We start from the raw sequence: 93,495 nt of genomic DNA on the forward strand, positions 1-93,495 counted from the left end.
TTTCATGTGAATCTCCTTGCAGTTAGCATACGAGAAAATTCTACGTTTGACTTCGATTATTTTAGGGGAGGGTTACCGAATCAGCGGATACGGTAGTGGCAGAGTTGTCTAAACTGGCGCTTGATTTTAATGTTGAAGTATTTGCAGGTGCTGGGCACCTCTGGACTGAGCAGCAGTATCAACTGGCGGGAAATAAAATAGTGGAGTTTCTAGATACAACTATCTAATTAACATCGTCAACTTAATAGTGCGGCGTCACTATTAAGTTGGCGCTCTTCTCCTTACAACATACTGAAGCGGGCATGCGTCTTTTTATTAATAACTAACTAACTTTCTTTGGTGGTTAATTCTTGTCTGACCCTTAGATGCTACTAAAATGTGATGATTATCTGTATCTACTAATGTATATTTCAGTAAAAAAATTGCCTTCATCATTTCGTAATCGATGGAGTTTGACTGACCCCTCTTTTTGCCATTCAGCGTTCTCTATTTTGTGCAATGTTGTGGCGATAACAACATTAAAATTTGATGCTTCGTCTGAGCTAATTTGCAATTTACAAAGTGTACTCTTACATTCAAGGCTTTCAATTAAAGCGCTTTCTTCATAAAGAAATACATCAAGTAAATTACGAACATTATGCTCACGTTGAGAACTCCATTCGTAATCAACGTTTTCTTGTTCATATATTTCGCTAATACTTAATACTTTTCTGGTTTCTTCACTAGCGACTTCATTGATATTTTCTACTATATCAATAGGCTTTGATGGCTCTTTTATCGTTGTTGAGTGGTTTGTTTCTTGCTTAGTGGTAATATTTTTCTCTGACAACTCCGTTGCCGTTTGAGGCTTAACGGCTATTTCTTCATTCATAACAGAGTCGTTAAACTTAGACACTGCAAACACACCAACCATTAGTAAAGCGATACAGACGACAACCAAATAGTTCTTTTCTTTTTTATTCAAAATTCAACCTACGGTATAGTTAACATATGATGTGCTACTGATACAATTGCCAAAGTTGAGAAATGGCAAAAATGGGTAAAGCCAGCCCCCAGAGAAAAAACTGATATTACAGCCAAGCCTATTAATTTATCTGATTTAGGCACTTCCTCTTTATGAGGCTTTACCTCAGCAACACGTATCGATAGAAAGTCAGAGTCCAAACTTTCTGGTCATTGATAATTCCCTTCACCCAAGGCTCTATCTATAGCGTTTTTTAATCCAATTAAGCCCGCATTATTGACAACAATGCAATCTTGATACGATTCATTGTAAATTTCGAGCTAAGGATTATTTTGTACTGGTGAATTACCGTTCTTTATAAGAACTTGATTATAAATGCTTATTTATTATATAAGTAAAGGCTAACATTAATGAGTTTGAACTTTGAAGTCAATAGAAACAGCATAGCGATAAATTACGTGTTTTTAATCAAACATCGCCTGCCATAAAGAAATGATATGCCTTGGCGATACTTAATCACGTCAGTATCTTTATAATTTGTACCTATACTCACTCTTTTTAAGTTGGCGCTCTTCTCCTTACAACATACTGAAGCGGCAATTAATCATTACTAGCTTAATGCCCAGAGGGTAATACAACCAAGACGCTTAAACCGCCATGCGCTTTATTATTAAAAATTAGCTTGCCTTGGTGCGCCTCAATAATTTCTCGACAGAGAGCGAGGCCTAATCCAGTGCCTGAATGCTTGGTTGAGTAAAAAGGCAATAGGGCATTTTGAATCACTTCTTGTGACATACCACTGCCATTATCACTAATTTCAATCTCGACTCGTTGATGTTGTTGGTTGATTGATAGTGTTATTGGGCCCACGGGATCCGCCTCATGCGCGTTCTTTAAGATATTAATCAATACTTGCTCTAGCTGAGCGACATCGGCTTGTACGCCTGTTGTCGGCAGTGTTGATTGTAATGTAAAAGGATAAAACGCTTGGAGTTGCTCTAATAGGCGAGGCCAATCTACTAAGGATTTTTGCGGTAATTTAACCTTGGTCAAGCTGGCATAACCTTTGATGAAGTCATTCAGGTGGTTAACTCGGCCGCTGATTGTATTAAAGACGCGATTTAAGCGCGGCTCATTGAGATTTTTAGCTAGTAACTCACCACTGTGACACATTGAGCTGATTGGTGCGATTGAGTTATTTAACTCGTGACTGATGACGCTGATGACTTTTTTCCACGTTTCAACTTCTTGCTTGGACAGCTCTTGGGTAATGGTTTTTAAGATATAGAGTTGGTGGCTCGCCTGATGTATTTGAACGTGTGATGAAGTGACGTGCCAAGCTTGTTGCTGATTACTTTTATCGGTGAGGGTAAAAATCGACTCGCCCTGACTATTAAGCGCGCTTTGGAACTCAGGAGCTAACGAACTGACTAGCAACTGCCAGTCCATCCCCAGAATACTGTCTTTAGTATTAAAGGTTTGTTGGGCGGCGGTATTGGTGAAAATTACTTTGCCACGTTGGTCGACTAAAATGGTGACCATAGGCGATGCGTTTAACACCTTATCAAGTAACATCTCGCGCTGATAAAGGTGTTGTCTTTCGTTGCGTAACTTTTCGCTGGTTTGGTTAAAGGCATGAAAGATCGCTGCATGCTTTGAATCTTTTTCATTTAAACTGACCGAAAAGTCGTTATCCCTTAAACTCTGTAGGCCATGGATTAAGCTGTTTAGACTGTGCTGGTAATCACTGTCTTTCTTGGTGATAACCTTGAAAGTGACATAAGCGGTGATCAACAGTAATGCGATGATGGCGATGGGGTAGTCGAGCATAAAGAAATAACTTAGCCCTAAGAATACACCATGGGTAAAGACTAAAAAGAGTGTTGACTTCATACCTAACCCTTTTGCATCAGTTGGTGTTTTTCAATGCGGCGGTATAGTGCTTGTCGGCTTATACCTAGTTCGCTGGCTGCCCGTGAGATTATCCATTGATGATTATCAAGTACACTTTGTAAATGACTTGCTTCATCAAGCTCAGCCAGCCTCGTTGTGTGTGCACTTGGTATCGCTGGCGCGTTTGCATGCGGGCTAAAATCTTCTGGGCGCAGAAGCTCACTCTCTGAGAACACTTTGGCACGCTTACACATGTTTTCTAGTTCGCGCACGTTGCCTGGCCAAGTATGCGCGAGCAAAAAGACTTGAGCTTGTGGTGATAATTGATAGTCATCACCAATAAAATAGTAGGTGAGGGGTAAAATATCATCTTTACGTTGCACGAGTGGCTTAAGGTTTAGCTCAACCACATTTAGGCGATAAAAGAGGTCTTCTCTAAACTCTCCTTGCATAATGGCTTGGCTCAGTTCGGCATTAGTGGCGCTAATAATACGCACATCGACATTGATTGTTTCGGTGGAGCCGACTCGCTCAAATTGCCCTGTTTGTAATACCCGCAATAACTTCATTTGCCCCGATAGCGATAAATTACCAATTTCATCAAGAAAAATAGTGCCGCCATTTGCGGCTTCAAAGCGGCCTGCTCGGCTGGTGTTAGCCCCAGTAAAAGCGCCTTTTTCAACACCGAACAGTTCTGATTCAATGAGTTCGCTGGGCAGAGCCCCCATATTCACTTTTAAAAAAGGCTGTGTTGCCCGTGACGAGTGCTGGTGAATAAAATCAGCCACACGCTCTTTACCGCAACCATTAGCCCCTGTGATTAGTACGCTAATATCAGAAGGCGCTACTTTTTTGGCCATTGCAACAAGCTGAGTCATTGCATCGCTTTGATAAATGAGATTGCTTTGAGGGGGGGATTGACTATTGACTGACTGACTAATGTGATTGGCGATGATATCGAGCAATCTCCGATCATCCCACGGTTTGGGTAAATAATCTGCAGCGCCCGCTTTGACGAGCTCTATGGCCGTTTCTAATTGACTCCATGCAGTAATAATTATGATAGGCGTGTTGGGTGACAGCTCTTTTAATTGATAAAAAAGATCCTTGCCCTCAGCGCCCGAGGTCGTTCCTTGACTGAAATTCATGTCCTGAATAATCAAGTCGATCTGTTGATTACTCACCGCTAATACTGCCTCTTTGACTGTATTAGCGGTGCTTACTTGATAATCATGCAGGCTTAATAATAAATCCAGGGCGTCAATGATATCTGGATTATCATCAATGATTAAAACTCGCTGCATGCTCTGTCCTTAAAGTGTTCTGGTTGCTGTGACCGGTGATATTTTTGTCGTTTTAAATGCTGGCAGCCATGTGGCTAATGTGCCGGCGAGAAATATCGTTAAAACGGCAAGGCAATATAACATAACGTCAGGCTTATCGATTTCAATGACCTGACTCAGCATGATATTAAGTCCGATCACGGCAAAAATACCTATGATACTCGCGATTAAACTCATTAACCAATTTTCGCTAAATACATATAACATAATATCTTTTTTTCGAGCACCTAACGCACGGCGAATGCCAATATATTTACGTTGTTGAGTGACATGAAAGTGTGCATGAGCAAAACTACTGACCACAGTCACCCCAACCATTAAAAAAGATAACACGGCAAATAAGCTCGCTAGCCCAGTCTCTTCACTAAAGAAGTGGGTTAATCGTTCAGGCATACTTTGAATTCTAGTGATATCTCGTTCTGGGTGAACAGATAAAATGGTGTCTCTTAACTTTTCTTGTACTTGTGCCAATTGTCCCGGTTCAACTTGCACAATATAGCGTTGGCCAAAATCGGATTGGGAATACATAAAGTTACCAAAGAGCGCAAAATATTTAATATCTCTCGGTTGATTTGGGTTAACAATAAAGTCTTTATAAATACCCACTACTCGCCCATTATTGGTTAATTCACCCAGCGCTGGTTTATTGGGAAATACGCGCTTAGCCAAGGATTCTGACACAATGATTTGACGTTCAATCTCTTGACCTTCTTTGGGGTTGTAATAGTCGTTAGTAAAGTCATCTTCTGAGGTCAAACCGCGACCTTCAATAATCTCTACCCCTAAGTTTTTAAGCCCAATTTCGCTTGAAAAAAAGTGAGGAACATACGCTAAATCTTGGCTGGTGATAGCATCGTCAGGTAAATCGGCTGCTTGTACATTACCATTCCAGCCACCGTTTTGGATTGGCAGCTGGTTATAATAAGCGGCACTAATAACGCCATCTAATGCGGTAATTTTAGCTATATCCTGCTGTGTAATCGATTGGAAATAGCTTGGGTCTCTAAATTGTGCAGAGGTTGGTGTCAGCTCTACGGCAATTAAATTATCAACATTAAAACCAAGGGGGGTCTTTAACTTTTCCTGAGCGCTGTTGGTTAAAATAACCGTATTGACCATTAGCCCGATGGTTAAGCTCAGTTGCAATAACAATAGCGTTGTTGCGAACTTTCTAAGGCGCAGTGATTTTAATAATGCTTTGATATTCATTGGATAGCCTTATTTTAGTGTGGTTGATAGTTCATTGCGACAAGCGCGAATAAGCGGGTAAAGCATACTGATAAACGATGTGAATAATGCAATCGCAACACCTATTACAATCAGCTCAGCGTTGATATCACTCATGTTTTCAAGCTTAGGAAATAAGCTCAATGATAGCTGAAGGAATACCCAGCCAAAGAATAAAGCAAGAGCTGAGCAACACAGGCCAATCAAGCTACTTTCGACAAAACCTTGATAGAATATATCTGTTTTACTGGCCCCGACGGCACGGCGCAATCCGGTTTCAAAGCGCGCTGCATGATAGCGAGCAAGTAATAAACTACTGGCATTAAAAATACACACGGCAAGGAATAATAAAGTGGCAAGGCCAAACGCTAACATGCTTTCATCGACCACGTTATTGTGTGCTAGCCATTGGTTAACATCTAACAGACGATTATTAATGGCTAAAGGGTGTTCTCCCGCGTCTTTTAATGCTTGGCTATAGCTATCTAAATAGTTTTGAAAGCTGGCTTTTTGTTGTGGGGTATCAAGCTGTACGAAGGCTTGTAAGTAGAATACATTTTTCTCTCGCGTGTCTGATGGCGAGCTAAACGCTTGTGTTGATGTTGTACGAACCGTAATTCCCCATTCGTTAGTTAACGCTGTCTCTAATGGCGCATAGATATCATCAGTTAAATTAAAGGCTTGGTTACCATCTGCGTGGTAAAAAAGAGGCTTAAGGTGCCAAGGTTGTAAGATACCGACGATAGTCAGCGGCTGGTCATTAACATCAATGGTTTTGCCAAGGTTGTTACCCCCACCAAATAATTGCTGATTAAGCACGTGACCAATAACAACTTGGCTGGCATTGTCACTTGTCCAATGTGAGCCATAAGCGAATGGAGTGTCTGTTAATTCAAAGAACCCCGATGTAGTTGCGCGCACTTTTGCTTGATAGCGAGTTAAGTTTTTGGCCTCTGTTGCACGCGTATACACTTGAGATTGGTAATGTGCCATGGTCTGGCTAGCAATGTCATTATTTAATATATGCATTGCATCGCGATAGCGCATCACGTTCAACGGTTCCGATCTGCTAGGATCATTATTTGTCCATGTGCTGAGGCTAACGTTAAAAATAACGCTACTTTTATGAGGGATAGGATCACTGGCCATTGATTTAATAATTGCTAAATTAGCGAGTAATACACCGACGCCAATGGCTAATGTTGTGATCATTAACGTGAAGAACAGGCTATTTCTTTTTAAGTTTCTCAGGCTTAATCTAAGATAATATAAAAACATTTCCATGATAGTTTCCTTATGCACTCACTTCAATCGGTGCATTATCCATGGTGGGTGCATAGATACTGTGATCGGTGATTTGTCCATCAATGACTTGCACATTACGGCCAACGGCGCGGGCTTGATCTGGGTCGTGAGTTACCATCACGATCGTACTGCCTTGTTGATTTAAAGTATGCAGTAAGTCCATCACTTGTCTTGCCATTAGGGAGTCAAGGTTACCAGTGGGCTCATCGGCTAATAATATCTTTGGTTCGCCTGCTAATGCTCTGGCAATAGCGACACGCTGTTGTTGACCTCCAGATAATTGGCTTGGTAAATAGTTAGCACGACTGGCTAAACCAACTTGTTCAAGGGATTGTTCGATACGGCGTTTGCGCTCAGCGGCATTAAACCCACGGTAGCGCAGCGGCATATCAATGTTATCAAATAAGCTGAAGTCGGGTATCAGGTTGTAGTTTTGAAAAATAAAGCCAATTTTCTCGTTACGCAGTCTCGATAGCTCGTTATCGCTAAGCCCTTGAATGTTTACGCCATCAAGTTCGTAACTGCCTTGGTCAAAATTATCGAGTAACCCAGCGACATTTAAAAAGGTTGATTTACCCGAGCCTGAGGGACCTGTCACAGCGACAAACTCTCCTGCGTTTACCTCTAAACTAAAATCGCGTAGGGCATGAGTTTTAATGGTGTCACTGCGGTAAATTCGGCTGATTTTTTTCATGTGTAACATAGTTGTTTATTCCTAATAAAGGTTGTGGCTTAGCGCGGACTAAGCCACATAGATTAGTTGTTTAATTTAATTGTTGAGGCTAAGTTGAAATCGCTATAATCGGAGATGATAATTTTATCTCCAACATTTAAACCGCCAGTTATTTCTATGTATTCAACACTTTGAGAGCCTGTGCTGATTGGTGTGCGCAATGCCTTATCTTCGTTAATGACATAGGCTGCCTGACCTGCTGATGATTTTAAAAATGCACCTCGTTTGACCATTAACACATTCTCTTTTTTCTCAAATTCGATTCTTGCGTTCATGCGTTGATTTTGGCGTAGGGTTTTGGCGTCATTGGCATTAACTGACACACGAACCATGACTTGGTTGTTCTTTATCTCTGGCGAGACGGAAATGACTTTTCCTACTAGCTCTTTCCCTGCTATCTTCATGTTAACGATTAAGCCAAGACCAAGGTCGTCAGCATAAAACTCTGGCACATTGAGTTCAGCTTCGTACTGGCTTAAATCGACCACGGTCATAATCGGGTGAGCGTCTGACACTCTTTCTTTTTGTTGCACTAACCAATTGCCGACAATGCCAGTCACGGGAGCGCGTATATTCAGTTGTTGCTGTCTGCGTTCTAGCTCTTTAACGATCAGTTGTTGGTTATTTACTGAAAATTGACGGGTTTTGTTCTCAAATTCTAAGCGTTTTTTAGCGAGCTCAACGCGCTTTTTAGCATGTTGATAGTAGAGCTTTGCCTCGGTCTTTTCATCTTGGGTCGTCACTAAATCAATTTCACTGATCACTTGTTGCTTAAAAGACAGTTCTGCACGTTTTAATTCTCTAATACTGGCATTGAGTCTTAACTGAGCAGTATCTAAGCCTCTTTCAAGATCTAATTGGGCTTCGCTATCTTGAAGTGCGCCACGGCTGGCTTCTATTTTTAATCTCGCTAGAGTTGATTGTTCTTGGGCAAGGAGTGAGCTTAATTCTGGGCTAGCTAAGGTCGCAATAATATCACCCGCTAAGACATTGTCTCCGGGTTTAGCATGCATGGTGATTTGTCCCGGCTCTGAACTATAAACTTGAGGCGCGTTAGCGGCAACCAACTTTCCTGATACGGCGATATCGCGAATTAGGGTGCCTTTGGTCACGCTTGCCGTTAGTAATGATTGGTTATCAAACGCTGATACACCATTAACCCACTGACTTAATGTTGGTTGGCTGAACCAGATAAGTAAACAGGCGAAAGGTAAAATTAGCGCATACTTTTTCCAGCGTTGTGTTGTGGTGATCTCAATTGCTTCATCCTGTCCACTTGTTCCATTAATCATCGTCGTTGCTCATTATTGTTGTTTACTAACCAGTGGCTGCAGCTAGCATGCCAAAATATTAATTTGTTGTAAGTTGTTGTATTTAAGTTGTTTAGTTCGTTGTTCTTTAGAGGTTGTTAAAAGAGAAGTGTCCGTTCGGACACTATTTACTGTCCGCGAGTGTCCGAACTGTTCGGTGTGGACACTCGGGGTGAACAACCAAATTTCGAGTGTTTAGACCATCAAAAAAATATCAGGTATCTCGTGGTTAACATTATTTTTACTGAGCATTCTTTAGTGCTGTATGTGTTGGTTGGGAGCGGAAAAAATGTGATTGCGAGTGTGAGTCTTGAAGACGTCGTTGGTGAGTGCGTCAATAAATAATAAATTTTAAGGCGTGCCGCCAACCGGAACTTCTTTCCTAATTCAGCCCCAAATGACGAAACCAGCCGTAAAGCGTTTTCACTAATAGCTCGTCGTTGTGTGAGCTGACTAATTCTGTTTGTCGGTAGTCTGGATGACGGTTTTTATTACTAAATAGCTTGCGTTGTCTCATTGTTTCAAGAGTTGTAGGCCGCTCAATTTGATAAACATCCAGCACGGGAATATTAAGTTTGGTGATTTGGTTGGCTAATTTTTGTTGTGTTGTTGCTAGCTCATCATTGGTCAATGTTGCGAAAGCTACATGCGCATCAAGTATAACAATACCACTTGGTGGGCGAAGGTGTTTACTGCTTAGTGCTTTTGTTAAGTAAGCGATTTGACGGCCTTGAATAATCAGTACGGAGTGTTTTGATATTTGCCCTGCGGTGTTTAACGCGGAATTAAGGCGGCTAATCAGTTCTAGGGTGTAAGGGTTGTTGGTCTCACTTGAATTGGCTTGAGGATCAGAGGCCGCTTCTGCCGCATTGGCTCCTGTCTCTTCTGATGAGGGGGAAACTTCATTTAGTAAATGAGCACTGGGCGGCATAATTGATAAGGTCATCCAGCCTTTTTCTGTTAGCCCTGTACGTAAATTCTCAATTAACTCAGGATTGTTAAGCGGGGTTGTCATATCGCTTAAAATGATGGCAACGCCGTGGCGAGTTGCTGCCATGTAGTCGCGCTGAAGAACTAAAAACTTGCCGCTAGCACTGTCAAACCATTTTACTTCAGCGGGTGGGAAGTGTTGTGCTAGTAGTTGCTCACTGACTGATTTTTTCGCTTGTGCCTGTTCTTCCTCTTGAGCAAAGCCGCAGGTTGATAGCGTTAGCATTGCGCAAACAGCCACAAACTTACTTAACTTCCACATCGCGTTACTACCCAAACTAATCACCATCAATCGTTATCTGTTTTTATAAAAGCTTAAAGCAATTTATATTCCAATGCACTGGAATGTCAGTGAAGATAATTGATGGGTGACAATGTTAAGTTAACGAAACCCTTGGCTCAAAAGGGCTCGGCGCGGTAAACGTGATGCGTTCCTCAGTACTTGGATGCTCGATGGTCAGTGTTAGTGCATGCAAGTCTAATCGTGGTGACATTGGCAGTGCGTCAGGACGGCCATAGAAGTCATCGCCAAGAATTGGATGGCCTATTTGTTGCATATGTACACGTAGCTGATGCGAGCGTCCGGTGACAGGCGTTAACTCGACTAGGGTTGAGTTTTCTTCTTTTGACAGTATTTGCCAATGTGTTAATGAGGGCTTGCCATTCTCATGATCGACCATTTGTAATGGGCGGTTTGGCCAATCACAAATTAACGGTAAATCGACACTGCCACTGCTCTGTTCTGGGTGGCCTAGCACTCTGGCTAGGTATTTCTTTTCCGTGGTGCGCTGTTGAAACTGACGAGAAATATGACTTTGTGCCGCTTTATTTAATGCAAACAACATCAGCCCTGAGGTGTCCATGTCGAGACGATGCACCACAAGTGCTGTTGGCAAGACGCGCATTAAGCGTAATGTTAGGCTATCACGATGGATTAGTTGACGGCCAGGCACCGACAATAGGCCACTTGGTTTATTGAGAACCGCAATGTCATCGTCTTGATAGATAATATCAAGCCAAGGGCTTACTGGTGGGTTGTACACAAATGTCATAAGGTTCTCTGTCGTTTTTATAAAAGCGGGGCTATTGTAATGGTTTTAAGGTTAAAGGCTAGATTAAAAGGTAGAATTAAAGGCATAGCGCGTGCTGCCGATAGATTAAGTTAAGTCTATGTCATTCATAGGTAAGGTGTCGATAAGGTATAAACAATGATCCATAATAAAATATATGTTGCGATAACCGCTTTGGTGTTGCTTTTTTGTAAGCCGAGTGAGGCGTTTGCACCTAATGAAGATGGCGTGATCCAGCTGTATTCCCAGCGTGAGCTGTTAGCGCTGATTGCTGAAAATACTCATTTACAGCGAGTTCGTGCGGATGATTGTCAGCTGGTGGAAGATATTAAAGCCCGTGCTGAAATCGTACAGCTGCCAAGCTACCAGTTTCTTTATGGTGACATGTTAGCTTATGGTGTGTGTGTGAAGCGTGATGAAAAGTATGGCGTGTATATGATGGAGCAAAGTGCTCATCAGGGACTCGTTGAAGCGATTGAACAACTTGGCCGTTATTACCATATTGGTAAGTTTTTTCAGCCAAACACCAAGCGCGCACTCTATTATTTAACCGAAGCGGCGAGCTTGGGTAATTTGAAAGCGCAAATACGCTTGGTGGAAATTTTAGCCGATGAGCAGGGTAGCCCAGTTGATTATGAGCGTGCTTATCACTGGTTATATAATTCAATTATTGCTGATGATGAGAAAAAGCAATATGTCACTGAGCTATTAACCAAACTGGCTCAGCTGATGCCGCCAAGTGTGATTGAACGTGCTCAGCGGCCGTTAATTAAATAGTGAAATAACATATACGATGTAGCCTAACCATTGTTAGGCTACATTATGTTTGGGTTATAGCCATAACCTGATAGATTTATCTTTAAATTGAATTGCGCTGTATAACCCCGCAAAATCACTGCCCAAGATCAGGTCACATTGCATAAAACCGTCATGAGGCAATAAAGCGACTTCAATTGGCTTATCCGAAACCATCAATGGCATCTTATATTGACCTTGGTGTTGATCGTTTTCCCCTTTGCTCAACAACCGACTAAGATCTTGTGGTGTTATGCCATATCGCTCACGGTAGCGCCTGGTGATATAAGAATCTCGACTACCGCTATCAAGGCACAGATTCAAGCGTACGCCATTATCAAGTTGCTGGAATACGGGAAAACCATCACTAAAGAAAAATGGCACACTGATGTCGGGCTCAGCTAAAGGCTCATTGTGGTGGCTTAAAATGGCGTGTTGTTGATACAAACTTGGCATAGCAACGACTTTTTCTTGCTGTTTGTCTTTTGCCCAGAGAACCCCTAACTCACTATGCTGGTTACAACGAATCAGTGTCTTGTGGGTACGCGCTAACGTAGCAACTTGCTGTGAACCCGTTAATCGGCACGATTGTTGTGCTAAAGGCCAAACATTTTGACTTGCACCACTGTCTGCTAGCCACTGACGTTGATTAATGAACCTACCTTCGTTATTTAAGATATAGCGGGGATTGGGCTTGTGCCGAGTGTCTTTATTCAAGTGATTATTTTTTTGTTGTGCTAACAAAGTAATATCTTGTTGTAATGCTCGATATCGCTTTGAAAATCCCGTCGCGCTAGAGGGTAACTGACTCGGTAAGCTAAGGTGCGATTGGGCAACTTGATGTTGGTATAAGGTCAGGTAATCAATGATAAACCCGGTGCACGCTTTGGCTAATTGAGGTGAATAATCAAGTGTTTCGCAGTAAGAAAAAGCACGGTTGTATTCGATGCTCCCTCGTTTAATCTGGTCAATAAAGGTATAAAATTCATTTATTGTTGTGTTATGAGTTGGTGACGGTATTTGTGAAAAGTCGAAATCGAGTAATTGTAATTTGATCGCAAAAGCATCAACTAGCTGGTTTGGATTGCATTCGGGGATCGAACTAAATAATTCCGCCAAGGTATTCATGGGTTTATTAAGTTCCCATAATACATAAAAGTGGTACATGTTTAAGGCTGGCGATAAGGCTCTGCGGTGGCTCTCTTGAAGCGTAGCCCCTGTAACAGAGCGAAATGTCGATGGTGTTGCTGGGCTCCTTTGCTTCATTTGTTTAAAAACAATAGGGGACTGGCAGCCTGCCCATACTTTTTTTTGAATTCGTATAGAGTCCTCACTGAGCGTAAGATTTCTTTTTGTTGGCGATCCAATAGTCACGTCGGTTAGTATGCTTTCTGTTATAGATTCGATAAGGTATGATTGGAATTCGTTGATTGTGTGCTCATCATCTATATTCCCCCTTGATGTTAATCGGTAGGGTAATGTTTTCGCGTGATGCAGTTCATGAAAGAGGGTGGGATAAAAATTATCAAAGATGTTGATATTAAATAACGTATCTTCATTAAACCCTGAGTCAATACTTGCTTGGCGCAGTGGAGCATATTCGAGATGAGGAATGACCAAGTGAGCGCAAGGTTTGATTGAATGGTAGCGTAAAAATTGACTCGATTTCTCCACCACCGACAAACACAGCGGCATATCATTAAAGAAAAAGGGCGCAAGTAGCGAGCTGTTAATTTGTTCCATTAGGCGAGGGTGATTTTTGCTAAAGCCTTCTTTGTATTTCGCAATATCGATTGGGCTGAGTTGACAGTCAAATTTGATATCCAGTGGTGTGAGTCCTGGAACATGGTGGCTTTGACAAAAATTTATTTCGTTTAATTCTCCTGTGTACTCGCTGACAATGATAGGGTCTACGATGGGGGGGATTATTACTTTGTGGTGGCCAAAGCCATCTTTAGCAAAAGGGTCTAGCATGTTGCTACAGCCCGAGAGTAATACAACGAATAGAAAAGTTATAAATAGGTGCTTGTAAGTCATCTTATTCCTTTATATTTATAAGCTTACTTCATTGTAAGCGAGAGTAATCTATAATATTTGAATCGAATTTCATAATCTTTTGTTGTATTTTTATTCGACTTTTTAGATTGTGTGTTGCTTTCGATGGGGGCTTGTAATGAGATTAATTTGTTCACTATTGGAGTTGCTATCAATCTAATGATTCATTTTTAGGCAGCGCGCTTTATCTCTGTTATACTAGCGGCAATTATTCAAATATGACGCTTATTAATGTCCAAAAAATTTACTGTCGATCAAGATCCCCATTTTGAGCGCGAGAAGCAAAACTACGAAAACCCTATCGCTAGCCGCGAGTCAATCCTCGAATTACTCAAACAATCTGATGCCCCGTTAAAGCGTGAGCAGATTGCTGCAGCATTCTCAATCACTGAACCTGATCCCTTAGAAGGCTTACGTCGTCGCTTGCGTGCGATGGAACGTGATGGCCAAGCGGTTTATATCCGTAATGGTAGCTACGGCTTACCAGAGCGTATGGATTTAATGCGTGGAAAAATCTTAGGTCACCGTGATGGTTTTGGCTTCTTCCGCCCTGATGATGGTGGCAAGGATCTGTTTGTTGACCAAAAACAAATGCATACCGTATTTCACGGTGATGTAGTTTTAGCTCAGCACAGCACTTTTGGTCGCGGTAAACGTGATGCACGCATTGTTCGTGTCGTTGAGTTTGGAAAGGCGGAATACGTGGGTCGCTTTTTTGTTGATGGTGACATTTCATTTGTAGTGCCTGATGAAGCGCGTATTGCCCAAGATATTATTATTCCGCCTGAATGTGTTAATGGTGCGCGTAATGGTCAGGTTGTTATTGTAAAAATAACCAAGCGCCCAACGCGTCATCAAAGCCCGTTAGGTGAAATTAGCCAAATTATGGGTGATGAAATGGATCCTGGCATGGAGATCGATATTGCCCTGCGTAACCATGACCTCCCGCATGAGTTCTCTGATGCTGTTGCTGCTGAAATCGCAGACTTAGGTGAAGAGGTTCCAGAAAGCGCCAAAGAAGGACGTGTTGATTTACGTGATTTACCGTTAATTACTATTGATGGCGAAGATGCTCGAGACTTTGATGATGCGGTTTATTGTCAGCGCAAGAAAAGCGGCGGCTGGCGTCTATGGGTTGCGATTGCTGATGTCAGTAGCTACGTAAAAATGGGTACAGCGCTAGATACCGAAGCGTTAGAGCGCGGTAACTCGGTATATTTCCCGGCTAATGTTATTCCAATGTTGCCAGAGATCCTGTCAAATGGCTTATGTTCATTAAACCCAAAGGTTGACCGTTTATGTATGGTTTGTGAAATGACCATCAGTGAAGCGGGTAACTTGTCAGGCTATAAATTCTATCCCGCGTTAATGAACTCTCACGCTCGGTTAACTTATAATAAAGTTGCTGCGATGTTAGAAGGTGATAAAGCGTTATGTGAAGAATACGCTCCTGTGCTAGGTGATATTAAAGAGCTTCATAAACTTTACACGGCATTAAACGACAAACGTTTAGCCCGTGGTGCAATTGCATTTGAAACATCAGAAACGCAATTTGTATTCAATGAAAACCGTAAGATCGATAAAATTGTTCCGCTGGTGCGTAACGATGCGCATAAGATGATTGAAGAGTGCATGATCTTAGCCAATGTTGCCTCAGCTAAGTTTGTTGAAAAGCATAGTGGCGTTGCGTTGTTCCGTGTCCATGACACGCCGGGTGATGAAAAGCTCACTAATTTCAGAGCATTCTTAGGTGAATTAGGCCTTTCTCTAGGCGGTGGTGATAAACCAACCCCTGCTGATTATGCTGAGCTGTTAGAAAAAGTAAAAGACCGTGATGACAGCGAGCTGATTCAGATCATGTTATTACGTTCAATGAAACAAGCGGTATATGCACCTGAAGATGATGGCCACTTTGGTCTAGCGCTAGATAATTATAGTCACTTTACGTCGCCAATTCGTCGTTACCCTGATTTGATCTTGCATCGTACGATTAAGTCGTTACTGATCAAACTTAAGAAACTTGATCAAGACTACGGCAAGAAAATTGGTGCTTATCGTTATGAGAACGAGCAAGTTAGTAACCTAGGTGATCATTGTTCAATGACCGAGCGACGCGCCGATGATGCAACGCGTGATGTGGCTGATTGGTTAAAGTGTGAATATATGCTCGATCATGTCGGTGATACGTTTTCAGGTACGATTAGTACGGTGACTAGCTTTGGTTGTTTTGTGCGTTTAGATGACATCAATATCGAAGGGTTACTGCATATTAGCGCCCTTGATGAAGATTATTATCACTTTGACCCGGTTAAGGCTCGCTTAGTCGCTGAGCACAGTAATGTAACCTATCACATGGGCGATCGCATTGAAGTTAAAGTGGCCTCTGTCAATCTTGATGATAAGAAAATTGATTTAACGCTTAGTTCGTTTAAACCGAAAAAACGCCGTTCAAGTCGTAGCAAGCCTCCCGTAGGCAGTGATAAGTCTGGTTCGGATAAGCCAAATAAACGCTCGTCGGGCAAGCGCGATCAAAAGAAATCGCACAGCAAGTCTGGCGCGAGCAAACCAAGTAACACCAAGTCACGCCCTGGTAAAAATGCGCGTGACAAAAAGAACAATTAAGGTATAGAAGTTAAATGAGTAAGCACGATTTATTATTTGGTCTTCATAGCATTGAAGCGGTTTTAAACAATGAGCCTGAGCGCATTCTAGAAATTTTCGCGCTAAAAGGGCGTGATGATGATCGAATGAATAAAGTAATCAGCTTGGCCCGTAAACACGGTGTCAGTGTTGCTTTTGTGGCGAAGAAAAAGTTAGAAGACCGTGCCGATGGTGAGTCACATCAAGGTATTATGGCTAATGCTCGTGCGGCGCGCGTTAAAAATGAAGCGGATCTTGATGAAATTATTGCCAATAATGAGCAGCCTTTTTTGCTGATCCTCGATGGCGTAACCGACCCACATAACTTAGGCGCTTGTATCCGTAGTGCTGATGCTGCGGGTGTCCATGCGGTTATCGTGCCTAAAGATAACGCCGCGTCATTAACCCCTGTGGTTCGTAAAGTGGCTTGTGGTGCCGCTGAAACGATGCCATTAATTCAAGTGACTAATTTAGCGCGTACTATGCGTGAGATTCAGCAGCAAGGCATTTGGGTTTACGGCACGGCAGGTGAAGCAACTCAAGCGTTATATGAGACTAAGCTAACGGGACCTATTGCAATTGTGATGGGGGCAGAAGGCAGCGGTATGCGCCGTTTGACTCGCGAGCATTGTGATACGTTAGTGTCACTGCCAATGGCTGGTAGTGTGTCGAGTTTAAATGTGTCAGTTACGACCGGTATTTGCTTATTTGAAGTAGTGCGTCAACGCGGGCTTGTGTAAATAACAAGCAATGACAGAGTTAAAAAAAGGATATCGCTCACGATATCCTTTTTTATTGGCGAAAGGTTGAATAATCAGGGCGTTTACCATTGCTCTTGACTAGTTATTCATCTATAATTCGCGTCCAAATTCGGCTATCAATAGTTCCTTGCCCTCATACTGGTCTAGCCGAGCCATGTACGGGCTAATAAACCGTAAGGAAATATAAATGCGTCATTACGAAATCGTATTTATGGTTCACCCTGATCAGAGTGAACAAGTACCTGCAATGATTGAGCGTTACACTGCTTCTATCAAAGATTCTGGTGGTGAAATTCACCGTTTAGAAGATTGGGGCCGTCGTCAATTAGCATACCCAATCGAAAAACTGCACAAAGCACACTACGTTCTTTTGAACGTTGAAGCTGGTCAAGAAGTAATGGATGAGTTAGAGCATAACTTCCGTTACAACGATGCAGTAATTCGTAGCCTAGTACTTCGTACTAAAGGTGCAATCACTGAAGCTTCTGACATTGCTAAAGCAAAAGAAGAACGTCGTGAAAGCAAGCGTCGCGAAGCACCAGCTAGCGAAGCTACTACTGAGCAACCAGCTGCAGAGTAATTTGACTATTGATGACTGAAAATTCAACGGTAATTAGTGGCACATTGTGTTCTAGCCCGAGAAAAAAGGTCAGCCCCGCAGGTATTCCACACACTTATATAGTGATGGACCACCGCTCACAACAGATTGAAGCAGGATTTCCTCGCGGAATATATTGCAGAATGACCGTTGTAATTAGTGGGCAAGATATGCAAGTTACCGCTGAAAAGTTGGTAAAGGGCAGTAATATTAAGGCAAGTGGTTATCTTGTCTGGCATCAAGGCCGAAATAGCTCGCCAAAAATAGTATTACATGCTCATTCGATTGAATTGATGAATTAGGAGAACTCTCCATGGCACGTTTTTTTAGACGTCGTAAGTTCTGTCGCTTCACCGCTGAAGGTGTTGCACAAATAGATTATAAAGATATCGCTACTTTGAAAAATTATATCACTGAAAGTGGTAAAATTGTTCCTAGTCGTATTACTGGTACTCGCGCTAAATATCAGCGTCAGCTTGGTGTTGCAATCAAGCGCGCTCGTTACCTAGCTTTACTTCCATACACAGACTTACACCAGTAAGTCGGTTATTGAATTTTTAGGAGATAGGTAATGCAAGTTATTCTACTTGATAAAATTGCTAAGCTTGGTGGTTTAGGTGATAACGTTTCAGTTAAGTCTGGTTTCGCACGTAACTACCTTTTACCGCAAGGTAAAGCTGTATTCGCAAGCAAAGAAAACATCGCTAAGTTCGAAGAGCGTCGCGCTGAGTTAGAAGCTAAATTAGCTGCTGACCTTGCAAACGCACAAGCACGTGCTGAGAAAGTTAACGCGTTAGAAAACGTTGTTATCACTTCTTCAGCTGGCGAAGAAGGTAAATTATTCGGTTCTATCGGTACTCGCGATATTGCTGATGCAGTTACTGCTGCTGGTGTTGAGCTAGCTAAAAGTGAAGTTCGTCTTTCTGAAGGCGCACTACGTCACACTGGCGAATTCGAAATCGTTGTTCACCTTCACTCTGAAGTTGACGCGACTGTTACTATCGAGATCGTTGCTGAATAATTTCAGTTACTTTTAGATAGTCAAAAAACCACTTGAATTTTCAAGTGGTTTTTTTTTGTCCTAATTTCAAGATTCCCCCTTCTTTTCTATATAGTCCTATTTAGTAGTGTCAAAAAATTGCCAATCTCAGTCAACAGAATTCAAAATCTCATCTAAACTTAAATTGATTAAAGATTAAGAATCTAAGTGAATGTTGATGATGGTATATAAGATATCTATGGAGGGTGTATGCTCAATGAGGTTATTGTACTGCTAAAGAGTTGCTTACAAATTAGTGACACTTCTGATTGGGATGGTGACACGGAGTTACTCGGTGCTATTGCTGAATTTGATTCAATGGCGGTGGTGACTGTTATTACTCAGCTTGAAGAGGACTTTGGCTTAATCATTGATGATGATGATATCAACGCTGAGGTCTTTGAAACAGTCGGCACCCTAACCTCGTTTGTACAAACAAGGTGTTAACAGATAATGAAAGCATCGATGCGCTTTTTTGACAGCTTAGACAGCCGTTTATTGCTTACTGGTTTTGAATCAAAAAAAGTGATCACAAGTTGCATAATTGTGATTATGCCGTTTGCTGAAGAGATGAATAAGAGTCGCCATATGGTGACGCGCTTTGCGGCGGAGCTTATTGAAAAAGTGCACCACGGTGTGGCTGTACATATTGTTGACTTATATGGTACGGGAGATAGTGAAGGTGATCTTGAAACTGCGACCATTAATATGTGGCAGTACAATATTAGTCACTTAGTGTCTTTTGCCAAAGAGCAATATCCGCATAGCTCTATCTCATTGTTAGGCATTCGTACAGGGGCTTTGATTACACTTGATGCTTATCTTAAGAACTTCATTTCAAAGGATGTAAAACTCCTGTTTTGGCAACCTGTGTTCAACGGTTCACAATTTATTAATCAGTTCTTACGATTGAAGCTTATGTCGTCGATGTTAACTGGAACTAAGCTAAGTATGACAGACCTTTTCCAAGAGTTGAAAGTACATGACACTCTTGATGTGTGTGGCTACGTTTTATCACATCAACTGATTAATGACTTTGAACACTTAAACTTTTTCAACTTAGAACAACTTCCCCCAAATTTAAATCTGAGCTGGTTTGAAATTGGTAATGCGCCACAGGCGACTTTCTCCCCTATGAGTCAGAGACTTATTAACCGTTGGCAGCAATCCGAAAATGCTTTGTCTGTCGAGTTTATTCAAGGGGAAACTTTTTGGAAGACTCAAGAGATTGTCATTAATCAACCATTGATTGATGCCACAATAGTAAACCTTGGTATGAATGATGAGTGAGTTCCCTGTGGTCTTTCAAAGTAAAGGCCAGTGGCTTAATGGGATTATTCACACGGGGGCTGGTGATACACATCAAGGCGTTTTAATTGTGGTCGGCGGCCCTCAAACTCGTGTTGGGAGTAATCGTCAATTTGTCTTATTGGCTAGGGCGCTGATGGCTGCTGGTTATCACGTCATGCGGTTTGATTATCAAGGGATGGGAGATAGTGAAGGGAGTGAAGCTAATTTCCTAGATGCTGAACAAGATATAGAGGCTGCTATTAATACATTTAAGTCCAACTGCCCATTGGTTAATGATGTGGCACTGTGGGGGCTTTGTGACGCAGCCAGTGCGATTTTGTTGCATCAGTTTTGTAGGCAATCCCCTCAGATTAATTTACTTATTTTACTCAACCCTTGGGTGCGTACAGAGCAGCTCCAAGCTGAAACAAGAGTAAAGAATTATTATTGGAATAAAATACTTAGTAAGTCATTTTGGCAGCGATTGTTCAAGTTAGATGTTAACGTGTTTACGGCCATAAAAGAACTGATTCAATCGTTAATAGTCATGAGGGGGGCAGGGAAAGCATCGATTAAAAGAGAAAGTGGTGTGGTTTTTCTTAAGGAGAACTATGTTCACTATATGCAGCTAGGATTAAAGGCGTTTAGTGGCAAGGTCTGCTTTATTTTTAGTGGTAATGATATTACCGCAGATGAGTTTAAACAGTTGATTGGTAAGGATTCTAGTTGGAACCAGTTGGTTTACCGTTCAGAGAAGATCGTTCTTAATGAGGTTCCGGTAGCAAACCATACCTTTGCTAGTGTTGAATGGCGACAGAGGGTGATTGATATCACACTTGAGCAACTTAGCCATGTTCGTTGTAAGGCAAGCGCCTCTAAAGATAATTGTGTATTTTAAAAGGAATTACAATGAAACGAAAAATTATAGTTACGTTACTAATGTCGTTAACCCTAATGGCTTGTGGTGATGACAAGACCGCCGAACAATACTTAACAGCAGCAGTTAATTTTGAGCAACAAGGAGAGCTAAATTCAGCGATAATCGAGTATAAGAATGTACTTAAACTTGAGCCAAACAACCTAACTGCCCGTCTCAATTTAGGTAATATTTACCTCAATGACAATGAGTTACTTGCAGCTAAGAAAGAATTGAAACTCGCGATGAGAATCACGGATGGACGTCGTGATGCTATAGTGCCTTATGCAACAGTGCTGAGCTATTTAAATGAGCATGAAGAATTATTGGATCTACCATTGTTAGCGGCGTCGCTAAGTAGTGATAAAATGGTTAAAGCATATTATCTGCGAGGGCAATCCTACATTGCGTTAGAAGATAATGAAAAAGCCATCGAAGAATATACCAATGCCACATCTTTAGATCGTAGTGATCCATACGGGATGTTATCACAAGCGGTTGTCAGCCACCTAAAGGCGGATAAACAGCAAGCTAAAGTGCAAATTAAGCAATTACTAGACACTTACCCGAATATGCCTGAGGCGGTGTTGTTTTACGGCATAATGACTCAAGCAGAAGAAGACTTTGAGACCGCCATTGAGCAATACCGTCACTACTTAACGATTGAGCAGTATAAAGTTGATTACGTTAAGCTTTTGCTCGCCGAAACGCTATTAAACATTAATGATGTTGAAGCCTCCCTTGCTATTCTTCAAGATGTTTTGGAACGCTTTCCATTACAACCTATGGCTAGTTTAATGATGGCTAAAATAGAGTTTGATCGCGAGAATTTCACAGAGTCACTCGACTTTGCTAAGGCTACATTAAATAGAACACCTAAACATTATATGGCCAATTTACTCGCTGGAATGTCAGCTTTTAGGTTAAGTGACTTTGATGAGTCTTATAAACGCCTTAATCGCATAGAGAAAAAGTTAGCTGGGCGTACCTTGCCTATCATTATGCTTGCGATAAATAACATCAAATTAGGCAATATTGTACATGCATCTAAATTACTTAAGTTGGCAGGAACTATTGATGAAAAGAATGTTGATCTATTTTTATTCGCTGCCAATGAGTTTAAAGCAGCTCAGGACTATAGGACGACACTAACTATTCTAGAAGAAGCTGAAAAAGTACAACCTCAGCGTTCAAAAATAAAATTAGCAAAAGGAGAGGCCCTGTTAAGGTTAAATGATCAATCAGGATTGATTGAGTTAGAAAAAATTGTCTTTGATCGTAACTTCACATCCACTGTTAGCCCGATATTAACAACACAGTATATTCGACTTGGTAGAGTGAATGAGCTTGATGCTCTCGCTTTACGTTTAAAAAAAGGGTTAGCGGATAAACATGATGGTTGGATCATGGCTGGGATAGCAGCGATTAACAAAAAAGATTATAGCCAAGCTGAATTAGAGTTCTCTCATATATTAAAAGGTAACCCTGAAAGTGTAGGGGCTTTACTTAACTTGGCTAAATTAAAAGCGCAGGAAAAAGAATATGATCAATCTCTTTCTTTTATCGATAGAGCATTAGCGCTGGCTGCTGATAATTACACTTTATTATCAACCAAAGCTAAAGTTATTTTTCTTAAAACTAATGACTCAGCGAAAGCAAGGGAAGTGTTTAAGAGTGCTTACCAAGGAACACATCAAAGTGAAGAACTCGTTGTTGAAAGAGCGGTTATTTATGCGAGCGAAGGCAAGCCACTTGAAGGCATTAAGCTATTAGAAGAAATACAACAACGCCCAGAGCTTTCAGAAAAATATTGGAACACATTGGGTGATTTATTAGCAAAAACGGGAAGTGAAGGAGAAGCGTTAAAAGTGTTCGAAAAGTGGGCTTCGATTAACCCTCAATCACCAATCCCGATGCTTAAGCAAATTGCTATGACCGAGAGAATGAAGATATATGATCAGGGCTTACTCGTCATTGGACAGGCGCAAGATAAGTTTGCATACCTTAAAAAACTCCAGTTATTAGAAGTTAATTTTTTAATACTCAATAACCAACTTGCTAAAGCAAGAAAGGCATTTTCATTATTAAATAAAATAGATTTTTCCAGTAGTGATTACAGCACGATTGCTGGGGAGTTAGCCTTTAAAGAAAAAAACTATCATGGTGCCATCTTGAAGTTAACGCCAGTTTATCAAGACAAGCCATCGCTACGTATAGCAACGTCGATTGCTGCATCATATTTAATGACTAAGCAGCATAAGGTCGCTATTGATTTTTTGGAAAGTCATTTAAAATCAAATCCAAAGCATTCAGTGCTTTACACTCACCTAGCTTCGGCTTATTCTGCGTCCGGTGATAAGCGAGCAACAGAGGTTTATGAAAAACTATTAGCTCAGTATCCAGAAAACGCTGTTGTATTAAACAATATGGCATGGCATTTATTGATGATCGATGATTTTGATAACGCCTTAAAATATGCTCAAAAAGCACTGACAATCAATGCTGAAAACGCCCAAATATTGGATACGCATGGCATGATTTTATTGAAGTTGTCTAAATATAAACAAGCCGAACAGAGTTTACAAAAAGCATTGCTATTAGAACCTAATGACATTGATATCACTCTACACAACGCTGAGCTGTATTTGCTAATGGGTAATAAAGCTAAATCAAAGCGGTTATTAAATGCAGTTTCACCTGATTTACCTGAGCAACAAGAGAAACGAACGGAACTATTATCGCGAATTTAGCTTTTGCCATAAAATTATCGGTTGAATAAGCAAGACTAATTGTCTATCGAACTCTATGAGGCAAAGCTTGTAATTTACCTGAAAGAAATAATAAGCTTAATAAGAATCGATATCATAAATAATATCGGCTAATAATTGTCGAGGAGTACGAAATGAAAATGCCAAAGTCTAAATTATTAAATTTGCCGATAATAAAGCCACTTGTTAAATACTATGTGAATTATCGCGTGAATAAAGAATCGATCGTTATTGCTGAACACTTTGATCAATTCTTGAATAGTATTTTGGTAACAGATCAAGAGCTTAGAAATGCGGTTCACCATATTCGCTATGACGTGTATTGTGAAGAGCTAAAGTTTGAGCCTGAGAATGAACAAAAAATGGAAGTGGACGAGTTTGACGCATTTTCAGAGTTTTGTATGGTTCAGCATCGTACAACGGAAAATTTTGCTGGTTGTGTTCGCATTGTTTGTCCTAAAGATAGTGAGCAGTTATTACCACTAGAGAAGTATTGCGAGGACTCGATTACGGACGAGGTACTCACGCCTAAAAATTATAGTCGAGAAAGCATTTGTGAAGTTTCGCGTCTAGCGGTTCCAAAACAATTTAGACGAAGAAACTCTGATAAGTTTGAAGGGGCTGCAACGGGTGCTTTTAATGAAGAGCTGTATTCAGAATCTGAGATGCGTTGTTTTCCATTTATTGCGGTCGGTTTATACATTTGTGCGTGTCACACGGTAAAAAGAATGGGCATTGAGCATGCTTTTGTAATGATGGAGCCACGTTTAGCCCGTAGCTTAAAAATGCTAGGAATTAATTTTACTAGAATTGGCCCTGTCGTCGACTACCACGGAAAAAGAGCTCCTTATCACTTAAGCCCTGAAGAGTTTTTAGAGGGGCTATCTCCTGGGTTTAAGCGTCTAAGTGATAATATTTCACGTTCGTTAGCTATCCAAGCTGAAAAGAATAAGCAATAGTCCCTTAAAGAAGTATTTCATTGACTTTGGGATGACCTAAAAATTGTTGTGGGCTTGCTGTTGCGCCGTAGGCTCCTGATTGAAACACAACGATATGATCACCGATAACGATACTGGGAAGCTTGACTTTATGAGCGATGATATCCAATGGCGTGCATAATGGACCAACAATGTTAACAGTTTCTGTTGGTGTATTCTCAAGTTGGTTGGCGACAGCGACCGGATAGTTTTTTCGAATAACTTGACCAAAATTCCCGGAATTAGATAGATGATGATGTAGGCCGCCATTAGTGACAATATACTTAGTCCCTCGTGATTCTTTTATATCGATAACTTTACTAACGTAAACGCCAGAACTTGCCACCAGATAGCGACCAAGTTCCATGACTATTTCATTATTTTGACACAATTTTTTATATTGATTGAGTAATAGATTTAAATTATCACAAATACCACTAATGTTAAGTTCTGACTCTCCTGGAAAATAGGGGATTCCAAAACCTCCACCGATATTGATCGAGATCTTAGACTGTTTAATTCGCTGTGATAATAACTCGTTAGCAAGCTCAAATGTTTTGTTATGAGCTTCAATCAGTGCTTCGGGGTTTAAGTTTTGTGAACCACTGAATATGTGTAATCCCCGAAATTCCATGGCTGAATTATCAATATAATCAATTAGTTTTGTAATTTTCTCACTGTCTATGCCAAAGGGTTTAGCACCACCAGTCATCTTCATTCCAGAGGCTTTTAGCTCAAAGGCGGGGTTTACGCGTAAAGCGACTTGTGCAATGTTGTGTTGGGTTAAGGCTAGTTTCTCAATACGTAATAGCTCTGTTGGTGACTCAACATTAATGATCACGCCGGAGGTGATGGCACTCAGTAATTCTGGGTCTCTTTTACCAGGCCCGGCAAAACTGATGTTGTGGTTTGGCGTGGTCGTCTGAATAGCTTTCATTAGCTCGCCCTGAGATGCAACATCGAGTCCATCGACTAATGGCGCGATAAAGTGAAGTAAGGGGAGGTAAGGGTTTGCTTTTATTGCATAGTGTAATTTTATCTGATTGGGCAGCTGCTGCTTTAATTGCTCAATAGTCTGAGCGATTATGTGTTTATCGTAAGCGTAAAAAGCATTATCGCCTACAATGTTTTCAATTTGACTCATTGTCAGTCCCCCCATCGTTAATTGTGACGCTGATAGAGAGAATCGGGATAATATAGTATTAAAATCATGTGTGACGGTCATAGCTCATCCTGAGTGAAAAGTTGCATATACTCTTTGCTTAGTCGTGCTCGATCAATTTTACCGTTAGCATTATGCGCTAGCTCGTGTAATTGAATGTAGTGAAGGGGCTGCATAAAATTAGCTAAGGATCCTTTACAGTCTTTTACTAACTGTGAATCAATATTTTCATCATCGACTGATTTGTAAATGATGATGAGTCCTTGACCGAGTTCAGGGTGAGGTACGCCAAGAGCTGCGGCTTCAATAATCAATGGGTGCTTATAAATAACCTCTTCTATTTCACTGGGGCTTATCCGATAACCAGATGATTTTATCATGTCATCTTTCCGGCCAACGAAATACATAAAACCATCGCGGTCACGATGGACCCAATCCCCTGAAAATACAGCATATTCTGGTAATGACAATGCGTGGTTACTATTGATTTGTTTAAAGCGAGCGTGGGTTTTTTCGGGAGCGTTCCAGTAGCCTAAACTGACCAGCGGTCCTCGGTGAACCAGCTCTCCCAACTCGCCGTCTTTTGCTATTTTACCTTGTTCATTAATCACCATCACTTCGGCATTAGGAATTGCTTTACCAATGGAGTTCTGATGAGTGTCGATTAACTCTGGGGGTAAGTAGGTTGATCTAAAGGCTTCGGTTAACCCATACATCAGGTAAGGGGAGGCTTGTTTAAATGTCGTTCTAAGTTTTAATAATAAAGCTTCAGGCATCGCGCCGCCAGAGTTTGTCCAGTAACGTAAAGAAGAGTCACTTCCCTTAGGCCAATTGGCTTTCATTAGCTGGGCCCAGAGTGGCGGAACACCAGCTAAGCCAGTGACACGGTAATTTTGGATGACCTGAATAACATCATTGGGCAATAGGTAATCCATTAAGACACAATGAGCTCCGACATAAAAAGCAGTAGTGAGTTGGCTTAAGCCATAATCGAAACTTAATGGTAATAGCGCTAAGATCACATCGTCTTGGCTATTTTCTAAGTATTGGGCGACACTTCGAGCACCACACAGGATATTTTGATGAGATAATACGACCCCTTTCGCAGCGCCGGTGCTTCCTGATGTATAGAGTATGGCTACCATGTCATTGCCAGTGACCGGGGCGGTAATATGGCTGGTTGAATGAGATTGTAGTGTTTGCCAAGATAATAATCCGTGTTGAGATTCATCGGGTGGCAGGTCAGTTAACACGACGGTTGTTAAAGGTTGAATGTTGATCCCTGCATCAAGTAGCTGCTTCCAACGCTGTTTATTGGTGATTAATACTTTGACCTCACAGTCGGTAATAATGTGTTCGACTTGCGGTGGCTTTAAAACATGATTAATCGGCACAAAAGTAAAGCCAGCGGCACTGGCACCAAAAATAGCCACTACTGCATCAATGGTTTTAGGTAAGAAAACTGCAATACGTGTTAAAGGTGGCAGCTGAAGTGCACACATTCCTTGGCGGCATGCTTGCACTTTCTGGTCGAGCTGCTGATAAGAGACTTGTTGGTTTTTAAAGCTAAGTGCTGTTTGATTTGGTGTTTTTTTGGCGGTGTCACTAATTAACTGGTGCAAAAAGATACTCATCCTGATAATCCCAAACTATAGTTAATATCATGTATGTATTAACTTTAGTTGCCAGTTATTAATTTATCAAACTGACAACGGTCATTGCTGCTAACTACTTAGAAGTAGGCATGAATAGGAGTGGGCATGAAAAAAACAGTTTGGACACTACTATTTCTTTGCGGTGTGTGTTGTCTTCCCGGTGAAGTTATCGCCAATGACCTTGTCAAAACGGTTAAGCAAATTAAACCTTCCATTGTTGGTATCGGGACTAGAAGCCCAATGGATTGGCCGAAAACAAAGTTATACGGCACGGGGTTTGTCGTTACCGATGGCCTGCACATTGTGACAAATAAACATGTAATACCTGCCGAACTTGATTTTAATGAGGAGTTAATTATTTTTATTGGCAGTGGTAACCGGCCAGAATATCGAGTGGCACAATTGCTATCAAAATCGGCGGGTTATGACTTGGCTATTCTTAAAATCGACGGCAAACCTTTAAGGCCCTTTAAGCTTGCAGGAGATGCTTTGGTTCCAGAGGGGAGTGATATTGCTTTTACGGGGTTTCCCATTGGGGCTATTCTCGGACTATATCCGGTCACGCATCAAGGGATCATTTCTAGCCATACACCGATAGTAACTCCTGTGTCAGGTTCAGGAGAGCTTGATGTTGCCCATATCAAACGCTTAAAAAGCCCTTTTTTAGTCTATCAACTTGATGCTACTGCCTATCCAGGAAATAGCGGTAGCCCGGTTTACGATAAGAAAACCGGGGTTGTGTATGGAGTACTTAATCGAGTTTTTGTCAAAGAAACCAAAGAAAGCGTTTTAGAAAAACCTAGCGGTATTAGTTATGCGATTCCGGTGAAGTTTTTAAATAAAATGCTAAAGAAGATCGAGTGAGTTATTGATTGGCGTTAACTCCCAATTTATTGTTGTTAAGCCTAACTGTGATAAATGAGTGTTAACTTGGCTAAAGCACTTTGAGCCCAAAAATGCCGGTGCTGTTTTCATTACTTTATAAGCGCCAAGTGGGCTTGGGTGCGAAGTTTTAATTACTCGATGTTTTGTGTCATCAACACCAGCACAACATTTGTGCGCGAAAGCTCCCCAGGCTAAAAAAACAGTATTACTTTGATGCCGATTAATATAGTCAATGGCCGCAAGGGTGAATTTTTGCCAGCCCTTTTTAAGGTGGCTGCCTGCACATCCTGCTTCAACGGTTAATGACGCATTAAGTAAAAAAACCCCTTGATGACACCAGTCGCTTAAATCACCATGTCCTGGGTTTTTAACATTTAAATCACTAGCTAGCTCTTTATAAATGTTAACTAAACTCGGTGGAATTTTTTCTCCACGTGGGACGCTGAAAGATAAACCCATTGCTTGGTTAGCATTGATATAAGGATCTTGCCCAATAATAGTGACTTTTATTTGAGTTAAGGGTTGTTCAAAAGCCTTAAACCATAAGGCCTTTGGAGGGTATATTGTGACCCCTTTTTTTTGCTCTGACTCAAGATATTGCCATAGTGCTTTAAAGTAAGGTTGCGTGTATTGCTGCTCAAAGAATGGCTGCCAACTAGGGTGAATCTGTTGAATAGGAAAGCTCAAAGGGTACCTTTAAATTATCTTGATAGAGTGGTTATAAGTGGCATTATAACAATCTCGAGGCAATAAAAAAGCGTCAGGGTAGACGCTTTTAATAGTAAAGTAAGATGGAAAAGGTGATTAGAAGTCTAACTCGTCAATTTGATAATCATGGCCTAAATCTAGGTCCGATAGCTCTTTTGCTAAACGGTGCCTTTCTTTCAATTCTTCAATTTGTCGCCATTTTTTCTTAGTACTTCCTTTCGGGCGTCCACGCTTGGCTGGTGTGTCAAAGCTTGTTGAAAATTCTAACCTATCCATGCTGTTATCCTCTGTGATTGCCTAGGGTTATAATTACCTAAGCGATCACAGATGGTCAACGATAAAATCAAAAATAGTGTAAAAATAATACTAAAGTTGTACTTATTTTGTACGGTGCTTTATTGTTGAAAAGGACTAACTATTCCAAATGTCTAGTAGCTTATGCTCTAGTTTATTTTGGTCGATTGCGAAGTTACGAATCCCTTCAGCTAGTTTATCTACGGCCATAGCATCTTGGTTGAATGCCCAACGGAACTGTGGTTCTGTTAGTGGTTCTGGACGAGGTAAAATGTTTTGTTCAGGGTTCAGTTTTTGTATGACTTCACCTTCACTTTGCTCTAACTCTTCTAGGAGATTAGGGCTGATTGTGAGTTTATCACAGCCTGCTAATTCAAGTATTTCACCTGTATTTCTAAAGCTAGCACCCATAACCACTGTTTTGTAGTCATGTTTTTTATAGTAATCATAGATTTCAGATACTGAGATAACACCAGGATCTTCTTCACTTGTGTAGTCTTTCTTATCTGTATTTGCTTTGTACCAGTCCAGAATACGTCCAACAAATGGTGAAATTAAGAAAACATTAGCTTCAGCACAAGCTTGAGCTTGAGCAAAACTAAATAATAGCGTTAAGTTACAGTTGATGCCTTGTTGCTCTAGCTCTTTTGCAGCACAGATGCCTTCCCATGTTGAAGCTAATTTAATTAAGATGCGGCTTTTATCAATACCTGCTTCTTGGTACATGGCAATAATTTGCTTAGCTTTAGCAATAGATGCTTCTTTATTAAATGATAAACGAGCATCGACTTCTGTTGAAATACGCCCGGGAATCGTTGTTAAAATTTCACAGCCAATTGCTACTGCTAAATAATCACTCGCTAATGCAAGTTGCTCTTCTTGAGAGCCATTGGTTTGTTTTGCTTTATTAACTGCTTGTGTTAATAACGATTGGTATTGTGGTAATTGAGCTGCTTTAAGGATTAATGATGGGTTAGTTGTTGCATCTTCTGGCTGATACAGTTTAATCGCTTCAATGTCACCTGTGTCCGCAACGACTGATGTCATCGCTTTTAATTGAGTTAATTTATCCATTATATACATCCATATCTAATTTATTTTCGCATTACTTTAGATATACCATGGAATTTATGAGATCTGTAGCCTCTCAATGTAATTTAGTTACATTTTTATGTGTTAGCGCAATTTTCACCGCCAAAGCGTTATTTCTATCACAGATAATCGGATAAATTGACGGTTGCCCTTCGCGTTGGCATCGGTAAAATGGAATGACTATTCATTCTTAAAAGACCTTGATAATGTTAGCTGTTATTTCTCCTGCCAAAAAACTCGACTTTGATACGCCTGCGCGTGACTTACCTATTCAACAATGTGAATTGCTAGACCAAGCTCAGCTTTTAATTGAACGCTGTAAAGACTTAACTCCAAGCGATATTGCTACCTTAATGAAGCTTAGTGACAAACTCGCAGGGCTTAACGCTGCACGATTTGGTGAATGGCATACGCCGTTTAATCTCGATAATGCTAAGCAAGCTATCTTTTCATTCAAAGGTGATGTTTATGTGGGGTTGGATGCAGAAACATTGACCGATGAGCAGTTGGCTTTCGCCCAAGAGCACTTAAGGATTCTATCTGGATTATATGGCTTGCTACGCCCTTTGGATTTAATGCAAGCCTATCGTTTAGAGATGGGGACTAAGTTAGATAACACTCGCGGTAAAAATCTTTATGAGTTTTGGGGAAATTTAATTACCGATAAACTAAATGAAGCCTTAGATGCAAACAACAGTGCAGTGTTAGTGAATTTAGCATCAACAGAATATTTTAAAGCGGTAAAAGCTAAAAACGTTAAAGCGCAAATTATTACCCCAGTATTTAAAGATTACAAAAATGGGCAATATAAAATCATTAGCTTTTATGCCAAAAAGGCACGTGGCTTAATGGTTCGCTACATGATCGATAAACAAGTGACAACGCCAGAACAGCTTACTGCATTTGATTATGAAGGCTATCAATACGATGAGTCTCTTTCTTCAGCTAAGGAAATGGTATTTACTCGACGTGTTGCCGATTAATAATGACACTTTTAGCATTGACTAGCGTTATGCGCTAGTCAATAACCCTTCAGTACTCTTCTCCTGACTCCTTGCACGGTAGTTTGATGTTTTGTAAATAAAGTGTTGAATATTTGTGCTAGCTACTTTAGTCTAATGACAGCGATGTCATTCCGCCCAGCTGTGTCTGACATCTTGTCAGGCTAGCTTTATGTATGGGAGGCACCATGACGTTACGCCAACAAAATTCTTTATTAATTATTACTATTATTTTTGCGTTATTAACGATTAGTCTTGCAGGTCTATTTGCATTAGATAAGTCGGGGAAAGCGGATAATAAAACCCGTATTACTCAATTGTTTAAAAGTACTTACTCAACCATTATTCAGCTAGAGAAGATGGCCGAGTCGGGGATGGTAGCTGAGAGTAAAGCTAAAGAGATTGCAACGAAAATATTACAACAAAATAAATATATCGAGACTGAGTATGTTTATGTTGCCGATAGAGAATTAATTTTTATTGCCGCACCTCATGATCCGGACTTACATGGAACTTCATTTCATGACTTTAAAGATGCACAAGGCAATAGCGTTGGCTCTTTGATACAACAGGTGTTATCACAAAATAATAATGGAATTACTGAGTATCACTGGAATAGTCGTCGCGATAATAAGGTGGTCGACTTAACGTCAATTGTTCAGCAAACCCCGCGTTGGGGCTGGGTTGTTGGTACGGGAATTAGCCATGCTGAGTCAGAACAACGTTTTTGGAAGCAGGCTGGCTTTCAGGCGATGCTAAGTATTGCTATTTTATTAGTGATCACTGCCTTCTTAATTTTATTTAGACGACGTCTTATGGCTATTCTCGGTGGTGAACCAACAGAAGTGCTAGCATTAGTACAAAGTGTTAGCTCTGGTAAGTTAAACACCCACGTCAACGATTGCGGACCTGAGGGAAGTATTTATCATTCTACAGCAAACATGCAAAATTCATTACGTGAGCTGATTTGCGAAATTAAACATTCTGTTACGGTACTCAATGATAATTTAACCAGTGCTGAGTCGAGTTCGCAGACGTTATATACTAATGTGAGTGAGCAACAACGAGAAACTGAAATAATCGCTCAAGAGATTTTACTGTTAACACAAAGTGCAGAACAGGTCACTTTAAATGCTAATGGCGCTGCAGAAAAGAGTAACAGTGCCAATCAAGTGTCTAAATCGGTTAAACAAACAATCAGTGAAACCAGTGTAAGTTTGAGTAAACTCGAGAAAGATGTGATGACCTCGGGTGAGCGCATTAATGAGCTGGCTGATAATGTGGCAAAAATCGATTCAATTATGCAAGTTATCAATAGCATCAGCGATCAAACAAATTTATTAGCGTTAAATGCTGCCATTGAGGCGGCCAGAGCAGGGGAGCATGGTCGAGGTTTTTCTGTCGTTGCCGATGAAGTGAGGCAGTTATCACAACGAACGCAAGACAGTTCGAGTGAAATCACGCGTATGCTGGAGGTTATTGAGCAAAACACCCGTGGCGTGGTTGATACCGCGAAGACCAATGTGGCTGACTGTGAAGCGACCAAACAAAAATCAGATGAAAGTGTCGCAGGTTTAGAAGAGGTCGCTAAATTGATTGAGTCGACGACTCTAAGTGCCAACGAGATTGCTTTAGAAGCGAATTCGCAAGGCACGGTCAGTGAACAACTGAGAGAGCAGGTTAATAGCATTTCTCAACATACTGAGCAGCTCGTTATTATTTCAGATGAGAATAAAGAGACTGTGAATGCGATAAGGGACATGTCAACGCAGTTGACGGTCAAGTTAGAACGCTTTTCTATTTAGTATTGGCGCAGCATCTTCTATTAATATCTTAGCTAAAGGTATTAATAGAAGCTGTAAAGAGCCGTTCCCATATCTTTATTTAAAGTTAATGTGGATGGTCGCCAGTTTCAATATATACATCACGGTAGATACTGTAACTTGATGAAAGTTTGAAAGGCGCGATTAGCGCCTTTTGTGTCAATAAAAGCATCAGCAAAGATACTATCGTAACTCTATGTAATGAGTAAGCGGTCAAAGTTGGATAGGGCCGTTAAAATCGTTAGTATTTTACTAGTCCGTGAGCCCTTTGATAATAATGTGTGCTCTACCTTTTGTTACTTATATGGTATTTGTTAATTTAAACAATAAATTAGCAGTTATTGGCCTAGAGGAAATATTATAAAATTATTGTTACGTTAAACTAACCAACGAGAATATAAATCTTAGTTTTAATTCTTTATTGTAATACTTCTGTAATATTCCACTCTTACAATCCGCACCAACTTCAAGAGCTGCTGTATTTAGCGGTTAATATTTTTTAGGATACATATGTCTACGTTGTTTAAAGTTTCTCTAATCACTACTGCTATTTTAGCTTCTTCAACTGCTGTAGCTGCCGATATTTCAACTAAAGGTGGCATCGGTATTAAATCTGATGATGGTAAATATAGCTTCAAGTTTAATGGCCGTATTCAAGCGGATGCTGTGGTCTTTAATAGTGATGATATTGATCTTCATAATGGCACTGAAATTCGCCGAGCTCGTTTCGCCGCTAAAGGTAACATTGAAGAGTGGGGTTATAAATTACAATATGACTTCATGTCGAGTGAATCAGTAAAAGATGCTCATATCACTTATAATGGTTTTGATAACACGCAAATTATTATTGGTAGTCAAATTGAAGCGTTTGCGATGGAGCCTCAAACATCATCAAATGATGTGACTTTTATTGAGCGCTCATCGATTATTGAAGCGTTTGGTTTAAATCGTGCAATGGGTGTGGGTGTTCGCCAGTGGAGCGATAACTGGTCACTGAACTACGGTATTTATGGCGCGGATGTAAATAGTAAACATGATAATAAAGATGATGAAGAGTTTGGCTTTAATGGTCGCTTTAATTATGCACCAGTGATTAGTAAAGACGAGTTGGTTTCATTTGGTCTATCTTTTTCATCAAAACAACTAGAAGATGGCGCCTCTGTTAAATTCCGTACGCGCCCTGAATCACATCAAGCGAATGAGCGTATCGTTGATACGGGTTCAATTGCTGCTGACTCATACACCATGGTGGGTTTAGAAACTGCAATGAAGTTTGGCCCTGTCACTATTCTTGGTGAGTACATCCAAGCTGATGTTGATAGTGTGGACATGAAGGACTCTTCATTTGATGGCTACTACGTTTCTGCGTCATACTTATTTGACGATATGTCACGTCCTTACAAAACTAAACAAGGTAAATTCAAGCGTGTTAAGCCTAGTAAAGCAGGTCTATGGGAAGTTGCAGCACGCCTATCAAGCCTAGATTTAAATGATAAAGCTGCTGGTGTAATGGGTGGGCAAGTTGACTCATTAACATTGGGTGCAAACTACTACATCAACGACAATATGCGTGCGATGGTGAATGTTGTTTCTTCTGATGGTGACGAATACGCTGAATACGATGCAACTTCACTAGGTGCACGTATCCAAGTGACTTGGTAATAGAGCCGTAAGCTCATATAAAGCGAGTGCTTGACTAACCTCTGATAAGGACGATAACGTCGGTATTATTACCTTTAGTGTCGTCAGGCAAGCCCGACGAGGTCAGCTCGCATTATTAAGCCCATAGTAATAAAAAACGCCAACATTATTGTTGGCGTTTTTGTTTTTTTTTCGCTTTCGGTTTTATTACTTTTTAGCAGGCAATGGTAGTAGCTTCTCTTCAGATTGCGCTGTTAAGTAGGCAACAACAGCCCAAGCGGCAACGTTTTGACGAAGCTCTTCAGGGTTAATTTTATCCAATGTATCGTTTGCCGTATGGTGATAATCAAAATAGTCTGTACCATCTTGGCGTAAGCTAAATACTGGTACGCCTTTGGCTGGTAATACCGAGACATCTGGGCCGCCTCGTGCTTTATTGTCACCGCTGTTAATACTCAGAGGTTTAAGCACTTTAGTGATTTTTGCCATAAGGTCTAAATTGTCAGGGTGAACTTGAGTGTCAAAGCGCCAAATACTACGTGCGCCAAAGTCTGACTCACCAGCGAGTTTAATCTTATGCAGTTCATTGGCGTTCGCGTCACGATATTCTTTGGCACCGACTAAGCCACCCTCTTCGTTAGCATATAACACGACACGAATAGTACGCTTTGGCTTTAATGGTTTTATGGCATGAGCCGCAGCCATCACGATGCCGACACCGGCTCCGTCATCGAGAGCGCCCGTTCCTTCATCCCAAGAATCAAGGTGTGCACCAATTAAGATGTATTCATCAGGATACTGACTTCCGGTGATTTCACCGATAACGTTATAAGACACTTTTGGCGCGTATGTTTGTGTGCCTAGCTCCATATTCACAACAATTGGTTTATTACGTTTTTTCATTGCTGTTAACATCATTGCATCTGATGTTGAGATTGCACCTGCAGGGATCTTTTCCACCCCTTTTTTATAATTCATATTACCCGTATGTGGCATGCGAGATTGGTCGGTGCCCACTGAACGAATAATTAAGCCGATAGCGCCTTTTTCTGCTGCAACGGACGAGCCGATTGAACGACCTGCAACGGCTAAGCTATATTCTTTACCTTCACGGTGACGATGCATTTTAGCATCGATATAAACGATTTTTCCTTTAACTAAAGCAGGATCTGCTTTCTTTAACTCTGGCACAGAATCAAAGAAAACTAGCTCACCTTTTAGGCCGCCTTGTGGGGTGGCTACACTATCACCTAATGCGGTAATCGCTAAGGGCTGAGGGTATGGACTTAAAACACTGGCATGAGCGTGTCCACGCTCCCAATGGCGAACTTCAACAGGCTGCTTATAAATTTTATCAAAACCCAATTCAGCAAATTTTGCTTCTGCCCAAGCGACTGCTCTAGCGTCAGCGGGTGTACCAGCGAGGCGAGGGCCAACTTCAACGGTTAATGACTCAACAATGTCATAACCAAGATGAGCCCTGAGCGTGGTTTCACGTAACTGTTCTGCATTAGTGATAGATTGTTGATTAAGCGCCGCCATCGCTGGAAAAGCCAAAGAGCTGGCGATTACGGTTGGCAGTATGAATGATTTTTGGATAAATCGAGTAAGCATCGTCTTCCTATTATTGTTCTTCGATGGAAATATAGGCTGACATTGTAGGGGGCTGCTTTTTTTTATTCAACAAGTTAAAGTGAAGAAGATTAGACTGGGTGAATTTTAGGCATAAAAAAACCGGCAAAAGCCGGTTTTTCTACTGAAGATAAGTACTGATTAAAGTGCTTTGATAAGCGAGTTTAAACGTGACTTATGACGTGCAGCTTTATTTTTGTGGATCAGGCCTTTAGTGGCGTAACGATCTAAAATAGGCTGTAATTCAGCAAATGCTGTAGTTGCATCTTCTTTGTTACCAGCTTCGATAGCAGCAGATACTTTTTTCATGTATGTGCGCATCATTGAGCGGCGGCTTGCGTTATGCTGACGGTTTTTTTCAGCTTGAATTGCGCGTTTCTTAGCAGACTTAATATTAGCCAAGGTGAACTCCTAGAACTGTTCTTGTGCGATACTATTTAAAGGTCGGGGATTATGCCCGTTTTATAACCTAAGATCAATCGCGATTTATTAAAAGATAGACATAACAACGTCAATTTTTACCACTACTGGCAAATCTGGCCTCAGCATTTAATTAAAATCACTAAGAACAAAGAATGACCGTTATGATAACGGGCGAATTCTACCAATAAATATTGCCTAGTCCTAGTCTTTATTCAGATAAAATGCAGATTAAAACGAAAATGTTGGCCTGTTCGCAATTAGTTGACAAATTTGGTCACATTATCAGCTTGAATTCATTTATTATATGGCAATTTTAAAATCTCGACATGGATGTATGCTTCATCCCTTTTAATTAGGAAGTTAATTTGAGTAAGAAACTATTGCGCTCGGGCGCTATTGTTAGTGCGATGACGCTAATCTCACGAGTTTTGGGTTTAGTACGTGATGCATTTATTGCGGCTGTACTGGGCGCGGGCCCTGCGGCTGATGTGTATTTGTTTGTTGCTAAAATACCTAACTTTATGCGCCGCTTATTTGCTGAAGGGGCTTTTGCTCAAGCCTTTGTCCCTGTTTTGAGTGAGTATCAAGAGCAAAAGAGCAAGGATGAGATTCGTTATTTTATTGCCTGTGTTTCAGGGACGTTAGGGACCATTGTTACTGTGGTGGCAATACTCGGCGTTATTTTATCGCCGCTTGTGGTTGCCCTTTTTGGAACTGGCTGGTTTATAGAGTGGCTTAATGGTGGCGCAGATGGCGAAAAGTACGAACTTGCCTCTTTAATGTTAAAAATTACTTTCCCTTATTTATGGTTTATTACGTTGGTCGGCTTATGTGGGTCAATTCTTAATGCTATGGGGCGCTTTGCGGTATCTTCGTTCACTCCGGTATTTTTAAATCTTGCGATTATTAGTGCGGTGGTGTTTATTTCTCCGCATTTTGAGGAGCCCGCAGTTGGTATCGCTTGGGGTTGGTTTATTGGTGGCTTGGTTCAATTATTGTTTCAACTGCCATTTTTATATAAAGCAAACATGCTAGTAAAACCTAAGTGGGGCTGGAAAGATCCCGGTGTGGTTAAAATTAGAACATTAATGATACCTGCACTATTTGGTGTGTCAGTAAGTCAAATTAACCTTTTATTTGATACAGTTATTGCCACATTCTTAACTACAGGTTCGGTGAGTTGGTTATTCTTTTCCGACCGTTTACTGGAGTTTCCGCTGGGTTTGTTCGGCATTGCAATAGCAACGGTGATTTTGCCTAGCTTATCTCGTCAGCATAGCGGTCAATCGCCTCAACAGTTTAGAAATACTATGGATTGGGCTGTGCGAATGATCCTGATGATGGGCTTTCCTGCAATGTTAGGGCTAATGGTACTTGCACAACCGATGATCACGGTGTTGTTTATGCGCGGAGCATTCAGCGGTAATGATGTACTGATGGCGAGCTATAGTTTAGTGGCTTATGCGACTGGCTTAGTCAGTTTTATGTTGATTAAAGTACTCGCGCCAGGCTTTTATGCTCGTCAAGATACTAAAACACCAGTTAAAATAGGTATTAAGGCGATGATCGCTAATATGGTGTTTAATGTTATCTTAGCGACAGCGTTGGGTTATGAATTTGGCTACATTGGCTTGGCCTTAGCAACAGCATTGTCAGCGAGCTGTAATGCATTTTGGCTTTACCGACAGCTAAAAGCAGATGGTGTGTATCAATTTTCAGCGCAAACCTTCACTTTTGGTATAAAAGCGGTTATTAGTGCCTTAATAATGGCGTCGGCTGTGTATTATGTTAATCCGACTCATCAAGCATGGCTTGAGATGAGTTTTGATATTAAAGTTTTGGAACTGTTTAAACTTATTACTGTTGCTGCGGTCAGTTATTTTGGCTTATTAGCGGCGATGGGTGTCAGAGTAAAGCACCTTAAAAGTGAGACGCTTAAATAAGCGGCTACTTGATATAGTCAAAAAGGGCGCTAAACAGCGCCCTTTGTGACTAGTGAATCACCCAATACTGTTATTATAGTTGAGTTACGGTATAGCCTTTATCTTTTAATAGAGTCAAGACACTGTCCTTTCCTGCCAAATGGCCTGCACCGACAAGGACTAGTTCTTTATCTGCATCTTGTAGCATTGTTTCGATCTTAGGGATCCAATTGTGATTACGGTCGGTGAAAAGTGCTTTGTAGTGTTTAGGCTCTTGCTCCATTGCATCTTTGAGGATGACTTCATTTATTGCACCCATGTTTCCGGCGCGCCAAGCAACAAATAATTTTTCCATCGTTGGCTTGAATGCAACCATTTCTTTTAAACTTTGTTTTAAAAACTTGTCTTCGAAGCCTTGGCCCATATTCGCTAACATATTAAGTTGAAACTCTGTTGTTTCAAGGTAATCGATCGGCTTGTTATCTTGTTTTGCTAACTTATCAAAGTAAGCATCAACTCCTTCACCAGCAAGTTGCTCCTTTTGAGCTGCCATGACCGTCATCATACTTATGATAAAGCCAGGCTTGAAGCCGTTCAATTCATCGAGATTGACGCCAAACTCGGTGAGGTAATTTGCTAGTTCTTTATATGTTGATGGACTGATAACTTGGTCTAATTTCTTTCCTGTTGGGTAGGCAAGCTTTTGAATCATTGCCATCTGCGCCTCTCGGTCTGATGGGTCAGGCAATTTTGCTTCTAATACGATTGAATCTGCTTGCTGATAAGCTTGTCCAAACTCTTCCGGTAACGGAAATTGAGATGAAGGCAAAATATGGACTGTTCCGGCGACGAATAATTCATGTTGGTTATTACTGACTTTCCATACTGATGTTTGAGCCTGGACGTTTGTACCTATAACACTTGATAATAAAACGGCTACAGCTGAGATTGATTTCATTAATTTAGTTGGTTTCATAATATTTTCTCTTAAAATTTTTTAACGGCTATCGGTGATACGATGAGATTACAGTTCAATCATTTGAACTAGTTGCTGTTCAATTTTCGTCGACATTAATACATTCGCTGTTTGCAATTGCTGATTGATGCGGTGGTCAATGATTGCGGTTAAACTATGTTGTAATTCATGTTGGCTACTCAAAGCTGCAATCTTGGCTTGTGGGGCTGCAAATGCTGCGCTAGACAAAGCCGCAATCTTGGCTTGTGGAGCTGCAAATGCTTCGCTAGATAAAGCTGAGATCTTGGCTTGTGGAACTGCAAACGCTACGCTAGAACATGCTAATAAAAATGCTGTTGCTGAGATTGATTGAACTAGTTTCATTGCTTATATCCTCTTGGTCGCTTGTCGATATTCGTTAAGTATTGTGCTGCTTGTTAAAGTTCAATTTGACGAGCTAAACGTTGCTCAATTTTTTCACTCATCAATTTGTTGGCTGTATTTAGCTGTTGATTGATTTGATGTTCTATCGTTGTTGTCAGGTTAATTTGCAGCTTATGTTGATTATTAAATAGCACTGACTCGACTATTGGCGCGGCAAGTGCTGATGATGAAGATGCTAATAGTAATGATGCGATAGCGATTGTATGTGTGATTGATTTTTTCATTTTATTTCCCTTAAACTAATCGGTTTAGCATTTGTATTTTATGGAGTAAGCAGCGTTGTTGTTGCTGCGTCTCAGTTGATGACGATAAGATTAGAGGGAAATTTTGACGAAGTCGCTTACGAAACGCTGAGGTATTAATTTGTAAGCTTTTATCTTTCTTAGCTTATGATTTTAAAGGTTATTTTGTGGTTGTTATGAAACCTTATGAAAACCTTATATCAATTGTTATATTTGATAAGGTTTCCCCTTAAGTATTTAATTACTAAGAGTTATGTTTTATTTTTCTGGCTGTTGTGGTATTTTTGACCTCGATTTGTCGATGAAAAGGAAAAGTCGTGAACTTTAGTTTTGGGCCATGGGTGTTAATATCACAACGTTGTTTACTTACTTCTCCGGAAGTAGAAAAGGAGCTCGACCCATTAAGTTTTAAATTATTATGCTTTTTCATTGATAACCAAGGCAGAATTATTCCTAGGCAAGAGTTAGTCGAAAAGGTTTGGCAGCAATCCTTTGTCGATGATAACGCGATTAACCGTGCCATCTCTGAACTAAGGAAACAGCTTAGTCACCCTCAATTTAAATCACATATTATTAAGACACATTACCGCAAAGGTTACAGTCTTACGGTAGAGGTAAGTCAAAGCGAACAAAAACTTTCGACTGAATTTGGGGCAACTAGTTCGAACTCAGAAATGAGCGAAGATGGACAAGAACAACTTGTCGAAAGCCTTAAGCTTGCTGAAGCAGAGAAAAAACATACGGAAAATGAATTACAACTAAATGCGAGCGGTCTCAATACCACTAATCATGCGAGCTCAACTACTCCTGAACTGAGTGTCGAGGAGGTATCGGTTAAATCGAAGGTCGCTTTGCATCGTTGGGTCATTGTGGCTTTAATTTTCGTAGTGATTATATTAGCAATTAAGCCCTTTTGGGCAGAGAACGATGGTGAGTTTAAAGTTTCTGAGAAACCTCTACCCACAATCCCGCTAGCCGCTAAACCAGTTGAACGCGATTTTTCTGTCACATCGGCGACTTGGAACCATGGCGGAGAAGGGAATCCTTTAGTTTCTTACGATCGGGAGTTTTTTGCCTATAGTAATACTTATCAAGGGGTGGTTAAGACTTTTGTGAAGCGATTGAGTGATCAGGCCGAAGTCGCTCTAAGTGTACCGGGATTAGAAGTTGGAGGAATATCTTGGCAATTAGGTCAGCAAAAGCTATTAACTTTATTGGTTAATAAGGACCGGAGTAGCTGTGATTATGTGCTATTTGATATGTCGACCTTTCCTGATATTCAACCTCCTAAAACGATAAAGTCGTGTCAGGCATTAACGTATGGCTATGCTCATTTAGATGAGAAAGCAGAAAACCTCTATTATACTCGCGTCGATACTGGTTTTTCTGGTTCTGCCATCTATCAATATAATCTAAAAAGGGAACGTGAGAATGTGCTGTTAGCACCAAGTGAAAATCACTATGGGGCAATGCAGGTACAGTTATCACCTGATGGTAAATATTTAGCTTATTTGTGGTCTCAAGTTAAGTCTTCACAGCGAGTGTATTTAATAAACCTAGAAACGCGTGAAAACCGTTTATTGCATGAAATGCCTTTGGCTAGACCGCATTACTCGCTTAATTGGTTTGATGATGGTAAACACTTACTAACTGCTGAGGGTGATCAGTTAGTGAAGCTAAATATTGATACAAAAGTCATTGAAAAAATTAAGTTACCGCAGGGGCTAATACCATTCTACATGGCCATTGAGTACGATAATCAGATATTGTTATCGCAAAGGGATACTCAAAAATATCAATTAATACGGGGAAGTAAGCTCTTTAGCCATTCGGATATCACATTTACTAATGCTCATGAATCAGAAAGTAGTGATTATTATCCTGCTACATCTAAAAGTAACGAAGAATTACATTATTTCATTTCTAAGAGAACGGGAAGTAGTCAAGTTTGGCGCAGCGAAAAAGGCCAACTAACGCAAATTACTACGGTTAAAAATAGTGTCATACAGCCAATCAGTGGCTTAAGGTTATCCTCTGATAATGAGAGGTTGATTTTTATACAAGGCGGCGACCCTTACCTTATTGATTTAAATGCTAACCAAGAGTATGCAATTGATGAATTAGATGAATTTGAAATTATTGATATCGCCTGGGGGAATGCTCCACACCTTATTTATTTTATTAATGTTGTCGGCGACAATAAACAATTACAGCTTTTTAATTTAATGACTCGGCAAATAACTTTAGTTAATAATGATGGTGCTGAGCGTCTTTATTCGAACGGGGCTGGGGACACTTTTTATTTATTCGACAATAACCTTCATAATATCGGTACTGGTAGCACAATAGCGATTACCATTCCAAGTGATGCCTTTGTTTTTTCAGATATGAATGAGCATTACTTTTTTGGTAGTGATGCGCTATCAACACTTTATCGGATGTCTTTGAGTAATGGGGAAGTTCAAAAGGTAAAAACGCCATTTAGACAGCACCGCTTTAGCATCATTGACGACAACTCTATTCTTTTCACCAAAAGGCAATTTAAAAATACCTCAATTAAGCGTGTCTCTTGGAATTAACGTTGTGAGTTCATATTATACCAATGAGATGGATTATTTAAGCTGCGCCTTAGGCGTGAATGTTATATAATCCGCCAGTTTTGAAGTGGAAGAGAACCTTAGATTTATGCAGTTAATTCGCGGAATACATAATATTACGGCCAAGCACCGTGGTTGTGTATTAACCATTGGTAACTTTGACGGTGTCCATTTAGGTCATCAAGAAGTGCTTAATGGGTTGAAAAAACGTGCAAAGTCTCTTGGTCTACCTAGTACTGTCATGACTTTCGAACCTCAGCCCCAAGAGTTATTTAGTGGTAAAAAAGAGGGCGCTCAACAAGCGCCAGCGAGGTTATCACGCTTAAGAGAGAAGCTTGTCTTACTAGCAGATTATGATATTGAACGTTTGCTATGCGTGCGTTTTGATCAAAAATTCTCGGCAATGACTGCTCAAGCGTTTATCGAACAGCTATTAGTGAAGCAGCTTGGGGTTAAGTTTTTAGTTGTTGGCGATGATTTTCGTTTTGGTCACCAACGCCAAGGCGATTTTGAAATGCTGCAACAAGCCGGAAAAAAATTCGGTTTTGAAGTAGTCAGTACGCAAAGTTTAAAAGTGGCAAGCACCCGTGTCAGCAGTACCTTAATTCGTCAGTGTTTAGCTGAGGGTAAAGTCACTGAAGCACAGGCGATGCTTGGTCACCCGTTTGTTATCAGTGGCCGCGTGCGTCATGGTGATAAAAAAGGTCGTACTATCGGTTTCCCAACGGCCAATATTGCCCTTGATCGGAAAGTTTCACCGGTGCAAGGTGTTTTTGCCGTTGAAGTGAGCTTAGATGGTGAGACGTACCAAGGGGTTGCTAATATAGGGCAACGCCCGACAGTGAAAGGTACTCGTATTCAACTTGAAATTCATTTATTTGATTTTCATGGGGATATCTATGGTAAGTGCTTAGATACTCGAGTATTGAAAAAGATTAGAACAGAAAAGAAATTTGAAACTTTTGATTTGTTAAAACAACAAATTGAAAAAGATGTCATCGAAGCCAAAGGTTTCTTTGGTTTTTGTAAATAGTATTTTGAACCTTAATGGTGTGATTATTAATGAGTGATTACAAAAAGACCCTAAACTTGCCAAAAACTTCATTTTCAATGAAGGCAAACTTGGCAAACCGTGAACCGATGATGCTTAAAGCATGGGATAAGTCGGATCTTTACGGTGCAATTCGTGCGGCACGTAAAGGCCGTAAAAGCTTCGTATTACATGATGGCCCTCCGTATGCGAATGGCGATATTCATATTGGTCACTCAGTAAACAAGATTTTAAAAGACATTATTATTAAATCGAAAACCATTGCTGGTTTTGATGCACCATACATCCCAGGTTGGGATTGTCATGGTCTGCCGATTGAATTACAAGTTGAGAAGAAACACGGTAAGCCGGGTCATAAGATCTCTGAAGCTGAGTTTCGTAAGAAGTGTCGTGCCTACGCGCAGCGTCAAGTGGATGGTCAACGTAAAGACTTTATCCGTTTAGGCGTGTTAGGCGACTGGCAAAACCCATACCAAACAATGAACTTCGATTTCGAAGCAAACATTGTACGTTCAATGGGTAAAATTATTGATAATGGTCACTTACAGCAAGGTGCTAAGCCTGTTCATTGGTGTTTAGATTGTGGTTCATCTTTAGCAGAAGCTGAAGTTGAATATGAAGATAAACGTTCACCTGCAATTGATGTACGTTTTAGTGCTGTTAACGAAGCTGAAATTCTTGAAAAAATGGGCATTGCGCCTGAGAAGGGTGGCAACGGTACTATTTCAACTGTTATCTGGACCACAACGCCGTGGACATTACCAGCCAACCGTGCATTATCAATGCATGAGAAAGTTGAATACGTATTAATTCAGTGTGAAAAAGACGGTCAGCAAGAGCGTTTAATTTTAGCGCATGACTTAATGAACAGCGCCATGGACCGTTACGGTGTTGATAAGTTTAACGTGCTAGGTCAATGTGACGGTAGTGCATTAGAGTTAGTGCAGTTTAACCACCCATTCTATGATTTCACAGTGCCTGTGATTTTAGGAGAACATGTAACTGTTGATTCTGGTACGGGTATCGTTCATACCGCACCGGGCCACGGTCAAGAAGATTACGTGGTTGGTCAAAAATACAACATTGAAGTCGCTAACCCAGTTGGCGCTAACGGTGTGTATCTTGAAGGTACTGAGCTGTTTGCTGGTCAACACGTCTTTAAAGCCAATGATGCAATCGTTGAAGTATTAAAAGAGCGCGGTGCATTAATTCATCATCATGCGTTACTACACAGCTACCCACATTGTTGGAGACACAAAACGCCAATCATCTTCCGTGCAACGCCACAATGGTTTATCAGCATGGATAAGAATGGCTTGCGTAGTCAAGCGATGGGTGAGATTCAAAAGACACAGTGGATCCCAGATTGGGGTCAGCAGCGTATTGAAAACATGGTTGAAGGTCGTCCAGACTGGTGTGTTTCACGCCAACGTACATGGGGCGTACCGCTAACAGTGTTCATTAATAAAGACACTAACGAGCTGCACCCTAATACCAGCGAATTATTAGAGCAAGTTGCACTATTAATTGAAAAAGAAGGCATTCAAGCGTGGTTTGATCTAGAGCCTGCTGAGTTCTTAGGTGAAGGTGGCGAGCAATACGTTAAAGTAACCGACACATTAGATGTGTGGTTTGACTCGGGTGTTACTCACGCTTGTGTGGTTGATGCACGCGAAGAGCTACAAGGTCCAGCTGATTTATACCTTGAAGGTTCAGATCAGCATCGTGGTTGGTTCCAATCGTCACTAATGACGTCTGTGGCGATGAACGGTAAAGCACCGTATAAGCAAGTGTTAACACATGGCTTTACCGTTGATGGCGAAGGCAAGAAAATGTCTAAGTCATTAGGTAATGTGATGTCACCACAGCAAGTGGTTAATCGTTTAGGCGCTGATATTTTACGTCTATGGGTTGCATCGGCTAACTATACGGCTGAAATGTCAGTATCTGATGAAATTCTTGATCGCAGTGCTGACTCTTACCGCCGTATTCGTAACACATCACGTTTCTTATTATCAAACCTAAACGGTTTTGAGCCTGAGACAGATATGGTTGCTAATGAAGATTTAGTGGCACTTGATCGTTACATCGTCGGTCGTGCTCATCAAATCCAACAAGAAATCATTGAAGCGTACGATACGTATCAGTTCCATGTTGTTATTCAAAAACTAACGCATTTCTGTTCTATCGAGTTAGGTAGTTTCTACTTAGATATCATTAAAGATCGCCAATACACTGCTAAGGCCGATGGCCTGCCTCGTCGCAGCTGTCAAACAGCGATGTACCATATTGCACAAGCATTAGTTCGTTGGATTGCGCCGGTATTAAGCTTCACTGCTGATGAAATTTGGAAGTCATTACCAAATGACGAAGAGTTTGTCTTCACCAGTGAGTGGTATGAAGGGTTAACAGCGCAAAATCAAGATGAAACACTGAACACTGAGTTCTGGTTACAATTACAAGACGTTCGTAATGCAGTTAACAAAGTGATGGAGCAAGCCCGTCGTGATGAAGTGATTGGCGGTAGCTTACAAGCTAACGTGACCTTATATGCCGATGATGCCTTAGCTGCTAACTTAAATAAAGTAGCTGAAGAGCTGCGTTTTGTGCTTATCACATCTGACGTTACCATTGTCTCAGGTCAAGCACCAGAAGCGGCAGTCGCAACCGAGGTTGATGGTTTAAGTGTGGTTGTTGAAGCGTCTACTGGTGAGAAGTGTGAGCGTTGTTGGCATCACCGTGAAGAAGTTGGTCAATCGGCTGAGCACCCAACATTATGTGGTCGTTGTATCACAAACGTTGATGGTGAAGGTGAAGTTCGTCACTATGCTTAAGTCTGTTGATACTCAAAATGATATGACTAAACCACAATTAGCGCAAAGCGGTTTGCGCTGGCTGTGGTTAACGGTCATTTGTTTAATCATCGACCAAGTAACCAAGATTTATGTGGCTAATAATTTTAGTCTTTATGAGTCTATTGCTGTGATTCCGATGTTTAACTTAACGTATGTACATAATGAAGGGGCGGCATTTAGCTTTTTAAGTGAAGCAGGTGGCTGGCAGCGTTGGTTCTTTACTGCAATTGCTGTGACGATCAGTTGTTTGTTAACCTATTGGTTACGCGCACTTCATAAAACAGAAAAGCTATTATCGATTGCTTATGCCTTGGTCTTGTCAGGTGCACTAGGCAATTTAATTGACCGTGTTGCCTATGGTTACGTGATTGACTTTTTAGACGTCTACTACGGTAACTATCATTGGCCTGCATTTAATATTGCCGATGCGGCTATTTGTGGCGGTGCGATGCTTATCATCTATGATGCGATAACGAATAAAGATGACCAATCATCTGCTGAGGAAAGTAAAAAATGATTAACGCGACAAGTGAAATAATTTTTCATGTGACGATGAAGCTAGAAGACGGCTCAGCTGCTGATAGCACTAAAGTGAATAACAAACCGGCTAAATTACGCATGGGCGATGGTAGCCTATCACCAGCATTTGAAGCTGAGCTTCAGGGGTTAGCCGCAGGTGACACTAAAGAGTTCACCTTATACGCTAAAGATGCCTTTGGCGAGATGAATCCAGATAATATTTATCACTTAGAGCGTAGCCGTTTTGAAGCAGAAAGCCTAGAAGTTGGTGCTATTATCGCGTTTGAACAGCAAAATGGTACCGAACTACCTGGCGTGATTCGTGAAATCGTTGGCGATTCTGTGACTATTGATTTTAATCACCCGCTTGCGGGTCAAACGATTACGTTTGATGTTGAAATCATTGAGGTAAATGCTTAATGTCAGTCAAGATCTTACGCGCTAATCCTCGTGGCTTTTGTGCTGGGGTTGATCGCGCGATTACTATCGTTGAGCGTGCGTTAGATTTGTTTGATAAGCCAATCTATGTTCGTCATGAAGTAGTACATAACAAATATGTAGTTGATGGTTTGCGTCAGCGTGGTGCGGTGTTTGTTGATGAACTTGATCAAGTGCCAGATGACTCAACGGTTATCTTTAGTGCACATGGTGTCTCTCAAGCAGTGCGCCAAGAAGCTAAGCGTCGAGATTTACGTGTATTTGATGCCACCTGCCCACTAGTAACTAAAGTTCATATGGAAGTGGCTCGTTCAAGCAAGCGTACCACTGAATGTGTGCTAATTGGTCACAAAGGACACCCTGAAGTTATTGGCACTATGGGTCAGTACTCAAATGACGATGGTGCAATGTACTTAGTTGAAACCGTTGAAGATGTTGCTAACTTACAAGTCAGTGACGAAAGTAGACTAAGCTACGTAACTCAAACTACACTATCGGTTGATGATACTAAAAACATTATCGATGCTTTACGTGCTAAGTTCCCTGAGATTGAAGGGCCGCGAAAAGACGATATTTGTTACGCTACACAAAATCGTCAAGATGCGGTGAAGGATATTTCTGAGAAAGTTGACTTGTTATTAGTCGTTGGCTCAAAGAATAGTTCTAACTCAAATCGTTTACGTGAACTGGCTGAAAAGAATAGCACAACGTCTTATTTAATTGATAATGCTGATGGCATTGATGCGAATTGGTTAGATGGTGTCGATGCTGTCGGCGTCACGGCGGGTGCATCAGCTCCTGAAATATTAGTGAATCAAGTGATTGAAAAATTGGTTGAATTGACTGGTGGTGAGGTTGTTGAAAACCCAGGTATTATTGAAGATACTGTCTTTGCTGTTCCTGTAGAATTACGCTAATAAGCTTAAGCTCTGGTGTTAGGCACCAGAGCTACTTTACACTCTTATGCCGCTCGGCTAATAAAGAGTAAAAATGAAAGATTAAAATCATTTTCCATCTGTTTTAACTTATCGATATGCTGTTGATCTAATTCGGTCCCTTTGGTTAATAACGTATTGTGGTTATGGTTCTGAATATCTTTGGTTAACCGATCCCCTAATTTTACTTCTCTGCTATTAACAGCATATTCTGTTTCTTCACCGTCAATGTTTGGCATTTGCAGTAATAGCTTTTTGTAATGTGCCACAATAATCGGGTCAAACACACTGCCTGCTAATTTACTTAATTGGTTTAATGCGGCTTGGGTTGATTGGTTGGCAACTAACTGTCGACCGATAATCAAATTATCAAAGTAAGTGATAGCACTAATAATGCGCGCACCCAAAGATATATCATTGGTTTGTAAACGTGATGGTGAACCGGAACCATCGTAATGCTCTGTTAATTGCTTGATGATTTCCACGACTGGGGCCAACTCATTAATATGACCTAGCATATCGGCACTTGTGCCATAGAACTGTCTAAATGACTTTTTGTCTTGATGGTTTAATGCCTCAAATGGTGTTTGCAGCATGGATTGTGGCAACGCCATTTTTCCCGTTTCATATAATAAAGCGGCAATATAAATTTGGAATACTTCTAATGGCTCTGCCTTGAGCTGCTGAGCAATAAGTTTTGCATGATTAGCAACTCTAAAGTTATGGCGTGTATCGTCTTGCGTATGTAACAAAATCGACTCGGCATAGAGCTCAATAAAGGTTGAGAACGTTTGTTTTAAGCGACTAAAGTAACGTTCTTTTGTTGATGATTCTTTGGCCAACTGTTGTTGATTAACATTAATTTTCTTTTCTAATATCGAGTTTTGAGAACTTAAATTAGCACTTTTGTTTAAATTTATTTTAAGCAAACGCTCTGTTTTTAGCTCGTTGACATAATTTTGATAGGATGACTTTAACTCTGATTTTAGTTCGTTACTGTCCCACGGTTTGGAAAAGTAATGAGTGATTTTACCATTATTTATGGCATCCACTGTTGCATCTATATCGGCATGCCCCGTCAATAAAAAGCGTCTGGAGGTGGGATTGATCTCTTCTACCTTGGTTAAGAAAGTGGCACCATTCATTGTCGGCATTCGCATATCTGAGATGACCAGAGGGAGTGGATGCTCAGCGTAAAAAGCTAAAGCTTCTTCAGGATCAAGAAAGAGATGCAGTTCAAAGTCAATTCTTAAGACCCGACGTAATGCATTTAAAATTTCTTCTTCATCATCAAGGATAAGCAAAGCGGGTTTTGTCATAAAAAATCATTCCATTAATTAAGCTAAACGCTGAAATTATTATTCTTATCCCTCTAGTTATAAATCATTTGCCTGTAAAAAAATATAAAAATATTTAAGCGAATAATATTTTTATATGACGTTTAAATCTGCACAATTTGTAAATCACAACGAGACTTAGCATTTTGCAAAGCAAAATAAAAAAAAGGTTACAGGGAATTCAGTTTTATACTGCATTACCTTGAAAATATTAGATTTATTGATATGGCATTGAGGTTGCAACATACAGCTTAAGAAATAGTTTAAGAGGCCATTATGAAAAATAAATCGTCAACAGTGTGGTTAGTCCTTGATAGTCGTCATTTTGGGGGCATTGAAACTCATGTGCTTGAGTTAGCTAAGGGGTTATTAAAGCTTGGAATAGAAGCTGAGGTAGTTTTTCTTGCTGATTATGGTTTTCATCCGCTTATTCAGCAATTACAGCGCCACGGAATAAAGTATCGTCAATTAAACAATGGGTTTATTTCTTTGTTTTGTGCTCGCTTTGCTGAGAAACCACTGATTGTTCATGGTCATGGATACAAGGCAAATATTGCGGTGAAATGCCTAAAATATTTCAGTATGCAGACCACCATATGTACCTATCATGCGGGGGAGGCGCTTTCAGGTAAGTTAGCTGCTTATGATTTTATTGATCGATGCAGTGCGTCAATTGCCGATGTGGTGATTGCTGTTAGTGATGAAATTAATAAAAAAGTTAGAGGTGAAGCAAAAGTAATAAATAATTTTGTTGCTGTTAAACCGCAATCTTACCCGGGAAAGCAAGTAGCTTTCGTTGGTCGCTTAAGTGATGAGAAAGGGCCACAAGACTTTATTCGATTGGCTCAACATTTCTCCCAACAAAGTTTTCACATTTATGGTGACGGTCCTTTGTTAGAGAGCCTAGCGTTTAGTGCACCAACAAACCTAATTTTTCATGGCTATCAAATTGACATGAATGATCACTGGCAAGATATCGGGCTGTTAGTGATGCCTTCAAAATTTGAAGGTTTACCCATGGCTGCACTGGAAGCGATGTCTCATGGGATCCCAGTTTGTGCTTATGACGTTGGCCGATTAAACAATTTAATTAACCACGAGAGTGGGTGGTTAGTTCCTGCTGGTAACTTTAAACAGCTCAAAAATTGTGTCTCAAAGTGGCTTTCAAGTTCACTAACCGAACACTTCCACCGCACTCGCTGTGCTAGAAAGGCGGTGATAAAAGGTTTTAGTGATGATGTTGTGATCCCACAAGTGGTGAGTAGTTATAACCAAGCCTTAATTAATAATAATGTGGGGGTCAGTATTGTCTTAAATCGTGAAACAGCTAAGCAACGCCCATCATATGGTTCTGTGTAATGGCCTTAGGAGGCGTTATGGAAAAGGTCGAGAGCAAAAGAGTGCCAATCTTATTTGTACATTACGGTGAGGATTGGATTCGAGGCAGCGAGCGTTGTTTATTAGATTTATTGAAATGTCTTAATAAGAAAACCTTTAAACCTATTGTTTGGTGTAATAGCCAAATAATGGCTGCGCAAGTGAGAAGGTTAGGTGTAACGACTTATTGTCAACCGTTCACCTTGTTGTTGGGTTGGCATAAGCCGTTTTTTGATTTTAATGGCTTTCGCCAGCTAATACATAGAGGCGAGACATTGGTGGATCGCCATCATGTAAAAATTATTCACAGCAATAGCGGTGGGCCCTGTCAATGGCTTAACTTTGTCGCTCGAAAGCGCCAAATACCACTGCTTGCTCACTTACATTGTCGTTACCCTTTGCGAGATCGTTTTACACTCGGGCTACATTGGGTCACCAAGAGCATTGCTGTTAGCCAACCTATTGCCCGTCAACTCCTCGATGATTCAGTCAGGAAGGACAGGGTGGAAGTCATTAGTAATGGTATCGATTCAGCTCGATTGTGCCCTGAACAAGTTATCGATATACGTCAATTATTAGGGTTTGATGCAGGCGATATTGTGCTGTTCTCGACCGGTTCGTTAATTGAGCGTAAAGGGATGGATTTGATTATATCTGCTATCGGCAAAGCGCGATTGCAGTATCCACACATCAAACTCGTGATTGCTGGAAGTGGAGAGTGCCATGAGCAGCTTTGCCAACAGATAGAAGCCTTTGAATTACAAGATTCAGTCTTTTTACTGGGTGAACGGGATGATGTGCCTAGCCTTCTACAAGGAGGCATCGATATCTTTATCTCGGGTGCTAGAGAAGAGGTTTTTGGTCTGGTTCTCGCTGAAGCAGGCTTACATGGTATCCCGGTCATTGCTCCACGCGTTGGTGGGATACCAGAGGTTATTCAGGATGGAGAAACCGGCATCTTAGTTGAGCCAAATGACATTATGCATTTAGCTCAGGCCATTGAAAAATTAGTGTCTAGACCTAACCTGAGAAAGCAATTGGGTAATGCAGCGAAGGCTTATGTTGAAGAACGTTTTTTAATTGAAAGGAATGTCGCGCAGTTTGAACGTTGTTACTGCGATTTAGTTAAGCAGCATCAAGCGACAAACACTGTTGCTTTGAAGCAGGGCTGGTGGCTAGGCCTTAAATCGTTAATCCATTTCATTGCCAAGCTATGGCGAGGACAATTAATCAAACAGTAACAGCTTAGAGGGCTGTATGGGAGGAGAATATGTCAAAGTCAAAACACATTGTGGTATTAGATACGATTGCATTCGCTGGTGGCTCAAAAGTGGCGACGAACAGCTTGTTGTTAAGTATTACTCAGCCACACACTCGTATTACCATTATCACAGGAGATAAGGCGAGCTGGGCCAATAGTCATTATCAACTTCAGACACTTTGGCGCTGGTCGTGGTTAGAGAACTTAGAGCAAGGAATTGGTTACTTTCTACGTCACTTGATCTTAGCGATGAACGTAATGATTGTTCGGGTACGCTTTGGCAAAATTGATGTTGCAGTGGGGGCTTCTGGCCCCGGTGTTGATCTGGCTCTGTACATGGCTCAACTGGTTTTTGGTTTTTCGATTATTCAGCTTATTCATGGCCCTGTTGCTGCATCTCGGACAATTGCACGCTGTCTTGAACGTGCACAAGCCGTGTTTTACTTAGCCAGTACACTCCAGTCTATTTTGCAAAGTTTAGCGCGTTTAATGACGGAAAAGCAGATAGCACAACATCTTACTGCTAGTCATTATCAAGAGTTTAAAAATGGTTTACCTGCGGTTGATTGGCCGAGTCAATGTCAATATCGTCAAGCTCGTATCTTGTGGGCCGCTTCTTTATTAAAGTGGAAAGGCTTGGATTTGTTTATTGAGGCGAGCAAGCGGCTAGTGAGCAAGCAGCCGTTAGACATTGATATATGCTATATCAGACCCGTAGCAACATTACAGCCGGTCTCTCAAGCGCCAGTTCCTTTGATGGCAGACAGAGCTACATCAACCAGCTTAATAAAACAGTGTGGCCGCAGACAATACTTACCTCAAGTGCATTGGTATGAGCAGCCAAAGGATCTTGACGCTATTCGCTCAGGTTGCAATATTTTTGTATCGACCAGTATCAAAGAGCCTTTTGGTCTCTCTATTTTAGAAGCACTTGCAGCGGGCCTTTGTGTATTAATCCCTAGTGATGGCGCTTATTGGGATAAAGAGTTAACGGACGGGCTTAACTGTATTAAATACAAGCCTAATGATCCTCAAGATCTACACCAAAAATTAGACGTTGTTTGTAATAACACTGCACTCATACAGCAAATCGGCTTGCAGGGGCAAGATATTGCTCAAACCTACCAAGCTGAACAGCTTTATCGACCCGTCCATCAAGTGATTTTCTGTTGATACTTTACGCCTCGGCCATGACTGATTAGTAAGTATAAGGAGACGTTATGAAAATCAAAAGTTTGAGGGTGCTACCAAAAAGCATTCAACACACGATGATCTATGGTGTGAGTATTGCGCTAATGAAGTCAATCTCGTTGATCATGTTGCCCATTGTTGCACATTACTTAACACCGTCGCAGTTTGGGCAATTAGAGCTATTAACCAGTATCGGAGTCGTCTTCAGTATTTTGGTTGGTCTTGGCCTTGAAAGTACATTGTTTCGCTTTGCTGGATCCGAAAGTAATGAAGTGAAAAAAAAGCGCATTGCGGGTGGTGTTTTAACTTTAACATTGATTAGTGGAGCCCTTGCTGCTCTAGCGGGTTGGCTAATTGCGCCTATTGCATTGGCACAGTTTGGTTTACCTGTATCGGCATTGCAATTACGACTGGTATTACTGGTGATCGCTTTTGAAGGCGCGATAGCCATTCCATTGGCTTGGCTACGAATGCGAGAACAGGTGACCACTTTCTTTATGTTGACTTGCACTCGAACCTTACTGCAAGCGTTGTTAATCATTGCTTTCTTACGATTAGGGCTGGCCGTTGACGGTGTGTTATTGGCATGCTTTCTGGCCGCGTTTATTCAAGGTGCTTATTTAACTTATGTGATGTTCAAGGAAACTGGATTACGTTGGATTGGCGCGCAATCCTATGTCTTTATTCGCTATAGTATCCCAATTGTTGGGAGTGGTCTCATTGCTTTCTCATTGGCTGGGCTAGATCGCTGGTTGTTAGCTGATTTCGGTAGCTTAACTGATGTGGCGATCTACGGTGTTGCTGCAAAGTTTGCACTGGCTACTGTATTATTAGTACAACCTTTTGGCATGTGGTGGTTACCAAAGCGCTTTACTTTATTGCAAGAGCATGGAGGGCAAGAACGAATAGCACTTTATACTTCAATGGGGATTGTTTTTGTGCTTGTCGTTGCAGTGGTTGTCACCTTCATTGCACCGTTATTGATTCAATGGTTACTACCGAAGGAATATTACAGCGCCATTGAATACATTGCTTTTCTGGTGTTAGCAATGGCGTTCAAAGAAATTTCAGAGTTGGTCAATATTGGCTGTTTTGTTGGAGAGACGACGCGTTGTCAGTTTTTGATCAGTCTCGTGACTGCTATCATCGGTGTTGTGAGCATGTGGCTATGGATTCCAACGTATGGTATTTGGGGGGTAGTAATTGGTTTAAATTGCGCGTACTTCACTCAGGTGCTGTTATTTTTCCTACTAAGTCAATATTATCTGCCGTTACCCTATGCAATGACAAAAATCATCAGTATTGCACTGTTGTGCCTAGTGATTGTTTATAGTTTACAGTTGATAACCATTAATCTTTTTAGTGTTGTCATCACTTCGCTGCTCATGCTTGTAGCGATTGCAGTGAGTATTTATTTTATCTCACAAGCACGTTACCAAGCCCTGGTTCAATTCTTTATTTTACCAAATACATCGAGTAAATCATGAGTCGTGATTATAGGGAATGGGCAGACTCTTCAAGCGCATATAAGCATGTCCGCCAAGCAAACCGCTGTTTGTTTGTGCTGGTGGTGTGTGTGTTGTTCAGCCTGATTTGGTGGAAAATTCCTCATCCGCTACTTATTTTAGTGTTGGCTATCCTTCCTATCGGGGCTTTAGTTGTAGTGAGTGTGCCGTTTTATTTAGTGTTGCTATTTGTTGTTTTCTCTTTCTTTCGATTACATGAGGTGTTCCCGCAACTTTATTCATTAAAAATTCCCTTGTTGCTCTCGCTTGCTTCAATGGCTGGTTTGATATGGCATATTGGGTTCACCAAACGTATACAGCCATGGTGGAGTCGGGAGTTAACCCTACTGAGTATTTTTTTCACATTAATCGCGCTCGGGGTTATTTTTGCCAGTAATCGGCCAATAGCCATTGAGTACTTTAAAAATATCTATTGGAAAATTGCGCTGATGACGTTTGCTATCACTTGGTTGACTAAAAGTGCGAAGGATTTCACTTTTGCTTCCGTGCTATTAACTTGTTCTGGCGTGTTAGTGAGTCTGGTTGCAATATCAAATAAACTTAATGGGATAGGGATGGTTGAAGAGACAAGGGTAACCATTGGACGTGCAATTGGGTCGGTGCTGGGGGATCCTAATGATCTTGCGTTAGTGCTGATGTTTCCTGCGGCCTTTGCGGCAAGTTTGGCGTTGACTCCAGGATTGAATAAATTGACGCGATGGCTTGGCATTATAAGTATTCCTGTGTTGTTTTTTGCTATTTTAGCGACGCAAAGTCGTGGGGGATTGTTAGGCGTATTAGCAGTGTTTGGGCTGTTTTTTTATCAGCGTTCACAAAATAAGTTGGTGTTTACAGGAGTGTCGGTTGCCGCAGGTGCACTACTTTATGTGGTCGCAGGAATCTCGGGACGCTCCTCTGGCGGTGCAGGGGAAGAGGGGATCGATGCTTCGGCTCAGGGGCGCTTATATGCATGGGAAGCGGCTTGGAAGATGGCAGTGGATAATCCACTCTCTGGGGTAGGCATTGATAATTTCTACTCTAACTATTTTTACTACAGTCCACATTGGGATGGCCTAAACCATGCCGTACATAGTACGTGGTTTGGAGTGTTGGCTGAGTCGGGTTTTTTGGGGCTGCTGGTTTTCACTGTGTTAATTTATTACTTATTAAAATTAGGTTACCGCAGTTTAGTAACACTTAATCAAATGCCGGATGCGCCGCCTATCTTATACGCTTGTGCCAATGCCTCTTACTGTGGCTTGATTGGTACTGTAGTCGCAGGCACCTTTCTAACCCAAGGCTTTACCTGGCCGGTGTATATTTTAGCGGCGCTGTCCATGGCTGTCGCACAATGGGTTAAGCGCCACCAATAGTTATGTCTCATTTTGCAACAATCCTTGCAAAACCTTTTGCAAATCACACTTAAGATAAAAGTGTATATCCTATCTTTATGTAATTTAAAAGTTTTTTAGTTGGCATCAATGCTGCTCTTTACTAGGTAAGTTGTAACCGCAATTATCTGCTTAAGGGGTTTATTATGAGTTTCGCAACGTTAAATCACATGAAGTCTTGGCTAAAAACAAGCCGAACTCCTTTTGTTCAATCGTTATGGCGCTGGGCTAAGGCTATTCACTGTGGCGATATTCCATTGCCGAAATCCCCGTATCGAGTGCTTTACTTTTTTCATCAGCTAGTGACCAGCTTATGCAGCTTTATGATGCGCCTTGGTTATTGGACGCCATTATTTAAAAGCCGTACTAAAGCCTGTGGCGGCCAACTATTTCTTTATGGTGGCCTGCCATATATCGCTGGAAATTTAGATATCTCACTCGGGGAGCGCTGCCGAGTTTCTGGGCATAGCACGTTTACCGGGCGGACCTGTAGCAAACAAACACCGATGCTATGGATTGGCGACAATGTTGATATTGGTTGGATGACGACGATTGCCGTTGGTAGCAAAGTTGTTATTGGTGACAACGTACGTATTGCTGGACGTGCTTTCTTGGCTGGCTACCCAGGTCACCCTTTAAATGCAGAAGAACGCGCTTTAGGGCTTGCGGAAACCGATGCGCAAGTAGGAGGCATTATCTTAGAGAATGATGTGTGGTTAGCGACAGGGGTGTTTGTCATGGCGGGGGTAACTATCGGTCAAGGCAGCATTATTGCTGCATCAAGTGTTGTTACTAAAGATATTCCGGCAGGAGTTCTAGCGGGTGGTAACCCAGCCAAAGTCATTAGGAAGCTTTAAAGCAATGATTAATGCAATTGAGTGTAGGAATGAGGAGAATCACATGGCTAAGGACCTTATCGTATTTGGTGAAGACTGGGGAGGGCTGCCTAGTAGTACTCAGCAATTGATTAAGCACCTGTCTAGTGAGCGTAAAGTCGTGTGGATTAACTCTATCGGCTTACGCCAGCCGCAATGGAATTACCGAGATGTTTTACGTGCAATGAGTAAGCTATTTAGTGTTAACAAGCGCAACTATAACGGTCACTCAGAAACTCAGACGGCAATTAGTAATAAACACTTTACGGTCATTAACCCAAAAACAATTCCAGCACCTCGTAGTCGTTGGGCAAGGAGTCTTTCGACTTGGCTATTACGCCATCAAACATTATCTGCTGTTAAACGCTTAGGGTGTCATTCGCCTGTGTTATGGGTGTCATTGCCAACCGCTGTCGATATGGTTGGTCAGCTAGATGAGTCCGGTGTCGTTTATTATTGTGGTGATGACTTTTCAGCATTGGCGGGGGTGGATCATGAAACTGTGATAATACGTGAACGAGAGTTAGTCGATTGTGCCGATATCGTGTTAACGGCCAGTGATACCTTACGTCAAAAAATGAATCGTGCGTCTGCTGTGACTATAGAGCACGGCGTAGATTATGCTCTTTTCTCCAACCATTGTGCGCCGGCATCTGACTTACCTAATCAAGGCCGTCCGATTGCAGGCTTTTATGGCAGTATTTCTCAGTGGCTGGATATTGAGCTGTTGGTTGCCGTTGCGCAACGAATGACTGATTGGGATTTTGTATTTATCGGCGAATCAGTGATCGATATTTCTTCATTAACCAAGCTTTCTAATGTGTATTTCTTAGGGGCAAAAGCTCATGAGCTACTTCCTCGTTATAGCCAACATTGGCAAGTGTCGTTACTACCTTTTCGCCAAAATGAACAAATTAATGCGTGTAACCCTTTTAAGTTACGTGAATACCTTGCTGCCGGAACGCCAGTAGTTAGTACTGCGTTTCCAGCCGTTGAGGCATTTGGTGATGCCATTGCAATCGTCTCGGGAGCAGAACAAATGTGCGAGGCGATTTACCACTCACTCAATGACAGCCAAGCTCAAAAAAAATCGCGACAACTGTTGGTGTGTGAACACTCTTGGCAGGCTAGAGCCAGTGAAGTTGCAGAGTTGGTGGATTGCTTATGAAAGACTTATCTTATCAGTTACTTTATATGCTTACAGCACTATGGCGTCGTCGCTATATGCTGTTTATTCCGCTAATTATTTTACCGCTAGTTGGCGCAGCATTAGGGTTAACCAGTGCCAAACGATTTGAGTCACATACCAGTATGTTGATTCAAGAAACCTCAAAGATGAATCCATTCCTTGAAGATTTTGCCGTTTCGGCAATGTTAAAGGAGCGTTTAGACTCTCTTGAGACCTTATTACATTCTCGCCATATCCTTGGTGCGGTTGCCCAAGAGCTAGACTTGGTGGATGCGCAAACGTTACCTGATGAATACGAGCGCATTATTTCCACATTATCTGCATCATTAACAATGTCTCTTGCTGGTAAGGATTTAATTCGCATAGAGCATAGTGCAGGTTCACCGTCACGTATGAAAGAAACATTAGAAACGGTATCACGCCATTTTATCGAGCAGTTATTAGCGCCAGAACGTTCAAGTATGACAGACTCTGCTTTCTTCTTAGAGGGCTATTTGGAGACAAGACATCAAGAGCTAAAACAAGCCGAGCAAGCATTAGCTGAATTTAAAGGAAGCAATTCATCTAACCTGCCTTACATGCATAGCGCGAATATCACTCGTTTAGCCCAATTAAAATTGAGCTTAGCTGAGAAAATGGCCCAACAAGCCGGCGCGCAAAAAAGCTTAGGGGGGCTCAATCAACAACTGTCAAAAACCAACCCAATTATTGGCAAGATTGAAGACAAGATCATTAAGCTACTAGGGAATCTAGCCCTGCTAAAGGCGCGTTATACCGATCAACACTCAAAAGTTAAAGCGATTAACCGTGAACTTAATAGCTTAGAGTTAGAGCGCCAAGCGTTGCTTTCACAGCAACAAAAAACCATTAGCTCGGACGCGTTATGGGATATGGCGAGTGCTGCAACAGTCAATGATACTGATGCCAAGCAGCCATTATTAATTACTCAGCTCGAAAATCTACAGCAGTCTCGCACCCAGTTAGACTTTTTAACCGAAGAAATCAATTCGCTACAAACCATGATCGCCAGTATTGAACAACGCACGGCGCAGTTTGGCGCGCAACAACAAACCCTGCAAAAACTAGAACGTGATTTTAGGATCAAGCAAGAGCTGTATGAAGAGTTATTACATCGGTATGAGATGGCGCGAATGACTCAAGCCTTAGGCTTATTTGAGCAAAATAAAAGAATCAAGATTATTGATTTACCGTTTACACCAGTACGCCCAAGTAATTTCCCGTTATTTGTTTATTTACTTGCTGGTGCTGTCGCAGGGTTGTCACTAGGCGGCGGCCTGTCGTGTGTCTTTGCACTAACGGATAACACCGTTTATCGCCGAGATGAATTAGAGCGGTTAACAGGTATTCCCGTGTTAAGCCGTATCCCATCTTTTTCATCAGCAAATGCGCAAAATGTGGCTCGATTATCTGGAGGAAAGTATGAAGCATAATAACTTACCCGTTGTTGCACAGGTAGTGCAACATCTGCAACAAGGTGGAATTGAAACCATGGTGCTTGATCTGATGAAGCACCAAGATTTTAATACCCTAATTTTTAGTCTAGAGGGCAGTAAAGAAGAAGCGTTAAAGCGTTGGCCTCGATTAACAACAGTTAGTAAACAACTAATCTTTCTAAACAAGCAACCTGGACTAAGCTACAGAACGTTACGCCAATTAATCTCACTATTTAAGTTATTTAAGGTTAGCGCTGTTCACACCCACCATATCGGGCCGTTGATATATGGCGGCATGGCAGCGAAGCTACTTGGGGTAAAAAATCATATTCATACTGAGCATGATACATGGCACTTGATGAATGTAAAACGTCGTTTCATCCAACGATTTATCTTGAGTGTACTTAGCCCCCAACTAGTGGCAGATGCCGAAGTTGTAGCTGTACAACTACAACAAAAACTAGACTATAAACAGCCGCTTATTATTCATAACGGCATTGATACCGAGCGCTTTGTTCCTGGTAATCAACAATGGGCTAAGAGGTTGTTTAAGTTGGAGCGAATTCCATTACTTATTGGCACATCAGGTCGTTTAGTCCCCGTTAAAGCGCAAGATTTACTGATTAAAGCACTGGCGAATTTACCGCAACAAGTGCACTTGGCCATTGCAGGGACAGGTCCAAGTGAAAAGGAGTTAAAGGCGTTAGCGGTTCAGCTTAATGTGAGCTCGCGAGTTCATTTTTTAGGGGCTATTGACAATATGCCTGCGTTTTATCAAATGCTTGATGTTTTTTGTTTATCTTCCACTCATGAAGGGTTACCACTATCGCCATTAGAAGCGCAAGCTTGCAATATTCCTTCAGTGATTACTCGAGTCGGTGGAGCCGCTGAAGCACTGTGCCCTCATTTTGGTTCATTGATCCCCTCTGGTGATATTGAAGCTATGACTCAAAGTTTACACCGTGAACTTTTTTATGAGAGGGCTTTTTCGCAGTCTTACTCCAATGAATTTCCAATTGAGTCATTAGAGCAGCATTTTGATAGTCCAAGAGATTTTATTGTGAAGCATCGCTGTGTTAAAGCGATGGCTCAAGCCTATGCAAGACTAATTAACCATCAAATGATCGAGGGGGCTTTATGATTTCGCTTTTGTTAATTATTATGACATTAGGGTGTATGTTACTCATTATTTATCACCATGTGGGTTACCCATTACTGTTAAAACGCTTAAGCTCAATGTTTGAGTCTCAACAGCATGTATCAGAGACAATCAGTGTGACATCATCGTGTTTTAATCAGATGTTACAACAAGATTCACTTTCTATAACTATCGTGATTCCCGCTTATAACGAAGAAGCGTTCATTGCTGACAAGATTCGTAATTTGGCAATTCTTGATTACCCAATGGAAAAGTTATCGATCATTATCGTGTGTGATGGCTGCACAGACCAAACAGCAGCAGAGGCTAGGGCTGCTTCTCAAGAGCCGGCATGTACACATTTGCCAATTACCATTGAAGAGTACCAAGTCAACCGGGGTAAAGTGGCGGTACTCAATCAAGTGATGACGGAAGTTACAGCCGATATTGTTGCATTTAGTGATGTATCAGCTCTGATATCAATGGATGCGCTGCAGCAAGCGAGTCAGTATTTTAAAGATGCCAATGTTGGGCTGATCACAGGGCATTACCTACTAGCGCACCCGGGATCTACGGGGGAGCAACGCTACTGGCAATATCAAAGCAATTTAAAGCAACAAGAAGGCGCACTAAACTCAGTTATTGGCGCGCATGGTGCGTTTTATTTGATTCGACGTGAACTCTTTTTACCGATGCCGACAAATACCATTAACGATGATTTTGTCATCGCTATGGCGGTCGTGGAGCAAGGGTATCGTGCTATTTATGCTTCATCGATTAATGCCGTTGAATTGGAATGTGCTAGTAAAGAGCTAGATTTAGGGCGCAGACGCCGTATTGCGGCAGGTAACTTACAACAACTGATCCGCTTTCGTGGTTTATTATCCCCCAAATATCGCGCCGTTGCTTTCATGTTTGGCTCTGGAAAAGCACTGCGAGTATTGATGCCGTTGCTATTAATTGGAGCGTGGCTTGGCAGTGGATTGTTAGCAACTAGCCATTGGTTTTTTTTGATGGCAGCGATAGGTCAAAGTGCACTCTATGCTGCGGTTATCTTGTTCGAGTTAATAAAGCCACAGCAACCCAACCCACTATGGCAGACGCTTTATTATTTAGTCAGTGGTTATACGGCTAATCTACTTGGATGTATTCATTATGCGGTAAATAGAGGTTTCCGCTCATAAACGATCATTGAATAATACGGAGAATTAACATGATAGAACAAGCGATTAATCCGAAAATAAAGTTTTGTAAACGCATTATTGATATTGTTGTTTCTGTAGCGATTCTGATTATTTTTGCTCCGGTGATGGCTATTGTTGCATTGATGGTTTGGCGAGACTCGCCCGGTCCGGTTATTTTTTCACAACAACGCATCGGTTTATCGACGAAACACAGTACTCAGTTATTTAATATGTACAAATTTAGAACCATGGTGGCTGATGCGGAAAAACAAAGTGGTGCGGTTTGGGCTACTAAAGGTGACTCTCGAGTAACCAAGATTGGACGTTTTTTACGAAATACTCGATTAGATGAGTTGCCACAGTTGGTAAATGTATTGCGAGGTGACATGTCTTTAATTGGTCCTAGACCAGAACGTCCGGGATTTTACCAACGTTTAGAGACGCAGATCCCATACTTTGCTGAGCGGACGTTTTTGGTGCAACCGGGGATTACTGGATTAGCGCAAGTCAACCAAGGCTACGATACTTGCATTGATGATGTTCGGACCAAGGTGGGCTATGACCACAGTTACGCCTTGTCCCTAAACTATCCATTACAGTGGTTAGCGATGGACTTGTACATCGCTGCTAAAACAATAGTAGTGATGGTAACAGGAAGAGGGCAATAATCTTTCAGCACTTTATTAAAATGCAATGCAGAATAAAAAAAGAACAGTGGATGTTCTTTTTTTTATTGTGTTTTTTGATTTAAGTGATTGTTATTTATATTTATGTTTGTTTTGGTATGCTCTGTGCAACCTTATATTTGAGTTCCACTAAATATTAAGGTGATGACCATGAAATCATTTATTGAACAAACTAAAAATAATGAATTAATTGTAACATTTCTAGGCGCTATGGATTCTCAAGGGATGGGTTGTAGCCAAGATGATATTGAGCAATTAGCACAAACTTCAGTAGCTAGCGTTATTCTTGATCTACATGAAGTCGACCGCATCGACTCTTCTGGCATCGGTGCCATTGTTTTCTTATTTAAACGCTTAAAACTTAACAATCGAAGCCTTGCATTAGTGGGTATTCATGGCCAACCAAAACAGCTAATCAAAATGCTGCGTCTTCATTATGCGATGCCTGTTGAGTGGCTCAATGAAGAGCAAGCTAATGTAGCAATGCCAGAGGCAGTTAACTCATGAAAATCACTCTATTACAACCAAAAGCACTTGGAAGCTGCTTGGTCATTGCACTGTTATCGACAGGTTGTAGTAGTCGTTTTATGCAGCAAGAGCCTTTAAGTGAAGCGAGATACCCTGTCGAAGTTGATAGCCCATTAGGCCCTGAACATGGTTTACGCTTTGACTTTACACTATTAGTTCAGCAGCTAGATATTTTGATTTTAGAGGGGGCTGAATTATGTTTTCCTGCGACGGTAGTGCAAGCTCATGGGCGTGAGCTGCGGATAAAAAATGAAATTGGTAGTGGTTTATTATACGACGCTGCAAATGACATTATTATTCAGCGCCGATTATTGAGCCGTCTTGAGAAGCAACTTAACTATGTTAATGAGCACCAAGTGTGCGAGTTAGCGAAAACAGAGGGGATGACTTCACCAGGAGCGCTCGCTGAAAAGGTTTCGCAATTATTGAATGTAGATAATCAATTTGCTGTTGGTTCAAGCAGCTTAAACCCAAAATATATTATACGGTTGGCACAAGCAGTAGAGTTGATTAAAGACATTCCACAATACCATTTAAGCATTACTGGGCATGCTGATGACCAAGGGAAAGATGCGGATAATGTCATTTTATCTCGTCAGAGAGCGGAGCAGGTCAGTCGCTATATTCAGGTAATGGGAGTGGAACCAAGCAGAATAGAGATCTCTGCGGTTGGTAGTAATGAGCCATTGATTGCAGGAAGTGAGATGTCAGTTCGCTTAATCAATCGCAGAGTGAGTATTGATGTTATTGATAAAACGATTCGCAGTGCTGGGGAAGGAGATGATCATGCAAACAATTATTAGTATTAAATATTGGGTACTCATTGTGATGTGTAGCTTATTGTTATCTACTAGCGTGGGCGCTAAAGAAGCATATTTAGTGCAGCTCGGTGATGTTGTTCACGTTGGTCTTCCGGGAGAGGAGTCGTTAAATAAAAACTTTACCGTCGATGTGCGGGGGGGGATCAAGCTCCCAGAAGTCGGAAGTATCACTGTGGTTGGGTACTCTGAGCTCGAGTTGAAGCAGATCTTAGTTGCCGCGTTACAGCCCGTTTATCGCGATATGTCTGGGTTTTCGGTTTACGTTGCCAAAAAGCAACTGATGGTCAATGTTATGGGGTACGTTAAAGCGCCCGGGCATGTCACATTACCTGCATCGGCCAATATTCAAATGGCATTAATTGCAGCGGGAGGGTTAAGAACTGGCGCGCAATTAGACAAGCTGCAAATTCGTCGCAATGGCACATCTCAAGTGTTCAATTACAAACAATATTTAGATAGTGGTGATAGTAGTATTCTACCAAATCTACAGCCCCTAGATACTTTATTTATCCCTGCTTCACCGATGGTGGGCAACATTGAAGTTGAGTTTGACCCAGCTAAAGTCGCGAGTGGGGGGGATGCCGCAGATCGCTTAGCAATTAAAGTATTTGGTGAAGTTCATCGCCAAGGGAGCTTTTCATTTAATAACAAAACTAATTTGGTCGAGTTTTTAATGAAAGCCGGTGGGGTGACTCGGTATGCCGGTGTTGAACATATCCGTGTGATCACTGATGGTCAGCCTCAATTATTTAATCTTAAAAACTATTTAGATAGCGGTAATATCACGCTCTTGCCTGAACTTAAGCCCGGGGCGACGATTTTTGTTCCTAAGCAAGAAGAGCAAATAAAAACAGGGGCGAATGTTGTCTACATTATGGGGGAAGTGTTTAAACCCGGAGCATTTGAAGGAAAAGCGGATGCTACTTTCATGGATATATTGGCTAATGCTGGTGGACCTACACGTTTTGCAGAATCGAGACAAATAAAAATAATCAAAGCCTCAGGAGAGGTAATGTCTTTTGATTTAGCGGGTTACACCGAAGGTATTGCGAGTGCTCAATTACCAAGTATTAGCTCTGGCGATGCGATTTTTGTACCTGAAAAAACAGATATGAATGAGAAGTCATGGCTTAAAGTGTCGCCTAATAGAGCGGTTCGTGTCATTGGAGAGGTGGTTCGCCCCGGTCGTTATGAATGGGCGAATGAAATGTCACTTATTGATTTACTTGCTCATGTGGGAGGGCCGACATCACGCGCAGATACGGCAAATATTGATATTACCTCGCCCGACGGCTACGGGGCATTACAGCAATACACGTTTAATTTAGATAACTTCATTAAACAAGGGGTGGCTGAAAGTGCGCTACCTGTTATTCGTGCCGGAGCCACCATTCGCGTTCATGATTTACCAAGTGATCCAAGTGATAATAAAGCGCAATGGGTGAGGCAGTCGGCGGCGAAATCAATTTATGTTTTTGGTCAAGTAGGGGCGCCGGGTCGTTATATGTTCACCGAAGAAATGAACTTCTTGGATATCTTAGCGGCCGCTGACGGGCCAACAGCCAAAGCTGATATTCGAAACATTAGAATTAATCATCGCGGCACAGGACAAGCGCGCGTATCAAAACTTAATTTGGCGCTGTATTTTGAAACGGGAGATGAGCACCTATTACCTGAAATTAAAATGGGCGATACCATTTATATTCCAGAGCGTAACCGAGACTGGTTAGATAAACCTAAAGAAGTGACGGTTCGGGTCTTGGGGGCGGTGAATAAACCGGGTCGTTATAGCTATGACGATACCATGACGATATTAGACTTATTAGCAGAAGCTGGTGGGACTGTTTCAACCGCTTATATTGAAAAAATTACGGTGGTTAACCTGTCTTGCTGTCGCAGTCAGGCACGTACTTTTGACTTAGCCGAATTCTCTGAAACCGCTAACTTTAGTGACTTACCGGTAATTCGAGTTGGTGATACCGTTTATGTACCCGACCAACGAAATACCACTATGGCAAAAGCACGAGTGGGTCTACGGGATGTGTTTGAGCTCGTTTCCTTAGCGTCGTTACTGGGCGTACTGTGATCCGTGGTAATTGGTCAACTTAAGCGATTATAAACTGTAATGGAGGCGATGATGATTGAGATACCAACACATTATATTGAGTTAGAACGGATTTATGCTGCGACATTTTCAAGAGAACGACGAGCGGTTGCTGTTGTCTCTACCTACCCTGGAGAGGGGGTGAGTTCAGTGGTGATGGCATTAGCTAAGCGTAATATACAAGCCGGGCGTTCAACGCTTGTGGTGGACTTTAATCTGCATAGTCCATTGCTAAGCACTCAAGCTCAAGCGCGCGCCCCTCGGTTTAATCGGCTCAAACTCTCAGTGCCAACCTACTCGGCAAAGCAATTGGTCCACGCTCCGATCAACTTTAAATCTTGCACATCAATCATTCCAGTTGCTGATAAACTGTCTATTCTAGCAGGCCCTGCGACGCGTGAGGCCATGCTAAGAATGAGAGAGCCTGAGATGTTACGCAGTAAAGTTAAACAATGGTTGAAGCAATTTGATGTGGTTATTTTTGATACCTCACCAGTGAGCTTAAATAATGGGGGCAACCTACCACCAGAGTTGGTCGCCAGTGCTTGCGATGGAGCGATATTAACGGTACTGGCTGGACAAACGACCACCACTGCGCTAAGTAATACATTGAATAAATTACAAAGCGCTGAGGTGTTGTTACTTGGTTCGGTGATTAACGATCAATACAATCCGACGCTGCGTGATGAGCTGGTTAGGAAGCTAAATTTTATTGGAAAAATTAGCCCGTGGCTTGCTCGTAAACTTAAAGATAAAATTATGCGAAATAATCTGTTAGCGTTAGAAATTTAACGCTAACTATCCCACTCTTGTTTTTTGCGGTAGATTGTCGACGGACTCACTTCTAATAACGCTGCTGCTTTAGCGACGTTACCATTGCAGCTATCAATTGCAGACTCGATCGCCTGCTTTTCAACTTGCCATAAGGGAATGATTGAGGCTGGGTGGCCACTTGTTGAAACCTGTGTCTCTGCTATCGTTTCAACAGCTTCGGTTGTTGCTGAGGCCTGTTGTTTTGGGGGCGATAAGTTGTTAACCATGTTGGATAAGGCTTTAATCAGCATTTGTGAATTGATTTCATCGCCATGGTTGAGCACTACAATACCATGAATGGTATTTTCTAATTGACGAACATTACCCGGCCAAGCGTATGATTTAATTATCTGCAAGGCATCTCGTGAAAAACGCTTAAAAGACTTATTGGCCAATTTGCTGTATTTTTTTAGGAAAAACTTTCCAATGAGTTGAGCATCAAGTGCTCGCTCTCGTAGCGGTGGAAGCGTTAAATTAATCACATTAAGGCGATAGTATAAATCTTCCCTAAACTCATTATTGACCACCGCCGCGCCGATAGAGTTTGATGATGCAGAAATAATTTTTGCATCAAACTTATAGACTTTGTTGGTCCCAAGAGGACTATATTCACGCTCTTGAATGACCCGCAATAGCTTTGCTTGAAGTGGTTTTGATAGCGTGGTGATTTCATCTAAAAATAGTGTGCCTTTTTTTGCAGCAGAAAAGAGTCCTTCTTGCGCGGTAATGGCGCCTGTGAATGCGCCTTTGTTATGGCCAAACAATTGTGACTCCATGAGGTGTTCACTAAAGTTAGCACAATTGACCGCAATAAATGGTTCCTGATTATTCGGGCTTTCGGCATGGCAAGCTTTAGCGACAAGCTCTTTACCTGTACCTGTTTCACCCGTAATAAAAATAGGAGCATGGGTTGCTCCCGCATGACTGATATTTTCAAATAACTCATGCATTGTGCTGGTGTTAGCGATAATACCGTGAAAGTTAGAGTTCGGAACAGATTGACTCTGCGTATTTAAAACTGCAGCGGGTTTTGATTGTTCAACAGCCGCTAATGCCTGTTCAACAGTGATGGTAAGTTCTTTGTTATCCCAAGGTTTACAGATAAAGCGTTCAATGCTGCCCTGACTGAACGCTGATGATACCTTCGCAAAATCTTGATAACCAGAAAGAATGATACGCTGAGACTCTGGCCATATTTTTTGTATTTTAGCGAGAAGTTCACAGCCTTCTAAATCTGGCATGTGTTGGTCAGATATCACCACGGAGGGAAAATTATGTTGGCAATAGGCTAATGCGTCTGTTGGCGAAGTATAGGTGACGATATTTACGGGAAGTGATCGTAACACACGTTTTAATGCCGACAGAATCTCTTGCTCATCATCAACTAGTAACAAGGTTGGTAGGTTATTTGTTTGTTCTATCATCAAGCTGATCCCTTAAACATTATTCCTTTACCTGAGTATAAATAGATTAACGCAAAAGAGAATCCTTGATTAGTACTTTTACTCACTGCATTACTTATTTCTGTTGTTGTAGTGGTAATGTATTCATTTATGTGAAGAGACTTGATTTTCTACTCACCTGTCCATATATAGTGATATAAGGCTGAATTGTTTATGGTTGCTTAAAGTTGATGTGGCGTCTTTTGATATCGATGTGTTTGATAGTTGTATTAGCGATTACTGCTAATACGCCTGCGCATGCGATAAATAACGCCCCTGAAGTTACTGAACTTACGATAGTACCCAAACAGCAACTGACTAACGCATCGTCAAATATGCTGTTTAAGTTACTTGATCAGCAAGAGCAATCTTCTAGTGAAGATATTTATAACCCTCCGCGCTTTTACCGCGCGAATGTGTCTTGTTTTTTAGCTGAAGCGCAGCAACAACCACAATATGGCTTGGTGTGTGAGTTTTTCGAACCGAAACTATCAGCGGCCTTATATAAAAACCTCATTACCCCCCCAAAACTTCCTCACTGGTTTGAACAAACCAGTTTTAAGAAAACCACCTCACGTATTTCCGGTTGGAAAGACGCCAATATGCTTTATACAACATTGTTAGATCCTCTTAGTTAATCTCATTTTTTCAATGCTTTATTTAATTCTTTGAGCTCTCCTCACCTGACGGTTGGATGGCAAGCGGAATAAAACTATTTATTACAACAGTATTTGACGACTAAAAATCGTCAGCTTTTCCGATCGTTTAATTTACTTAGCACTTTGCTAGGAGAACTTTTGGTCAAGCTATCATTGAGATTAACTAATGAAACCACCGATTAGAAAGAAGCCGCTGCAATTTAAATGGCAGCAATTACTAAGTGTCATTGTTCTGCTATTTTTAATGGTCAGTGCACTACCTAACATATATCAAGAGCAGTTAACGATTTCTTTAACTGCAAAAGAGCGCCTTACTTTTACTGACGACACTAATGACAAGATGACTGTGCCGCGATTAAAGTCTCTACTAACTTCACAGGGCATTAGTGTTTCACAAGCCAACGCTACAGGGAATAACATCGCTATTACATTAGCCGACAAAGCTGATGAAGCACACGCGATGGCTATTCTTAATCAACAGCTTGAACAACATTTTTTCATAGCGAGTTCACTAACAAGCTCAATGCCGTCATGGCTTAAATCCACAGGCGCTGCGCCAATTAAACTGGGGTTGGACTTAAGCGGCGGTGTATTATTTGTATTAGATGTTGATGTTGAGCAAGGGATTGTTGAGCAATTTAAAGGAATGAGCCATGAGCTTAAATCAATTATTCGAACCAATAATTTGCGCGGCGCCAAGGTTGTTCAACCTAAGCCGACTCAGCTTCAAGTGATTGGAACACGGTTATCATCTGAGCAACAGTCGTTATTAATCGCAGAATTTAATCGTGCTTATCCAGATGTGACGGCGCATAAAAAAGCCAATAAAATTACTTTCAATTATTCTCCACAGCAGTATGAACTCTTCCACCAACAAACTATGGACCTCGCGCTAAAAACAATGCGCGGGCGTATTGAAGAGTTGGGAATCACAGAGGCGGTTACTCAGAAACAAGGTCGACACCATATTCGAATTGAGCTTCCTGGGGTACATGATCCGGCTCAAGCTAAACGTATCATTGGTGCGACGGCGTCATTAGATTTTTATCAATTTGCAAATAATGATTCGACGGGAGTGTTTCGTATCAACGATTCTAGCGGACAAATGCTCCACCTTAATCCCAAGTCTATCTTTTCAGGCAGTAATATTAAGAGTGCTCGTGCGGGTCAAGACGAAATGGGTCTGCCATTAGTTAATTTGGTATTAGATAGCATAGGCGGCCGAAAAATGACTGAGTTTTCTCGCGATAATGTTGGCAAGCCAATGGCAACCATTTTTTCTGAGTATTATCGTGATGCCAATGACCAAATGCTTAAAAAGCAAAAGGTCATTAATGTCGCTAATATTCAACAGGTTCTAGGCTCACAATTTAGCATCACTAATATGTCAAGCGCAGAGGCTGCACAGGATCTAGCGTTGTTATTACGCGCAGGCTCGCTGCCTGCACCGGTCACCATTGTAATGCAAAGAACAATTGAAGCGAGCTTAGGAGCTGACAATATCAATAATGGTGTTAAGGCACTTATTCTAGGTATTACTTTTACTTTGATCTTTATGGGGCTGTGTTATCGACGTTTAGGCTTAGTGGCCAATGTTGCATTAGGTTGTAATCTGGTGAGTTTGTTAGGACTGATGTCTCTCTTGCCGGGGGCTGTATTAACCCTGCCAGGAATTGCGGGGCTGGTACTTACTGTGGGTATGGCAGTAGATACTAACGTGCTTATCTTTGAGCGAATTAAAGAGGAAATAAAGCGAGGGCGCTCAACATTACAAGCGGTGGAAATGGGTTATCAGAACGCTTTAGGACCTATTTTAGATGCTAATTTGACGACGCTAATCACCGGCATCATTTTGTATGCGATAGGCTATGGCCCGGTGAAAGGCTTTGCGTTGATTTTATGTCTTGGCATTTTAACCAGTATGTTTACTGGTGTTTTTGTCTCAAAAGTTTTAACCAACCTTGTCATTAGACAGAATAAAACTCGTCTATTTGGAGCTGCATCATGAAACACTTAGCTGCTTTTTTATTGAGTCGTTTAACTCAAATTCGTATTGCTAGTTTTTATCTATCAATGTTTTTTATTGTAATCGCGCTATTAGGAGTGCTAGCGAAGGGGATTAACTTTGGTCTAGATTTCACCGGAGGTTATTTAACCGAATTCTCGTTCAATCAGCCATTAGCTAAAGAAGTTGTGACGAAACACTTAGAACAGCATTTAACGGGGCCTTTTGAGTTAAGTTCTGGTCAAAGTGGTCATTATTGGACATTACGTCAGGCAGATGATGGCGCGAGTGTGATAGCGAAAGAATGGTTTGATCCATTTGCACAGACATTATCGGCGCAACTGGGTTTAACAGTAACACTACAAGATTCAGTTTATATTGGTAGCCAAATTGGGGATGAGTTGATTAATCAAGGAGGCTTGGCGCTAATGGCAGCGATTATGGCAATTTTGTTCTACCTGTCTTTTCGCTTTGAGTGGCGGTTAGCACTTGGCGCTGTCGCGGCGTTATTCCATGATGTGATTATTGTTATTGGCGTATTTGCATGGTTTGGCATATCGTTTGATCTGACTATTTTGGCGAGTTTACTGGCGATTATAGGCTACTCACTCAATGACTCTATTGTGATTGGCGATAAAATTCGTGAATTAATGCAGCAAAATGCAAAGCTTGATAAGCCGCTTGACCAGCTTATTAATAGTGCTATAAAAGCCACAATGCTCCGTACGGTGATCACATCAGGGACAACCTTAGTGACAATTGTGTCGGTTTGGTTATTAGCTGGCGCGTCATTAAGTGGCTTTGCGACCGCATTATTTACTGGGGTGATCATGGGGACGTTTTCATCAATCGCTATTTTGGCTACGGTGCCTCAGCTAGTTGGCTTAACGGTTGATTACTATCAAAGGAAACAAGAAATAGGCTGTGATTTGCCTTAGTGAGATAGCGTGATGATAGTGTTTTTTATCATCACGCGCTTCACCAAAGTAGGAGAAACTTATGTTTTCATTAAGTATCCAATAGCGTGCTTAGTGACTATGCCACTGAATAACTAAATTCAATGCCTATGGCTTGTAGATACTCTTTCTCTTTGCTTAAGGCTGCGATTAGAGCATCTTGGGGCGCTGATGTTTGTTGAAATCTTGCATGCACCGATGATAGTTGAAACGAGACCTTACACGGAATAACAGGTAAGTTGATCCGGCCTTGTGCACAAAGAATCGCAAGACGCATTAACACTAAAAGGAGTAACTGGTGTTTACCAAGCTCCGTTTTGTTTTCTGCGGGTAAGGTGATGTTTCGGCGATGACTTTTTACGAGATCATGAATGAGTTGTTTCTGTGTTGAAGAGAAGCCTAACATTTCACTGTGCTTGATGATGTAAGCACTGTGGTGCTGGCGTTTTTTTGCGTTTATCGATAGTCCAACTTCATGAAGTTGAATAGCTGTTGTTAAGCAATCAAGCTCTTCTGTGGTTAGAGAGATGCCTTGGAGGGGCAATTGCTGGGTTATATGATTTAGCTGTTTGATGACTCGGCGATTGTAATCAGCGTCAGTTGGGTAGCGTAATAACATGCTACTAATCGTTTGTTGGCGGGTATCAGAATCAATATAGGAATGACTAAGGCTATAAAGCACACCTTCACGTAGAGCTGCTTGGCAATGGCTTAACTCATCTAAATTGAGCTGTTCAAAACACGCTAATAAGATCGTCACCGCACCTGGTAAAATGGTTAACTTTTCCTCAGGAATATTATTAATAGGGACATGGGTTAATTTACCGCAGTTTATCAACTGCTTCCTCAGCTGTTTTAACCGTTGTTTAGTTATCTTATTACTGCCATAGAGTTGTTTTAGTACTTGTTGAATCAGCTTGATTGATCCCGACGTGCCAAGGGCAAGTTGCCAGCTATATTTTTTGTAACGTTGTGCGATGCTTGATACTTGAGTCAGAGCGACATCATAGGCTTGAGCAAAGCTTTCTTTGGTGATGGCTTCTGGGTTAAAGTACCGTTTACTTAATTGTCCGGAGCCAAGCTCTAAGCTATCTTTTAGAACTGCCTCAACTTGATTGCCAATAATAAACTCGGTACTGCCACCGCCAATATCAATCACTAGCGTCTTAGGCTTTAAGGTGTGTGTTTGAGCCACGCCCTGATAGATTAAGCTGGCTTCAGTTTTGCCATCAATGATCTCTATTTTATAAGGGAGAACTTTATAAGCAGCGTCGATAAAATCTTGTCGATTAACGGCTTTACGCAGGCTTTGCGTCGCGACAATCTTGACGCTGTCGTGCGGCAAACGACTAAAACGTTGTCCAAACTGTTTTAAGCAATGGATACCGCGGGCTATGGCACCACTATCTAACACGTTGTCATTATTTAACCCTGTGGCTAAGCTAACGCGTTGCTTGTATTTATCAAGAATAATTAATTGACCTTGATGTTCTTTTGCGATGATCAAGTGAAAGCTGTTAGAACCTAAGTCCATGGCAACAATGTGTTTATTATCCGTCATGAGGCGACCTTATTTTTTGAGGGCTCGATGTCTTTGTGGGGTTTATTTGGCACTTCCTGTAATTGCTGTTCCAGCAGGTAATCGTAAATGCCTTGTTGGGCATGACAGATGGCAGCCCCATTTTTTTGATATGCATAAGGGTTCGTTTGCTCGGTATTTAACAATCGCGCCTTGGTATTATCTTGCAGTTGAATATTGATGATTTTAATAATGGTTTCTTTGACTTCGGGACACAAAATTGGGCAACCAACCTCTATGCGTTCATCGATATTTCGATGCATCCAATCAGCAGAAGATAGATAAACTTTGGGCTGCCCTAGGTTAGTGAAGATGGCAATGCGAGGGTGCTCAAGGTGACGACCTACGATACTGGTGGCCTCAATATTTTCACTTTGTCCAACTACTCCGGTCACTAAAGAGCACACGCCACGTACAATTAACTTTATTTTGACCCCGGCATTATTGGCTTCATAGAGTTTGGTGATGAGTTGGCGGTCGACCAAATTATTCACCTTGATAATGATGCCACTGGGTTGTTGATTTAATGCCGCTGCAATTTCTTGGTCAATGAGCTGCTCAATGGATGAACGTGAATTAACTGGGGAAACGACAAGGTGTTTGAAAGCAAACTTTTTATATGGACTCTTGATAAACTCAAACACGTTTGCCACTTCTTGTGTGATCTCGTCATGACAAGTAAACAGGCTAAAGTCAGTATATATTTTGGCATTTTTCTCATTGAAGTTACCGGTACCAATGTGGACATAACGCTTGAGTTTTTTGCCTTCTAAACGAGTGATTAAGCAAATCTTTGCATGAACTTTTAATCCGGGGACGCCATAACTGACCTCGGCACCAGCGCTTGAAAGCTTCTCGGCCCAAGCCAGGTTTGCCTGCTCATCAAACCGCGCTTGCAGTTCGATATTCACTTTAACGGATTTGCCATTTTTCACGGCTTCAATGAGGGCCGAAACAACCCGAGATTTTTTAGCGACTCGATAGAGGCAGATCTCGATGCTTTGTACCTTGGGATCAAAGGCAGACTGGCGGAGTAACTCGGTTAAGTGAGAGAACTTATGGTAAGGATAATAAAGTAAGATATCTCGATGGTTGATCGCGCTAAAGGCATTCTTATAACGGCTAAAGTATTGCTGTTCAATGGCCGGAAGTTTTTTAAACTCTAGCTCTTTTTCACCGATAGCAGGGAATTCTATAAAATCTTTAAAGCTATGATAGCGCCCGCCAGCAATGAGTCCTTGGTCGTTATTGATTGATAAACACTGGGTCAAACTATCGAGCATTTCACTTGGCATTTTATAATCATAAACCAAGCGGACTGGAGCGGCATAAGAGCGTTTTTTGAGACTATTATGCATGAGCTCTGATAAGCTTTGGGTGAATTCTTGTTTGAGATCGAGTTCCCCATCTCGCGTTAGCTTCATCGAGTACGCGTTGATGGTATCAAACTCGAAGAAGCCAGCAAAGATCTCACTGAGACTATGGCGGATAATGTTGTCAAGTAAGATGATGTTTTTACTTGATTTAGTTGCTGAGTCGGGCAGCTGGACAAATCGAGGAACGTTATTACTCGGCACTTCAACAAAGGCATGTTGCTTGTCTTTCCCTTGGCTCATCTCCACCATTAAATAGGTACAATCATCATTAATGTGATCGGTTAGGTTGATTTTGTCGTTAATGATTAAAGGAAAGATGTGACGACGAAGCTTTGTTTGATAATAGTGAGTTAACCAGTCAGCCTGCTCAGGTGAGAGCTGTTTCTCATTGATGAGATGGATATTATTTTGGCTTAATTCTCTGAGTAAAATAATATAGCTTTCATCAAACTCACGTTGTAACGCAATGACCTTATTTTGAATCGCGTTAAATAATGCCCAAGAGTGCTGCTTTTTTTTATGGGTTGCTGCAAATAACACTTGGCGGCGAACATTTGCAACTCGCACCCGGTAAAACTCATCCATATTACTGGAATAAATACCTAAAAAGCGCAATCGTTCAAGTAAAGGGACGCTGCTGTCTTGAGCCTCTTGTAACACTCGATGGTTAAAAGAAAGCCAGCTGAGCTCTTTTTCAAGGAACTGAAACTTTTCCATATATTCATTTTCTCTTGATCCAATTTAGCGGCATTCTAAATGGAGCAAGTGACATTTTTGTGTCATTTTTTTGAAGTTAGTATGACGACGGGCTTGTTATTTTATGAGCGGTTTAGGAGCAAAAGTAAGTGCCTTTAAAAGGGGGGGATAAAGAATTAGCGTGATGACTTGCTCATCACGCTAATAGGGCGGTGTACGAAATTAATTTAGCAGTAAGATAGATTTTATTTCTAAAACGGCTTCACCACCTAATTTATCGGTTAAGTCAGGCACAAAATATATCGCCGAGACATTCTCGGGTACTATGCCGACATCAGGCGAGTTATTAGGTGTCCAGCTTGGACGTTGAAAGCTATCAAATGAAACCGTTTGTTTAGACCATGTCGTTGCCGCTGGTACTTTTGTTTGGTAGTGAGCAAAGCTATTGTCGCCATCTTTACCGTAATCTTTTTGCGAGAGTTTAACAATGAGCGGCTGAGAGCTTTTGTATTCAATGGTAACTTGTTGTGAATTACCTAGTGTTTTTGATGGTAGATCATAAATCAATTCAATCCATGAGTTATTGAATTTATCAACACGAGGCACGCGGTTGAATTTAATCCAGATGCCATCTTCTTTAACTAATTTTTCATCTAATGTCGCCACACTACCATGAGGGTCTACATCATAGCGCCAATCGCTAGCATTCAATTGATCCGGTTGATTTGAGTTGGTAGAGCAAGCCATTGGTAGCGTTAAACTTCCAGCCAATAACAGGGCGAGAGGGAGAGATTTTATTGTTCGAAACACTGTTCTTATTCTTTTGCCATAATATGTCGTGTAATGATAAAACAATCTTCTTACACTTAACACATAAACTTTATATGCTAAAACAAAGGTTAAAGCGAAAAAAGATTCTGGCAGCTGTTTACGGCAATGAGGAAAAGGGCATTAAATAGTGGCCTAACAGAGATTTATTCGATTGTTTTGATGCTATTGAAGGAATTAAGACTCGGTGGTATCTAAATAATAAAAACACTTGGACGACATAATATCGCTCTAGCCCCAATTAACCTCCCTAAGGCGTTACGCCAAGGTCTGATACTTATTCGTGTTTACTAAGATTACACTTGCAGTAAGTTAACATTTCGCGGTATAAATTAAACATATACAAAACGCGTGTAAATTGCATTTAAGGCTGTTGTGACTATTCAATATCAACGTATCGTTGTCAAACTAGGAACCAGTGTATTGACCTCTGGTGGAAGCTCGCTTGATCGAGCACATATGGTTGAACTTGTTCGCCAAATGGCGTTCCTGCATAAGCAAGGCTGTGAAATCGTATTATGTACTTCTGGGGCCATCGCTGCTGGGCGAGAACGATTAGGGTTTCCGGCGCTATCAGACAGTATGTCTACTAAACAAATGCTAGCTGCTGTAGGACAGAGCCAGTTGATTCAAACTTGGGAAAACCTATTTAATATTTATGGTTTACACGTGGGCCAAATGTTATTGACTCGCGCTGATTTGGACGACCGTGAACGTTACTTAAACGCAAGAGATATGCTTGAAACCTTACTTAAGCATAAAATTATTCCAATTATCAATGAGAATGACGCAGTTGCAACGACTGAAATTAAGGTTGGGGATAATGATAATTTATCTGCATTGATGGTGGGGTTAGCCGATGCTGATTTGTTAATGCTATTGACTGACCAAGCGGGTCTTTATGATGCTAATCCACGAACGAACCCTCAAGCTAAGCTTATTGCAAAAGTTGATGTTATTGATGATGAATTAAAAGCAATGGCTGGAGATAGCGGTACGAGTTTAGGCACAGGTGGTATGGCGACAAAATTACAAGCCGCTGAAATTGCCCGCCGTAGTGGTAGCGATGTCGTTATTGCAGCAGGTCATCATGACAATGTCATTATTCAGGTTAGTCAAAAACAAGCAATAGGCACATGGTTCAGTGCGATGAGTAATCCACTGGAAAGTCGTAAACGTTGGCTATTGGCTGGTCCTGGCCCTGTCGGCACGATCTGTTTAGATGATGGAGCAGTCAATGCGGTTCTTTCTAAAGGCAGCAGCTTATTAGCTAAAGGGGTCTCAGCTGTTCAAGGTGAGTTCCATCGTGGTGACATGGTGGTATTAACTAACCCTCAAGGGGGGGAAGTTGCGCGAGGTTTGGCTCGTTATAGCAGTGATGATTTACTTAAAATTAAAGGCCTGCATTCGCAGGAGATAGAGACTGTCCTTGGCTATGGCTATGGCAAGGTAGTCGTACACAGAAATAACTTAGTGGTGCGATAAAATGACACAAAATATTGATATGAATAAGTTAGGCCAGCAAGCGCAGCAAGCTAGTTATGAGTTAGCGCAAGCATCTACGGCACAAAAGAACACCTTGCTTGAGTTAATTGCTCAAGGGTTACGAGAACAACAGCCTCAAATTCTAGCGGCGAATGCGATTGATATTTTAGGTGCACAGCAAGCGGGTTTAGATGAGTCATTGATTGATCGGCTATTACTTAACTCCGAACGTCTAAATGCAATGGCTGATGATGTTCAGCGTTTATGTCAGCTTGATGATCCTGTTGGTGAAGAGACTGAGTCAAAGCTTTTGGAAAGTGGGCTGCGTTTAAGCAAACGTCGTGTCCCGATTGGTGTTCTTGGGGTGATTTATGAAGCTCGCCCTAATGTGACTATTGATATTGCTGCTTTAGCACTTAAAACCGGTAACGCCGCTATTTTACGCGGTGGTAAAGAGACAATTAATAGTAATCTCGCATTATTAAACATTATTTCGCAAGCGTTAGTAAGTGCAGAGCTACCAACACAATCTATTCAGTATATTGAAAACACCGATCGCGCACTCGTTAGCCAGCTTCTTACTCTTGATCGTTACGTTGATATGATTGTGCCTCGAGGTGGAGCAGGTTTACATCGCTTATGTATCGATCAAAGTACTATTCCTGTGATCACTGGTGGTATTGGTATCTGTCACCTCTATGTCGAAGGAAGTGCTAATGTAGCTAAGTCTGTCGATATTATCGAGAATGCTAAAGTACAGCGTCCATCTGTCTGTAACGCACTTGATGTCGTCTTGGTGGATAAGTCAGTTGCAAACTCGTTTTTGCCGCAACTTGTTGAACGCTTAAATAACAGTAATGTGGCATTAAAGGCAGATGAAAGCGCTTTGGCAATCTTACGTGATTGTCACTTAGATGGTGTCACGGTTGATGCGGCTGATAAAGGTGATTTTGACCAAGAGTGGCTATCATTAACGCTATCTATCAAAGTTGTTGATGATATTACTCAAGCTGTTTCTCATATTAGAGCGCATAGTAGCCAGCACTCGGATGGCATTTTGACTGAGTCACTGAGTAAAGCTGAGCAATTTGTCAATCAGGTCAATTCTGCAGCCGTTTATGTTAATGCGAGTACACGTTTTACCGACGGTAGTCAGTTTGGGCTCGGGGCGGAGGTCGCCGTGAGTACTCAAAAGCTTCATGCTAGGGGGCCAATGGGCCTTAAAGAGCTTACAACCTATAAGTGGATCGGTGTTGGTGATTACCTAGCTAGAAAGTAAGCGTTAGTGTAAAACACACTTTTGACCACCTAATAGCCCTAGCAACGTTCAATTGCTGGGGCTATTTTTTACATTAAACATGGAGTGGTTAAATTGATTACTTATTGGTCTTTATTGTCTGTATTTTGTTATTGATATCAGGATGGTAAGGTGGGTAATATTTTTATTTCTTTGTAAGTTTTTGATATTAAGTTTATTTTGTTTTTATTTTCAAGTTGGCACTTCGGTTGCAATTATTAAATCAACTAACCAAAGGAACTTGATTATGAAAACTTTAACTGCGATTTTATCTACTTTAACATTAACTATTGGCCTAACTGGTGCTGTAAATGCTGCAACTCTAGAAGCAACTGACAATTCAGCAAGTACTAATATTTGTATGAAAGCTGCTCAAGGTAAGAAGGTGGCTCTACATCATGCAATTAAAGAGTCTAAATTAAGCAAAGACTATGTTGTTAATAAATTAAGCTGTAATGATCTAAGTATTACCGCGTTCGTTGCTCAACACGGTAGCTCGCCTCAGAAGATTAACAAGTATCTTGAAAGCTACCGTCACTCGGGACACGTAACCATTGCTAAGGTATCTTCGTTATAAGTTAGTTAAGATCATTAAAAGCTCTTAATTGAATAAACGAAGAACAGTACTCGCTACGATATTCGAGTCACCAATTTAAAGATGCCACGCTACTGATTGAGTAGGGTGGCATTTTTCATGGTCTAAAGAAATAGTTTACCTGAGCAAGCTTTTGCGATAATGAAATGAGTTTCACCAGTTCTATAAATTAAGTGTTCAATTGTGTAATGTGAATAAACGGACTAATGCATAGGCTCTAAGCTCTAATAGAACTGAAGGGTTGATATGCGTGCCTTCAAGGCATTTATTAAGTCAGTGAAAAGTGTTCAGGTTATTAATGAAATAGGTATTAGTAATATTGCCAGCACCTTAAACGAACTAACGTTGAGCTTTAAGATTGCGTAACAGCGGTGTATAAACAGGCTAATTCTATGGCGAGTCATAGAGTTAGCCTGTTTTTGAAAATGCGATAAATTATTTATTAAAGCAGCTTTCCAAAAATTTAATGGCTTGCGCTTCTTCAGGCGCTAACTCGCCATCTGATAATGCTACCCCTTTTGCTAACGCGAGGGCTAAACTCTTAGCAGGGCTGTCGATAATGTGTTTAGTACGATGCAAGATATAATCTTCAATCATACTTGTTTCGATCGCCTCTCTAGCTGATAAGCTAGCACTATGTAAATACTCCAATGGCGACTTTTCGTTTTCCCAGACTAAATCAACCATCCAATCGAGGGTGTATTGCATTTCTTTATCTTCAACAACACCGTCAATTTCAACGAACAGTACGACAAGGTCGACTAAGGCTTCACGTTGTAATTGCTCAACACAAACGCCCATATCAAAATTATTTAATAGCTGTTCAAAATTCATTTTTTTATTCCTTTATTTGTTATCTTGCATGAGCTTAAACTCGTCGACGATATGTTTAAGCAAAAAGGTTTCACGTTCAATCGACATGCCTTTTTTATCGCTGTGTGCCATCGTATGCTCATTATGTTTTATTGCATCAAAAATATTAACCCATACTGGGCGCATACCATTAACTACCTCATAGTCCTCTAGCCTAGTCATTCCTAGCTCGCTGTCAATATCACAGGTGTAACAATATGATTCCATATGCATGGTATCAAAGTCTGGTTTATACCACGGACGAAACTCTTCATAACGGCCGTAAGGCTTGATATTGGTGATATTTTTAGCACCGGTTTCTTCAATCAGCTCTCGCTTTAAGCCACAGGTTAAGTCTTCACCTTCATCAACACCACCGCCAGGTAGGGTGTAATCGTGATAACGCTCGGTATAAAGCAATAAAATATTCTGGCCTTTTAACACAATCGCGCGCGCTGCTTGACGATGAAATGTGGTCCCGAGTTTTTTTTGACGTTCGGGGTGAGTGGCTGATTTTAAAAGGCGCATAAAACTAAGGCTACAATAATGAATGAGCGCGTATTATAGGATAATCAAAGGTTAGTGCCAGCGAAAAAGTCCAACATGCTTACGGTGGTTGATAAAAGTGATCACATTATCGTTTGAGTTATAAGCTAGCAGCCAACTTAATAGGCTACCTGCCTTACCATCGTCTATTTGACGCACTTGCCATGATTGGGTGATCGGGTTGTAGCCGTAAAAGTTATTTTTGTAAGGGCCGCCAATTATTAAGCCATTCGTCGAGTCATAGGTAAATACGGGGTAACCCTTTTTTTCTTTTGGGTAGGTATGAAGTTTAGTTAACGTTGATTGTTGTAGGTTGCCTCGATTTAAATTGAGCTTAGCAAAAGAAATTCTATTTTTATGCTTTGCCCCTTTTTCTGTGCCAAAAATATACATTGCCTGATCGATTGCCGAGTAAACAAGCGACCCTGAGTAGGGGGTTATTCTTGGGTACTTTTTCGGGTAGTTTGATAAAAATCGTTCTGTGGTGTGTGTAGCTGGATCGTAAGCCCAGATATGCAACCTATTCATACCAATGATCTTCTTAGAAATAGGATCGTATTCCGCAACCCCACCATAACTGCCAAAACCACCGACTTGCTTAGGATCTAGGATTTTCCATTGCTTATTAACTAAATCATAACGTCCATAAGCCTTGCCAAAATAAGCTAATCCCGATCCTTTTCCAACAATGGAAGGACCTGTGCCACTTTTTAGTAAATAAAAATGAGGTTGGTGCTCGTTAACCACCAACAAATCATAGGTGTGCCGTCCAACGGGACGCGGGTAATTTTCACCCTCTAGTCCTTTAAGCCAAAAACCACGGTCGTTATTATCTTGATGGTAATAGCGTTTCGGTGTTGGTGGATACAGTGGTGAGAATTGATTACTAAGCTTTTTAAAACTAAAACGATAAATAGCATCTGACCACGTCGCTGAATGACCGCCGCCAAATAATAATAGTTGATTATGATGTTTGTTATAGACCATACCGCTATAGTCGGTGACACTCCCTGTATTGGGTTCACCTTGTGGTTTTTGCCATTGTATTTTGCCCAGCATCAACACCTGATTTTTACTCAGTGTTTGTAACTTCGGATCACTTTGGATTATTGAAGCCTGAGAATCTGCGTATGTAGCTAGGCTATAAAAAAAAGCTATGATGATGCACAAGGAGCGTTTGGGGAGTTGCATATCTGTGATAACCCTCTTCATACAAGAAAGTGATGTTTCATTCTGAAACAGCTTAAGCATAGTTGTAAATCTTCATTTTAGCCGCAAATGCCAGCAGCGATGATAAAAACTATTAGGTATACTGTGGGCATTGTTCTTTTATGTATTTAGTTATCGATGACACAACAGGCTCCCTTTGAATTACATCTATCTGTTAAACAAGCGGCTCCAGCAATTGAGTTGTTACAACAGCATTGTCAGTTATCCAAGCAACAACTAAAACAAGTGATGCACAAGGGAGCGGTGTGGTTAACGACAGGCAATAAAACCCAGCGACTACGTCGTGCAAAAAAAGAATTAACCATTGGGCAAGAACTACACCTTTATTATAACTCTGACGCATTAAGTGATGCCTTTACTCCGCCGCAGCTCGTTGCTGACTTGCAAGAGTACAGCGTGTGGTATAAACCCTGCGGTATGATGAGCCAAGGCTCTAAATGGGGAGATCATTCCACAGTCGCTCGCTTTGCTGAAGTGAATTTAACACCGCAGCGTCCAGCGTTTATTGTTCATCGTCTTGATCGCGCGACTCATGGTTTAATTTTAATTGCCCATAGTAAAAAAGCTGTGCGTGAATTAACTCAATTGTTTGAGCAGCGCTTAATAAATAAAAAGTATCAGGCGGTGGTTAAAGGTCAATTTGGTGAGGCACAAGAATTTAATCAAGAGATTGATGGGCGCAGTGCTTACACCAAAGTGACAGAGTTGTGTTATCACCCTGACATGAAAGCTAGTTTAGTCGATGTTGAGATTGGCAGTGGTCGTAAGCATCAAATACGTCGTCACTTAAGCGAAGCGGGTTGGCCGCTGATAGGGGACAGGCTTTATGGCGGTGATGATACCGCCACAACAAATTTGCAACTGTGTGCTTATGAGCTGCGTTTTGACTGTCCACTCACGCTGAAAAAGCAGCATTTTAATGTCCAGCCTCAGCTAATCATCACTAAAGACTAGTTTTCTAACTTGTCTTTGGCAAGCGCTGGGTTTGCATACATGGTTAATAACCAGCGTTGTTGTTCGTTAGTGAGGTGCTGCATTCGTTGAGTTAACGTATGTAGCATCGATGCATCTTGCACTTCGCTTTCTAATTGCTGTTTGGCTGCAAGGTTAGAGTCATACAGACGATAGTTATTGATGATCTGACGATCGATTTCTGCGGCAATGGCTTTAGAATCTTGATAATCACCTAACACAGGCTGGCCAAATTCGATGTGAACACGACCTTTGTGACCGATTAGCCCTTGAGTGATACTCTTAAGATCTTCCCCTTCGGCTTTTTGGTAGCTGCCTGTCGCTTCTATAGTCGCTAACTCAATCGCTTTGTCACTATCACAAGGGTCGTATTCATAACTAATAGAGACAGGTACGATATTTAACTCAGTTAGGTATTGCTCAATCGAGGTGTCTTTACCTTTATTTAATAACAGCATTGAGATAAGTGCTGCATTAGTCTTATCAAGCCCGTCTTTAGCCCGGCCTTCACGTTGTGCAATCCACACATTAGTATTGTTGTCATTGAGTGTGTGATGAATGTAGCTTGAAAGGTTTTTTGAGGCCATCAACATCGCGCGTTTGGTCTTTTCGCTACGCTTAACGATGAAACTCTTATTGATACGCATTAAGTCAGAGACCCAAGGTTTACTTAGTAAGTTATCACCAATGGCAATCTCAACGGTATCAATACCATTTTTATACAGTGCTAAATTGACTAATGCAGGGTCGAGTGCGATATCACGATGATTACTGATAAATAGGGTCGGCTTGCTCATGTCTAAGCTTTCAAGGCCGTGATAAGTAAAGCCGTCAGTACTCTTCTTAATTAAATGATGAAGATACTTGGCGATTTCTTGCTGGAATTCACCGACACATTGAATCTTGTTCATACGGAACTTAAGGTAATGTTTAACTAGCCATTGCGTGGTTTTTGGTAGCGCTGAATAGAGTTTCGGTAACACGTAGCTGGCGATTGAAGAATGTAATGCAGGTTCGTTGACTAACTTCTTAATTACTACAGCGGCCTCATCATCACGAAAAGGTCTTATATCATCAAACATTTAAAGCTCTCAGTTGGAATAACACGGATGAAAAAATAGTGAGTGGATTTATCACAGCGTGCAGTATACCCAATAAGCCTTTCTATGGTGATCAGAGCAGTACGCTTATCACTAGAAATCATGATCTAAGACAAGCTAATGGACTTTCATTCAGTGTCGGTTCGGGTAGTACGAGGTATAAATTATTTAATCTGGGATAGTTAATATTATAATAAACTGTCAATGTACTGCTTAGTTGAGTTTCAAGGAAAAAATGATGAACTTCAAACACATTCCTCTGGTTTTATTGTTTATTTCGTTTTTAATCGCATGTAATGATGACAACGCAGTTAAGAAAAATCAGAGTTCTTCAAGCCAAGAGGCAAGTTCTCTAGAACAAAAAACGAGTGCCTTGCCTGTTAAAACCAAAGTGTCAGGAGAGCCAACATTTAATAAAGCGAAAGTGCGTAGTGATTATAAGGATACACCACTTCGTGTTTTAGATGTCTCGGAGCGAAATGTAGACGGTAAGAATGTAATTGCTGTGACGCTATCAGTGCCATTAGACCCTGCAATTAATTTTCAGCGTTATCTTAGAGTGACTTCTAAGAATAAGGCCGTGGATGGTGCTTGGATTATTTCAAATTCGGGTAAAACACTCTGGTTTCCTTTTGTCGATCCTGATACCAATTATCGTGTGGTGGTTCATCACGGGTTAGAGGCTGGTAATGGGCAAAAGCTAGCAACAACGGACAGCGCACAAGTGACGACGAGTCGACTTGAATCCAGTGTAAATTTTGATACGACGGGGGCATTTCTAACCCAAGGGCTAGGGAATGGTCTGCCAGTGGTTGCGGTGAATACCGATGAAGTCGATATTAACTTTTACCGTATCAAAGAAAAGAGCCGCCATCATTTTCTACAAGAGATCGCCGATCATCGCTACTACTGGGGCATGGATCGCATTACTCAATTTGGAGACTTAGTGTATAGCGGCCGCTATGCGTTAGATGTGCCCAAGAATACACGAGCTAAACGCAGTATTGATATGGGCGGGGTTAGCGAACTTAATCAACCGGGTATTTATCTTGCGGTGATGGCGCAAGCGGGGAAGTACGATAAACATCAGACGATGTGGTTTTCAATCACGGATATTGGCTTACACGCACGGTTTTATCAAAAGCAGCTTGACGTCTATGCGTCATCACTAGTTTCAGGTAAGCCGCTTGAGCAAGTTGATGTCTCTTTGGTTGATCGCCAAGGGGTGGTATTACAACAAACCTCCACATCGCCTAACGGTGAAGCCTCTTTTGACGGTAACCTCAATGACGCAGCGCTGATTGTCGCGCAAAATGACCATCATTTCTCATTGATTGAAATTAATAAACCAGCGTTAGACTTATCTGAGTTTGATTTGGGCTTGCGTCCTAATCGCGCTCAAGAGCTATTTATCTATGCACCCCGAGATTTGTATCGCCCCGGTGAGGTGATTGACTTTAACGGTTTGTTACGTGACCAAGATGGTCGTATGGTGAAACATAATAGCTTAAGTGCGGTGATTAAAAGCCCTGATGGGACTAAGGTAAAATCATTTCAGTGGCAGGGTGACGAGCAAAACTATTTCCACTACCAATGGCAAATTCCAGCCAGCGCACCCGTCGGCACGTGGCAACTAGAAGTGAGTAATTTAGGGCGTGATAGCTTTAGCTTTGCGTTTAAAGTTGAAGAGTTTTTACCTGAGCGTTTAAAGCTAACTTTTAACCCTAAAGCGACTGCCAAGCGAACGGTCATTGGTAAGGGAGAGCAGTTTCAACTGCCTGTTCTGGGTGAATATTTATATGGCGCACCAGCGGCGGGTAATCGTTTATCAACTCAAGTGAGTACTTCATTATGGCGTAACCCTGTTGAGTCATTAGCTGATTTTGAGTTTGGTGATATCAAACAAGGTCAATTTAATAGCCGTGAAGAGTTAAAAGATATCGAGCTCGACTCGCAAGGGCAAGGTACCATCACGTACCAAAACGATTGGGCAGCGTTAACGAGCCCATTGCGTGTACGTTTCATTAGTAGTTTGTATGAGTCTGGCGGTCGTCCCGTTTCACGTGTTCATTCAGGGCTGGTATGGCCAAAAGAACAACTATTGGGGATTCGTCCACACTTTGGTGATAGCAACCCTGATGCGCACTCAACAGTGAGCTTTGATGTGGTAAAAGCGTCATTAGCCGGTAACAAGTATGCGGCAACTAACCTTGATATTAAGTTGATTCGTGAAGATCGTCGTTATTTTTGGGTTTATTCCGAGAGCCAAGGTTGGCATTACCAATGGACTGATAATGAATACGTCGAATTAACTTCAACACTTGATATCGCTCAAGACGAGATTGGAGAAGTTAAGTTTCCTGTGTCTTGGGGGCGCTACCGTCTAGAAGTGCGTGAACCTGCGCTGGGTTTGAGCACTAGTGTGCAGTTTTACGCCGGTGAAAACTGGTATGAAGATTGGCAAAACAGTCAGTCTGGCAATGGTGCAGCACGCCCTGACAAAGTGGCGTTAGCACTGGATAAAGCCGCGTATCAAGTCGGTGACACGGTTAAGGTGAATGTTGTGCCGCCACAAGCGGGTGAGGCCATTATTATGGTGGAAGGAGATAGCCCGCTCTTTATTAAGCGTCAGTTTATTCCGGCACAAGGTGCAACCATTGAAATTCCTGTTGCTGGTAGCTGGCAGCAACATAACCTCTATATTAGCGCGCTGGTATTGCAGCCGGGTGATAATATTAAAACCATCACTCCTAAGCGCAGCTTTGGTTTAATTCATTTGCCACTTGCGCGTGAAAACCGTCAATTACAGGTTAATTTTGATGTACCAGACAAGGTCTTGCCTAACTCGCAGCTAGAGGTGAAACTTAGCGTTACTGGGGAGCTAGTAAGCACTGTGAATATGCTCAGTAACGAAGCGAGGAGTAAAGTGCAGCCTGTCTTTGTCACTGTCGCTGCGGTTGATGTGGGTGTGTTGAGCGTCAGTGACTTTACCACCCCAAACCCCTTTGAAGCGTTCTTTGGTCAGCGCCGCTATCAGGTTGACTCGCGTGATGTGTACCATCAAGTGATAGAAATGAGCTTAGCCGATAAAGCAAGACTGCGTTTTGGTGGCGACAGTGATTTAAATCGTGGCGGTAAAGCGCCGCAATCAGAGGTGCAAATTGTCTCACTGTTTAGCGGTGTTGTTGCGGTTAATGATGATGGCACGGCGAATATTCCCCTTAAACTTCCTGATTTTAATGGCAAGATTCGCTTGATGGCAGTGGCATTTTCAGCGGATAAGTTTGGTCATGGCGAGCAAGAGGTGACTGTTGCTGCACCAGTGGTAACACAAATAGCGATGCCACGCTTTTTAGCTCTTGGTGATAAAACCACTGTTGCGTTAGATGTCACTAATTTAAGTGGCAGTAAGCAAGATTTAGCGGTGAACTTTACCGGTCAAGGCTCGATTTCAACTTTTTATCAATCACAAATGTTAACACTCGATGACGGTCAAAAGACCACTTTATTTTATCCAGTTGAGGCGACAAGTTATCAAGGTCAGGCTCGCTTTTCGTTATCCTTAAGCAGTGAAAGCCTTCAACTAGTGATTAATCGTGATTGGGCTCTCGGTATGCGCCCTGCCTATCCTGCCACTTTTACTAAGGTGCAAAAGCTCTTAAAACAAGGGCAATCATTATCACTCGACCCTAAACACATTGAGCCGTTACTTGCAGATACTATACAGGTGTCGTTGAATGTGTCGTCCCGAGCTGACATTGATTTACAAAGCCAGCTTAATCATTTATTACAATACCCGTATGGTTGCCTTGAGCAAACTAGCAGTCGCGCCTATCCATTGATTTTGGCCACCCCGAGTAAGCAAAAGTTAGCTGGAATTAAACCTGTCGCAGAAAGCAAACGACTATCAATGATCAATAAAGGTATTGAGCGTTTGGCGATGCTCCAGCTGAGTAATGGGGGTTATGGTCTCTGGAGTAATACCTCACCTGAAGAGCATTGGTTAACGGTGTATGTAGCTGACTTTCTGCTCAACGCCCGTGATATGGGGGTTGGTGTCCCTAACGAAATGCTTGATAAAACATTAAAACGCTTACAGCGCTACTTATCACGCTCAGGCCGTTTTTATAATGAGCGTTGGAGTGATGATCAAGACCACTACAACTTTGCCTATAAAGCTTATGCTGCTTATGTTTTATCGCGAGTTAATCAAGCACCTTTGGGAACATTACGAACCTTAGCACTGAGCCAAAGCAAGCATGCGCGAAGTGGTTTAGCACAAACGCATTTAGCGGTAGCGTTGACCAAAATGGGTGATCATAAATTAGCTCAGTCGGTTCTTGCTAAAGCGTTAACTAATCTGCCACGTAAGCGCCAAGCGTATTTGGCTGATTATGGTAGTCAAATTCGAGATTATGCTTTGATGATTGATTTAATGCTAAGTCATAAACTTGAGCCTAAAAAAGCTATTAGTATGAGCTTTACACTTGCTGACTTACTGCGGCAGCGACAGTACCTTAGTACTCAAGAGCGTAATGCACTATTTTTAGCTGGAATATCATTAAAAGACTTTGACGGGGCTATATGGGCTGCTGAAATATTGATTGGTTCGGCACAGACTAAATTAAATCAAAGTGCCAGTTATCAAAGTAATCTCGCCCCTGATGCGTTAACTCAAGCGATTAGCATTCGCTCAGATCATAATGCTCCCTTATTAGCAAACTTTAATATCAGTGGTTATGCTAAGAGTGCACCACAAGCGATGGGTAATGGGTTGTCGGTTAACCGGCGCTGGTACACGGTTAAAGGTGAAACGGCTAATTTGAACGAGGCTAAAGTCGGTGATTTATACCTTGTACATTTAGTGGTTAACGCTGAACAGCGAACCCCTGATGCACTGCTGGTTGACCTTATTCCTGCTGGTTTTGAATTAGAAAACCAAAACCTAGCTCATTCGATTAAACTTGATTCAGTATTAATTGATGGAAAAACTATTCCACAATGGACTCGATATAACCATATCAAGCATCAGGAATATCGCGATGACCGCTTTGTCGCTGCACTTGAGGTGAGCAAGCGGCGTTCTAGCCACTTGTTTTACTTAATGCGCGCAGTCACTCCTGGTGAGTATCAAGTGCCGTCAGTGTTGGTGGAAGATATGTACCGCCCTGAAATACGTGCGATTGGTAAACCACAGGGAATGGTTTCAATAAGTCAGCGTCCATAAATAACCAATGAATTACTGGCTAATCAAAGGGAGAGACTGGGTAATGGCAAGCCGTAACTGGATTAAGGCTCGCCCTTTTACGTTGATGCTATTAATCATATTGGTGTTTAACTGTGCTGGGCTTAAATTACTTGATGTGTTTTATCCGTTGCAGCTACCCGAACAACAACAGCAGTTTGCTCGAGTTGTCGTTGACCAGCATAATATACCGTTACGTACCTTCGCTGATAAAGATGGAATTTGGCGTTATCCGGTGACTATCGATGAGGTATCGCCGCGCTATATTCAAGCGTTGCTTAATTATGAAGATCGTTGGTTTTGGTATCATCCCGGAGTGAATCCGTTTTCTATTTTGCGTGCTGCTAAACAAAACATCGTTAATGGTCGTATTATTTCTGGCGGTTCTACGTTATCGATGCAGGTCTCACGAATTTTATACCCGCATTCACGCAGTTTGTGGGGGAAAACTACCCAGTTACTGCGGACTTTACAACTAGAGTGGCATTTAGAAAAGCGCGATATCCTTGAGATTTATCTTAATAACGCGCCTTTTGGTGGCACCATCGAGGGAGTACAGGCGGCCAGTTATACCTATCTTAATAAGTCGGCTAAAACACTCACCCATGCTGAGGCGGCACTCTTAGCAGTATTACCGCAAGCCCCAACGCGCTATCGTCCAGACTTACATAACCAGGCGGCACAGCAAGCACGAAATAAAGTACTCAAACGTATGGCTGACTTTGGTGTGTGGTCACAAGAAACTATCGAAGGTGCGATGCTAGAGCAGGTCTTTAGTTATAATTTTAGACCGCAACAGTTAGCGCCATTACTATCGAGACGGCTGTTAGCCCGCGCTATGGATCAAGCGGTGGTAAAAAGTACGATTGATAGTGATTTACAACAGGGGCTTGCTCAGGCATTAGCGTCTTATATGACGCGATTACCACAACGTAGTTCAGGGGCAATTATGGTGGTGGATAATCATACCTCAGCGGTTAAGGCTTATATTGGTACGGCTGATTTCGCTAATTCATCGCGCTTTGGTTATGTCGATATGGTGCAAGCAACTCGCTCTCCTGGCTCGACACTTAAGCCTTTTCTTTATGCTCTAGCACTAGACGAGGGGTTAATTCACTCACACTCATTACTCGCTGATGTGCCAAGAGAGTGGGGGGATTATAGGCCGAGTAATTTTAGTGGCTTATTTCACGGCCCAGTGTCGGCACACGATGCCTTGCAGCGTTCATTAAATATTCCAGCGGTTGATTTATTAGAACGTTATGGCGCTAATCGTTTTGTAGCGCGGTTGCAAAATGCGGGGTTAGCATTAACAATCCCACAAGATAAACCGAATCTTGCGGTGATTTTAGGTGGTGCAGGGACATCATTAGAGCAACTAGTACAGAGTTACTCAGCGTTTGCTAATCAAGGGCAGGTAACAAAGCTTCGTTTTTTACAATCGGAGTTACAGCAACCTAAAGTGACACGCAATTTATTATCTCCTGCCAGTGCTTGGATCGTGCAACAAACGTTATCGGGTATTAGTCGACCTGATAGCATTAATACTTTAGCAGCAACCCGTATACGTGATCGCTTTGCGTGGAAAACGGGCACCAGTTATGGCTTTCGCGATTCATGGGCAATCGGACTTAACCAAGATTATACTATCGGTGTATGGCTTGGACGACCCGATGGAACGGCGATGGCAGGGCACTATGGGCGTGTAACTGCGGGCCCATTACTCTTTACTGTGGTGGATCAGTTGATTCATCGCTTTGCTGAGATTGAACAACCAGATAACGTGACACTTGAGACGATTTGTTGGCCGTTGGGCACCTTAGCTAAGGATCAACCTAAAGGCTTTTGTCAACGACAGCAGCAAGCCTGGATTATCGATCAAGTTATACCGCCAACATGGCACAGTGCTGATGTTGATGCATGGCAAGGCGGGGTATTTAAGTTTTGGTTAGCCGCAGATAGTCAGCAACGTGTTTCAATGTCGTGTGCAGTTGCTCAGAAAGTCCCTAAACAGGTCGCATTGTGGCCAAAAATTCTTGAGCCGTGGATAAGTCCAAGTTCTCGCCGCGAGCGGGTGATCCCTAAGCTTGACCCGCGCTGCGCCAATGAGGCTATAGCAGTGAGTGCCACGTTAAAAATAACTGGCGTCGAGGCTGGGAGTATCTACCGCAGTGCCGGAAATAGTTCGCAGTCAGCGAGCATCTGGCTTAAAAGTGTGGGTGGTTCAGGTGAAAAGCATTGGTACATCAATGGGCAACATCGCTATACCACCTCAGCTAATGGCAAGGTCGAGCACGTGTTATCAGAAGTTGGTCAGCAGCAAATTATTGTACAAGACCAACTGGGGAATACTGATGTGATCAGCATTATGGTGCAGTGACTGGGTTGAAACAGTTGCCCTAACATCGCGTCGCCCTGAAGATGTTTAATTCAGGTGGCCTCACATCGCGTCGTCCTGAAGGTGTTTAATTCAGGTAGCTTCACACCGCGTCGTCCTGAAGGTGCTTAATTCAGGTAGCCTCACACCGCGTCGTCCTGAAGGTGTTTAATTCAGGTAGCTTCACATCGCGTCGTCCTGAAAGTGTTTAATTCAGGATCTTGTTTTGATTTAAAAGAAGAGCTCAGCCAAAAGCATACCAACGACAGCAGTTAAAACTGTGATGACATTTGAATAAATAATGAAATAACAAGTGATTATAGACAGAATAGGTCTAACGTTTAGGTTTTGAATTTTTTATAAATAAAGAAGGGTGTGATTGGATGCGGGAGCTAGATTTGAACTAACGACCTTCGGGTTATGAGCCCGACGAGCTACCAGACTGCTCCATCC

The 93,495-nt window shown here is 41.6% G+C and carries 77 protein-coding genes; 48 read left to right on the forward strand and 29 right to left on the reverse strand.

Features of this window, described 5'->3' with window-relative positions:
* The first annotated feature begins 95 nt into the window (after nt 1-95).
* Nucleotides 96-227, forward strand: coding sequence for a hypothetical protein (locus tag Q8W26_RS08985; protein WP_305473130.1), 132 nt, complete (start codon nt 96-98; stop codon nt 225-227).
* 158 nt (nt 228-385) lie between these two features.
* Here the strand turns inward: Q8W26_RS08985 and Q8W26_RS08990 are convergent, their stop codons facing one another.
* The 9 genes from Q8W26_RS08990 to Q8W26_RS09030 form a co-directional block, all read right to left on the reverse strand.
* Complete coding sequence (locus Q8W26_RS08990) at nt 386-964, reverse strand: hypothetical protein (protein ID WP_305473132.1); 579 nt, start codon at nt 962-964, stop codon at nt 386-388.
* Nucleotides 965-1,579: 615 nt separating this feature from the next.
* Nucleotides 1,580-2,857 (reverse strand): PAS domain-containing sensor histidine kinase, encoded by a 1,278-nt coding sequence (locus tag Q8W26_RS08995; protein WP_305473133.1) that lies wholly within the window; start codon nt 2,855-2,857, stop codon nt 1,580-1,582.
* 2 nt (nt 2,858-2,859) lie between these two features.
* Nucleotides 2,860-4,161, reverse strand: coding sequence for a sigma-54 dependent transcriptional regulator (locus Q8W26_RS09000; RefSeq protein ID WP_305473134.1), 1,302 nt, complete (start codon nt 4,159-4,161; stop codon nt 2,860-2,862).
* A 9-nt stretch (nt 4,162-4,170) separates the two neighbouring features.
* The gene (locus Q8W26_RS09005) at nt 4,171-5,409 is read right to left on the reverse strand and encodes an FtsX-like permease family protein (RefSeq protein WP_305473135.1); all 1,239 of its coding nucleotides are present in this window, start codon (nt 5,407-5,409) and stop codon (nt 4,171-4,173) included.
* A 9-nt stretch (nt 5,410-5,418) separates the two neighbouring features.
* A complete protein-coding gene (locus tag Q8W26_RS09010; RefSeq protein ID WP_305473137.1) occupies nt 5,419-6,711 on the reverse strand; it encodes an ABC transporter permease in 1,293 nt (430 codons plus the stop codon).
* Between the two features lie 10 nt (nt 6,712-6,721).
* Nucleotides 6,722-7,435, reverse strand: coding sequence for an ABC transporter ATP-binding protein (locus Q8W26_RS09015; protein WP_305473138.1), 714 nt, complete (start codon nt 7,433-7,435; stop codon nt 6,722-6,724).
* Between the two features lie 53 nt (nt 7,436-7,488).
* Complete coding sequence (locus tag Q8W26_RS09020) at nt 7,489-8,757, reverse strand: efflux RND transporter periplasmic adaptor subunit (protein ID WP_305473140.1); 1,269 nt, start codon at nt 8,755-8,757, stop codon at nt 7,489-7,491.
* A 400-nt stretch (nt 8,758-9,157) separates the two neighbouring features.
* Nucleotides 9,158-10,054: a DUF3530 family protein gene (locus tag Q8W26_RS09025; protein WP_101215792.1), complete on the reverse strand. Its 897-nt coding sequence runs from the start codon at nt 10,052-10,054 to the stop codon at nt 9,158-9,160.
* A gap of 88 nt (nt 10,055-10,142) precedes the next feature.
* Nucleotides 10,143-10,817, reverse strand: a complete 675-nt coding sequence (locus Q8W26_RS09030) for an RluA family pseudouridine synthase (RefSeq protein ID WP_101215793.1) — start codon at nt 10,815-10,817, stop codon at nt 10,143-10,145.
* A gap of 156 nt (nt 10,818-10,973) precedes the next feature.
* Between Q8W26_RS09030 and Q8W26_RS09035 the strand changes: the two genes are divergently transcribed.
* On the forward strand, nt 10,974-11,612 hold the full coding sequence (locus Q8W26_RS09035) for a tetratricopeptide repeat protein (protein ID WP_153071540.1): 639 nt from the start codon (nt 10,974-10,976) through the stop codon (nt 11,610-11,612).
* Between the two features lie 54 nt (nt 11,613-11,666).
* Here the strand turns inward: Q8W26_RS09035 and Q8W26_RS09040 are convergent, their stop codons facing one another.
* Nucleotides 11,667-13,667 (reverse strand): hypothetical protein, encoded by a 2,001-nt coding sequence (locus tag Q8W26_RS09040; RefSeq protein ID WP_101215794.1) that lies wholly within the window; start codon nt 13,665-13,667, stop codon nt 11,667-11,669.
* Between the two features lie 249 nt (nt 13,668-13,916).
* On the opposite strand from Q8W26_RS09040, the gene rnr reads away from it, so the two are divergent.
* The 11 genes from rnr (at nt 13,917) to Q8W26_RS09095 (ending at nt 24,656) form a co-directional block, all read left to right on the forward strand.
* Complete coding sequence (rnr, locus tag Q8W26_RS09045) at nt 13,917-16,307, forward strand: ribonuclease R (RefSeq protein WP_101215795.1); 2,391 nt, start codon at nt 13,917-13,919, stop codon at nt 16,305-16,307.
* Nucleotides 16,308-16,321: 14 nt separating this feature from the next.
* The gene (rlmB, locus tag Q8W26_RS09050) at nt 16,322-17,065 is read left to right on the forward strand and encodes a 23S rRNA (guanosine(2251)-2'-O)-methyltransferase RlmB (RefSeq protein ID WP_101215796.1); all 744 of its coding nucleotides are present in this window, start codon (nt 16,322-16,324) and stop codon (nt 17,063-17,065) included.
* A gap of 208 nt (nt 17,066-17,273) precedes the next feature.
* Nucleotides 17,274-17,666, forward strand: coding sequence for a 30S ribosomal protein S6 (gene rpsF / locus Q8W26_RS09055; protein ID WP_101215797.1), 393 nt, complete (start codon nt 17,274-17,276; stop codon nt 17,664-17,666).
* Between the two features lie 11 nt (nt 17,667-17,677).
* On the forward strand, nt 17,678-17,986 hold the full coding sequence (gene priB, locus Q8W26_RS09060; RefSeq protein ID WP_101215798.1) for a primosomal replication protein N: 309 nt from the start codon (nt 17,678-17,680) through the stop codon (nt 17,984-17,986).
* Between the two features lie 11 nt (nt 17,987-17,997).
* A complete protein-coding gene (rpsR, locus tag Q8W26_RS09065; RefSeq protein WP_101215799.1) occupies nt 17,998-18,225 on the forward strand; it encodes a 30S ribosomal protein S18 in 228 nt (75 codons plus the stop codon).
* A 30-nt stretch (nt 18,226-18,255) separates the two neighbouring features.
* Entirely contained in the window at nt 18,256-18,705 is a 450-nt protein-coding gene (rplI, locus tag Q8W26_RS09070) for a 50S ribosomal protein L9 (RefSeq protein ID WP_101215800.1), read from the forward strand.
* 228 nt (nt 18,706-18,933) lie between these two features.
* Nucleotides 18,934-19,170 carry a phosphopantetheine-binding protein gene (locus Q8W26_RS09075; protein ID WP_101215801.1) on the forward strand — a complete coding sequence of 79 codons (237 nt, stop codon included), beginning with the start codon at nt 18,934-18,936 and terminating at the stop codon, nt 19,168-19,170.
* A 6-nt stretch (nt 19,171-19,176) separates the two neighbouring features.
* The gene (locus tag Q8W26_RS09080; RefSeq protein ID WP_101215802.1) at nt 19,177-20,013 is read left to right on the forward strand and encodes a hydrolase 2, exosortase A system-associated; all 837 of its coding nucleotides are present in this window, start codon (nt 19,177-19,179) and stop codon (nt 20,011-20,013) included.
* Entirely contained in the window at nt 20,003-20,911 is a 909-nt protein-coding gene (locus tag Q8W26_RS09085; protein WP_101215803.1) for a hydrolase 1, exosortase A system-associated, read from the forward strand. The genes Q8W26_RS09080 and Q8W26_RS09085 overlap by 11 nt, the downstream gene beginning before the upstream one ends.
* 11 nt (nt 20,912-20,922) lie before the next feature.
* On the forward strand, nt 20,923-23,679 hold the full coding sequence (gene prsT, locus Q8W26_RS09090; protein WP_101215804.1) for an XrtA/PEP-CTERM system TPR-repeat protein PrsT: 2,757 nt from the start codon (nt 20,923-20,925) through the stop codon (nt 23,677-23,679).
* 152 nt (nt 23,680-23,831) lie between these two features.
* Nucleotides 23,832-24,656 (forward strand): PEP-CTERM/exosortase system-associated acyltransferase, encoded by an 825-nt coding sequence (locus Q8W26_RS09095; RefSeq protein WP_101215805.1) that lies wholly within the window; start codon nt 23,832-23,834, stop codon nt 24,654-24,656.
* A gap of 4 nt (nt 24,657-24,660) precedes the next feature.
* On the opposite strand, the gene Q8W26_RS09100 is transcribed toward Q8W26_RS09095, so the two are convergent.
* Together Q8W26_RS09100 and Q8W26_RS09105 are read right to left on the reverse strand one after the other, a co-directional pair.
* Complete coding sequence (locus tag Q8W26_RS09100) at nt 24,661-25,899, reverse strand: pyridoxal-dependent decarboxylase, exosortase A system-associated (RefSeq protein ID WP_101215806.1); 1,239 nt, start codon at nt 25,897-25,899, stop codon at nt 24,661-24,663.
* Nucleotides 25,896-27,470 carry an acyl-CoA ligase (AMP-forming), exosortase A system-associated gene (locus Q8W26_RS09105; RefSeq protein WP_101215807.1) on the reverse strand — a complete coding sequence of 525 codons (1,575 nt, stop codon included), beginning with the start codon at nt 27,468-27,470 and terminating at the stop codon, nt 25,896-25,898. Before Q8W26_RS09105 ends, Q8W26_RS09100 begins: the two co-directional genes overlap by 4 nt.
* Nucleotides 27,471-27,596: 126 nt before the next feature.
* On the opposite strand from Q8W26_RS09105, the gene Q8W26_RS09110 reads away from it, so the two are divergent.
* On the forward strand, nt 27,597-28,355 hold the full coding sequence (locus tag Q8W26_RS09110; RefSeq protein WP_101215808.1) for a serine protease: 759 nt from the start codon (nt 27,597-27,599) through the stop codon (nt 28,353-28,355).
* Here Q8W26_RS09110 and ung read toward each other — a convergent pair.
* From ung to tal, 3 genes are all read right to left on the reverse strand, one after another.
* Nucleotides 28,338-29,063: a uracil-DNA glycosylase gene (gene ung / locus Q8W26_RS09115; RefSeq protein ID WP_101215809.1), complete on the reverse strand. Its 726-nt coding sequence runs from the start codon at nt 29,061-29,063 to the stop codon at nt 28,338-28,340. The two genes, Q8W26_RS09110 and ung, sit on opposite strands and share 18 nt — an antisense overlap.
* Nucleotides 29,064-29,180: 117 nt before the next feature.
* Nucleotides 29,181-29,360, reverse strand: coding sequence for a DUF3545 family protein (locus tag Q8W26_RS09120; protein ID WP_101215810.1), 180 nt, complete (start codon nt 29,358-29,360; stop codon nt 29,181-29,183).
* A gap of 135 nt (nt 29,361-29,495) precedes the next feature.
* The gene (tal, locus tag Q8W26_RS09125) at nt 29,496-30,455 is read right to left on the reverse strand and encodes a transaldolase (RefSeq protein WP_101215864.1); all 960 of its coding nucleotides are present in this window, start codon (nt 30,453-30,455) and stop codon (nt 29,496-29,498) included.
* Between the two features lie 221 nt (nt 30,456-30,676).
* Here tal and yaaA point away from each other — a divergent pair, with 221 nt between their 5' ends.
* The 3 genes from yaaA to Q8W26_RS09140 all read left to right on the forward strand — a co-directional run bounded on the left by yaaA (nt 30,677) and on the right by Q8W26_RS09140 (nt 34,956).
* Complete coding sequence (gene yaaA, locus Q8W26_RS09130; protein ID WP_101215811.1) at nt 30,677-31,453, forward strand: peroxide stress protein YaaA; 777 nt, start codon at nt 30,677-30,679, stop codon at nt 31,451-31,453.
* Between the two features lie 206 nt (nt 31,454-31,659).
* Nucleotides 31,660-33,276: a methyl-accepting chemotaxis protein gene (locus Q8W26_RS09135; RefSeq protein WP_305473150.1), complete on the forward strand. Its 1,617-nt coding sequence runs from the start codon at nt 31,660-31,662 to the stop codon at nt 33,274-33,276.
* 528 nt (nt 33,277-33,804) lie between these two features.
* Nucleotides 33,805-34,956, forward strand: coding sequence for an OprO/OprP family phosphate-selective porin (locus tag Q8W26_RS09140; protein ID WP_101215813.1), 1,152 nt, complete (start codon nt 33,805-33,807; stop codon nt 34,954-34,956).
* A 186-nt stretch (nt 34,957-35,142) separates the two neighbouring features.
* On the opposite strand, the gene Q8W26_RS09145 is transcribed toward Q8W26_RS09140, so the two are convergent.
* Together Q8W26_RS09145 and rpsT are read right to left on the reverse strand one after the other, a co-directional pair.
* Nucleotides 35,143-36,549: a M28 family peptidase gene (locus tag Q8W26_RS09145; RefSeq protein ID WP_101215814.1), complete on the reverse strand. Its 1,407-nt coding sequence runs from the start codon at nt 36,547-36,549 to the stop codon at nt 35,143-35,145.
* Between the two features lie 159 nt (nt 36,550-36,708).
* Nucleotides 36,709-36,969: a 30S ribosomal protein S20 gene (gene rpsT, locus Q8W26_RS09150; RefSeq protein WP_101215815.1), complete on the reverse strand. Its 261-nt coding sequence runs from the start codon at nt 36,967-36,969 to the stop codon at nt 36,709-36,711.
* A gap of 386 nt (nt 36,970-37,355) precedes the next feature.
* Between rpsT and murJ the strand changes: the two genes are divergently transcribed.
* On the forward strand, nt 37,356-38,933 hold the full coding sequence (gene murJ, locus Q8W26_RS09155) for a murein biosynthesis integral membrane protein MurJ (protein ID WP_101215816.1): 1,578 nt from the start codon (nt 37,356-37,358) through the stop codon (nt 38,931-38,933).
* Between the two features lie 73 nt (nt 38,934-39,006).
* On the opposite strand, the gene Q8W26_RS09160 is transcribed toward murJ, so the two are convergent.
* Genes Q8W26_RS09160 through Q8W26_RS09170 form a run of 3 tightly spaced genes read right to left on the reverse strand, consistent with a single transcriptional unit; the run spans nt 39,007 to nt 40,535 of the window.
* Nucleotides 39,007-39,888, reverse strand: coding sequence for a TraB/GumN family protein (locus Q8W26_RS09160; protein WP_101215817.1), 882 nt, complete (start codon nt 39,886-39,888; stop codon nt 39,007-39,009).
* A 48-nt stretch (nt 39,889-39,936) separates the two neighbouring features.
* Nucleotides 39,937-40,251 carry a hypothetical protein gene (locus Q8W26_RS09165; RefSeq protein ID WP_101215818.1) on the reverse strand — a complete coding sequence of 105 codons (315 nt, stop codon included), beginning with the start codon at nt 40,249-40,251 and terminating at the stop codon, nt 39,937-39,939.
* A gap of 53 nt (nt 40,252-40,304) precedes the next feature.
* The gene (locus Q8W26_RS09170) at nt 40,305-40,535 is read right to left on the reverse strand and encodes a hypothetical protein (protein ID WP_101215819.1); all 231 of its coding nucleotides are present in this window, start codon (nt 40,533-40,535) and stop codon (nt 40,305-40,307) included.
* A 335-nt stretch (nt 40,536-40,870) separates the two neighbouring features.
* On the opposite strand from Q8W26_RS09170, the gene Q8W26_RS09175 reads away from it, so the two are divergent.
* From Q8W26_RS09175 to ispH, 6 genes are all read left to right on the forward strand, one after another.
* The gene (locus Q8W26_RS09175; RefSeq protein WP_101215820.1) at nt 40,871-43,132 is read left to right on the forward strand and encodes a winged helix-turn-helix domain-containing protein; all 2,262 of its coding nucleotides are present in this window, start codon (nt 40,871-40,873) and stop codon (nt 43,130-43,132) included.
* A gap of 106 nt (nt 43,133-43,238) precedes the next feature.
* Nucleotides 43,239-44,183, forward strand: a complete 945-nt coding sequence (gene ribF, locus Q8W26_RS09180; protein WP_101215821.1) for a bifunctional riboflavin kinase/FAD synthetase — start codon at nt 43,239-43,241, stop codon at nt 44,181-44,183.
* Between the two features lie 29 nt (nt 44,184-44,212).
* A complete protein-coding gene (ileS, locus tag Q8W26_RS09185; protein ID WP_101215822.1) occupies nt 44,213-47,035 on the forward strand; it encodes an isoleucine--tRNA ligase in 2,823 nt (940 codons plus the stop codon).
* Nucleotides 47,028-47,573, forward strand: a complete 546-nt coding sequence (lspA, locus tag Q8W26_RS09190; protein WP_305473156.1) for a signal peptidase II — start codon at nt 47,028-47,030, stop codon at nt 47,571-47,573. Before ileS ends, lspA begins: the two co-directional genes overlap by 8 nt.
* Nucleotides 47,570-47,995 carry an FKBP-type peptidyl-prolyl cis-trans isomerase gene (gene fkpB / locus Q8W26_RS09195; protein WP_101215823.1) on the forward strand — a complete coding sequence of 142 codons (426 nt, stop codon included), beginning with the start codon at nt 47,570-47,572 and terminating at the stop codon, nt 47,993-47,995. The genes lspA and fkpB overlap by 4 nt, the downstream gene beginning before the upstream one ends.
* A complete protein-coding gene (gene ispH / locus Q8W26_RS09200; protein WP_101215824.1) occupies nt 47,995-48,930 on the forward strand; it encodes a 4-hydroxy-3-methylbut-2-enyl diphosphate reductase in 936 nt (311 codons plus the stop codon). Before fkpB ends, ispH begins: the two co-directional genes overlap by 1 nt.
* Before the next feature lie 44 nt (nt 48,931-48,974).
* Here the strand turns inward: ispH and Q8W26_RS09205 are convergent, their stop codons facing one another.
* Entirely contained in the window at nt 48,975-50,267 is a 1,293-nt protein-coding gene (locus tag Q8W26_RS09205) for an HD domain-containing phosphohydrolase (RefSeq protein WP_101215825.1), read from the reverse strand.
* 294 nt (nt 50,268-50,561) lie between these two features.
* Between Q8W26_RS09205 and Q8W26_RS09210 the strand changes: the two genes are divergently transcribed.
* From Q8W26_RS09210 to Q8W26_RS09280, 15 genes are all read left to right on the forward strand, one after another.
* Entirely contained in the window at nt 50,562-51,644 is a 1,083-nt protein-coding gene (locus tag Q8W26_RS09210; protein WP_101215826.1) for a glycosyltransferase family 4 protein, read from the forward strand.
* A 17-nt stretch (nt 51,645-51,661) separates the two neighbouring features.
* Entirely contained in the window at nt 51,662-52,903 is a 1,242-nt protein-coding gene (locus Q8W26_RS09215) for a glycosyltransferase family 4 protein (protein WP_305473160.1), read from the forward strand.
* 29 nt (nt 52,904-52,932) lie between these two features.
* Nucleotides 52,933-54,096, forward strand: a complete 1,164-nt coding sequence (locus Q8W26_RS09220) for a glycosyltransferase family 4 protein (protein WP_101215828.1) — start codon at nt 52,933-52,935, stop codon at nt 54,094-54,096.
* A gap of 47 nt (nt 54,097-54,143) precedes the next feature.
* Nucleotides 54,144-55,601, forward strand: a complete 1,458-nt coding sequence (locus tag Q8W26_RS09225) for a lipopolysaccharide biosynthesis protein (protein WP_101215829.1) — start codon at nt 54,144-54,146, stop codon at nt 55,599-55,601.
* Nucleotides 55,598-56,992 carry an O-antigen ligase family protein gene (locus tag Q8W26_RS09230; protein ID WP_101215830.1) on the forward strand — a complete coding sequence of 465 codons (1,395 nt, stop codon included), beginning with the start codon at nt 55,598-55,600 and terminating at the stop codon, nt 56,990-56,992. The genes Q8W26_RS09225 and Q8W26_RS09230 overlap by 4 nt, the downstream gene beginning before the upstream one ends.
* A 164-nt stretch (nt 56,993-57,156) precedes the next feature.
* Nucleotides 57,157-57,867, forward strand: a complete 711-nt coding sequence (locus Q8W26_RS09235) for an acyltransferase (RefSeq protein ID WP_101215831.1) — start codon at nt 57,157-57,159, stop codon at nt 57,865-57,867.
* Nucleotides 57,868-57,910: 43 nt separating this feature from the next.
* Nucleotides 57,911-59,053 (forward strand): glycosyltransferase, encoded by a 1,143-nt coding sequence (locus Q8W26_RS09240; protein WP_101215832.1) that lies wholly within the window; start codon nt 57,911-57,913, stop codon nt 59,051-59,053.
* Nucleotides 59,050-60,525, forward strand: coding sequence for a chain-length determining protein (locus Q8W26_RS09245; RefSeq protein WP_101215833.1), 1,476 nt, complete (start codon nt 59,050-59,052; stop codon nt 60,523-60,525). The genes Q8W26_RS09240 and Q8W26_RS09245 overlap by 4 nt, the downstream gene beginning before the upstream one ends.
* The gene (locus Q8W26_RS09250; protein ID WP_101215834.1) at nt 60,515-61,669 is read left to right on the forward strand and encodes a glycosyltransferase; all 1,155 of its coding nucleotides are present in this window, start codon (nt 60,515-60,517) and stop codon (nt 61,667-61,669) included. Before Q8W26_RS09245 ends, Q8W26_RS09250 begins: the two co-directional genes overlap by 11 nt.
* On the forward strand, nt 61,666-62,850 hold the full coding sequence (locus tag Q8W26_RS09255; RefSeq protein ID WP_101215835.1) for a glycosyltransferase family 2 protein: 1,185 nt from the start codon (nt 61,666-61,668) through the stop codon (nt 62,848-62,850). The genes Q8W26_RS09250 and Q8W26_RS09255 overlap by 4 nt, the downstream gene beginning before the upstream one ends.
* A gap of 29 nt (nt 62,851-62,879) precedes the next feature.
* The gene (locus tag Q8W26_RS09260; RefSeq protein ID WP_101215836.1) at nt 62,880-63,518 is read left to right on the forward strand and encodes a sugar transferase; all 639 of its coding nucleotides are present in this window, start codon (nt 62,880-62,882) and stop codon (nt 63,516-63,518) included.
* A 168-nt stretch (nt 63,519-63,686) separates the two neighbouring features.
* A complete protein-coding gene (locus Q8W26_RS09265; protein WP_305473165.1) occupies nt 63,687-64,043 on the forward strand; it encodes an STAS domain-containing protein in 357 nt (118 codons plus the stop codon).
* Complete coding sequence (locus Q8W26_RS09270) at nt 64,040-64,867, forward strand: OmpA family protein (protein WP_101215838.1); 828 nt, start codon at nt 64,040-64,042, stop codon at nt 64,865-64,867. Before Q8W26_RS09265 ends, Q8W26_RS09270 begins: the two co-directional genes overlap by 4 nt.
* Nucleotides 64,851-66,971 carry an SLBB domain-containing protein gene (locus Q8W26_RS09275; RefSeq protein WP_101215839.1) on the forward strand — a complete coding sequence of 707 codons (2,121 nt, stop codon included), beginning with the start codon at nt 64,851-64,853 and terminating at the stop codon, nt 66,969-66,971. Before Q8W26_RS09270 ends, Q8W26_RS09275 begins: the two co-directional genes overlap by 17 nt.
* 48 nt (nt 66,972-67,019) lie before the next feature.
* Nucleotides 67,020-67,781, forward strand: coding sequence for a protein SypD (locus Q8W26_RS09280; RefSeq protein WP_153071541.1), 762 nt, complete (start codon nt 67,020-67,022; stop codon nt 67,779-67,781).
* A 2-nt stretch (nt 67,782-67,783) separates the two neighbouring features.
* On the opposite strand, the gene Q8W26_RS09285 is transcribed toward Q8W26_RS09280, so the two are convergent.
* Nucleotides 67,784-69,226 (reverse strand): sigma-54 dependent transcriptional regulator, encoded by a 1,443-nt coding sequence (locus tag Q8W26_RS09285; RefSeq protein ID WP_101215841.1) that lies wholly within the window; start codon nt 69,224-69,226, stop codon nt 67,784-67,786.
* Nucleotides 69,227-69,435: 209 nt separating this feature from the next.
* Between Q8W26_RS09285 and Q8W26_RS09290 the strand changes: the two genes are divergently transcribed.
* The 3 genes from Q8W26_RS09290 to secF all read left to right on the forward strand — a co-directional run bounded on the left by Q8W26_RS09290 (nt 69,436) and on the right by secF (nt 72,846).
* The gene (locus Q8W26_RS09290) at nt 69,436-69,882 is read left to right on the forward strand and encodes a hypothetical protein (RefSeq protein ID WP_153071542.1); all 447 of its coding nucleotides are present in this window, start codon (nt 69,436-69,438) and stop codon (nt 69,880-69,882) included.
* 187 nt (nt 69,883-70,069) lie between these two features.
* Complete coding sequence (gene secD, locus Q8W26_RS09295) at nt 70,070-71,911, forward strand: protein translocase subunit SecD (protein ID WP_305473169.1); 1,842 nt, start codon at nt 70,070-70,072, stop codon at nt 71,909-71,911.
* Entirely contained in the window at nt 71,908-72,846 is a 939-nt protein-coding gene (secF, locus tag Q8W26_RS09300) for a protein translocase subunit SecF (RefSeq protein WP_101215843.1), read from the forward strand. Before secD ends, secF begins: the two co-directional genes overlap by 4 nt.
* 97 nt (nt 72,847-72,943) lie before the next feature.
* Here the strand turns inward: secF and Q8W26_RS09305 are convergent, their stop codons facing one another.
* From Q8W26_RS09305 to Q8W26_RS09315, 3 genes are all read right to left on the reverse strand, one after another.
* The gene (locus Q8W26_RS09305) at nt 72,944-74,425 is read right to left on the reverse strand and encodes a Ppx/GppA phosphatase family protein (RefSeq protein ID WP_101215844.1); all 1,482 of its coding nucleotides are present in this window, start codon (nt 74,423-74,425) and stop codon (nt 72,944-72,946) included.
* On the reverse strand, nt 74,422-76,536 hold the full coding sequence (ppk1, locus tag Q8W26_RS09310) for a polyphosphate kinase 1 (RefSeq protein WP_101215845.1): 2,115 nt from the start codon (nt 76,534-76,536) through the stop codon (nt 74,422-74,424). Before ppk1 ends, Q8W26_RS09305 begins: the two co-directional genes overlap by 4 nt.
* A 201-nt stretch (nt 76,537-76,737) precedes the next feature.
* The gene (locus Q8W26_RS09315) at nt 76,738-77,325 is read right to left on the reverse strand and encodes a carbohydrate binding domain-containing protein (RefSeq protein WP_153071543.1); all 588 of its coding nucleotides are present in this window, start codon (nt 77,323-77,325) and stop codon (nt 76,738-76,740) included.
* A 399-nt stretch (nt 77,326-77,724) separates the two neighbouring features.
* Between Q8W26_RS09315 and proB the strand changes: the two genes are divergently transcribed.
* The 3 genes from proB to Q8W26_RS09330 all read left to right on the forward strand — a co-directional run bounded on the left by proB (nt 77,725) and on the right by Q8W26_RS09330 (nt 80,702).
* Nucleotides 77,725-78,828 (forward strand): glutamate 5-kinase, encoded by a 1,104-nt coding sequence (gene proB / locus Q8W26_RS09320; protein WP_101215867.1) that lies wholly within the window; start codon nt 77,725-77,727, stop codon nt 78,826-78,828.
* 1 nt (nt 78,829) lies between these two features.
* On the forward strand, nt 78,830-80,107 hold the full coding sequence (locus tag Q8W26_RS09325) for a glutamate-5-semialdehyde dehydrogenase (RefSeq protein WP_101215848.1): 1,278 nt from the start codon (nt 78,830-78,832) through the stop codon (nt 80,105-80,107).
* 265 nt (nt 80,108-80,372) lie between these two features.
* A complete protein-coding gene (locus tag Q8W26_RS09330) occupies nt 80,373-80,702 on the forward strand; it encodes a DUF3718 domain-containing protein (protein WP_305473171.1) in 330 nt (109 codons plus the stop codon).
* A gap of 453 nt (nt 80,703-81,155) precedes the next feature.
* Here Q8W26_RS09330 and Q8W26_RS09335 read toward each other — a convergent pair whose 3' ends face one another.
* The 3 genes from Q8W26_RS09335 to Q8W26_RS09345 are packed head-to-tail and all read right to left on the reverse strand — an operon-like array spanning nt 81,156 to nt 83,177.
* Nucleotides 81,156-81,554, reverse strand: coding sequence for a hypothetical protein (locus Q8W26_RS09335; RefSeq protein WP_101215850.1), 399 nt, complete (start codon nt 81,552-81,554; stop codon nt 81,156-81,158).
* A 12-nt stretch (nt 81,555-81,566) separates the two neighbouring features.
* Nucleotides 81,567-82,100 carry an NUDIX hydrolase gene (locus Q8W26_RS09340; protein ID WP_101215851.1) on the reverse strand — a complete coding sequence of 178 codons (534 nt, stop codon included), beginning with the start codon at nt 82,098-82,100 and terminating at the stop codon, nt 81,567-81,569.
* Nucleotides 82,101-82,151: 51 nt separating this feature from the next.
* Complete coding sequence (locus Q8W26_RS09345; protein WP_101215852.1) at nt 82,152-83,177, reverse strand: hypothetical protein; 1,026 nt, start codon at nt 83,175-83,177, stop codon at nt 82,152-82,154.
* A 288-nt stretch (nt 83,178-83,465) separates the two neighbouring features.
* Here Q8W26_RS09345 and Q8W26_RS09350 point away from each other — a divergent pair, with 288 nt between their 5' ends.
* The gene (locus tag Q8W26_RS09350; protein ID WP_101215853.1) at nt 83,466-84,302 is read left to right on the forward strand and encodes an RluA family pseudouridine synthase; all 837 of its coding nucleotides are present in this window, start codon (nt 83,466-83,468) and stop codon (nt 84,300-84,302) included.
* Here the strand turns inward: Q8W26_RS09350 and Q8W26_RS09355 are convergent.
* Nucleotides 84,299-85,402 carry a 1-acyl-sn-glycerol-3-phosphate acyltransferase gene (locus tag Q8W26_RS09355; RefSeq protein ID WP_101215854.1) on the reverse strand — a complete coding sequence of 368 codons (1,104 nt, stop codon included), beginning with the start codon at nt 85,400-85,402 and terminating at the stop codon, nt 84,299-84,301. The genes Q8W26_RS09350 and Q8W26_RS09355 overlap by 4 nt on opposite strands.
* A gap of 253 nt (nt 85,403-85,655) precedes the next feature.
* Between Q8W26_RS09355 and Q8W26_RS09360 the strand changes: the two genes are divergently transcribed.
* Nucleotides 85,656-90,647 carry an alpha-2-macroglobulin gene (locus Q8W26_RS09360; RefSeq protein ID WP_101215855.1) on the forward strand — a complete coding sequence of 1,664 codons (4,992 nt, stop codon included), beginning with the start codon at nt 85,656-85,658 and terminating at the stop codon, nt 90,645-90,647.
* A gap of 43 nt (nt 90,648-90,690) precedes the next feature.
* Complete coding sequence (pbpC, locus tag Q8W26_RS09365) at nt 90,691-93,045, forward strand: penicillin-binding protein 1C (RefSeq protein WP_101215856.1); 2,355 nt, start codon at nt 90,691-90,693, stop codon at nt 93,043-93,045.
* Nucleotides 93,046-93,495: the final 450 nt, after the last annotated feature.

The sequence above is a fragment of the Psychrobium sp. 1_MG-2023 genome (assembly GCF_030689115.1).
In the GTDB taxonomy this organism is placed as follows: Bacteria; Pseudomonadota; Gammaproteobacteria; order Enterobacterales; family Psychrobiaceae; genus Psychrobium.

Coding starts and splice junctions, on each gene's coding strand:
- Q8W26_RS08995 (WP_305473133.1), bottom strand. CDS start 2,857: ATGAAGTCAACACTCTTTTTAGTCTTTACCCATGGTGTATTCTTAGGG.
- Q8W26_RS09000 (WP_305473134.1), bottom strand. CDS start 4,161: ATGCAGCGAGTTTTAATCATTGATGATAATCCAGATATCATTGACGCC.
- Q8W26_RS09005 (WP_305473135.1), bottom strand. CDS start 5,409: ATGAATATCAAAGCATTATTAAAATCACTGCGCCTTAGAAAGTTCGCA.
- Q8W26_RS09010 (WP_305473137.1), bottom strand. CDS start 6,711: ATGGAAATGTTTTTATATTATCTTAGATTAAGCCTGAGAAACTTAAAA.
- Q8W26_RS09015 (WP_305473138.1), bottom strand. CDS start 7,435: ATGTTACACATGAAAAAAATCAGCCGAATTTACCGCAGTGACACCATT.
- Q8W26_RS09020 (WP_305473140.1), bottom strand. CDS start 8,757: ATGATTAATGGAACAAGTGGACAGGATGAAGCAATTGAGATCACCACA.
- Q8W26_RS09025 (WP_101215792.1), bottom strand. CDS start 10,054: ATGGTGATTAGTTTGGGTAGTAACGCGATGTGGAAGTTAAGTAAGTTT.
- Q8W26_RS09030 (WP_101215793.1), bottom strand. CDS start 10,817: ATGACATTTGTGTACAACCCACCAGTAAGCCCTTGGCTTGATATTATC.
- Q8W26_RS09035 (WP_153071540.1), top strand. CDS start 10,974: ATGATCCATAATAAAATATATGTTGCGATAACCGCTTTGGTGTTGCTT.
- Q8W26_RS09040 (WP_101215794.1), bottom strand. CDS start 13,667: ATGACTTACAAGCACCTATTTATAACTTTTCTATTCGTTGTATTACTC.
- rnr (WP_101215795.1), top strand. CDS start 13,917: ATGTCCAAAAAATTTACTGTCGATCAAGATCCCCATTTTGAGCGCGAG.
- rlmB (WP_101215796.1), top strand. CDS start 16,322: ATGAGTAAGCACGATTTATTATTTGGTCTTCATAGCATTGAAGCGGTT.
- rpsF (WP_101215797.1), top strand. CDS start 17,274: ATGCGTCATTACGAAATCGTATTTATGGTTCACCCTGATCAGAGTGAA.
- priB (WP_101215798.1), top strand. CDS start 17,678: ATGACTGAAAATTCAACGGTAATTAGTGGCACATTGTGTTCTAGCCCG.
- rpsR (WP_101215799.1), top strand. CDS start 17,998: ATGGCACGTTTTTTTAGACGTCGTAAGTTCTGTCGCTTCACCGCTGAA.
- rplI (WP_101215800.1), top strand. CDS start 18,256: ATGCAAGTTATTCTACTTGATAAAATTGCTAAGCTTGGTGGTTTAGGT.
- Q8W26_RS09075 (WP_101215801.1), top strand. CDS start 18,934: ATGCTCAATGAGGTTATTGTACTGCTAAAGAGTTGCTTACAAATTAGT.
- Q8W26_RS09080 (WP_101215802.1), top strand. CDS start 19,177: ATGAAAGCATCGATGCGCTTTTTTGACAGCTTAGACAGCCGTTTATTG.
- Q8W26_RS09085 (WP_101215803.1), top strand. CDS start 20,003: ATGATGAGTGAGTTCCCTGTGGTCTTTCAAAGTAAAGGCCAGTGGCTT.
- prsT (WP_101215804.1), top strand. CDS start 20,923: ATGAAACGAAAAATTATAGTTACGTTACTAATGTCGTTAACCCTAATG.
- Q8W26_RS09095 (WP_101215805.1), top strand. CDS start 23,832: ATGAAAATGCCAAAGTCTAAATTATTAAATTTGCCGATAATAAAGCCA.
- Q8W26_RS09100 (WP_101215806.1), bottom strand. CDS start 25,899: ATGACCGTCACACATGATTTTAATACTATATTATCCCGATTCTCTCTA.
- Q8W26_RS09105 (WP_101215807.1), bottom strand. CDS start 27,470: ATGAGTATCTTTTTGCACCAGTTAATTAGTGACACCGCCAAAAAAACA.
- Q8W26_RS09110 (WP_101215808.1), top strand. CDS start 27,597: ATGAAAAAAACAGTTTGGACACTACTATTTCTTTGCGGTGTGTGTTGT.
- Q8W26_RS09120 (WP_101215810.1), bottom strand. CDS start 29,360: ATGGATAGGTTAGAATTTTCAACAAGCTTTGACACACCAGCCAAGCGT.
- yaaA (WP_101215811.1), top strand. CDS start 30,677: ATGTTAGCTGTTATTTCTCCTGCCAAAAAACTCGACTTTGATACGCCT.
- Q8W26_RS09135 (WP_305473150.1), top strand. CDS start 31,660: ATGACGTTACGCCAACAAAATTCTTTATTAATTATTACTATTATTTTT.
- Q8W26_RS09140 (WP_101215813.1), top strand. CDS start 33,805: ATGTCTACGTTGTTTAAAGTTTCTCTAATCACTACTGCTATTTTAGCT.
- Q8W26_RS09145 (WP_101215814.1), bottom strand. CDS start 36,549: ATGCTTACTCGATTTATCCAAAAATCATTCATACTGCCAACCGTAATC.
- Q8W26_RS09160 (WP_101215817.1), bottom strand. CDS start 39,888: ATGAAACCAACTAAATTAATGAAATCAATCTCAGCTGTAGCCGTTTTA.
- Q8W26_RS09165 (WP_101215818.1), bottom strand. CDS start 40,251: ATGAAACTAGTTCAATCAATCTCAGCAACAGCATTTTTATTAGCATGT.
- Q8W26_RS09170 (WP_101215819.1), bottom strand. CDS start 40,535: ATGAAAAAATCAATCACACATACAATCGCTATCGCATCATTACTATTA.
- ribF (WP_101215821.1), top strand. CDS start 43,239: ATGCAGTTAATTCGCGGAATACATAATATTACGGCCAAGCACCGTGGT.
- ileS (WP_101215822.1), top strand. CDS start 44,213: ATGAGTGATTACAAAAAGACCCTAAACTTGCCAAAAACTTCATTTTCA.
- lspA (WP_305473156.1), top strand. CDS start 47,028: ATGCTTAAGTCTGTTGATACTCAAAATGATATGACTAAACCACAATTA.
- fkpB (WP_101215823.1), top strand. CDS start 47,570: ATGATTAACGCGACAAGTGAAATAATTTTTCATGTGACGATGAAGCTA.
- ispH (WP_101215824.1), top strand. CDS start 47,995: ATGTCAGTCAAGATCTTACGCGCTAATCCTCGTGGCTTTTGTGCTGGG.
- Q8W26_RS09205 (WP_101215825.1), bottom strand. CDS start 50,267: ATGACAAAACCCGCTTTGCTTATCCTTGATGATGAAGAAGAAATTTTA.
- Q8W26_RS09210 (WP_101215826.1), top strand. CDS start 50,562: ATGAAAAATAAATCGTCAACAGTGTGGTTAGTCCTTGATAGTCGTCAT.
- Q8W26_RS09215 (WP_305473160.1), top strand. CDS start 51,662: ATGGAAAAGGTCGAGAGCAAAAGAGTGCCAATCTTATTTGTACATTAC.
- Q8W26_RS09220 (WP_101215828.1), top strand. CDS start 52,933: ATGTCAAAGTCAAAACACATTGTGGTATTAGATACGATTGCATTCGCT.
- Q8W26_RS09225 (WP_101215829.1), top strand. CDS start 54,144: ATGAAAATCAAAAGTTTGAGGGTGCTACCAAAAAGCATTCAACACACG.
- Q8W26_RS09230 (WP_101215830.1), top strand. CDS start 55,598: ATGAGTCGTGATTATAGGGAATGGGCAGACTCTTCAAGCGCATATAAG.
- Q8W26_RS09235 (WP_101215831.1), top strand. CDS start 57,157: ATGAGTTTCGCAACGTTAAATCACATGAAGTCTTGGCTAAAAACAAGC.
- Q8W26_RS09240 (WP_101215832.1), top strand. CDS start 57,911: ATGGCTAAGGACCTTATCGTATTTGGTGAAGACTGGGGAGGGCTGCCT.
- Q8W26_RS09245 (WP_101215833.1), top strand. CDS start 59,050: ATGAAAGACTTATCTTATCAGTTACTTTATATGCTTACAGCACTATGG.
- Q8W26_RS09250 (WP_101215834.1), top strand. CDS start 60,515: ATGAAGCATAATAACTTACCCGTTGTTGCACAGGTAGTGCAACATCTG.
- Q8W26_RS09255 (WP_101215835.1), top strand. CDS start 61,666: ATGATTTCGCTTTTGTTAATTATTATGACATTAGGGTGTATGTTACTC.
- Q8W26_RS09260 (WP_101215836.1), top strand. CDS start 62,880: ATGATAGAACAAGCGATTAATCCGAAAATAAAGTTTTGTAAACGCATT.
- Q8W26_RS09265 (WP_305473165.1), top strand. CDS start 63,687: ATGAAATCATTTATTGAACAAACTAAAAATAATGAATTAATTGTAACA.
- Q8W26_RS09270 (WP_101215838.1), top strand. CDS start 64,040: ATGAAAATCACTCTATTACAACCAAAAGCACTTGGAAGCTGCTTGGTC.
- Q8W26_RS09275 (WP_101215839.1), top strand. CDS start 64,851: ATGCAAACAATTATTAGTATTAAATATTGGGTACTCATTGTGATGTGT.
- Q8W26_RS09280 (WP_153071541.1), top strand. CDS start 67,020: ATGATGATTGAGATACCAACACATTATATTGAGTTAGAACGGATTTAT.
- Q8W26_RS09285 (WP_101215841.1), bottom strand. CDS start 69,226: ATGATAGAACAAACAAATAACCTACCAACCTTGTTACTAGTTGATGAT.
- Q8W26_RS09290 (WP_153071542.1), top strand. CDS start 69,436: ATGTGGCGTCTTTTGATATCGATGTGTTTGATAGTTGTATTAGCGATT.
- secD (WP_305473169.1), top strand. CDS start 70,070: ATGAAACCACCGATTAGAAAGAAGCCGCTGCAATTTAAATGGCAGCAA.
- secF (WP_101215843.1), top strand. CDS start 71,908: ATGAAACACTTAGCTGCTTTTTTATTGAGTCGTTTAACTCAAATTCGT.
- Q8W26_RS09305 (WP_101215844.1), bottom strand. CDS start 74,425: ATGACGGATAATAAACACATTGTTGCCATGGACTTAGGTTCTAACAGC.
- ppk1 (WP_101215845.1), bottom strand. CDS start 76,536: ATGGAAAAGTTTCAGTTCCTTGAAAAAGAGCTCAGCTGGCTTTCTTTT.
- Q8W26_RS09325 (WP_101215848.1), top strand. CDS start 78,830: ATGACACAAAATATTGATATGAATAAGTTAGGCCAGCAAGCGCAGCAA.
- Q8W26_RS09330 (WP_305473171.1), top strand. CDS start 80,373: ATGAAAACTTTAACTGCGATTTTATCTACTTTAACATTAACTATTGGC.
- Q8W26_RS09335 (WP_101215850.1), bottom strand. CDS start 81,554: ATGAATTTTGAACAGCTATTAAATAATTTTGATATGGGCGTTTGTGTT.
- Q8W26_RS09340 (WP_101215851.1), bottom strand. CDS start 82,100: ATGCGCCTTTTAAAATCAGCCACTCACCCCGAACGTCAAAAAAAACTC.
- Q8W26_RS09345 (WP_101215852.1), bottom strand. CDS start 83,177: ATGCTGGGCAAAATACAATGGCAAAAACCACAAGGTGAACCCAATACA.
- Q8W26_RS09350 (WP_101215853.1), top strand. CDS start 83,466: ATGACACAACAGGCTCCCTTTGAATTACATCTATCTGTTAAACAAGCG.
- Q8W26_RS09355 (WP_101215854.1), bottom strand. CDS start 85,402: ATGTTTGATGATATAAGACCTTTTCGTGATGATGAGGCCGCTGTAGTA.
- Q8W26_RS09360 (WP_101215855.1), top strand. CDS start 85,656: ATGATGAACTTCAAACACATTCCTCTGGTTTTATTGTTTATTTCGTTT.
- pbpC (WP_101215856.1), top strand. CDS start 90,691: ATGGCAAGCCGTAACTGGATTAAGGCTCGCCCTTTTACGTTGATGCTA.